At 59.6% G+C, this 112,908-nt stretch carries 105 protein-coding genes, 2 tRNA genes and 1 pseudogene (2 of these 108 only partly in view); 83 read left to right on the forward strand and 25 right to left on the reverse strand.

What is annotated here, in order from left to right:
• Nucleotides 1-198 carry the 3' portion of a bile acid:sodium symporter gene (locus OJHNALOF_RS14245; RefSeq protein WP_255459203.1) on the forward strand. The gene continues 711 nt to the left of window position 1, outside the view, so 198 of the gene's 909 nt are visible here — the last part of the coding sequence; its start codon lies beyond the left edge, outside the window; the stop codon is at nt 196-198.
• Here OJHNALOF_RS14245 and OJHNALOF_RS14250 read toward each other — a convergent pair.
• Nucleotides 195-1,526 (reverse strand): cell wall metabolism sensor histidine kinase WalK, encoded by a 1,332-nt coding sequence (locus OJHNALOF_RS14250; RefSeq protein ID WP_094199048.1) that lies wholly within the window; start codon nt 1,524-1,526, stop codon nt 195-197. The genes OJHNALOF_RS14245 and OJHNALOF_RS14250 overlap by 4 nt on opposite strands.
• The gene (locus OJHNALOF_RS14255) at nt 1,507-2,241 is read right to left on the reverse strand and encodes a response regulator transcription factor (RefSeq protein WP_240919735.1); all 735 of its coding nucleotides are present in this window, start codon (nt 2,239-2,241) and stop codon (nt 1,507-1,509) included. The genes OJHNALOF_RS14250 and OJHNALOF_RS14255 overlap by 20 nt, the downstream gene beginning before the upstream one ends.
• A gap of 86 nt (nt 2,242-2,327) precedes the next feature.
• Between OJHNALOF_RS14255 and OJHNALOF_RS14260 the strand changes: the two genes are divergently transcribed.
• The gene (locus OJHNALOF_RS14260; protein ID WP_165662431.1) at nt 2,328-2,708 is read left to right on the forward strand and encodes a heme-binding protein; all 381 of its coding nucleotides are present in this window, start codon (nt 2,328-2,330) and stop codon (nt 2,706-2,708) included.
• A 105-nt stretch (nt 2,709-2,813) separates the two neighbouring features.
• Here the strand turns inward: OJHNALOF_RS14260 and OJHNALOF_RS14265 are convergent, their stop codons facing one another.
• Nucleotides 2,814-5,825, reverse strand: coding sequence for a bifunctional diguanylate cyclase/phosphodiesterase (locus tag OJHNALOF_RS14265; RefSeq protein ID WP_240919736.1), 3,012 nt, complete (start codon nt 5,823-5,825; stop codon nt 2,814-2,816).
• A gap of 97 nt (nt 5,826-5,922) precedes the next feature.
• Between OJHNALOF_RS14265 and OJHNALOF_RS14270 the strand changes: the two genes are divergently transcribed.
• Together OJHNALOF_RS14270 and OJHNALOF_RS14275 are read left to right on the forward strand one after the other, a co-directional pair.
• Complete coding sequence (locus tag OJHNALOF_RS14270) at nt 5,923-6,336, forward strand: YeeE/YedE family protein (protein WP_165662432.1); 414 nt, start codon at nt 5,923-5,925, stop codon at nt 6,334-6,336.
• A gap of 2 nt (nt 6,337-6,338) precedes the next feature.
• Nucleotides 6,339-6,755 (forward strand): annotated as a pseudogene (locus OJHNALOF_RS14275) (DUF6691 family protein).
• A 337-nt stretch (nt 6,756-7,092) separates the two neighbouring features.
• Here OJHNALOF_RS14275 and bcp read toward each other — a convergent pair.
• The gene (gene bcp, locus OJHNALOF_RS14280) at nt 7,093-7,560 is read right to left on the reverse strand and encodes a thioredoxin-dependent thiol peroxidase (protein ID WP_094199052.1); all 468 of its coding nucleotides are present in this window, start codon (nt 7,558-7,560) and stop codon (nt 7,093-7,095) included.
• The gene (locus OJHNALOF_RS14285; RefSeq protein WP_094199053.1) at nt 7,557-8,105 is read right to left on the reverse strand and encodes a glycine cleavage system protein R; all 549 of its coding nucleotides are present in this window, start codon (nt 8,103-8,105) and stop codon (nt 7,557-7,559) included. The genes bcp and OJHNALOF_RS14285 overlap by 4 nt, the downstream gene beginning before the upstream one ends.
• Before the next feature lie 132 nt (nt 8,106-8,237).
• Between OJHNALOF_RS14285 and dapA the strand changes: the two genes are divergently transcribed.
• The 3 genes from dapA (at nt 8,238) to OJHNALOF_RS14300 (ending at nt 12,522) form a co-directional block, all read left to right on the forward strand.
• The gene (gene dapA, locus OJHNALOF_RS14290) at nt 8,238-9,131 is read left to right on the forward strand and encodes a 4-hydroxy-tetrahydrodipicolinate synthase (RefSeq protein ID WP_165662433.1); all 894 of its coding nucleotides are present in this window, start codon (nt 8,238-8,240) and stop codon (nt 9,129-9,131) included.
• The gene (gene bamC, locus OJHNALOF_RS14295; RefSeq protein WP_370462330.1) at nt 9,128-10,114 is read left to right on the forward strand and encodes an outer membrane protein assembly factor BamC; all 987 of its coding nucleotides are present in this window, start codon (nt 9,128-9,130) and stop codon (nt 10,112-10,114) included. The genes dapA and bamC overlap by 4 nt, the downstream gene beginning before the upstream one ends.
• A gap of 65 nt (nt 10,115-10,179) precedes the next feature.
• Complete coding sequence (locus OJHNALOF_RS14300; RefSeq protein ID WP_165662434.1) at nt 10,180-12,522, forward strand: DNA polymerase II; 2,343 nt, start codon at nt 10,180-10,182, stop codon at nt 12,520-12,522.
• A gap of 89 nt (nt 12,523-12,611) precedes the next feature.
• Here OJHNALOF_RS14300 and OJHNALOF_RS14305 read toward each other — a convergent pair whose 3' ends face one another.
• Genes OJHNALOF_RS14305 through OJHNALOF_RS14320 form a run of 4 tightly spaced genes read right to left on the reverse strand, consistent with a single transcriptional unit; the run spans nt 12,612 to nt 15,002 of the window.
• Nucleotides 12,612-12,836 carry a hypothetical protein gene (locus OJHNALOF_RS14305; RefSeq protein WP_165662435.1) on the reverse strand — a complete coding sequence of 75 codons (225 nt, stop codon included), beginning with the start codon at nt 12,834-12,836 and terminating at the stop codon, nt 12,612-12,614.
• 10 nt (nt 12,837-12,846) lie between these two features.
• Entirely contained in the window at nt 12,847-13,506 is a 660-nt protein-coding gene (locus OJHNALOF_RS14310) for a M15 family metallopeptidase (RefSeq protein ID WP_165662436.1), read from the reverse strand.
• Nucleotides 13,503-14,636 (reverse strand): succinyl-diaminopimelate desuccinylase, encoded by a 1,134-nt coding sequence (dapE, locus tag OJHNALOF_RS14315; RefSeq protein ID WP_094199058.1) that lies wholly within the window; start codon nt 14,634-14,636, stop codon nt 13,503-13,505. Before dapE ends, OJHNALOF_RS14310 begins: the two co-directional genes overlap by 4 nt.
• A 15-nt stretch (nt 14,637-14,651) precedes the next feature.
• The gene (locus tag OJHNALOF_RS14320; protein ID WP_165662437.1) at nt 14,652-15,002 is read right to left on the reverse strand and encodes an ArsC family reductase; all 351 of its coding nucleotides are present in this window, start codon (nt 15,000-15,002) and stop codon (nt 14,652-14,654) included.
• A gap of 225 nt (nt 15,003-15,227) precedes the next feature.
• Here OJHNALOF_RS14320 and OJHNALOF_RS14325 point away from each other — a divergent pair, with 225 nt between their 5' ends.
• The 18 genes from OJHNALOF_RS14325 to OJHNALOF_RS14410 all read left to right on the forward strand — a co-directional run bounded on the left by OJHNALOF_RS14325 (nt 15,228) and on the right by OJHNALOF_RS14410 (nt 36,052).
• Nucleotides 15,228-16,310 (forward strand): GGDEF domain-containing protein, encoded by a 1,083-nt coding sequence (locus OJHNALOF_RS14325; protein WP_165662438.1) that lies wholly within the window; start codon nt 15,228-15,230, stop codon nt 16,308-16,310.
• Nucleotides 16,311-16,430: 120 nt separating this feature from the next.
• Nucleotides 16,431-18,128, forward strand: a complete 1,698-nt coding sequence (locus OJHNALOF_RS14330; protein WP_094199061.1) for an NAD-dependent malic enzyme — start codon at nt 16,431-16,433, stop codon at nt 18,126-18,128.
• A gap of 214 nt (nt 18,129-18,342) precedes the next feature.
• Entirely contained in the window at nt 18,343-19,953 is a 1,611-nt protein-coding gene (locus OJHNALOF_RS14335) for an ABC transporter substrate-binding protein (RefSeq protein ID WP_165662601.1), read from the forward strand.
• A 95-nt stretch (nt 19,954-20,048) separates the two neighbouring features.
• The gene (gene oppB, locus OJHNALOF_RS14340; RefSeq protein WP_165662439.1) at nt 20,049-20,969 is read left to right on the forward strand and encodes an oligopeptide ABC transporter permease OppB; all 921 of its coding nucleotides are present in this window, start codon (nt 20,049-20,051) and stop codon (nt 20,967-20,969) included.
• Nucleotides 20,970-20,976: 7 nt separating this feature from the next.
• Nucleotides 20,977-21,885, forward strand: a complete 909-nt coding sequence (gene oppC, locus OJHNALOF_RS14345; protein WP_165662440.1) for an oligopeptide ABC transporter permease OppC — start codon at nt 20,977-20,979, stop codon at nt 21,883-21,885.
• An 11-nt stretch (nt 21,886-21,896) separates the two neighbouring features.
• The gene (locus tag OJHNALOF_RS14350; RefSeq protein WP_165662441.1) at nt 21,897-22,862 is read left to right on the forward strand and encodes an oligopeptide/dipeptide ABC transporter ATP-binding protein; all 966 of its coding nucleotides are present in this window, start codon (nt 21,897-21,899) and stop codon (nt 22,860-22,862) included.
• On the forward strand, nt 22,855-23,835 hold the full coding sequence (oppF, locus tag OJHNALOF_RS14355) for a murein tripeptide/oligopeptide ABC transporter ATP binding protein OppF (protein ID WP_165662442.1): 981 nt from the start codon (nt 22,855-22,857) through the stop codon (nt 23,833-23,835). Before OJHNALOF_RS14350 ends, oppF begins: the two co-directional genes overlap by 8 nt.
• Nucleotides 23,836-24,055: 220 nt before the next feature.
• Nucleotides 24,056-25,366 (forward strand): trigger factor, encoded by a 1,311-nt coding sequence (gene tig, locus OJHNALOF_RS14360; RefSeq protein ID WP_094199066.1) that lies wholly within the window; start codon nt 24,056-24,058, stop codon nt 25,364-25,366.
• An 88-nt stretch (nt 25,367-25,454) separates the two neighbouring features.
• On the forward strand, nt 25,455-26,078 hold the full coding sequence (gene clpP / locus OJHNALOF_RS14365; RefSeq protein ID WP_094199067.1) for an ATP-dependent Clp endopeptidase proteolytic subunit ClpP: 624 nt from the start codon (nt 25,455-25,457) through the stop codon (nt 26,076-26,078).
• Nucleotides 26,079-26,160: 82 nt separating this feature from the next.
• A complete protein-coding gene (gene clpX, locus OJHNALOF_RS14370; protein ID WP_165662443.1) occupies nt 26,161-27,441 on the forward strand; it encodes an ATP-dependent protease ATP-binding subunit ClpX in 1,281 nt (426 codons plus the stop codon).
• Nucleotides 27,442-27,579: 138 nt separating this feature from the next.
• Nucleotides 27,580-29,931 (forward strand): endopeptidase La, encoded by a 2,352-nt coding sequence (gene lon, locus OJHNALOF_RS14375; protein ID WP_094199069.1) that lies wholly within the window; start codon nt 27,580-27,582, stop codon nt 29,929-29,931.
• 175 nt (nt 29,932-30,106) lie between these two features.
• A complete protein-coding gene (locus OJHNALOF_RS14380) occupies nt 30,107-30,397 on the forward strand; it encodes an HU family DNA-binding protein (protein ID WP_165662602.1) in 291 nt (96 codons plus the stop codon).
• A gap of 118 nt (nt 30,398-30,515) precedes the next feature.
• On the forward strand, nt 30,516-32,414 hold the full coding sequence (locus tag OJHNALOF_RS14385; protein WP_165662444.1) for a SurA N-terminal domain-containing protein: 1,899 nt from the start codon (nt 30,516-30,518) through the stop codon (nt 32,412-32,414).
• Nucleotides 32,415-32,658: 244 nt separating this feature from the next.
• Nucleotides 32,659-33,300 carry a UvrY/SirA/GacA family response regulator transcription factor gene (gene uvrY / locus OJHNALOF_RS14390; protein WP_094199071.1) on the forward strand — a complete coding sequence of 214 codons (642 nt, stop codon included), beginning with the start codon at nt 32,659-32,661 and terminating at the stop codon, nt 33,298-33,300.
• Between the two features lie 20 nt (nt 33,301-33,320).
• Nucleotides 33,321-35,150, forward strand: coding sequence for an excinuclease ABC subunit UvrC (gene uvrC, locus OJHNALOF_RS14395; RefSeq protein WP_165662445.1), 1,830 nt, complete (start codon nt 33,321-33,323; stop codon nt 35,148-35,150).
• Nucleotides 35,151-35,198: 48 nt separating this feature from the next.
• A complete protein-coding gene (gene pgsA, locus OJHNALOF_RS14400) occupies nt 35,199-35,753 on the forward strand; it encodes a CDP-diacylglycerol--glycerol-3-phosphate 3-phosphatidyltransferase (protein ID WP_094199073.1) in 555 nt (184 codons plus the stop codon).
• A 116-nt stretch (nt 35,754-35,869) separates the two neighbouring features.
• A tRNA-Cys gene (locus OJHNALOF_RS14405) sits at nt 35,870-35,943 on the forward strand.
• A 22-nt stretch (nt 35,944-35,965) separates the two neighbouring features.
• A tRNA-Leu gene (locus OJHNALOF_RS14410) sits at nt 35,966-36,052 on the forward strand.
• A 639-nt stretch (nt 36,053-36,691) separates the two neighbouring features.
• Here OJHNALOF_RS14410 and OJHNALOF_RS14415 read toward each other — a convergent pair.
• Together OJHNALOF_RS14415 and OJHNALOF_RS14420 are read right to left on the reverse strand one after the other, a co-directional pair.
• Nucleotides 36,692-37,219, reverse strand: coding sequence for a DNA methyltransferase (locus tag OJHNALOF_RS14415; RefSeq protein ID WP_094199074.1), 528 nt, complete (start codon nt 37,217-37,219; stop codon nt 36,692-36,694).
• Nucleotides 37,220-37,379: 160 nt separating this feature from the next.
• Nucleotides 37,380-37,964, reverse strand: coding sequence for a hypothetical protein (locus tag OJHNALOF_RS14420; protein ID WP_094199075.1), 585 nt, complete (start codon nt 37,962-37,964; stop codon nt 37,380-37,382).
• Between the two features lie 225 nt (nt 37,965-38,189).
• Between OJHNALOF_RS14420 and OJHNALOF_RS14425 the strand changes: the two genes are divergently transcribed.
• Complete coding sequence (locus OJHNALOF_RS14425; RefSeq protein ID WP_094199076.1) at nt 38,190-38,840, forward strand: murein L,D-transpeptidase family protein; 651 nt, start codon at nt 38,190-38,192, stop codon at nt 38,838-38,840.
• Between the two features lie 18 nt (nt 38,841-38,858).
• Here the strand turns inward: OJHNALOF_RS14425 and OJHNALOF_RS14430 are convergent, their stop codons facing one another.
• Complete coding sequence (locus tag OJHNALOF_RS14430; RefSeq protein WP_240919738.1) at nt 38,859-40,559, reverse strand: sigma-54-dependent Fis family transcriptional regulator; 1,701 nt, start codon at nt 40,557-40,559, stop codon at nt 38,859-38,861.
• A gap of 215 nt (nt 40,560-40,774) precedes the next feature.
• Here OJHNALOF_RS14430 and OJHNALOF_RS14435 point away from each other — a divergent pair, with 215 nt between their 5' ends.
• The 3 genes from OJHNALOF_RS14435 to OJHNALOF_RS14445 all read left to right on the forward strand — a co-directional run bounded on the left by OJHNALOF_RS14435 (nt 40,775) and on the right by OJHNALOF_RS14445 (nt 43,945).
• Nucleotides 40,775-42,292, forward strand: coding sequence for an aldehyde dehydrogenase family protein (locus tag OJHNALOF_RS14435; protein WP_094199077.1), 1,518 nt, complete (start codon nt 40,775-40,777; stop codon nt 42,290-42,292).
• 81 nt (nt 42,293-42,373) lie between these two features.
• Nucleotides 42,374-43,525: an L-threonine dehydrogenase gene (gene yiaY, locus OJHNALOF_RS14440; protein WP_165662446.1), complete on the forward strand. Its 1,152-nt coding sequence runs from the start codon at nt 42,374-42,376 to the stop codon at nt 43,523-43,525.
• Nucleotides 43,526-43,657: 132 nt separating this feature from the next.
• A complete protein-coding gene (locus tag OJHNALOF_RS14445) occupies nt 43,658-43,945 on the forward strand; it encodes an encapsulin-associated ferritin-like protein (RefSeq protein ID WP_094199079.1) in 288 nt (95 codons plus the stop codon).
• Nucleotides 43,946-43,955: 10 nt separating this feature from the next.
• Here OJHNALOF_RS14445 and OJHNALOF_RS14450 read toward each other — a convergent pair whose 3' ends face one another.
• Nucleotides 43,956-45,716 carry a GGDEF domain-containing protein gene (locus tag OJHNALOF_RS14450; RefSeq protein WP_165662447.1) on the reverse strand — a complete coding sequence of 587 codons (1,761 nt, stop codon included), beginning with the start codon at nt 45,714-45,716 and terminating at the stop codon, nt 43,956-43,958.
• 102 nt (nt 45,717-45,818) lie between these two features.
• Nucleotides 45,819-46,676 carry a hypothetical protein gene (locus tag OJHNALOF_RS14455; protein WP_165662448.1) on the reverse strand — a complete coding sequence of 286 codons (858 nt, stop codon included), beginning with the start codon at nt 46,674-46,676 and terminating at the stop codon, nt 45,819-45,821.
• A 259-nt stretch (nt 46,677-46,935) separates the two neighbouring features.
• On the opposite strand from OJHNALOF_RS14455, the gene rarD reads away from it, so the two are divergent.
• Nucleotides 46,936-47,868 (forward strand): EamA family transporter RarD, encoded by a 933-nt coding sequence (gene rarD, locus OJHNALOF_RS14460; RefSeq protein WP_094199082.1) that lies wholly within the window; start codon nt 46,936-46,938, stop codon nt 47,866-47,868.
• 21 nt (nt 47,869-47,889) lie between these two features.
• On the opposite strand, the gene OJHNALOF_RS14465 is transcribed toward rarD, so the two are convergent.
• On the reverse strand, nt 47,890-48,774 hold the full coding sequence (locus OJHNALOF_RS14465) for a DMT family transporter (protein ID WP_165662449.1): 885 nt from the start codon (nt 48,772-48,774) through the stop codon (nt 47,890-47,892).
• A gap of 107 nt (nt 48,775-48,881) precedes the next feature.
• On the opposite strand from OJHNALOF_RS14465, the gene OJHNALOF_RS14470 reads away from it, so the two are divergent.
• The gene (locus OJHNALOF_RS14470; RefSeq protein ID WP_165662450.1) at nt 48,882-49,493 is read left to right on the forward strand and encodes a LysE family translocator; all 612 of its coding nucleotides are present in this window, start codon (nt 48,882-48,884) and stop codon (nt 49,491-49,493) included.
• 64 nt (nt 49,494-49,557) lie between these two features.
• Here OJHNALOF_RS14470 and OJHNALOF_RS14475 read toward each other — a convergent pair whose 3' ends face one another.
• Both OJHNALOF_RS14475 and OJHNALOF_RS14480 read right to left on the reverse strand, forming a co-directional pair.
• Nucleotides 49,558-50,943: an L-cystine transporter gene (locus OJHNALOF_RS14475; RefSeq protein ID WP_165662451.1), complete on the reverse strand. Its 1,386-nt coding sequence runs from the start codon at nt 50,941-50,943 to the stop codon at nt 49,558-49,560.
• A gap of 172 nt (nt 50,944-51,115) precedes the next feature.
• A complete protein-coding gene (locus tag OJHNALOF_RS14480) occupies nt 51,116-52,372 on the reverse strand; it encodes a lytic murein transglycosylase (protein ID WP_094199086.1) in 1,257 nt (418 codons plus the stop codon).
• A gap of 228 nt (nt 52,373-52,600) precedes the next feature.
• On the opposite strand from OJHNALOF_RS14480, the gene OJHNALOF_RS14485 reads away from it, so the two are divergent.
• The 6 genes from OJHNALOF_RS14485 to OJHNALOF_RS14510 all read left to right on the forward strand — a co-directional run bounded on the left by OJHNALOF_RS14485 (nt 52,601) and on the right by OJHNALOF_RS14510 (nt 58,920).
• Complete coding sequence (locus OJHNALOF_RS14485) at nt 52,601-53,071, forward strand: GNAT family N-acetyltransferase (RefSeq protein ID WP_094199087.1); 471 nt, start codon at nt 52,601-52,603, stop codon at nt 53,069-53,071.
• A 97-nt stretch (nt 53,072-53,168) separates the two neighbouring features.
• Nucleotides 53,169-54,032 (forward strand): formyltetrahydrofolate deformylase, encoded by an 864-nt coding sequence (gene purU, locus OJHNALOF_RS14490; protein ID WP_094199088.1) that lies wholly within the window; start codon nt 53,169-53,171, stop codon nt 54,030-54,032.
• Between the two features lie 38 nt (nt 54,033-54,070).
• Entirely contained in the window at nt 54,071-56,017 is a 1,947-nt protein-coding gene (locus tag OJHNALOF_RS14495; protein ID WP_165662452.1) for a bifunctional UDP-sugar hydrolase/5'-nucleotidase, read from the forward strand.
• Nucleotides 56,018-56,292: 275 nt separating this feature from the next.
• Nucleotides 56,293-57,378, forward strand: coding sequence for an amidohydrolase family protein (locus tag OJHNALOF_RS14500; protein ID WP_165662453.1), 1,086 nt, complete (start codon nt 56,293-56,295; stop codon nt 57,376-57,378).
• A 15-nt stretch (nt 57,379-57,393) separates the two neighbouring features.
• A complete protein-coding gene (locus tag OJHNALOF_RS14505; RefSeq protein ID WP_165662454.1) occupies nt 57,394-57,750 on the forward strand; it encodes a Rieske (2Fe-2S) protein in 357 nt (118 codons plus the stop codon).
• 90 nt (nt 57,751-57,840) lie between these two features.
• Entirely contained in the window at nt 57,841-58,920 is a 1,080-nt protein-coding gene (locus OJHNALOF_RS14510) for a hybrid-cluster NAD(P)-dependent oxidoreductase (protein ID WP_165662455.1), read from the forward strand.
• Between the two features lie 73 nt (nt 58,921-58,993).
• On the opposite strand, the gene OJHNALOF_RS14515 is transcribed toward OJHNALOF_RS14510, so the two are convergent.
• Nucleotides 58,994-59,923 carry a LysR family transcriptional regulator gene (locus OJHNALOF_RS14515; protein WP_165662456.1) on the reverse strand — a complete coding sequence of 310 codons (930 nt, stop codon included), beginning with the start codon at nt 59,921-59,923 and terminating at the stop codon, nt 58,994-58,996.
• Nucleotides 59,924-60,148: 225 nt separating this feature from the next.
• Here OJHNALOF_RS14515 and OJHNALOF_RS14520 point away from each other — a divergent pair, with 225 nt between their 5' ends.
• Complete coding sequence (locus OJHNALOF_RS14520) at nt 60,149-61,768, forward strand: BCCT family transporter (protein ID WP_370462331.1); 1,620 nt, start codon at nt 60,149-60,151, stop codon at nt 61,766-61,768.
• A 100-nt stretch (nt 61,769-61,868) separates the two neighbouring features.
• Here the strand turns inward: OJHNALOF_RS14520 and mntR are convergent, their stop codons facing one another.
• The 5 genes from mntR to OJHNALOF_RS14545 form a co-directional block, all read right to left on the reverse strand.
• On the reverse strand, nt 61,869-62,306 hold the full coding sequence (mntR, locus tag OJHNALOF_RS14525) for a manganese-binding transcriptional regulator MntR (protein WP_165662457.1): 438 nt from the start codon (nt 62,304-62,306) through the stop codon (nt 61,869-61,871).
• Nucleotides 62,303-63,145, reverse strand: coding sequence for a metal ABC transporter permease (locus OJHNALOF_RS14530; RefSeq protein WP_165662458.1), 843 nt, complete (start codon nt 63,143-63,145; stop codon nt 62,303-62,305). Before OJHNALOF_RS14530 ends, mntR begins: the two co-directional genes overlap by 4 nt.
• Nucleotides 63,142-63,993 (reverse strand): metal ABC transporter permease, encoded by an 852-nt coding sequence (locus OJHNALOF_RS14535; protein WP_165662459.1) that lies wholly within the window; start codon nt 63,991-63,993, stop codon nt 63,142-63,144. The genes OJHNALOF_RS14530 and OJHNALOF_RS14535 overlap by 4 nt, the downstream gene beginning before the upstream one ends.
• Nucleotides 63,987-64,811: a metal ABC transporter ATP-binding protein gene (locus tag OJHNALOF_RS14540; protein ID WP_165662460.1), complete on the reverse strand. Its 825-nt coding sequence runs from the start codon at nt 64,809-64,811 to the stop codon at nt 63,987-63,989. The genes OJHNALOF_RS14535 and OJHNALOF_RS14540 overlap by 7 nt, the downstream gene beginning before the upstream one ends.
• 80 nt (nt 64,812-64,891) lie before the next feature.
• Nucleotides 64,892-65,836, reverse strand: coding sequence for a metal ABC transporter substrate-binding protein (locus tag OJHNALOF_RS14545; protein ID WP_165662461.1), 945 nt, complete (start codon nt 65,834-65,836; stop codon nt 64,892-64,894).
• A gap of 362 nt (nt 65,837-66,198) precedes the next feature.
• Here OJHNALOF_RS14545 and OJHNALOF_RS14550 point away from each other — a divergent pair, with 362 nt between their 5' ends.
• From OJHNALOF_RS14550 to OJHNALOF_RS14630, 17 genes are all read left to right on the forward strand, one after another.
• On the forward strand, nt 66,199-67,365 hold the full coding sequence (locus OJHNALOF_RS14550) for a TauD/TfdA family dioxygenase (protein WP_165662462.1): 1,167 nt from the start codon (nt 66,199-66,201) through the stop codon (nt 67,363-67,365).
• Nucleotides 67,366-67,685: 320 nt separating this feature from the next.
• Nucleotides 67,686-67,847, forward strand: a complete 162-nt coding sequence (locus tag OJHNALOF_RS14555; protein ID WP_094200511.1) for a DUF2256 domain-containing protein — start codon at nt 67,686-67,688, stop codon at nt 67,845-67,847.
• Nucleotides 67,848-67,983: 136 nt separating this feature from the next.
• Nucleotides 67,984-68,514 carry a hypothetical protein gene (locus tag OJHNALOF_RS14560; RefSeq protein ID WP_094199090.1) on the forward strand — a complete coding sequence of 177 codons (531 nt, stop codon included), beginning with the start codon at nt 67,984-67,986 and terminating at the stop codon, nt 68,512-68,514.
• Nucleotides 68,511-70,415, forward strand: a complete 1,905-nt coding sequence (locus OJHNALOF_RS14565; protein ID WP_370462332.1) for a putative bifunctional diguanylate cyclase/phosphodiesterase — start codon at nt 68,511-68,513, stop codon at nt 70,413-70,415. The genes OJHNALOF_RS14560 and OJHNALOF_RS14565 overlap by 4 nt, the downstream gene beginning before the upstream one ends.
• Nucleotides 70,416-70,660: 245 nt before the next feature.
• Nucleotides 70,661-71,533: a methylisocitrate lyase gene (gene prpB / locus OJHNALOF_RS14570; protein ID WP_094199091.1), complete on the forward strand. Its 873-nt coding sequence runs from the start codon at nt 70,661-70,663 to the stop codon at nt 71,531-71,533.
• On the forward strand, nt 71,530-72,642 hold the full coding sequence (gene prpC, locus OJHNALOF_RS14575; protein WP_165662463.1) for a 2-methylcitrate synthase: 1,113 nt from the start codon (nt 71,530-71,532) through the stop codon (nt 72,640-72,642). The genes prpB and prpC overlap by 4 nt, the downstream gene beginning before the upstream one ends.
• Nucleotides 72,643-72,695: 53 nt before the next feature.
• Entirely contained in the window at nt 72,696-74,147 is a 1,452-nt protein-coding gene (locus tag OJHNALOF_RS14580) for a bifunctional 2-methylcitrate dehydratase/aconitate hydratase (RefSeq protein WP_165662464.1), read from the forward strand.
• 238 nt (nt 74,148-74,385) lie between these two features.
• Nucleotides 74,386-75,741, forward strand: a complete 1,356-nt coding sequence (locus OJHNALOF_RS14585) for a cytosine permease (RefSeq protein ID WP_094199094.1) — start codon at nt 74,386-74,388, stop codon at nt 75,739-75,741.
• 295 nt (nt 75,742-76,036) lie between these two features.
• Entirely contained in the window at nt 76,037-76,903 is an 867-nt protein-coding gene (locus tag OJHNALOF_RS14590; protein ID WP_165662465.1) for an urease accessory protein UreD, read from the forward strand.
• A gap of 23 nt (nt 76,904-76,926) precedes the next feature.
• Entirely contained in the window at nt 76,927-77,229 is a 303-nt protein-coding gene (locus OJHNALOF_RS14595) for an urease subunit gamma (RefSeq protein ID WP_094199096.1), read from the forward strand.
• Between the two features lie 9 nt (nt 77,230-77,238).
• Nucleotides 77,239-77,556: an urease subunit beta gene (locus tag OJHNALOF_RS14600; RefSeq protein WP_094199097.1), complete on the forward strand. Its 318-nt coding sequence runs from the start codon at nt 77,239-77,241 to the stop codon at nt 77,554-77,556.
• Nucleotides 77,556-79,262: an urease subunit alpha gene (ureC, locus tag OJHNALOF_RS14605; protein WP_165662466.1), complete on the forward strand. Its 1,707-nt coding sequence runs from the start codon at nt 77,556-77,558 to the stop codon at nt 79,260-79,262. Before OJHNALOF_RS14600 ends, ureC begins: the two co-directional genes overlap by 1 nt.
• Nucleotides 79,263-79,275: 13 nt before the next feature.
• Nucleotides 79,276-79,725 (forward strand): urease accessory protein UreE, encoded by a 450-nt coding sequence (gene ureE / locus OJHNALOF_RS14610; protein ID WP_094199099.1) that lies wholly within the window; start codon nt 79,276-79,278, stop codon nt 79,723-79,725.
• Nucleotides 79,715-80,377 (forward strand): urease accessory protein UreF, encoded by a 663-nt coding sequence (locus tag OJHNALOF_RS14615; protein WP_094199100.1) that lies wholly within the window; start codon nt 79,715-79,717, stop codon nt 80,375-80,377. The genes ureE and OJHNALOF_RS14615 overlap by 11 nt, the downstream gene beginning before the upstream one ends.
• A 4-nt stretch (nt 80,378-80,381) precedes the next feature.
• On the forward strand, nt 80,382-81,029 hold the full coding sequence (ureG, locus tag OJHNALOF_RS14620) for an urease accessory protein UreG (RefSeq protein WP_094199101.1): 648 nt from the start codon (nt 80,382-80,384) through the stop codon (nt 81,027-81,029).
• Nucleotides 81,026-81,574 (forward strand): HupE/UreJ family protein, encoded by a 549-nt coding sequence (locus tag OJHNALOF_RS14625; protein WP_165662467.1) that lies wholly within the window; start codon nt 81,026-81,028, stop codon nt 81,572-81,574. Before ureG ends, OJHNALOF_RS14625 begins: the two co-directional genes overlap by 4 nt.
• Before the next feature lie 178 nt (nt 81,575-81,752).
• Nucleotides 81,753-83,045 (forward strand): NCS2 family permease, encoded by a 1,293-nt coding sequence (locus tag OJHNALOF_RS14630; RefSeq protein ID WP_165662468.1) that lies wholly within the window; start codon nt 81,753-81,755, stop codon nt 83,043-83,045.
• Nucleotides 83,046-83,133: 88 nt separating this feature from the next.
• On the opposite strand, the gene asnS is transcribed toward OJHNALOF_RS14630, so the two are convergent.
• Complete coding sequence (gene asnS, locus OJHNALOF_RS14635) at nt 83,134-84,534, reverse strand: asparagine--tRNA ligase (protein ID WP_165662469.1); 1,401 nt, start codon at nt 84,532-84,534, stop codon at nt 83,134-83,136.
• A gap of 115 nt (nt 84,535-84,649) precedes the next feature.
• On the opposite strand from asnS, the gene OJHNALOF_RS14640 reads away from it, so the two are divergent.
• From OJHNALOF_RS14640 to maiA, 18 genes are all read left to right on the forward strand, one after another.
• A complete protein-coding gene (locus OJHNALOF_RS14640; protein WP_094199105.1) occupies nt 84,650-84,994 on the forward strand; it encodes a hypothetical protein in 345 nt (114 codons plus the stop codon).
• 6 nt (nt 84,995-85,000) lie between these two features.
• Nucleotides 85,001-86,374 (forward strand): L,D-transpeptidase family protein, encoded by a 1,374-nt coding sequence (locus OJHNALOF_RS14645; protein ID WP_240919739.1) that lies wholly within the window; start codon nt 85,001-85,003, stop codon nt 86,372-86,374.
• Nucleotides 86,375-86,459: 85 nt separating this feature from the next.
• Entirely contained in the window at nt 86,460-86,642 is a 183-nt protein-coding gene (locus OJHNALOF_RS14650) for a Flp family type IVb pilin (protein ID WP_206063718.1), read from the forward strand.
• Between the two features lie 378 nt (nt 86,643-87,020).
• Nucleotides 87,021-87,218, forward strand: coding sequence for a pilus assembly protein (locus tag OJHNALOF_RS14655; RefSeq protein ID WP_094199108.1), 198 nt, complete (start codon nt 87,021-87,023; stop codon nt 87,216-87,218).
• Nucleotides 87,219-87,275: 57 nt separating this feature from the next.
• Nucleotides 87,276-87,794, forward strand: a complete 519-nt coding sequence (locus OJHNALOF_RS14660; protein WP_165662470.1) for a prepilin peptidase — start codon at nt 87,276-87,278, stop codon at nt 87,792-87,794.
• Between the two features lie 54 nt (nt 87,795-87,848).
• Nucleotides 87,849-89,084: an AAA family ATPase gene (locus tag OJHNALOF_RS14665; RefSeq protein WP_165662471.1), complete on the forward strand. Its 1,236-nt coding sequence runs from the start codon at nt 87,849-87,851 to the stop codon at nt 89,082-89,084.
• Nucleotides 89,085-89,129: 45 nt separating this feature from the next.
• Nucleotides 89,130-89,924 carry a Flp pilus assembly protein CpaB gene (cpaB, locus tag OJHNALOF_RS14670; protein ID WP_094199111.1) on the forward strand — a complete coding sequence of 265 codons (795 nt, stop codon included), beginning with the start codon at nt 89,130-89,132 and terminating at the stop codon, nt 89,922-89,924.
• A 44-nt stretch (nt 89,925-89,968) separates the two neighbouring features.
• Nucleotides 89,969-91,378 (forward strand): type II and III secretion system protein family protein, encoded by a 1,410-nt coding sequence (locus tag OJHNALOF_RS14675; RefSeq protein ID WP_094199112.1) that lies wholly within the window; start codon nt 89,969-89,971, stop codon nt 91,376-91,378.
• Between the two features lie 31 nt (nt 91,379-91,409).
• Nucleotides 91,410-91,679, forward strand: coding sequence for an addiction module component (locus OJHNALOF_RS14680; protein WP_094199113.1), 270 nt, complete (start codon nt 91,410-91,412; stop codon nt 91,677-91,679).
• A 10-nt stretch (nt 91,680-91,689) separates the two neighbouring features.
• Nucleotides 91,690-93,012, forward strand: coding sequence for a TadE/TadG family type IV pilus assembly protein (locus tag OJHNALOF_RS14685; protein ID WP_165662472.1), 1,323 nt, complete (start codon nt 91,690-91,692; stop codon nt 93,010-93,012).
• Nucleotides 93,009-93,485 (forward strand): TadE/TadG family type IV pilus assembly protein, encoded by a 477-nt coding sequence (locus OJHNALOF_RS14690; RefSeq protein ID WP_240919740.1) that lies wholly within the window; start codon nt 93,009-93,011, stop codon nt 93,483-93,485. The genes OJHNALOF_RS14685 and OJHNALOF_RS14690 overlap by 4 nt, the downstream gene beginning before the upstream one ends.
• Nucleotides 93,482-94,009: a TadE/TadG family type IV pilus assembly protein gene (locus tag OJHNALOF_RS14695; protein WP_094199116.1), complete on the forward strand. Its 528-nt coding sequence runs from the start codon at nt 93,482-93,484 to the stop codon at nt 94,007-94,009. Before OJHNALOF_RS14690 ends, OJHNALOF_RS14695 begins: the two co-directional genes overlap by 4 nt.
• A complete protein-coding gene (locus tag OJHNALOF_RS14700) occupies nt 94,006-95,214 on the forward strand; it encodes a cellulose synthase operon protein YhjQ/BcsQ (RefSeq protein ID WP_094199117.1) in 1,209 nt (402 codons plus the stop codon). The genes OJHNALOF_RS14695 and OJHNALOF_RS14700 overlap by 4 nt, the downstream gene beginning before the upstream one ends.
• 20 nt (nt 95,215-95,234) lie before the next feature.
• Nucleotides 95,235-96,542, forward strand: coding sequence for a CpaF family protein (locus OJHNALOF_RS14705; RefSeq protein WP_094199118.1), 1,308 nt, complete (start codon nt 95,235-95,237; stop codon nt 96,540-96,542).
• Between the two features lie 12 nt (nt 96,543-96,554).
• On the forward strand, nt 96,555-97,523 hold the full coding sequence (locus OJHNALOF_RS14710; protein ID WP_094199119.1) for a type II secretion system F family protein: 969 nt from the start codon (nt 96,555-96,557) through the stop codon (nt 97,521-97,523).
• A 2-nt stretch (nt 97,524-97,525) separates the two neighbouring features.
• On the forward strand, nt 97,526-98,470 hold the full coding sequence (locus OJHNALOF_RS14715; RefSeq protein ID WP_094199120.1) for a type II secretion system F family protein: 945 nt from the start codon (nt 97,526-97,528) through the stop codon (nt 98,468-98,470).
• 117 nt (nt 98,471-98,587) lie between these two features.
• On the forward strand, nt 98,588-99,535 hold the full coding sequence (locus tag OJHNALOF_RS14720; protein WP_165662473.1) for a lipopolysaccharide assembly protein LapB: 948 nt from the start codon (nt 98,588-98,590) through the stop codon (nt 99,533-99,535).
• Between the two features lie 7 nt (nt 99,536-99,542).
• Entirely contained in the window at nt 99,543-100,184 is a 642-nt protein-coding gene (gene maiA, locus OJHNALOF_RS14725) for a maleylacetoacetate isomerase (RefSeq protein WP_165662474.1), read from the forward strand.
• Nucleotides 100,185-100,292: 108 nt separating this feature from the next.
• On the opposite strand, the gene bioA is transcribed toward maiA, so the two are convergent.
• Nucleotides 100,293-101,561, reverse strand: coding sequence for an adenosylmethionine--8-amino-7-oxononanoate transaminase (bioA, locus tag OJHNALOF_RS14730; protein WP_165662475.1), 1,269 nt, complete (start codon nt 101,559-101,561; stop codon nt 100,293-100,295).
• A gap of 110 nt (nt 101,562-101,671) precedes the next feature.
• On the opposite strand from bioA, the gene bioB reads away from it, so the two are divergent.
• The 10 genes from bioB to csy1 all read left to right on the forward strand — a co-directional run.
• A complete protein-coding gene (gene bioB / locus OJHNALOF_RS14735) occupies nt 101,672-102,703 on the forward strand; it encodes a biotin synthase BioB (protein WP_094199124.1) in 1,032 nt (343 codons plus the stop codon).
• Between the two features lie 119 nt (nt 102,704-102,822).
• Nucleotides 102,823-103,959: an 8-amino-7-oxononanoate synthase gene (gene bioF / locus OJHNALOF_RS14740; protein WP_165662476.1), complete on the forward strand. Its 1,137-nt coding sequence runs from the start codon at nt 102,823-102,825 to the stop codon at nt 103,957-103,959.
• 86 nt (nt 103,960-104,045) lie between these two features.
• Nucleotides 104,046-104,801 carry a malonyl-ACP O-methyltransferase BioC gene (gene bioC / locus OJHNALOF_RS14745; protein ID WP_165662477.1) on the forward strand — a complete coding sequence of 252 codons (756 nt, stop codon included), beginning with the start codon at nt 104,046-104,048 and terminating at the stop codon, nt 104,799-104,801.
• Nucleotides 104,794-105,477 (forward strand): dethiobiotin synthase, encoded by a 684-nt coding sequence (gene bioD / locus OJHNALOF_RS14750; protein ID WP_165662478.1) that lies wholly within the window; start codon nt 104,794-104,796, stop codon nt 105,475-105,477. Before bioC ends, bioD begins: the two co-directional genes overlap by 8 nt.
• A gap of 73 nt (nt 105,478-105,550) precedes the next feature.
• Nucleotides 105,551-106,426: a protease HtpX gene (gene htpX, locus OJHNALOF_RS14755; protein WP_094199128.1), complete on the forward strand. Its 876-nt coding sequence runs from the start codon at nt 105,551-105,553 to the stop codon at nt 106,424-106,426.
• Nucleotides 106,427-106,577: 151 nt separating this feature from the next.
• On the forward strand, nt 106,578-106,739 hold the full coding sequence (locus OJHNALOF_RS14760; protein WP_165662479.1) for a hypothetical protein: 162 nt from the start codon (nt 106,578-106,580) through the stop codon (nt 106,737-106,739).
• A 38-nt stretch (nt 106,740-106,777) separates the two neighbouring features.
• A complete protein-coding gene (locus OJHNALOF_RS14765) occupies nt 106,778-106,981 on the forward strand; it encodes a helix-turn-helix transcriptional regulator (protein ID WP_255459192.1) in 204 nt (67 codons plus the stop codon).
• A 135-nt stretch (nt 106,982-107,116) separates the two neighbouring features.
• Complete coding sequence (gene cas1f / locus OJHNALOF_RS14770; protein ID WP_165662480.1) at nt 107,117-108,094, forward strand: type I-F CRISPR-associated endonuclease Cas1f; 978 nt, start codon at nt 107,117-107,119, stop codon at nt 108,092-108,094.
• Nucleotides 108,091-111,393 carry a type I-F CRISPR-associated helicase Cas3f gene (gene cas3f / locus OJHNALOF_RS14775; protein ID WP_165662481.1) on the forward strand — a complete coding sequence of 1,101 codons (3,303 nt, stop codon included), beginning with the start codon at nt 108,091-108,093 and terminating at the stop codon, nt 111,391-111,393. Before cas1f ends, cas3f begins: the two co-directional genes overlap by 4 nt.
• A 455-nt stretch (nt 111,394-111,848) precedes the next feature.
• A protein-coding gene (gene csy1 / locus OJHNALOF_RS14780) for a type I-F CRISPR-associated protein Csy1 (protein ID WP_165662482.1) crosses the window boundary here: on the forward strand, nt 111,849-112,908 show its 5' portion. Its footprint extends 230 nt past the window's final position; only the first 1,060 of its 1,290 coding nucleotides appear in the window; the start codon lies at nt 111,849-111,851; the stop codon falls past the right edge of the window.

Raw genomic sequence — 112,908 nt, forward strand, 5'->3', positions numbered from 1 at the left:
GCACGGCTGGCGCTGCTGTTTACCGCCGCCCAGAAAACCACGCCGGTGGCGGTCAGCGTGCTGGTGGCCATGAGTGCCGCACAGGGCCTGGCGGTAGTGGCCTGCCTGGTGTTTCACTTTCTGCACATGTTGGCCGACGCCCTGCTGGCGTCGCGCATTGCGGCACGCACGGCGGCCATGGTTCGCGCCGAGGCTTAATGTTCGGCGCTGAAGGTACAGTAAAACCGGGTCGCCTCCCGACCCGATGTCACTTCAACGGGCGCCTGGTGACCGTCAAGAATGGCCTTGACCAGGGCCAGCCCCAGGCCATGGCCCGGGCTGTGGCGGCTGCGATCGGCCCGGTACAGCCGTTCAAAAATATGGGGCAGATCGGCCTCGCTGATGCCCATGCCAGTGTCTTCCACGATCACTTCGATGGCGCTGCCCTGGCGCCGGGCCAGCAGTTTGACCTCACCTCCCGCCGGCGTGTACTTGATGGCGTTGTCGAGCAGGTTGGCAAAGGCCTGGCTCAGGGCCTGGGGATCACCGTGGATCACCAGCTCCGGTGCCAGCTCGGTGGTCAGGGTGATCTCCTTGTCTTCGGCGGCGAGTTCGTACAGCTCGGCCACTTCTTCCAGCAGCCGGCTCAGGTCGCAGGGCTCGAGCCGGGCCGGATCCAGCCCCTGCTCGGCAGCGGTGATCGCCAGCAGGTAACCGAGCTGGGCCTCCATGCGCTGGTTTTCTTCGGCGCAGTCGAGCAGGCTGTCGTACCAGTGTTGCGGCGCCTTGCTGGCCAGCGCCTGCTCCAGGCTCAGGCGCTGACGGGTAAGGGGGGTGCGCAGATCGTGTGCGGCACTGTCCAGGGCGTGGCGCAGCCCGCTGACCAGGCGGTGGATTCGGGCCATCTGCTGGTTGAACAGCAGGATCAGCTGGCCGAGTTCGGTGTGTGTTGAGGCGGTTTGTGGCACCGGGCGGTCGAGGCCGTCCCGTTGCAGGCTGCCGATGCGGTGAATCAGGGCGCGAATGGGACGCAGGGTGCGTCGGGTGAGCCAGGCAACCAGCCCCAGGCTGATCAGCAGCATGGGCAGCAGCAGTTGCAGCATGGTCTGACGGTAGCGAGCCAGATCCTGCTGCCGAGGCTGGGCCGACAGCGCCACCTGCAGCCGGTAACCGTCAAGCTGGCGGCCCTGGTGCCAGCTGCCGTCGGCGAGTTGGCCGTCGACCTCGGCCGGCAGGGCGGGGCCGGCGCTGAACAGCAATTGTTGCGCTCGATCGCTGAAGCGCACCCGGTAGTGGCTCAGCAGCAAAAACTCCCGATCCCGCTCCAGCACGTGCAGCAGCTTGTCGGGGCCGGCGTCGGAGCTTACCCGCTGGTAGTTGTCGAGCAGGGTGGTCACCAGCTGGCGATCCTTGTCGAGCAGGCGTTTACCCAGCAGGTGATCGCCGGCCAGCAGCAGGCCGCCGGTCACCAGGGTCATCAGCACCAGGTACCAGAGGGTGAGGGTCAAGCCGGTGGTAAAGCGGGGATTAATCGGCGCGCAGGACATAGCCAATGCCTCTCAGGGTATGCAGCAGTTTTTGGGTCTGGCCCTTGTCGATTTTATTGCGCAGCCGGCATACCAGCACGTCCACCACGTTGGTCTGGGGATCAAAGCGATAATCCCAGACCCGCTCGAGAATCTGGGTGCGGGACACCACCCGGCCCTGGTGACGCAGCAGCAGCTCCAGCAGCACCAGCTCCCGGGGTTGCAGTGCCAGCCGCTGGTCGCCGCGCCAGGCCAGCTTGCGCGCTGGATCCAGACGCATATCCGCCAGTCGCAGCAGGTCCAGGGCCGGTGTCGGCTGGCACCGGCGCAGCAGCACTTCAATGCGTGCCAGCAGCTCGCTGAAGGCAAAGGGCTTGGTCAGGTAGTCGTCGCCGCCGAGGCGCAGTCCCTGCACCCGGTCGTCCACCGAACGGCGTGCGCTCAGCAGCAAAATAGGGAAGTCGGCCCCCTGGCCTCGCCATTCCTGCACCAGCTCAAGGCCATCCTGGCCTGGCAGCATGATATCGACAATGGCAAGGGCGGGAGCCTGTTCCAGGGCCTGCCAGGCGGCTTCTTCGGCCCGGCTGCAGTGCTGCACCCGGTAGCCCTGCTCGGTGAGGCCGCGGGTAAGAAAGGCGGCAATTTTGGCGTCATCTTCAACCAGCAACAGCTCCATGGCCTGGGTCTCCGTGGTGTGTATCGCGGTTATTGTACCGCCATCGGGCGAAGCGGCCATGAACCTTTCCATTCTGTAATGCAGCGGCAAGGTGAGGGCAAGGCAGGTTGGTTAAAGTCATCGGGACATCAACAAGGAGATGTATCATGAAAAAAGTTCTCGCCGTATTGGCCCTGGCCAGCCTGGGTGTTCAGGCCCAGACCATTGCTACCCCGGTACTGACCACCGATACCGCTCTCAAACTGGTGAGTGAAGGTATCGGCCAGTGTGCCAAAGACGGCTATAACGTCACCGTGGCCGTGGTGGATCGCAGCGGTGCCCTCAAGGCGCTGGCACGCAATGAAAACGCCGGCCCGCACACCCTGGAAAGCGCTCGTAAAAAGGCCTTTACCTCGGCCTCCATGGGGGTGGTCACCGCTGATCTGGCCAACAACATCGCCGACAAGCCGGCCCTGTTCGGGCTGCGGGAAATGCACCCCGACATGCTGATCCTGGGCGGCGGCCTGCCGATCCGAATCAATGATTAGTTGGTGGGTGGCATCGGCATCGGCGGCGCCCCGGGCGGCCACCTGGATCAGGCCTGTGCCGATGCCGCCCTCAAGGCGGTGCTTAAGTGAAGTCGGCAGGGCGACCTATGCCTGACCGCTCAGCCAATTCATCAGGACGTCTTCCGGCATGGGACGGGCGCGTAAAAAACCCTGATAGGCGGGGCAACCCAGCAGCCTGAGCTGGCTGCGTTGGGGCTCGGTCTCCACCCCTTCCGCCACCACCGCGAGTTGCAGCTGGCGTGCCAGCTGCAAAATGCAGGCGATAATGGCCCTGTCCCTGGGATGGGTGTCGATATGGCGAATAAAGGCGCGATCCAGCTTGAGCTCGTCTACCGGCAGTTCCCTCAGGTAGGCAAAGGAAGAATAACCGGTGCCGAAGTCGTCAATGGACAGCAGGCAGCCCAGCTCCTTGAGCCGGGCCATGCGCTGGCGGCTTTCGTCCAGGTTTTCCAGAATGACCCCTTCGGTCACTTCCAGGATCAGACGGTGACGGCAGCCGGGAAAACGTTGCAGCAGGGTTTCCATGCGGCTGACAAAGTCCGGGCTGTGAAAGTGGCGGGCACTGATATTGACCGACAGTCGTACCGGGCCGCTGTTGTGCTCGCGCCAGTGCTGCAGCCGCGCACAGGCCCGCTGCAGCACCCAGTCACCGATCTCGCAGATCAGCGAGGTTTCTTCGGCCACCGGAATAAAGAGTCCGGGCGGTATCGGGGCCTGCCCCGGTGGCTGCCAGCGCAGCAGGGCTTCCGCCCCCAGCACCCTGTCCTGCTCAAGGCTGAGCTGGGGCTGAAAGTGCAGTTCCAGCTCTTCATTTCTCAGCGCCTGCTGCAGGGCGTTGGACAGCTGCAGCCGTTCCTGAATTTCTTCGGCCATCTCCCGGTTGAAAAACACATGGCTGCCGGGGGCGATGCGCTTGGCCATATGGCTGGCGGTGTCGGCCTGACGCAGATATTCCTCATGGCCGGCATCGCTGAGCGGGAACAGGCTGATGCCGGCGCTGGCGCTGACGTGCAGGCGCAGGCCACTGATTTCAAAGGGCAGCGCAAAGAGTTCCCGCAGCCCCTTGGCAATCTGTTCGGCACGGGTCTTGGCGGTGGTGTAACCGTGGCCCAGGTTGGGGCACAGCAGCACGAATTCGTCGCTGGCAATGCGTGCCAGGCTGACCCCGTCCAGGCCTACACAAAAGCGGGTCAGCCGCTCGGCCACCTGCACCAGCAGTGCGTCGCCCACCGCATAACCGAGGGAGTTGTTGATGTTTTTGAAGTCGTCGAGATCCAGCAGCAACAGGGCTCCACGGCTGGCATCCTGGCCGGCCAGGGTCACGATATCGCGAATGTGCTCCACCATGAAGCGACGATTGTGCAGGCCGGTCAGTTCGTCGCCATACGCCATTTTTTCAATGCGGTGCCGGTTGGCCTGCTGCTCGGAAATGTCTTCGACATGATAGACGTAGTGGGTAATGCCCAGTCCGTCACGAATTTTGCTGACCCGTACATTGACCGGCAGGGGCTGGCCGTCGGTACGCAGCAGTTGCTGTTCGCCCTGCCACCAGCCGGTACGCTCCAGGGCCTGTATGATGTTGTCCACTTCATAGACGCCGGGCATGTCGGCCCGCAAGGCCAGCAGTGACATGTCGGTCAGCTCGGCGGTGGTCAGGCCGCACAGGCGGGCAAAGGCCTGGTTGGCCTGCTGAATGCGCATCTGGCTGTCCGCAATAAAAATCCCTTCCCGGGCTTCAAAGGCGGTGGCAGTAACCATCAGCCCTTCCTGCATGCGACGCTGACGCAGTTCGGCGCCGACCCTGGGCTCCAGCCCTTGCAGCAGGGCCTGCAGTGATGCCGGTTGCGTCAGTGGCCGGTCAAACAACAGCGCCAGGGTGCCGAGGGGACTGCCGTCTTCATGGCGCAGCGCCAGGCCGGCATAGCCCTGAATGTGGGCTTCGGTTAGCCGCTTGTCATCGGGAAACTGGGTCGCCACATCGGTGGTAAACAGGCGTACCGGCTCGCCGGTTTCCAGGGTCATGGCGCAGGGCGTGTGGGCCAGGTGATAGCTGAAGGGCGGACACAACTGCCCCTGACGGCTGCAGGCCAGCACGCGAATCGTGTCTGCCTGGCGGGGCTTGAGGCCGACCAGGGCGGTGTGGGCCCCGGTCAGCCCGACCAGTTGCAGCATCAACTGGTTAAAAAAGTCCTGGCCGGTGTGGCGGCACAGCAGTGGCGTCAGCCGGGTCATGAGCTCGCCGTCGGGAACGGGCCCCGCGGGCAGGGTGGCGGTCAGCTCCGGGGCCCTGGCGAGGTGGGTGGCCAGGGCCGCTACAAACTGCATGTCGCTGGCGCTCATGGCCGGGTGGGGACGGGCATATTCCAGGCTGAGCAGGCCGGCGGGGCCAGGCGCAAAGGGCAGGGGCACGTCGAGCCGATGGTGAATGCCGTCGGCGCTCAGGTAGTCAAAGGCCGCAAGCAGGGGCTGGCCGGCACAGTGACTATAGCTGAGACCACCCCGTTGATGCAGGGTGCGCAGGTAGCGCCGGTCGGCCCGCACCGGACGCAGGGCAAACGGCAACCCCTGGCTGTAGATCGGACGCAGCAGTTCGTCTGCCTCGTAATGGCGCCAGATAATGATACGATCCGGCCGCAACCGGCTGAACAACAGATCGGCCAGCTCCGCCAGCCGGGCGTCCCGCTCTGTGCCCAGGGCGCGGTGCAATCGCCATTCCAGCAGGCCCAGCTCGTCCAGGTGTTCGTTCTGGGAGACATCGGCGCTCAGCAGCCAGTTGTCGTGTTCAACCGGGGCCAGATGACACTGCCAGCGGCGGCCATTCACCGTCAGCCCCAGTTGCGTGGCCTGCCTGGCATGGCAGGCCTGCTCCAGCCGTTGCCGATCGTGTTCATTCAGTCGTTCCAGCAGGGACTGCCCTGCATTTGGCATCGTCAGGCCGGCGGGCAGGGCGGTCAACGGGTAAAGATGGAACTGGGGATCCAGCCTGAAAAAGCACAGGGTGTGCTGGGCCTGGGGCAACGCAGGCAACGACATGATGATGACATCCTTGTTCTTGTTATGGCCATGGCGCGTCATGATGACGGGGGCTGGTTTCATTGTAAACCAGGTGGCCGCCACTCATTTAATTTAGTTGTTTCTAAATTAGATTTATCTTTTAATGATGGCCGAGGTGTTGTCACACAGGAGACCGAGAATGAGTGCCATTGAATATGGAAGCGCCCTGGGAGGGGGTATCTTGATTGGCCTCGCCGCCTTGCTGTTGCTGCTGGTCGGTGGGCATGTCGCCGGCATTAGCGGCATCGTGACGGGCCTGGGGGGCGCCTCCGATAAAGGCTGGCGCCTGGCCTTTGTGACGGGGTTGATCACGGTGCCGCTGGCGGCCTTTGGTTTCAACCTGGCCGAGGCGGCACCGCTGCAGCATTATTTCCCCTGGCGGCTGGCCCTGGCCGGTCTGCTGGTGGGGCTGGGAGCCCGGTTGGGCAATGGCTGCACCAGCGGCCATGGCATTTGTGGCCTGGGCCGGCGGTCACCCCGCTCGGTGGTGGCGACTCTGGTGTTTATGGCGGCGGGCATGGCAACCGTGGCCCTGAGTGGACCGGGAGGCTGATCATGCTGATATTCATCGCCTTGTTGTCCGGCGCCCTGTTCGGACTCGGGTTACTGCTGTCGGGCATGATGAACCCGGAAAAAATACTGGGTTTTCTTGACCTGTTCGGGCAGTGGGATCCCACCCTGGCGCTGGTCATGGCCGGGGCCCTGGGCGTGTTTGCCCCCGGTTATTGGTGGTTTCGCCGGCAAGGTCGAGGACACTGCGTGCTGGGCGACTCGCTGCCCGAGGTGCCGGCCGCCCGTTTTGATCGCAAATTGTAGTTCGGTGCCCTGCTGTTTGGCATTGGCTGGGGACTGGCGGGCATCTGCCCCGGGCCGGCCCTGGGACTGCTGGCCAGTCTGCAATGGCAGGCCGGCCTGTTTGTGGCCGCCATGATCGCCGGCTTCTGGCTGGTGGGGCGGCTGCAAAAAAACTGAAGCCAGTCCCCATCGTTTGTAGCACCGTATTCTCTCGTCGGCCAAAGCGTACTGCTTCGCCGGCACGCCGTGAATACTTCCCTGTAGGCCCCACTGCGCCATCCATGGCGCAGTGGGCGCGGAGAACCAGACACCCTTTGCCCTCCTGGATTTCACTCTGAGTTGCCTGTCGGCATCCAATAGCCAACGTCGAAGCTTCACGAAGCAGCAGTGGGGATTGCCGGAGCTGACCGTCACATGCCATGGATGGCATGTGACGAGCGTTACAGGGAGGTACTTGAAGCGTGTCGGCGGAGCGCAACCGCGCTGTTGCTTCGCATTGCGCTCTCTTCCTGTTTTACTGCTGTTTCAGATAATCCAGCACCACCTCGTGGTGATCCTTGGTCTTGAACTTGTTGAATACCTTGGTGACGATGCCGTTTTCGTCCACCAGAAAGCTGATACGGTGAATGCCGTCGTATTCCTTGCCCATAAACTTCTTCGGGCCCCATACGCCAAAGGCGTCGGCCACGGCGTGATCTTCATCGGACAACAGGGTGAAGTTAAGTCCATCCTTTTCTTCAAATTTTTTCAGCCGCGCCACCGGATCGGGGCTGATGCCCAGCACCACCACCCCCAGTGCTTCAAGTTCGGCACGGCTGTCACGCAGGCCGCAGGCCTGTACCTTGCAGCCGGGAGTCATGGCCTTGGGATAGAAATACACCAGCACCTTTTTACCGCCGAAATCGCTCAGGCTCACGTCCTGGCCGTTCTGATCACAAAGGGTAAAGGCCGGGGCCTGGCTGCCTTCCTGCAGATAGCTCATTTGTTGTTTCCTGTGGTTGGTTTGCGTTTGAGACGAAAACTGTGGTGTTCGCAGTCCAGCTCTTCACACAGCCGGGCAAACACGGCCTGTGCCTCGTCATCGGTGAGGGCTTCCGGCAGGTTAAGCTGAAAATGGGCCTGGAACTTGCCGCAGTGCTCACCGGTGAGGGTCTGGTTCTGCATGGCCTGAATGTCCCAGCCGGCATCGCTGAAAAACTGGGTGCAGCGATTAACGATACCTGGCCTGTCGGTCAGCACGATGTCGGCGTCGGCGTTCAGCACATAGCTGGGTTGAGTGAACACCTGCGTGCGTTTCATCATGGTGATCAGTTGCTGGCTCTGGCCAAACAGTGGCAGGGTGGTTTCCAGTCGGGTGATCTGGTTCCAGCTGCCCGACAGCAGCAGAATAAAGGTGAACTCGTTGCCGAAGATGCCCAGCCGGCTGTCGACGATATTGCAGCCGCAATCGGAAACATGGCGGGCCACTTCGTTTACGATGCCGGCTCTGTTTTCGCCTATGGCGGTCACCACGAGATGATGGGTCATCGGCCGTCCGAATAAAGCTGTGGAAGGGAGCGTCATGGTAGCATAAAAGCCGCTTGGCTCCAGTGCCTCTCTTGTATTCCGGTTAACCGGCCACTACCATAGCGCTTCTTTCCCAGATAACGGAGCCGGCCCATGTTCAGTGGCAGCATAGTGGCGCTCATTACTCCCATGACCCCGTCGGGTGAAGTGGACTTTGTCAGCCTGCGCCGGCTGGTGGATTACCACATGGCGGCGGGCACCCATGCCATCGCCCCCATGGGCACCACCGGCGAGTCACCGACTTTGAGCACCGCCGAGCATCTGGATGTGGTGCGCGCCGTGGTGGAGCAGGCCGATGGCCGCCTTCCGGTGATCGGCGGCTGCGGCTCCAACAATACCCGTCAGGCCATTCGCCTGAGCCGTGCCATGGAAGACATGGGTGTGGCGGCCGGCCTGTCGGTCACCCCCTATTACAACCGGCCGTCTCAGGCCGCCCTGCTGGCCCACTACACCGCCATTACCGAAGCCAGCGGCCTGCCGCAAATCCTGTATAACGTGCCCGGACGCACCGGTTGTGACCTGTTGCCGGACACCGTTGGCCGACTGGCGGAACTTGCCGGAGTGATCGGTATCAAAGAAGCCAGCGGGCGTCTCGAACGAGTCAGTCAGCTGCGCGCCTGCTGCGGTGCTGACTTTCTGCTGTTCGGCGGCGACGACGAGCTGGCGCTGGATGTGATGCGGCTGGGCGGGCAGGGGGTGATTTCGGTCACCGCCAACGTCGCTGCCGCCGAGATGAGCGCCTTGATGAACGCAGCCCTGGCGGGCGACTGGGAGCAGGCCGAGGCGATTAACCGGCTGCTGCTGCCGCTGCATCGCGGGCTGTTTTGTGATACCAATCCTGTACCGGTGAAATGGGCCTGCGCCGAGCGCGGCCTGATTGACTCAGCGGTACCGCGTTTGCCCTTGATCCCCCTGAACCATTCGGGGCAGGAACGAGTAAGGGGCGCGTTGACAGAAGCCAACTTGAGGGCATGGATCCAAGCGTGAAAGCAACAACAATGATGACAGGCCTGCTGGCCGTGAGTGTACTGGCCGGCTGCAGTAACCCGGAAACCCGCAGCCAGGCAAACCGGGGATTTGACTATGAAACCGAATCGCTGCGCACCGCGCCGCTGCTGATCCCCGAGGGGCTGGAAGCACCGCGTTTCAACACCGAATACGTGATCCCCATCGATGCGGTGCGCGGCGCCGTCGGCAAGGCACTCGACGTTCGTCCGCCCACTCAGGTGCTGCCGCTGGTGCGGGGCACCGAAGCCATGGATGAAGGCACCGGCCTGTGGTTTTACCAGCAGCGGCTGGATCAGCCCCTGGAGCGTGAGCTGACCCAGGCCCTGAGCGCCTTTTTTGAGCAGAGCGACGCCGAGCACAACACCGTCGCCGGCGGCTTTGAAAGCGACGGCGAGGCCATCGGTGCGCCCAAGCAACAGTTTCGCTGGCAGCTGACCCCGGATCCGGTGCGCCGGGCCGTAGGCATACAGGTGCAGGCCACCGAGGGGGCCGACCGCCTGGCCCAGGATCGGCTGCGGGCCGAGGCCTCCATGCTCAACGCCTTTTCACTGTCCTACCAGCAGGCGCTGAGCCGTCAGCAGGAACTGCTGGATCAGGGCCCGATTGCCCTGCGGCTGGACAGCGAACAGGCCCGGCTGTTGGCCGAACAGGGCTATGACCGCACCTGGAAGCGGCTGATCACCCTGCTGCCGAAGCTGGGCTTTGACATCAGCAATCGCCAGCAGGCGCTGGGTTATGTGGACGTGGAGTTTGACGGCCTGAGCAAGGGCGACTGGCGCGATCTCAAGCTGCCGGCGCTGAGCATTCCCGAGCAGGAATACCGCATTCAGCTGGGAGATCAGGGTGAACTTACCAGCCTCACCCTGAGCGACAAGAACCGCGAGCCGGTGTCGGCCGAGGTGCTGAGTGAGCTGGCCAACACCCTTGGCCCGGCCTTTGAGCGCAGCGATCTGGTGCGCTGAGTGTTATGTAGGCCCGGCTGAAGCCGGGCCTACACGTTCTCAATCCTGAATCCCCATTCCCTGCAATGACCTCCATTCAGCCGGGCTTTGTGCTGACCCGCCACAGCCGGGATCGCCACGGCCACATCGACATTCACTACTGGTTGTGCACGCCCCGAGGGCCGGTGCGGCTGACCGTGCGTGGCGAGCGCGCCCTGTTGATGGTGCCGGTGGCCGATAGGACACGGGTGGAGAGGGTGCTGGCGGGGCTGGCGTGTGACTGGACCGAGCCCGGCCTGCACAGCTTTGCCCACCAGCCCCTGGCGGTGCTCTATTTCGCCACCATGGCGGAACAGCTGCAGGCGCTGCAGCGCCTGCAGGCCGAGGGCGTGGAAGTGCTGGAGCACGACTTTCGGCCCCACGAGCGTTATCTCATCAGCCGCTTTATTCGCGGCAGCGTCGAATTTATCGGCATGGCGCGACCCCAGGCCGGCTTCATGCAGGTGGACGATGCCCGGCTGCGCCGCGGCCAGTGGCAGCCGCAGTTTCGTGTGCTGTCGCTGGACATTGAATGCTCGGGCCAGGGGGAGCTGTATTCCATCGGCCTGTTTGGTTCGAAGCTCGCCCGTGTGATCATGATAGGGTCGCCCGAACCCGCCACCACCGACATACGCTGGGTGAAGGATGAGCCGGCGCTGCTGCACGCCCTTGAAGACGAGCTGGCGCGCTATGATCCCGACATTTTGATCGGCTGGAATCTGGTGGCCTTTGATTTGCGGCTGATCCTGAAGCGGGCGGCGCTGCACGGCATCAGGTTGCGGCTGGGCCGGGGCGGCGAGGGGGCCTTTTTGCGTGAACGGGCTCACACCGAGCAGGTGTTTGTGACCCTGCCGGGCAGAGTGGCCATCGACGGCATCGATGCCCTCAAGACCGCCTGCTACCAGTTCGACAGTTTCAGCCTGGAGTCGGTGGCTCAGGCCTTGCTGGGGCGGGGCAAACAGACGGAAGACGTGGCCAACCGGCTGGCCACCATCATGCGTGACTTTCGCCACAACAAGCCGAAGCTGGCCGCCTACAACCTGGAAGACTGCCGGCTGGTGTGGGACATTTTCGCCCACACTCAAGTGCTCGACTTTCTGCGCCTGCGCAGCCAGCTTACCGGGCTGGAGCTGGATCGCATCGGTGGCTCGGTGGCGGCCTTTGTGCAGGTGTATCTGCCGCACCTGCACCGGGCGGGTTTTGCCGCTCCCAACCTGCCTCCCGGCGGGGGGCTGGCCAGTCCTGGCGGCTATGTGATGAACTCCCGGCCGGGGCTCTACCGCCACGTGCTGGTGCTGGACTTCAAGAGCCTGTATCCGTCGATTATTCGTACTTTTCGCATCGATCCCCTGGGGCTGGTGCTCGGGCTGAAGGAAGACGATGCCATTCCCGGCTTTCGGGGCGCGCGTTTCTCCCGTACCCATCACTTTCTGCCCGATATCATTGCCGGACTCTGGCGCGAGCGGGATCAGGCCAAGCGGGAGCAGGACGAACCGCGCTCCCAGGCCATCAAGATCCTGATGAACTCCTTTTACGGCGTGCTCGGCTCCGGCGGCTGCCGCTTTTACGACACGCGGCTGGCGTCTTCCATTACCCTGCGCGGTCACGACATCATGCAACAAAGCGCCCGGCGCATTGAAGCCGAAGGCCACGAGGTGATTTACGGCGACACCGACTCGGTGTTCGTGCTGCTGAACGGCGAGCACGACGAGGCCTCGGGCAGCCGGGAAGGGCAGCGGCTGGCGGCCTTGATCAACGATCACTGGCGTGAGCATTTACAGGCCGAGCTGGCGTTGGAGAGCTTTCTTGAGCTGCAATTTGAGAGCTATTTTGCCCGTTTTCTGATGCCCACCATACGCGGCCGGGAAGAGGGCTCCAAAAAGCGCTATGCCGGGCTGAAGCTGCAACAGGGGGAGGCACAGTTGGTGTTCAAGGGGCTGGAAACCGTGCGCTCCGACTGGACACCCCTGGCGCGGGCCTTTCAGACCGAGCTGTACCGGCTGGTGTTTGATGATAAAGACCCGAGTGACTTTGTGCTGACCACCCTGGCACAAACCCTTGGTGGCGAGCGGGACGCGGAGCTGGTGTACCGCAAGCGGCTGCGCCGGCCCCTGGCCCAGTATGTGAAATCCCAGCCGCCCCAGGTGCGGGCGGCGCGACTGGCGGACGAGCACAACGCCCGCCTGGGTCGGCCGCTGCGTTACCAGCGTCGGGGCGTCATTGACTATGTGATCACGGTAAACGGGCCGGAGCCGGTGGAATACCGCCAGTCGGCCATGGATTATCAGCATTACGTAGACAAGCAGCTCAGGCCGGTGGCGGATGCCATTCTGCCCTTTGTGGGGCTGTCCTTTGAGGGGATCACCAGCCAGCAACTGGGATTGTTTTAAAGAGGAATGGAAGTGGCGGCGCCGGTTGTCACTCCCGCGAAGGCGGGAGCCCAGCGCACACGCATTTCACTTGGCGGACATGACGATGCCTAGCGCCGATGTGTGTCGTCGGATTTAGTGTCGTCCTTGTCTTCGGGCTTGTATTGGCCCGGGGGCACGCCCCAGTCGTCCTTGCCGTCATCCCAGCGACGCAGCTTCATCTTGTCGCGATTTTTCTGCACGTTCTTTTCTATGTGCTTGGTATCCTTGAGGGCGCTGACGAACAGGCCAACCAGAAACAGCAGGGGCAGGGCAATCCAGAGCCAGGCGCTCATGGTGTTTTCCTCATCGGTGAATATAGCGGGCGAAAATGTCGTCCATCATGTTAAGGATATGCGTTTTTCCGGCCACCGGCCGGGCGGCGATGGCGTCGGCCACCAGGGCCGGGGTCAGTTGTCGTTCGCATTCCTGAGAGAGTGGCCGGTAGCTCAGGTGCCAGGGCTCGGCCCCCACACCGGCGGCCACCGCATAGGGCAGGTAAAAGCCAAAACGCTCCATGTTGGCCGCCAGCCATTGGCTTAACGGGTAAAAATACCCGCCCTGCTCATATTCCCAGGGCTCAAGCTGCAGCTTGCCACCGGTGGGCAAAAGCCTGGGATCATAGATATCGAGATCCGTGCCCCAGTGGTGACGGCTGGTGCCGGGCAGGGCACTCCAGCGCAAAATGGCGTGAATGCGTTCGGGTTCGCTCAGGGCGAGCGCATCCAGCGGCTGGCTGTGGGCATCCAGCAACGGCCGGCTGCCCTCGAACTTGCCGTTCCAGATCGCCAACTGGCGATCAAAGCCACGAAAGCTGGACGCCGGCGTAAGCCGGAAGCCGGCACCGGCGGCGGCGGCCTGCAGGGCCACGAAAGCGTCTCTGGCCTGGGCCTGCAACCGGTGACCCGGCTCGGCCAGCGGCGTCAGATGACTTTCATTCAGGCCCAGCAGGCAGTCGGCTCTCATGCCAGCAGTCGCTCCAGAATGCCTTCGTACATGTCGGTGAGCTGCTCCAGATCGGCCATTTTCACGCATTCGTTCAGCTTGTGAATGGTGGCATTGACCGGACCCAGCTCAATCACCTGGGCGCCGGTCTGGGCGATAAAGCGGCCATCGGAGGTACCGCCGGTGGTCAGCAACGCCGGCTCCTGATGGCGTACCGCCTGCACCGCACCCACGGTGGCGGTGAGCAGATCGCCGGTGTCGGTGAGGAAGGGCTTGCCGTTCAGCAGCCAGTCGATGTGGTAGTCCAGACCGTGGGCGTCGAGAATGCTGTGCACGCGGGCCTTGATCTTGTCCTCGTCGAGCTCGGTGCTGAAGCGGAAGTTGAACTGCACCTTCATTTCGCCCGGAATCACGTTGGAAGCGCCGGTGCCGGCGTGAATGTTGGCAATCTGAAAGCTGGTGGGCGGAAAATAATCGTTGCCCTTGTCCCACTCGATGGCGGCCAGCTCGGCCAGGGCCGGAGACGCCTTGTGCACCGGGTTGTCGGCCAGGTGCGGATAAGCCACATGGCCCTGCACGCCCTTGACGGTGAGATCGCCGGTGAGGGAGCCGCGACGGCCGTTCTTGACCACGTCGCCCACCTCGTGGGTGGAGGAGGGTTCGCCCACCAGGCACCAGGTGATCTTTTCGTTACGGGCTTCCAGGGTGTCCACCACGCGGGTGGTGCCGTTGATGAAAGGGCCTTCCTCGTCGCTGGTGATCAGAAAGGCGATGGAGCCCTTGTGATCGGGAAAGCGGGCCACGAAGCGCTCGGTGGCCACCACCATGGCGGCGAGCGAACCTTTCATGTCGGCGGCGCCGCGACCGTGCAGATAGCCTTCAATTTCGGTGGCTTCAAAGGGCGGCGTGTGCCACTGATCCAGCGGGCCGGGGGGCACCACATCGGTGTGGCCGGCAAAGCAGAACAGCGGGCCCTCGGTGCCGCGGCGGGCCCAGAGATTGGTGGTGTCTTCAAACACCATGGTTTCCAGATTGAAACCCAGTGCGGCCAGCCGCTCCCCCATCAGCTCCTGGCAGCCTTCGTCTTCGGGAGTGACCGAGGGGCGGTTAATCAGTTCACGGGTGAGCGCCAGCACGGCAGAGTCAGTCATGTGTTTCCTTAACATTTATTGATTGAACAGGCGGGCATAGTGCTCCGGCTTGAAGCCCAGATGCAGTTCGCCGTCGAGGTCCAGCAACGGCCGCTTGATCATGGCCGGGTGGGCCTGCAGCAGGGCGGCGGCGCTCTCCGGCCCCAGGGCGGCCTTGTCGGCATCACTGAGGGCGCGGTAGGTGGTGCCCCGCTTGTTGAGCAGCTGTTCCCAGCCCAGCTGCTCCAGCCAGTGGGCCAGTTGCTCGGGGTCGAGGCCGTCGGCGCGGTGATCCACAAAGCGGTAGTCAACGCCCGCCTGCTCCAGCCACTTGCGGGCCTTTTTGATGGTGTCGCAGTTTTTGATGCCGTAAAGGGTAACGGTCATTGTGCAGCTCGTTAAAGAGGGTGGCCGGAATTTTGTCATTTAACCTTCGGGGCTGCAACCGGCCGTGCCGGCGGGGTAAAATAGGCTGGCGCATTAGGGCGGCTTTGGGTAGTGTTAGCCCTTTGAATTCCCGTCGTGGCCGCATTTGGCGCTGTTTTAAGCAGCCCACCTTCAGGCGGCCTTTTATCTGGTTGGCCCTCAACGAAAGAGAAAAAGGGGAAAGGCTTGGAACTCAAGGAATACTGGAGCGATAGCTATCACTCCAGCGATTTTAAATTGACCCGCATCGGCCTGGTGGCCATTCGTTTTCGCTGGCTGGTGGCCTTGCTGATCATCGGCATTGCCGGCTGGATTGCCGTGGACTGGTGGGTGCTGGACCCGGCCCATTTCAAGCTTATCTGGAAAATGCGCCTGATCACCGGCGCCATGCTCACCCCGCTGTTGCCCCTCAGTTACCTGTGCAAGCTCAACCGGCGCTGGATGATAGCCTCCCTGTATTTTCTGATCGGGGTATTGCTTACCTTTAACCTGGTGGGGTTGTGGAGCTTTCGCGACGGCACGCCCATTCCCATCGGCTATATCGCCTTTCCCTATTTTCTGCTGGCGTTGCTGAGCGTGTTGCCGCTGCCGGTAAAATCCGGGCTTCGCGTGGCCGTGGTGATCACCCTGTGTGTGCTGGGTACCGACTACTGGCTGAATCCCGATGGCCTGCACGGCGGCGCCTTGCTGGACCGACTGTGGCTGCTTATCTGTTTTTCCCTGGCCATGCTCTGGGTTCAGGCCGGGCAGTTGCGCATGCTGCTGGATCTGTACCGGGAGTCTACCCGGGATCCGCTTACCCGGCTGATGAACCGCCGCTTGTTTATGCGTCAGCTTGAGCTGCAGCGCAGCGAAGGCGGCCAACGGCCCTTTACCCTGATCCTGTTCGATCTGGACAGGTTCAAGCGCATCAATGACGAGCACGGCCACCTGATGGGGGACGAGGTATTGGTGCGGGTGGCCAATACCCTGGGCGATATTTTCGGCCCTGACGCCATCGTGGCCCGCTACGGCGGAGAGGAATTCATCGTGTTGCTGCCCGCAACCTCCCTGGAGCAGGGCCTGCGCCAGGCCGAGACCCTGCGCCTGGCGGTGGAATCCCAGCCGGTGGAAAACCCGCTAGGGGAAGGCGAAATCACCGTGACCCTGAGCGCCGGTGTGGTGGAAGGGAGTCATGACAGTGACCTGCACAGCCTGCTCAACCAGGCCGATGAGGCGCTGTATGACGCCAAGCGCAATGGCCGCAACTGCGTCCAGGCGGCGGCCTGAGCAATAAGCCGCCGCGACGGTGGTTTGTGACCGGGGCTTGGCTTATACTGCTCGCCAAGCCCCCGAATACCAACTTCACATCATGACTTTCCTGCGGAAAAATAACTAAGCGAGATGTCTATGCCCCAAGACCATCAGGACAAACGTGCCCTATACATTCCCTATGCCGGCCCCGCGCTGCTTGAAACGCCCTTGCTGAACAAGGGCAGCGCGTTTAACAAGGAAGAACGGCTTGCATTTAACCTGGACGGTCTACTGCCCCACAACATTGAAACCATTGAAGAGCAGGTCGAGCGGGCCTACAAGCAGTACTGCGGGTTTCAGAACAATCTCGACAAGCATATCTACCTGCGCAACATTCAGGACACCAACGAAACCCTGTTCTACCGCCTGGTGGAAGATCACCTCACCGAGATGATGCCCATCATCTACACGCCCACCGTGGGCCAGGCCTGTGAGGAGTTCTCCAACATCTACCGCCGCGCCCGGGGCCTGTTTATCTCTTATGCCGATAAAGACCATATCGACGATATTCTGCAAAACGCCACCAAGCGTAACGTCAAGGTGATCGTGGTCACCGACGGCGAGCGTATTCTGGGTCTGGGTGACCAGGGTATCGGCGGCATGGGCATTCCCATCGGCAAGTTGTCGCTGTATGTGGCCTGTGGCGGCATCTCTCCGGCCTATACCCTGCCGGTGGTGCTGGATCCGGGCACCAACAACCCGCAGTTGCTGAAGGATCCCATGTACATGGGATGGCGCAACCCGCGGGTCACCGGCGAGGAATACGAAGAGTTCGTGGACGCCTTTATTCAGGCGGTGAAGCGCCGCTGGCCCAATGTGCTGCTGCAGTTTGAAGACTTTGCCCAGAAGAACGCCATGCCGGTGCTGAACCGCTACAAGGACGAACTGTGCTGCTTCAACGATGACATTCAAGGCACCGCCGCCGTTACCCTGGGTTCGCTGATCGCCGCTTGTCAGGCCAGCGGCAGCAAGCTGTCCGAGAAAAAGGTGGCCTTCCTCGGTGCCGGCTCTGCCGGCTGCGGCATTGCCGAGCAAATCGTGGCGCAGATGAAGGCCGAAGGCCTAAGCGACGCCAAGGCTCGGGAGCGGGTATTCATGGTGGACCGCTTTGGCCTGCTCACCGACAACATGCCCAATCTGGTGGACTTTCAGCGCCCCCTGGCCCAGTCCCTGGAAAACCTGCAGGACTGGGACGTGGCCGGTGACAACATCTCTCTGCTGGAGGTGATGCAAAACGCCAAGCCCGACATTCTGATCGGCGTGTCCGGCCAGCCGGGTCTGTTCACCAAGGAGGTGATCCAGACCATGCACGCCCACTGCGAGCGGCCCATCGTGTTCCCGTTGTCCAACCCCACTTCCCGGGTGGAAGCCACGCCGGAAGACATCATCAACTGGACCGACGGCAAGGCGCTGGTCGCTACCGGCAGTCCCTTTGCGCCGGTGGAGTACAAGGGCACCCTGTATGAAATTGCCCAGTGCAACAACTCCTACATCTTCCCCGGCATCGGCCTGGGTGTGCTGGCCTGTGGCGCCAAGCGCGTCACCGACGCCATGCTGATGGCATCCAGCCGCGCCCTGGCGGCCTGTTCTCCGCTGGCCAAGGATGGGGAAGGGGCGCTGTTGCCGCCGCTGTCTGAAATTCAGCAAGTCAGCCGTCATATCGCCAAAATGGTGGCCAAGACCGCTCAGCTGCAGGGCCAGGCGCTGCAGACCTCGGATGCGGTGCTGGACAAGGCCATTGATGACAACTACTGGACACCGGAATACCGCAAGTATCGTCGCGTGTCATTCTGAGCACCGGTAACGGTTTCCAAAGGCATGCTTCGGCATGCCTTTTTTTGTTTGGTTTGCTATCCCTTGGGCGCGAGGTGAATGCCACGTTTTCTCTCTATACTGGGGATTAGCCCGGTAATCTAAATCAACCGACTGTTTTCGTTTGGAATTTTTCCATGGCACCACCGGCCTGGTGAGTGCCGCCGGGCGCCGCCAGGTGTTCAAGGAGGAATGCATGACCATTATTCACCCCCTGCTCGTGTTGTTGCTGGCTGCCCTGTGCGGGCCTGCCCATGCCGCCGACGTGCCCGTCGGGGTGACCCTGGCCGACACCCAGCGGCTGGTGCGGGGCAACGGCACCGAGCCGGCGTCCCTGGACCCGCACAAGGTGGAAGGGGTGCCCGAAGGCAATGTGCTGCGGGATCTGTTTGAAGGCCTGGTGAACTCGGGCCCTCAGGGTGACGTGGTGCCGGGGGTGGCCGAGCGCTGGGAAACCAAAGACAACCTGGTGTATGTGTTTCATCTGCGCAAGGATGCCAGGTGGTCCAATGGCGATTTGGTCACCGCCGCCGACTTTGTGTACGCCTTTCGGCGGGCGGTGGATCCCGCCACCGCCTCGCCCTATTCCTGGTATCTGGAAAAGGCCACCATTCAACAGGCCACCGAGGTGGTCAACGGCCGGCTGCCGCCCGAGGAGCTGGGCATCAAGGCGCTCAACGATCACACCCTGGAAATCACCCTGGCCAGTCCGGTGCCCTATTTTGTGTCCATGCTGTCGCTGGCGCCCACCTACCCGGTGCACAGGGGCACGCTGGAGCAACACGGCGACACCTGGACCCGGGTTGGGAATATGGTTTCCAACGGCGCCTACCGGCTGAGCAACTGGGTGGTCAACGAACGCATTGAGCTAAAGCGCAATCCCCATTACTGGAACGACGAGCATACGGTGCTGGATGAGGTCGCCTACCTGCCCATAGCGTCACAAAATGCCGAAATGAACCGGTTTTTGTCCGGCGAGCTGGACATGACCTACGACATTCCCCTGGAGCATTTCAAGCGGCTGCGGCAGGAGCGCCCGGACGCCATTCGCGTGGGCGGTTATGTGGGCACCTATTACTATATTTTCAACACGAGAAAGCCGCCCTTTAATGATGCCCGCATACGCAAGGCCCTGTCCTATGCCATCGACCGTGACATTATTGCCGGCAAGGTGATGGGACAGGGTGAACTTCCGGCCTATACCCTGGCACCCAGGGTGGTGGATGGTTTTACCCCGCCGGCCCTGGACTGGGCCGGCTGGAGCCAGGCGGAGCGGAATGAACGGGCCCGGGCGCTGATCGAGCAGGCCGGTTATGGCAGGGGCAACCCCCTGCGTTTTGAGCTGCTGTACAACACCAGTGAAAACCACCGCAAGGTGGCCGTGGCCATTGCGTCCATGTGGAAGAAACACCTGGGGGTGGAAGTGGAGCTGGTCAATCAGGAATGGAAAACCTACCTCGACACCAAGACGCAAGGAAACTTCGATGTGGCCCGGGCCGGCTGGATTGCCGACTATAACGAGGCCTCCAGCATGCTGGATCTGATGCAGAGCAGTCATGGCAACAACGACGGCAAATACAGCAATCCCGGCTTTGACCGGCTCATGGCCCGGTCACGGCTGGCCACCGACGTACAGGCCCGCAATGACCTCTATGCCCGGGCCGAGGAAATGCTGGCGGTGGACATGCCTCTTGCGCCCATCTACCAGTACGTCAAGGCGCGGCTGGTGCAGCCCCGGGTGGGCGGTTACCCCAATAACCCCCTCGACAATATCTATAGCAAGGACATGTACATCAAGGCCGAATAGGGCCCGTTTGAGCGGGGGCTGGCCTGCCGGTAAATACGTCCGGCTGAAATCGGGCCCTAAGGGGATAGCAAGTCATCGGCAGACATAGGGGCGCCATGTTTACATTCATAATCAAAAGACTACTGGAAGCCATTCCCACCCTGCTGGTGCTGATCACCCTGTCGTTTTTCATGATGCGCTTTGCCCCCGGCAATCCCTTCAGCACCGAGCGCGCACTGCCTCCCGAGATCATGGCCAACATCGAGGCCAAATACGGCTTTGACAAGCCGGTGCTGGAGCAGTATTTCACCTACCTCGGCAACCTGGCCCGAGGGGATCTCGGCCCCTCGTTCAAGTACCGGGATTTCACCGTGAACGAGCTGGTGGCCCAGGCGCTGCCGGTGTCGGCCCGCATCGGCCTGTTTGCCTTTACCGGGGCCGTGCTGCTGGGCGTGGCTGCGGGCATGGTGGCGGCGCTAAAACAAAACAGCCTGATGGACCATATGGTGATGTCCGGCGCCATGCTGGGGGTGGTTATCCCGTCCTTTGTACTGGCGCCGTTGCTGATCCTGGTGTTCGCCATCTGGCTGCAATGGTTGCCCGCCGGGGGCTGGCAGGACGGGGGTTGGCAATATCTGTTGCTACCGGTCACCGCCATGATGATGCACTACATCGCCACCATTGCCCGCATCATGCGCGGCGCCATGATCGAAGTGCTGAATGCCCCCTTTATTCGCACCGCCAGGGCCAAGGGTCTGCCCATGGCGCGTATTGTGTTGCGCCATGCCCTGCGTCCGGCGCTGCTGCCGGTGGTGTCTTACCTGGGACCGGCCTTTGTGGGCATCATTACCGGCTCCGTGGTCATCGAGACCATCTTTGGCCTGCCTGGCATCGGCCAGTTGTTCGTCAACGGGGCGCTGAACCGTGACTACTCCATGGTGCTGGGGCTCACCATACTGGTGGGTGCGCTCACCATTACCTTTAATGCGGTGGTCGACATTCTCTATGCCCTGATCGATCCCAAAATCCGTTATTGAGGCGCGCATGATGACAACCCGGGACAAGACCGCGGCGGTGGCCCAGTTTGCCGGCGAACTGGAAGTGCAGGGCCGCTCGCTATGGGGCGACGCCCGGCGGCGTTTCTTTCGCAACCGGGCGGCCCTGGCCAGCATGCTGATCCTGCTGCTGATGGCCCTGCTGGTGCTGGTGGGGCCGGCGCTGTCGCGCTACAGCCTGGACGAGCCCGACTGGGGCGCCATGATGGCGGCGCCGGCGCTGGCCGGCGGCCATTATTTCGGTACCGACTCCCTGGGCCGGGATCTGTTTGTGCGCACCCTGATCGGCGGGCGTATGTCGCTGATGGTGGGGTTGCTCGGCGCCCTGGTGGCGGTGGTGATCGGCACCCTGTACGGCGCCATCGCCGGCTTTATGGGTGGACGCACCGACAGGGTGATGATGCGTATACTGGAAATCCTCTATGCCTTTCCCTTCATGTTTTTCGTGATCCTGCTGGTGACCTTCTTTGGTCGCAATATCGGCCTGATTTTCTTTGCCATCGGCGCGGTGAGCTGGCTCGACATGGCGCGCATCGTGCGCGGTCAGACCCTGAGCCTGAAGGGCAGAGAGTTTATCGAGGCGGCCGAGGTGTGCGGCGTCAGCCGGCTGCGCATTATCACTCGCCATATCGTGCCCAATGTGCTCGGCATTGTGGTGGTGTATGCCACCCTGCTGGTGCCGGGCATGATTTTGTTTGAGTCTTTTCTCAGCTTTCTCGGCCTGGGGGTACAGGAGCCCATGACCAGCTGGGGGGCGCTGCTGGACGAGGGGGCCAAATCGATGGAAGTGGCCCCCTGGCAGCTGTTGTTTCCCGCCGGCTTTATGGTGGTGGCCCTGTTTTGTTTCAACTTTCTCGGGGACGGCCTGCGGGACGCCCTGGATCCGCGGGACCGCTGATGGAAACGAACATGGCGTTGTTAAAGGTCGATGGCCTCAGGGTGGCGTTCACCACTCATGAAGGACAAGTGGTGGCGGTCGACGAGCTGAGCTTTACCCTTAACGCCGGCGAGACCCTGGGGCTGGTGGGCGAGTCGGGCTCGGGCAAGAGCCAGACGGCCTTTGCCATCATGGGCCTGCTGGCCAAAAATGGCCGCGCCACGGGCAGCCTGCGCTACCGGGGCAGGGAGCTGCTGGGCCTGCCGGAGCGAAAGCTCAATCGCATTCGTGCCCAAGAGGTCGCCATGATTTTTCAGGATCCCATGACCTCCCTCAACCCTTATATGAAAGTGGGCGAGCAGCTGACGGAGGTACTGGCGCTGCACAAGGGCATGGGTCGCCAGGATGCCGTGAATGAGTCGGTGCGCATGCTTGAAGCGGTACAAATTCCCGAGGCGCGGGATCGCATGAATCGCTACCCCCACGAATTCTCCGGCGGCATGCGCCAGCGGGTGATGATCGCCATGGCGCTGCTGTGTCGGCCCAGCCTGCTGATTGCCGACGAGCCCACCACCGCCCTGGACGTGACCGTGCAGGCCCAGATCATGAGCCTGCTCAACGAGCTGAAAACCGAGTTCGGCACCGCCATCATGCTGATCACCCACGATCTGGGGGTGGTGGCCGGCAGTTGTGATCGAGTGCTGGTGATGTATGCCGGCCGCACCATGGAAACCGCTCCAGTGCGCAGCCTCTTTTACCATCCTGCCCATCCTTATACTCAGGGGTTGTTGCGGGCGGTTCCCCGGCTCGACACCGATGCCGGAAAGCTGGTCACCATTGCCGGTGATCCGCCCAGCCTGCTGCACCGACCGACGGGCTGCCCCTTTCAGCAGCGCTGCCCCCATGTGTTTGCGCGTTGCCGGGAGCAGGTGCCGCCGCTAAGGGACGTGGGCATGGGCCGGCGCAGCGCCTGCTTTCTGGATATTTCCCATGACTGAGCCGTGGCTGTGCGTCGACGACCTGCGAGTGCACTTTTCCGTGCGCCCCAGGCACGCCTGGCCCTGGCAGCCGGCAGCTGTATTGAGGGCGGTGGACGGGGTCAGCTTCACCCTGGCGCCGGGGGAAACCTTAGGGATAGTGGGGGAGTCGGGCTGCGGCAAGTCCACCCTGGCCCGGGCGATTATCGGCCTGGTGCCCGCCACCGCTGGCAGCGTGGCCTGGCGGGGCAGGGCGCTTGGCGGGCTGGCGGCCAGAGAGTGGCGCGCGCTGCGCCGGGACGTGCAGATGATTTTTCAGGATCCGCTGGCCTCGCTCAATCCACGCATGACGGTGGGTGACATTATCGCCGAACCCCTCGTTACCTTTGAACCGCATCAGGGCAGGGTCGAAGTGCGCCAGCGGGTAGCAGCCATGATGGAGCGGGTGGGCTTGTTGCCCAGCCTGGTCAACCGCTACCCCCACGAGTTTTCCGGGGGCCAGTGCCAGCGCATTGGCATTGCCCGGGCGCTGATTTTAAAGCCAAAGCTGATTATTTGTGACGAGCCGGTGTCGGCGCTGGATGTGTCGGTGCAGGCCCAGGTGATCAACCTGCTGAAAGACTTGCAGCGGGAAATGGGCCTGGCGCTAATCTTTATTGCCCACGATCTGTCGGTGGTACGCCATATCTCGAACCGAGTGCTGGTGATGTATCTGGGCCATGGGGTGGAGCTGGCCGACAAGCATGCCCTCTACCACCACCCGAAACACCCTTACACGCAAGCCTTGCTCAGTGCCGTGCCCATTCCCGACCCGGACGCGGAGCGGGGCAAACGCGTGCAACTGCTCGAGGGTGAGCCGCCGTCTCCCCTGAGCCCGTCCTCGGGGTGCGTGTTTCGCACCCGCTGCCCGCTGGCCGATCAGGGATGCGCGCGGGCCATGCCCGAGATGGAAGGCCCGGTTGCTCACCAAGTGGCCTGTTTCAAGGTGGAATAAGGCCACAATTTGCCGGTTAGCCTTGAAAACCGGCATTTTAGCCCCATATCCTGCCCGTCGGTACGCCATCGTCCCTCGACGCTTGGAAAGCGCGCCGTTATAATGCCGCGTCTGTATTTTAGCGAAGACATCGTCTTCACCAGGATTCAAGGAGCAGCCCGGGCTGTTTCAAACATCACAGGGTCAGCACCGCCGTGCTGAAGAAAATTGAGGTAAAAGAATGCAAGTTTCTGTAGAGACGACCCAGGGCCTGGAGCGCCGCCTGACCATCACTGTTCCCGCCGAGCAGGTTACCGGTGAAGTGAACAGCCGCCTGCGTCAGCTGGCCAAAACCCGCCGTATCGACGGCTTTCGTCCTGGCAAGGCCCCGCTGACCGTTATCAAGAAAATGTTCGGTGCGTCCGTCGAAGCCGACGTGGCCGGCGAGCTGATGCAGCGCAACTTTTTTGAAGCCGTGATGAGCGAAAAGCTCAACCCGGCCGGCATGCCCGCCATGGAGCCGACCCCCATCAAGGCCGGCGAAGACTTTACCTTTACCGCCACCTTTGAAGTGTATCCGGAAGTGGAAGTGAAAGGTCTGGACGCGGTCTCCGTTGAAAAGCCGCAGGCCGAAGTCACCGACGCCGATCTGGACAACATGATCGACACCCTGCGCAAGCAGCATGCCGACTGGACTGAAGCCGACCGCGCCGCCGAAGACGGCGACCGGGTGACCATGAACTTCGTGGGCTCCGTAGACGGCGAAGAGTTCGAAGGCGGCAAGGCCGAAGACTTCGTGCTGGTACTGGGCTCCGGCCGCATGATTCCGGGCTTTGAAGACGGCCTGCTGGGCAAGAAGGCCGGTGACGAGTTCACCATCGAAGTGACCTTCCCCGAGGAATACCACGCCGAAAACCTGAAGGGCAAGCCCGCCAGCTTCGCCATCACCCTGACCAAGGTGGAAGCCCAGCAGCTGCCCGAGCTGACCGAAGAGTTCGTCAAGCGCTTCGGCATCGCCGATGGCACCGTAGACGGCCTGAAGGCCGAGGTGCGCAAGAACATGGAACGCGAGCTGGCCCAGGCCCTGAAAGCTTCCGTGAAGGAGCAGGTGATCGACGGTCTGCTGGAGCAGAACGAAATCGACGTACCCCAGTCCCTGATCGACGGCGAAGTGGACACCCTGCGCAAGCAGGCGCTGCAGCGCTTTGGCGGTATGGACGCCAAAAACGCCCCGCAACTGCCGGCCGAGCTGTTCAAGGATCAGGCCGAGCGTCGTGTACGCGTGGGCCTGCTGCTGGGTGAGCTGATCAAGACCAACGAAATCAAGGCCGACGACGCCAAGGTTCAGGAAATCATCGCTTCCATGGCTTCCGCCTACGAAGATCCGACCGAAGTGGTAGCCTACTACAACGACAACCCTCAGCTGCTGGAAAACGTGCGCAGCCTGGCCGTTGAAGATCAGGCCGTTGAGTTCGTGCTGTCTCAGGCCAAGGTGACCGACAAGCAGGTTTCTTTTGACGACGTGATGAACAAGCCGGGCGTTGGCGCTTAAGATCATTTGACTTAAGCATCAAGCTCTTGCGTATAATGGCCCCAGTGTATGTGCACTCGGGCCATTTTGTTTTAGGGACAAGAATCTTATGTCAGACAACCAGAATCCGATGATGGACGGACCCCTGGCCGCCCTGATCCCCATGGTGGTGGAGCAGACGGCCAAGGGCGAGCGTTCCTACGATATCTACTCGCGCCTGCTGAAGGAGCGGGTGATCTTCCTCACCGGCCAGGTTGAAGACCACATGGCCAACCTGATCTGCGCCCAGTTGCTGTTCCTGGAGTCGGAGAACCCGGAAAAGGACATTTACCTCTATATCAACTCGCCGGGCGGCTCGGTGACCGCGGGTATGTCCATCTATGACACCATGCAGTTCATCAAGCCGGACGTCAGTACGGTGTGCATGGGTCAGGCCTGCTCCATGGGTGCCTTCCTGCTCGCCGGCGGTGCGCCGGGCAAGCGTTTTGCCCTGCCCAACAGCCGGGTGATGATTCACCAGCCTCTGGGCGGCTTTCAGGGGCAGGCGTCGGACATTCAGATCCACGCCAAGGAAATTCTCTATATCAAGGAAAAGCTCAACCGCCTGCTGGCCGAGCACACCGGCCAGGATCTGGCGGTGGTCGAGCGCGATACCGACCGCGACAACTTCATGTCGGCGGTTCAGGCCAAAGAATACGGCCTGGTTGACGAGGTGCTTCTCAAGCGCGACTGAGCAAAGCGGGGCGGGGTGCTGTACACTGTGCAGTAGAGCCGACAGGGCTGAGCCCCGCGCTGTATCCACAAGAGGTGACTGAATGACAGACAAACGCAAGGGCGAAGGGGATGGCGGCAAACTGCTGTACTGTTCCTTTTGCGGTAAGAGCCAACACGAAGTACGCAAGCTGATCGCCGGCCCTTCCGTCTACATTTGTGACGAATGTGTTGAACTGTGCGAAGACATTATTCGTGAAGAGATCAAGGATATTTCGCCCAAGCGTGACGGCGACGCCCTGCCCACGCCCCACGAGATCCGTGCCCATCTGGATGATTATGTCATCGGTCAGGACCACGCCAAAAAGGTATTGGCGGTGGCGGTTTACAACCACTACAAGCGACTGCGCAATGCCGGCTCCACCGACGGGGTAGAACTGGGCAAGTCCAACATTCTGCTGATCGGCCCCACCGGCTCGGGTAAAACCCTGCTGGCCGAGACCCTGGCCAGGCTGCTGGATGTGCCCTTTACCATGGCGGACGCCACTACCCTGACCGAGGCCGGTTATGTGGGTGAAGACGTCGAAAACATCATTCAGAAGCTGCTGCAGAAGTGTGATTACGACGTGGAAAAGGCCCAGCGCGGCATTGTCTATATCGACGAAATCGACAAGATTTCCCGCAAGTCCGATAACCCCTCCATTACCCGGGACGTGTCGGGCGAGGGTGTGCAGCAGGCGCTGCTCAAGCTGATTGAAGGCACGGTGGCCTCGGTGCCGCCTCAAGGGGGCCGCAAGCATCCCCAGCAGGAGTTTCTGCAGGTAGACACTTCCAAGATCCTGTTTATCTGTGGTGGTGCCTTTGCCGGCCTCGACAAGGTGATTGAACAGCGCATGGACCACGGCACCGGCATCGGCTTTGGCGCCGAGGTCAAGGCCAAGGATCAGAAGGCTTCCCTGAGTGACATCTTCACTCGCGTGGAGCCGGAAGATCTGGTCAAGTACGGCCTTATCCCCGAGTTCATCGGTCGTCTGCCGGTGGTGGCAACCCTGACCGAGCTCGACGAAGACGCCTTGGTGCAGATTCTGTCCGAGCCCAAGAACGCCCTCACCAAGCAGTATGGTGCCCTGTTCGCGCTGGAAGACGTTGAGCTGGAGTTCCGTGACGACGCCCTGCGCTCCATCGCCCGCAAGGCCATGGAACGCAAGACCGGTGCCCGGGGCCTGCGCTCCATTGTGGAAGCCGTGCTGCTCAACACCATGTATGATCTGCCGTCCATGGACGACGTGTCCAAGGTGGTGATCGACGAAACCGTGATCAAGGGTGAATCCGACCCCATTCTCATTTATGAGAAGGGCGAGGCTCAGGCCGCTTCCGGCGACTGACCGCGGCTTTTTTGAGCTGATATAAGGGGCTTTATGCCCCTTTTTTCGTTTTTGCCGCCGTAGCGATTGAATCTTGCGATCCCGCCCCCATATACTCCCCCAAGCGCTTATAAATTGCATTCAAGCCGAGAGGACATTATGACCCTAGAGCGTTCCGAACGCATCGAAACTCCCGTCCTGCCTCTCCGTGACGTGGTGGTTTACCCCCATATGGTGATCCCGTTGTTCGTGGGCCGGGAAAAATCCATTCGCTGCCTGGAAGCGGCCATGGAGCAGGACAAGAAGGTACTGCTGATAGCTCAGAAAGATGCGTCCACCGACGATCCCGGTGTGGATGATGTCTACCAGGTCGGCACCGTGGCCAATGTGTTGCAGATGCTCAAACTGCCCGACGGCACTGTCAAGGTACTGGTGGAAGGCGCCCAGCGCGCCCGTCTGGAACAGCTGCGCGAAGAGGACGGCTACTTCGTGGCCGAGGCCCAGTACCTGGCCACTCAGGCCCTGGACGAGCGTGAGCAGGAAGTGCTGGTGCGCTCTGCCATTACCCAGTTTGAAGGCTACATCAAGCTCAACAAGAAGATTCCGCCCGAGGTGCTGACCTCGCTCACCGCCATTGAAGACGCCGCCCGCCTGGCCGACACCATGGCCGCCCACATGCCGTTGAAGCTGGAAGACAAGCAGAAGGTGCTGGAGATCGCCGACGTGGGCGAACGCCTCGAGTACCTGATGGCGATGATGGAAGCGGAAATGGATCTGCTGCAGGTGGAGCGCCGCATTCGCGCCCGGGTCAAGAAGCAGATGGAAAAGAGCCAGCGCGAGTACTATCTGAATGAGCAGATGAAGGCCATTCAGAAGGAACTTGGCGAGCTGGACGACGTGCCCGACGAATTCGAGGCGCTGCAACAGAAAATCGACGACGCCGGCATGACCGACGAAGCTAAGCAAAAGGCCGAGGCGGAGCTGGCCAAGCTCAAGATGATGTCGCCCATGTCGGCGGAGGCCACCGTGGTACGTGGCTACATCGACTGGATGGTGTCGGTGCCCTGGAAGAAAAAGTCCAAGGTGAAAAAAGACCTGGCCAAGGCCGAAGAAGTGCTCGACGCCGATCACTACGGCCTGGAAAAGGTCAAGGAACGCATTATCGAGTACCTGGCGGTGCAGAGCCGTACCAGCAAGCTCAAGGGCCCGATTTTGTGCCTGGTGGGACCGCCCGGCGTGGGCAAGACCTCCCTGGGTCAGTCCGTGGCCAAGGCCACCGGCCGCAAGTATGTGCGTATGGCCCTGGGTGGCGTGCGCGATGAAGCCGAAATTCGGGGTCATCGCCGCACTTATATCGGCTCCATGCCCGGCAAGCTGATCCAGAAAATGGCCAAGGTAGGGGTGCGCAACCCGCTGTTCCTGCTGGATGAAATCGACAAGATGTCGTCCGACATGCGCGGCGATCCGGCCTCGGCGCTGCTTGAGGTACTGGATCCGGAGCAGAACCACAGCTTTAACGATCACTACCTGGAAGTGGATTACGATCTGTCCGACGTTATGTTTGTGGCCACCTCCAACTCCATGCACATTCCCGGCCCGCTCCTGGACCGCATGGAAGTAATTCGGCTGTCGGGTTACACCGAAGATGAAAAGCTTAACATTGCCCGTCGCCACCTGCTGGCCAAACAGATCAGCCGTAATGGCCTGAAGGAAAGCGAAGTGGTGGTGGAAGACTCCGCCATTATCGGCATTATTCGCTACTACACCCGGGAAGCCGGGGTGCGCAGCCTGGAGCGGGAAATTTCCAAGCTGTGCCGTAAGGCGGTGAAGGAAATTTTGCTCAACAAGGACATCAAGCAGGTCGTTATCAATGGTGACAACCTGAAGAAGTATCTGGGCGTGGCCCGCTTTGACTACGGCAAGGCGGAAGAGAGCAACCAGATTGGTCAGGTGACCGGCCTGGCCTGGACCGAAGTGGGCGGCGATCTGCTGACCATTGAAGTGGCCAACGTACCGGGCAAGGGCAAGCTCAGCTATACCGGCTCTCTGGGCGACGTAATGCAGGAGTCCATTCAGGCGGCGATGACGGTGGTACGCTCCCGTGCCGAGAAATGGCGCATCAATGCCGACTTCTACGAAAAACGTGACATTCACGTGCACGTGCCCGAAGGCGCCACCCCCAAGGATGGTCCCAGCGCCGGTATCGCCATGTGTACCGCCCTGGTGTCCAGCCTGACCGGCAACCCGGTGCGGGCCGATGTGGCCATGACCGGCGAGATCACCCTGCGCGGCGAAGTGCTGCCCATTGGCGGCCTCAAGGAAAAACTGCTGGCGGCTCACCGGGGTGGCATCAAGCGGGTGGTGATTCCGGCGGAGAACGAGCGCGATCTGGAGGAAATTCCGGAAAACGTCAAGGGCGACCTGGAAATTCACCCGGTGCGCTGGGTAGACGATGTGCTGGAGCTGGCGCTGGAACAACCGCCGGAAGGCTTTGCGGTGGCGTCGGCCTGAGCTTTTTGACGACAGGCCGCGGTTTGAGGCTTGTCAGCGGCCAAGACTCGCAGTAGCCTTGGATTGCTTTGTGGCCGCCCTCAACACGGAACGATGCCAGCCCGCCGATGATGGGTTGTGCGCCGAGGGCGTCAATAACAACGATCAGGGTTGTGTCATCCGACCAACACCAAAAATGACAAGGGGAATGACAGTGAATAAATCTCAACTGATTGACAGAATCGCCGATGGCGCCGACATCACCAAGGCATCTGCCGGCCGCGCGCTGGACGCCTTCGTGGAAGCGGTGACCGAGACCCTGAAAGACGGTGACTCTGTCTCTCTGGTCGGCTTTGGCACCTTTGAAGTGCGTGAGCGTGCCGCCCGTACCGGCCGTAACCCGCAAACCGGCGCTGCCATTGAAATCGCCGCCGCCAAAACCCCGGCATTCAAGGCCGGCAAGGCACTGAAAGACGCCGTTAACTGAACACAGTGCGCCGGTTCCTGAAGAGCCGACGGGTCTGAATCCGAAAGGCGCATCCGGTGGTGCGCTTTTTTTCTTTCGGAAATGGCGGCGGTGCCGTCCACGGGAGCAACAACAACTTATGTTTTTCGACAAATTGAGAGAGGGTGCCCAGGGTACCACCTCCAAGATCATTCTGGGGGCCATCATACTGTCCTTCGCCCTGGCCGGGGTGGGCAGCTATGTGACGCGTCCGGTGCAGGAAGCGGCCGCCGTGGTCAACGGTGATGAAATTCCTGCCCAGACCCTGGAAAACGCCTACCGCAACGAACGGGCCCGTCTGGAAAGCCAGCTGGGTGAACAGCTCAGCCAGCTGCTGGCCGATCCTGCCTATGTGGAGCAGCTGCGCCGCTCGGTGCTGGAGCAGCTGGTGGAACAGCGACTGATCGATCAGAAAATTGCCGAGCTGGGCCTGCGCGCCAGCGATAAGCAGGTGCGCAACGCCATTCGTGCCCTGCCGGAGTTTCAGGTGGACGGCAAGTTTGACAACGACCGTTACCTGCAACTGCTGAGCCGCAACAACCTGAGCCCGGAGCAACTGCGTGACAGCATTCGCCAGGATCTGAACCGCCAGATGCTGCTGAATGCCGTGGTGGGCTCCTCGTTTTCCCTGGAAAGCGAGGCCGGCCTGCTGGATCGGCTGAGCCGTCAGCAGCGCAGTGCCGAGCTGGTGCGCCTGCCGTTGGCACAGTTTGAAGCCAACGCCGAGATCAGCGATGAAGACGCCGAGGCCTGGTATCAGGCGCACCCCGAGCAGTTTCAGCGCCCCGAGCAGGTGAAGCTTAACTATGTATTGCTGGATGCCGGCAATGTGTCTGCCGGTGATATCGACGAGCAGGCCATTGAAGACTATTACCGTGCCAACCAGGCTAGTTACTCCCGTCCCGAACAGCGCCGGGTGGCCCATATCATGGTGGCCAAGGATGATGACGCCGAGCAGAAGATTACCGCCCTTGCCGAACGCCTGGCCGCCGGTGAGGACTTTGCCGAACTGGCCCGTACCGAGTCGGAAGACGTGTTCTCCGGCGAAAACGGTGGCGAGCTGGAGTGGATGGAAGCCGGCACCCTGGATCCCGCCTTTGACGAAGCCGCCTTTGCCCTGAGCGACGAAGGCGAAGTGTCTGCTGTGGTGGAAAGCGACTTTGGCCTGCACCTGATCAAGCTGCTGGAAGTTCGACCGGCGCAAACCCGCCCGCTGGAAGACGTGCGTGACGCCATTGCCGAGCGCCTGGCCGCCGAGCAGGCCAGCGACGATTTCTATAATCGTGAGCAGCGGCTGGCGGAGCTGGCCTTTGAGTTTCCGGACTCCCTCGACATGGTCGCTCAGGAGCTGGGGCTGGAAGTGCGCTCTACCGACTTTATCTCTGCCGCCGCGGCCCCCGCCGAGCTGCAGGATCCGCGTGTGCTCACCGAGGCATTCTCAAGCCGCCTGCGGGAGCAGGGCATGAACTCGGATTTGATTGAGCTCGACGACAACACCGCCCTGGTGCTGCGGGTGCTGGATTATCAGCCCGCCGCCGTGCGTGACTTCGACGAGGTCAAAGATCAGGCTCGCGCCCTGGCGCTGAAAGACAAGGCCGCCGAACTGGCCGCCGAGGCCGCCGAGGCGCTGCAACAGCGCTGGGCCGAGGGTGACATCGACACCTGGCTGGACGAGCAGGGGCTGGAGCGGACCGAACTGGCCGCTCTGACCCGGGAAAGCCCCCAGCCGCCAGCCCTGCTGAACGCCCTGTTCGCCATGCCGGCACCGGAGAAGGCGCCTTCGCTGACCAGTCTGACCCTGGCCGACGGCGATCAGGCGGTGCTGCGCCTGACCGAGGTGGTGACCCCCGAGCAGCCTTCCGAGCAACTGGCACAAATTCGTCAGGGCCAGGGCCGGGTACAGGGACAGCGGGATTACCAGAGCCTGATCAGCGCCCTGCGGGCCGCTGCCGACATTGAATATCGTCAGCTGCCGAGCGAAGACGACGGCGTGTTCTGAACCTTGGTGGCAGAATCAACCATGACAACGGGCGCTTCGGCGCCCGTTTTTTTGGCCTGTTGTATCGATTCCGTTCTGCTTTGCCTTGCGCTTTGCCTGCACCGAGTTGCCAAGCCGCGTTGGATTTGATACTAAGGTATGTTCGCGCGGGCGGGGCAAGGTTGCCGGCCCGCGTTTTTCCATATGATGCGAAGCGTGGGTAATTGATATATGCTAAGCAGGCCACAGCAGTCGGAGAACAACTTTGATAAACGTATTCCTGGTTGATGACCATGAGTTAGTGCGCACAGGGATCCGACGCATACTGGAAGATATTAAGGGAATGAAAGTGACGGGCGAGGCCAAGAGCGGTGAGGAAGCCGTGCAATGGTGTCGTGAACATCATCCAGATGTCATTCTGATGGACATGAACATGCCCGGCATTGGTGGACTGGAAGCCACCCGCAAAATTTTGCGTTTCAATCCCGACGTCAAGATCATCGTACTGACGGTGCATACCGAAAATCCCTTTCCTACCAAGGTGATGCAGGCGGGAGCGTCCGGCTACCTGACCAAGGGCGCCGGGCCGGAGGAAATGATCAACGCCATTCGCCTGGTGCACAGCGGTCAGCGTTACCTGTCGCCGGAAATTGCCCAGCGCATGGCCCTGAGCCAGTTTTCCAACGAGGAAAACCCGTTCAAGGAGTTGTCTGAGCGCGAACTGCAGATCATGCTGATGATCACGCGGGGGCAGCGGGTAACCGACATTTCCGAGCAGCTTAACCTGAGTCCGAAAACCGTGAACAGCTACCGCTACCGCCTGTTCAGTAAACTGAACATTAACGGTGATGTAGAGCTGACGCACCTGGCCATTCGCTACGGCATGCTCGACGCGGAAAAGATCTGAGCCAGGGCTCAGGTAGTGCTATGAGTCAGCCGTTTGATGCCAGGGCCTTTCTCAAGGTCGTGACCGAGCAACCCGGCGTCTACATGATGTATGACGCCGGGGGCGAGGTAATCTATGTGGGCAAGGCCAAAAACCTCAGGAAACGGCTTTCCTCCTATTTTCGCGCCAGCGTCAGTGGCGAGAAGACCCGAGCCCTGGTGCGCCAGATTGCCGATGTGCAGGTGACGGTGACCCACACCGAAACCGAAGCGTTGATCCTGGAGCACAACCTGATCAAGCAGCACCTGCCCAAATACAACGTGCTGCTGCGGGACGACAAGTCCTATCCCTATATTCTGATCTCCGATCACACTCATCCACGCATCAACATTCACCGTGGCGCCCGCAAGAAACGGGGTGAGTATTTCGGCCCATACCCCAACGGCAATTCGGTGCGTGAAAGCCTGCATCTGATGCAGAAGCTGTTTCCGGTGCGTCAGTGCGAAGACAGTGTCTATGCCAATCGCAGCCGCCCCTGCCTGCTGTATCAGCTCAAGCGCTGTGCCGGCCCCTGCGTAAAGGGGCTGATCAGTGACAAAGAATATGCTCATCAGGTGCAACTGGCCCGGTTGTTTCTCCAAGGCAAGAACCAGCAGGTGTTGACCGATCTGGCCGACAGCATGGAGCTGGCCAGCCGCGAGCTGCGCTTTGAAGATGCGGCGCGCTTTCGTGATCAGCTGCAGGCTCTGCGCCGAGTCCAGGAGCAACAGTTTGTCAGCGGCAATGTGCTCGACAACCTCGACGTGATTGGCCTGGCCGCCGAGCGCAGCCAGGCCTGTGTGCAGGTGCTGTTTATTCGCCAGGGCAAGGTGCTGGGCGGGCGCAGCTATTTTCCGCGCATGGCCCCCGACACCGATTCGGAAGAGATCCTGCAAAGCTTTGTGCTGCAGTTTTACCTCTCCGGCATCAATGGCCGGGAAGCCCCCGCCGAGGTGCTGCTGGATCGCTCCCTGGCCGATGAGGAGCCGATCAGCGAGACCCTGAGCCAGCACTATGGCCGCCGAGTGCGGCTGCGCAGCGCCGTGCGCGGTGAGCGGGCCCGTTTTGTCAAGCTGGCCCGTACCAATGCGGAAACCGCCCTGGCCAGCCGGTTGGCCCACCGCAGCACCCAGCGGCAACGACTGGCTCAGTTGCAGGAAGTGCTGGGGCTGGCCGACATCGCGCGCATGGAGTGCTTTGATATCTCCCACACCATGGGCGAGAAAACCGTGGCGTCGTGCGTGGTGTTTGATCAGGATGGCCCGCGCAAGAGCGATTATCGCCGGTTCAATATCAGTGGCATCACTCCAGGGGATGACTACGCCGCTATGGAGCAGGCCCTGACCCGACGCTTTGATGGCGCCGATCCCGATACCCTGCCAGATGTGTTGTTTATCGACGGCGGCCTGGGCCAGCTCAGCAAGGCCGAGGCGGTGGTGGGGCTGGCGCTGGCCGACAGCCCGAAACAGCCGCTGCTGGTGGGGGTGGCCAAGGGCGTGACCCGCAAGCCCGGGCTGGAAACGCTGATCATGGGCACCAGCCACGAAGAGCGGCATTTGCCTGCCGATTTGCCGGCACTGCACCTGATCCAGCATATTCGCGACGAATCGCACCGTTTTGCCATTACCGGCCATCGGGCCCAGCGAGGCAAGGCACGCACCACCAGCAGCCTGGAGTCCATTCCCGGTGTCGGTGCCAAGCGCCGGCAGGCGTTGCTGAAATACCTGGGTGGCTTGCAGGAAGTAAAGCGCGCCAGCGTGGATGAGCTGGTCAAGGTACCCGGTATCAGCCGCGCGCTGGCAGAAAAGATTCACGATGCGTTGCATCACTGAGTGTCATCATGCACCATGTAACGGCATAGTCCCATGGTTTAAACAACAATGATAAATGTCCCCAACTCCCTGACGTTTTTTCGCATTCTGCTGATCCCCGTTTTCGTGGTGCTCTTTTACCTGCCGTTTCACTGGGCCTATTTCTGGGCCGCGGCGATATTTACCCTGGCCGCGGCCACCGACTGGCTGGACGGCTTTCTCGCCCGCCAGCTGAAGCAGGGCACGCCCTTCGGCGCCTTTCTCGACCCGGTGGCCGACAAGGTGATGGTGGCCACCGCCCTGGTGCTGATTGTGGAAGACTACAGCAGCCCGCTGGTGACCATTCCTGCCATGTTCATGATCGGCCGGGAAATTGTCATCTCGGCCCTGCGGGAGTGGATGGCCGAGCTGGGCCAGCGTTCCCGGGTGGCGGTAAGCTGGATTGGTAAATGGAAAACCACCATTCAGATGCTGGCGCTGATCGGCCTTATCTGGCAGCAAAGCATTTACATGATCTGGGCCAGCTATGTGCTGCTCTATGCGGCCGCCGGCCTGACCCTGTTCTCTGCCTACGACTACCTGCGCGCCGCCTGGGGTGACCTGACCGGCGACAACAAGGCGTAAGCCGGCAAAACAGGGCGTTATAGAATAAAAAATGGGCGAACGGCGCCAATTTACCAGAATACGGTTGACTGAGCGGCCGGGCCCATTAAAATGCAGCCCATATCAACGACTTCTTTGGCGCGTTAGCAAAGTGGTTATGCAGCGGATTGCAAATCCGTTTAGTCCGGTTCGATTCCGGAACGCGCCTCCATATTCCTCTCGAATACGTCTACGCCCGGATGGTGAAATCGGTAGACACAAGGGATTTAAAATCCCTCGCTCGCAAGGGCGTGCGGGTTCAAGTCCCGCTCCGGGCACCATGTAAATCAAGCAGTTAGCAAACTCTTCGCAGTATCCCACCTCGGTTTTCGATCTTCCCCAGTACATTATTCTCTATCTGTGTTCAGCCATTGGCGCCAGAACCCCATGACTAGCCTTTGCGCATTATAGTCTGCCCGCTCGTCCCCCTTACTTGGCTCACATTCGAGGAGAAATGCAGATTAACCTACCTTGTGAACCGAAAATAAGTCAGCCTCAGGTCTTCCTAAAGAAAATTCGGCCATGAGTACGCGGACTCATGGCGTTTAAACGCATTCGCCATCGCCCTGACGGAATCAGGCCCAGGGGAAAAATAAAGTGTTATTCACACTCAGCAGGTTGCAATCGGCTGAGTCTGAGGCTTTGCATTCGATCTGCAGCCCGGACACCAGGATTGCACTATGGTACTGCCGTCTTCCATGGTTCTCATGCCAAAGGATTCGTAAGCATAAAACACATGCTTTCCTTCACTATTGGAGCACTGCGGGCAGCTTTTAAGTCTACCGGACGAATGGTTATGGATGATGATGGACTCACTAAGCGAACGTTGACGGCTCTCACAAGTACCTGGCATGTTCATGCTCCAAGCTGGTTGAGGCAAGAGCTTATCATTGAATATTAATTAAATAAGTTATGTGCGATCAATCACATATCAAGTGACTAAGACCCTTGTCTATACCGAAGCGGTTGCCTTTGTCCCAGATAAACCAGGCATATTCACAGCTATCCGAGTTGCCACCTACAAATCTTGGTCTGGGAATAATAATGGGCGATTTATCAGGAAAACCTACTTTTTTCCAGAATGGCACTCTTCGTTTGCTACCCAGAAAGTTGACCCGTTGCAGATAGGCCATGGTGCCATCAGCGCTTAGCTCGGAAAGCGATTTTTCAATAAAAGCTTCGGTCAATGAGAAGGGCGGATTGGTGATGATGATATCCATTTTTCGGGTAAAGGTGGTTTGCAGGTAATCACGGCCCATCGCTATTTCCGCCCAGTGTTTTTGTGGTGCGGGCAGCCGAATATGATCCCAGATGGCATCGGTACCCCGGCATGGTTCAAGGAAATGATCCGTTTCCCTCATCTGCAGGCGGGAGATCAGGGCGGCTACAACTGTGTGAGGGGTTGGGTAAGACTCTCGTGGCACGACTTGGCCGTTGGTACTGCTCATGGCGTTCTCCTGTTTGGCGAAGGATCCTAAAACAGGATGTGCCCCGCGGCAAACGGCGCTATCGGTCAATTTTGATCAGACTGTTGACGGAAGCAGTCGTGCAAATCAAAGAAAAGCCCCGCTCAACAGCACGGGGCACAAGAAATGGTTTTATGAACTGTCAGCTGCTGATGCGGGCGATGGAGCGGTGCATGGCGCTGTTGTCATCGTCCCGGGCGATACAGTCGTCCATCTGTTTGAACAGTCGCTCCAGGCGCTGATAAAGCTGGCGGGTTTCCTGGCCCGAGGGGGGCAGGGGAGAGTAGTCATGGCCATTCAGCCCGAGCGGATCCCGGCGTGCCGACTCAATGCGGCGAAAGCCATAGGTGGTGCCTTTCACCATGCCCATCAGGGTCAGTTCAAAGCGAATGCTGTCCTGCACCGGCAACAGGCCATAAAGTCGCGGCCGGTGCTCCACCATGCCTTCCACGTTCAGCATGTCACTGCCGGAATAGTGGATCACCGGGTTGCTCAGCTCCCGCGGCACCAGCAACTGCTCGGCGCAGCGGCCGGCGGCTTCTTCATTATAGGGGCGGGAAGAGTAAAAACTCAGGCTGGCCAGTTTGGGGGGCTGTTCTCGGGTGACGGCCACGCCCGGAGTGCTGTCGTCCACCTTTAAGCCATTGCCATTACCCAGGTTCAGTGCGGTCATTTCGGCACACCCGGCAAGCAGCAACAGGGGCCACCAGCGTAGAAAAGAGATCATCCTTAACCTCCGTGTTGTCGAGGGCCGGCTCAGGCCTCCCCCTTTGTTACCACCCTTAAAGTGTGGCCTTGAGTGGGCCAATAAACAAATGGCGGCGTATAATTTGGTTACAAGCCCATGGACATCGGGCTATCATTCCGACAGGACGTCAGCACGAGTTTATTATTTTTTATGCGCAGTTTAACCGGATTTATCGCTCCAGCCCTGGTTTTGGGTACTTTGCTTATGTCAGGCCCCGCTTTTTCCTATGCTCACGGCAGCATCGACAACGTACTCTCCGCCTATGGCGAGCTGGCAGAAATACGTATGCGGCCCCACTTTATGCGGGCCGAGGTCAGCTATCCGCCCAAAGACATCGTGTTGCTGGCCACCAAGGAGGAAAAGGCCCTGGAGCTGTGGGCCCGCAACGACAGCGGCGACTTTCGCTTTATTCGCCATTACCCGGTGCGCAAGGCCAGCGGTGGCCCGGGCCCCAAGCTGAGGGAAGGCGACAAGCAGGTGCCCGAGGGTATCTACCGCATTACTCACCTCAACCCGGACAGCCGCTTTCATCTGTCGATGCGGCTCAATTACCCCAATTCCTACGATCTGATGCGCGCGGCCAAGGAAGGGCGCTCCGATCCGGGCAGCGATATCTACATTCACGGCAAGGCCGAATCGGCGGGGTGTCTGGCCATTGGCGACATCGCCATTGAAGAGCTGTTTGTGCTGGTCAACCGCATTGGCGTCGACAACACCTCGGTGATCATCGCGCCGCACGATCCGCGCCGAGTGCCCCTCGACGGTTTTGCCGCCAACCTGCCGCGCTGGGCGGTGGAGCTCTACGCCGATATCTCCCGGGAGTTTGCCAAATACCCTCGCAACGAAGAGATCTGAGCCCGGCCGGCTTAAGGGTTAACCGCCCTTAAGCCGGGCATACAGGGTGGTGCGGCTGATGCCCAGTCGCCGCGCCGCCTCGCTTACGTTGCCGTTGCAATCGTCCAGCACCTTTCTTATCTGCCGCTCGGTGGCGGATTTCAGATCCTGCACCGCCTCCTGGGTGCGAGCCGGTGTCGGCAGTTCGGGCAAATGCCCGGCTTCAATCACGCCTCCGTCGGCGAGAATGCCGGCCACCTCCAGCACCTGCCTGAGCTGGCGAATGTTGCCTGGCCAGGAGCTGGCATGCAGGGTGTCCATCAAACCGGCGGCCAGCCGGCAGTGCTCGCCGTGCAATTCCAGCAGCAATCTTTCCACCAGTGTTTCAAACGCTGAGCGTGCATAGTCGCGCAGGGGCGGCAGGGTCAATTTGTAGCCGTTCAGGCGAAAATACAGATCTTCCCGAAATCGGCCATCCCGCACCATGGCCTCCAGGTCTTTGTGGCTGGCGGCCACCACGCAGAAGTCCACCGGCTCGGGCTCATGGCAGCCCAGGGGCACTACCGCCTTTTCCTGCAGCACTCGAAGCAGCCGGGTCTGGGCCGCCAGCGGTAGCTCGCCGATTTCATCCAGAAACAAAATGCCCTGATGGGCGGCCCGAATATAACCGGTGCGTCCGGCCTTGTGGCTGCCGGTAAAGGCGCCGGGCGCGTGGCCGAACAGCTCGGCCTCAACCAGCTCGGTGGGCAGGGCGCCGCAGTTCACCGCCACCAGTGGCCCCTGGGCGCGCCGGCTTTGCTTGTGCAGGCGGCGAACGGTGTGATCCTTGCCGGTGCCGGTTTCACCCTGCAGCAGCAGGGGCACGCCGTGGTTGAGCAGCTTGAGGCCGGCGGCTTCGGTGGCGTTTTCTGCCACCGGGCGAGAGCGTGCCGGGGCCGGCCGACGGCTCAGCAGCGCCATGCCGTCACCCCAAGGGGTGAGCTCGCCCTGACGCAGCCGGGCCAACAGGGCGGCGGGGTCCAGTTTTGGCAGCCACTGCCGGGCCCGACGGTTGGCGCCCAACAGCTGACCGTCTTCACGCAGGGCGATCAACGCCGACCAGGGTTGTTGCAGGCCGGCGGCGTCGCTGGCCAGGCTGAGCAGCCAGCAGGCATCCTGCTGTTCGCTGACCAGGGCGTTTTCCATGGACAGGGACATCAGCCGGGCGGTGAGCAGCATATCGGCGCTGTGTTCGCCGGCCTCGCTGGAGATGTTAATCACGCCCAGCAGTTCACCGGTGGGGGATAACACCGGGCTGGCGCTGCAGCTGATGGCAGCGTTGGCGTGCATATAGTGTTGTTCACCCAGCACGGAAATTTCCTGTTGCTCCAGCAGGGCGGTGCCAATGGCGTTGGTGCCCATGGTCTGTTCATGCCAGCTGGCGCCGGTGGCCAGGGCCAGGCGACGGGCTCGATCACCAAAGTGGTTGTCGCCGGTGCTCAACAAAATGGTGCCGTCGGCATCGGCAAACAGCAGCCGGCAGGGGCGACCCTGTTGCCACTGTTCAAACAGCGGCATGGCCCGTTGCAGCAGGGTTAACAGGTGGCGATGGCGCTGCTGGCGCCGGCGCAGCTCGGCCGGGCTCAGGCAGCAGGGATCGGCCTGGTGGCCGCGCTGCAGGCCAAAGGTTTGACTGCGTTGCCAGGAGCGAAGCAGCCGCTCGCCGGGCTGCGGGGTTGAGGCAGGATAGGTCATGGTCATTCTCTTCGCCTGTGCGGAATCTGAACACTTGTACTGAACACCCGTACACTCTCGCTACGGCCCGCCGGGCCAGCCAGCGGGCAACACTGCCCCAGTGTAGCCCGCAATACCCCGGTACATAAGGCTTGTAACAGGTTTTGTTGTGTAAATGTAAAACTGGCCCCGCCCTTGCACTGTTTGACAGGTCACTGAACACACAGAGCAAGGAGAGCAAGATGATTTATCAGCAACCCGGTCAGCCCGGTGCCGTTGTCAGCTTCAAGGCACAATATCAGAACTACATTGGCGGTGAGTGGATCGCTCCGGTCGGCGGTCGTTATATAGAGAATACCTCGCCGGTGAATGGCGCGGTGTTTTGTGAAGTGCCCCGCTCCGACGCCGCCGATGTGGATCTGGCGGTGCAGGCCGCGACCCGGGCCTTTGCCACCTGGGGCAGCACCTCGGTGACCGAGCGCGCCAACCTGATGCTGCGCATCGCCGATCGCATTGAGCAAAATAAAGAGATGCTGGCGGTGGCGGAAACCTGGGATAACGGCAAGGCCGTGCGTGAAACCCTGGCCGCCGACATTCCCCTGGTGGTGGATCATTTCCGTTACTTTGCCGGCGCCATTCGCGCCCAGGAAGGCAGCGCCGCCGAGCTGGACTGCAGCACCGCCGTGTACCACTTCCGGGAGCCAGTGGGCGTGGTGGGGCAGATCATTCCCTGGAACTTTCCACTGCTGATGGCCGCCTGGAAGGTGGCACCGGTACTGGCTTCTGGCTGCTGCACCGTGCTCAAGCCCGCCGAGCAGACCCCGGCTTCCATTCTGGTGCTGATGGAGCTGATTGGCGATCTGCTGCCCCCCGGGGTGATCAATGTGGTCAACGGCCTGGGTCCGGAAGCGGGTGAAGCCATTCTGCGCCACCCCGGCATCGCCAAGCTGGCCTTTACCGGCTCCACCCCGGTGGGGCAGCACGTGCTCAAGGCCGCCGCCGATCGCCTGATCCCGTCCACCGTGGAGCTGGGCGGCAAGTCACCCAATATCTTCTTTGAAGACGTGCTGCGCTTTGAGCCCGAGTTTGTGGACAAGTGCATTGAAGGCATGCTGCTTACCTTCTTCAACCAGGGTGAGGTGTGCACCTGTCCGTCCCGGGCGCTGGTGCAGGAAAGCATTTATGACGACTTTATGGCCCGGGTGCTGGCGCGGGGCCGGGAGATCAAGCAGGGCAACCCCCTCGACACCGACACCCAGGTGGGGGCGCAGGCGTCACGGGAGCAGTTCGACAAAATTCTCGGTTACATGGAAATTGGCCGTGCCGAAGGCGCGCAAATGCTGCTGGGTGGCCAGGCCAACTCCATCAGCGGGCTGGAAAACGGTTTTTACATTCAGCCCACCATTTTCCAGGGCCGCAACAACATGCGGGTATTCCAGGAGGAGATCTTCGGCCCGGCGGTGGGGGTAACCACCTTTAAGGATGAAGCCGAGGCCCTGGCCATTGCCAACGACACCGAATTCGGCCTGGGCGCCGGGGTCTGGACCCGGGATGTGAATCGTGCCTACCGCATGGCCCGAGGCATTCAGGCCGGCCGGGTGTGGATGAACTGCTACCACGCCTATCCCGCCCATGCCGCCTTTGGAGGCTACAAGAAGTCGGGCATCGGCCGGGAAACCCACAAGATGATGCTGGATCACTATCAGCTCACCAAGTGCATGCTGGTCAGCTACAGCAGCAATCCCCTCGGCTTTTTCTGATGCACGGCGACGCCGCAAGGGCGGCGTCCCTTATCGATAAACAACAAAAACGGGGCCTCGGCCCCAATAAAGGAGAGCAGCATGAGTACAGCAACTTTTTTTATGCCGTCGGTCAACCTGATCGGCGACGGTGCCCTGGAGCAGGCGGTGGAGCAGGTAAGCGGGTACGGCTTTCGTCATGCGCTGATCGTGACCGACAAGCCCCTGGTGGAGCTGGGATACGCCGGCCAGCTGCAACAGGCGCTGGCGAAGAAGGACATTCAGGCCAGCGTGTTTGACGGCGTGCAGGCCAACCCCACCACCGGCAATGTGGAAGCAGGCCTGGCATTGCTTGAGCAGAAACAATGTGATTTCGTTATTTCCCTCGGTGGCGGCTCGCCCCACGACTGCGCCAAGGCCATTGCCCTGGTGGCCAGCAACGGCGGCGACATTCGTGACTTTGAGGGGGTCGACCAGTCCGCCAAACCCCAGCTGCCCCTGGTGGCCATCAACACCACCGCCGGCACCGCCTCCGAGATCACCCGTTTCTGCATCATTACCGACGAAAAAACCCATATCAAAATGGCCATCGTCGACAAGCATGTCACGCCCATGCTATCGGTCAACGATCCCTTCTTGATGAAAAACATGCCGGCCTCGCTGACCGCCGCCACTGGCATGGATGCGCTCACCCATGCGGTGGAAGCCTATGTGTCTACCGCCGCCAACCCCATTACCGACGCCTGCGCCCTTCAGGCCATCACCCTGATAAGCCGCAACCTGGCCAATGCCGTGGCCAACGGCGCCGACATGGCCGCCCGCAACAACATGGCCTACGCCCAGCTGCTGGCGGGCATGGCCTTTAACAATGCGTCGCTCGGCTATGTGCACGCCATGGCCCACCAGCTGGGCGGGTTCTACGATCTGCCCCATGGGGTGTGCAACGCCGTGCTGCTGCCCCATGTGCAGCGTTTTAACAGCCGAGTGGCGGCGGTCCGTCTTGCCGAGGTGGCCGAGGCCCTGGGCGAGCAGGTGCAGGAGCTCGGCCCGGCGCAGGGCGCCGAGCGGTGCATTGCCGCCATTGAGCGGCTGGCACGGCAGGTGGGCATTCCCGCCGGCCTGAACGAGCTGGGGGTAAAGCAGGATGACTTCGCCGAGCTGGCCGGTAATGCCATGAAGGACGCCTGTGGCCTGACCAACCCGGTGCAGCCCAGCCATGATGAGGTGGTGGGCATATTCAAGGCCGCCTTCTGAGTGCCTCGAGTTGGCGACGCGCCCCGTGCTTACGGGGCGTTTTTGTGTCAGGAGGCGTGCGCGGGTTTGCAAAGCGGACGGGCTTGGCCAGACTGAATATCAGTGCGCTTTGGTCAACACAAGGAGCCCATTATGGCGAACGAAGGCTATCACGAGCCCATTGATGAACTCAGTGACGACACTCGGGACATGCACAGGGCCATTACCTCGCTGATGGAGGAGCTGGAAGCGGTAGACTGGTATAACCAGCGGGTGGATGCCTGCAAGGATCCCGAGCTCAAGGCCATTCTGGCCCACAACCGGGACGAGGAAAAAGAGCATGCCGCCATGGTGCTGGAGTGGATTCGCCGTCGGGATCCCACCTTTGACAAGGAGCTGAAAGACTACCTGTTTAGCAGCGGCGACATCTGCGATCACTGATGCCGGCCGGCTAGGACGCGATTGGCCGCTGGGGGGCCCGCTCCGGGCTGAAGCAGCAACAGCTTTGTGCATGGCACTTGGCTGCGTGCTTGGCGGCACTGGCCAGCAGGGCCACGTCACCGTGGGAATGGCAGCGGGCCGGATCCGGGTGCACCACGCCGATGGCAATGCCCAGCAAGGGATAACGTTGTGTGTCGCCGTTGCGCCCGGGGGCTACCATGCCCCGGCGCAGCCGGTCTTCGGCATGATAAAAGTTGGGTATTTCCCGATCGAAGCGGGCAATGAGCTGATCGCACAGATGGCGCCAGTCGCAGCCGGCATCAAACACCGCCACAAAGTCATCTCCGCCCACATGGCCCAGAAACTGGCCGGCCCCGCCGATGGTTTCCCGCAACAGCCGGGCCACCCACTGGATCACCTTGTCTCCCTGGGCGTAACCGTAAACGTCGTTATAGGGCTTGAAGTGGTTGAGATCGAAGTAGGCCACGTAAAAGTCCTGTTGCTGCTGCAATGCCTCGTCTATTTCCCGGTAGATGGGCACATTGCCCGGCAACTGGGTCAGGGGGTTGGCATAGCGGGCCAGCAGCAGCTGTTGCTCGGTAATGGTACGCAACAAATCGCGTACCGAGCCCAGACCGTGATAATGGCCGTTGTGGGTAATGATGAAGTGCTGGCGGCCGCTCATGCTGTCGTCGTCGGTAATCAGCTGGCTGGCGCGATCCAGCGGCGTTTGTCGATCCACGATCAGCGGTTGCATGTCCATGGCGCGGGTCAGCGGTTTGTTGGCGTAAAGGGCTCGGCCAAAGGGAGTGGAAAACAGCTCCATCACCCGGGAGCGGTGCAGCATGCCCACCGGCACCCCCTGGGCCAGCACCGGAATGGAGTGCAGCCGACTGTCGGCCCGCAGCCGGTCAAACACCTTGGCCAGGGAGTCGTTCACGTCCATGGCCTGTCCCTGCCGGGCCAGGGTGGCCACGGTGTCGCGCTGCAGCGCCGGTACACCCATGGGGCGGCCGCAAGCGGTGGGAGCCCGGGTCAGCGGCATCGGTTGTGGCCGCCCGAGCCAGTAGCCCTGGCAATAGCGAATACCCATGGCGTGCAGTTGCTCAAGTTCGGCGCGGGTCTCGATGCCCTCGGCGATCACGCGGGAGCCCAGCCGGCGCGCCAGATCGGCAATGCTCTGTACAAAGGCCTGGCGTACCGTGTCCTGATCGATGTGATGAATGAAATGACGGTCTATTTTGACGAAATCCGGCTCGATCTCCGACCACAGCTTCAGGCCTGAGTAGCCGGCGCCCAGATCATCGATGGCGATGCGAAAGCCCAGCTGGCGGTAGCGATTCAGCGCTTCTTTCAGGCCGGCGGTGTCCTGCACCAGATCCTGCTCCGACAGCTCAATCACTATCTGCTCGGGGGCCAGTCCCAGCTCCTGAACCAGGCGGCGGGTGCAGCCCTTGGGGTGGCGCTTATCGAGCAGCACGCTGGGATTGACGTTGACGAAAATGCAGCCGTCCATGCCGAGTTCATGATAGCGACGCAGGGCCGCCTGACGGCAGGCCAGATCCAGCTCCGACAGCATACCCAGCCGGCGAGCCTCGCCAAACAGCGCCGAGGGAAACTCCAGCGGATGGCCGGCGGGCCCGCGGATCAGCGCCTCGTGCCCCAGGATCTGGCCGGCCTGAATATCCACAATGGGCTGAAACTGCGGGTTCAGCCGGTCCTGGTCGATCAGGGCGGGCAGGGCGTCGTCGTTGCTGGGAAAAGGTATCATTCGGAGCTCAGTGTCGATTTCAAATGACACATACTCTATGGCGGCAGCATGACCCAAATATGACAGCGCCCTTGATACATACCGTAGTGGCCCTGTGCCGCGTCAGTTGCCCTCGAGCAAGGACGTCAGTGGCTGCCGGCTACGGAACAGCTGGGGGGCCAGTCCTTCCCGGGACACATACACATGGCCGTCGGCACCCAGGGCAATCGCCTCGAACTGGCCGGTCTCACTCAGCCGGTAACCGCGGCCGGCGTGCTCTACCACCTGGTTGTTGCGCACCGGGTAATGCCACACAAAGGCCCGGCGGTCGAACAGGTTGCGGCTGTAGCCCACCAGCAGCAGGGTCTGGCTGGCGGCGTCGAAGTCGGCACCGGTGACCAGCATGTGCGGATTGAACCGTTGCCATTCCGTCAGTGGCGACGGGACGGCATTCGGTCGCAACCGGTACAGGCTGCTTTGCTGATCCAGCCAGCGCTTGGTAAACAGCCACAGCTCGCCGTTTACCCAGGCCAGGGCTTCGGCGTCAAAGTTGTGCTGATGACGGGGAGGCTGAAAGTTGCGCTGTTCCCGGTAGCTGACCGGCAGCACCTCGGGCGGGGTCACGCCGTCATCCACCAAGCGCAGGGAGAAGATGCGCAGATCCCGTCGCCGGCCACCGTTGTTGCCGGTGTCGGCCAGGTAGAGGATGTTGCCGTGGCGGGCAATGTCTTCCCAGTCCCGGTTGGGGGCGGGCACCGGCAGGCGGCGCACCAGCCCGCCGCGCTGGTTGAGCACAAACAGTTCGGCGGCCTTGCCGCTGTCGTTATGGCTGACAAAGCCGCCGGGCCAGGCGACCAGCCCGGAGCTTTCCGATAGCGCGGCAGGAAAACTGCCCACGGGATCCAGCGCCAGGCGCGGGCTGCCGGCGCCGGCACAGGCGGTGAGCAATAACAGCATCAGGGCACTCGCGGTGCGCAACATAAGGGTATCTCCAGAGCAACGGGGTGGGCAGCTTATACCGGCCGCAGGGACAACAGCAGGGTCAAGCGCGTTATCGGCCAGGGCCTGCCGGTGATGATGTGTTGGTAAACCCGGTGTTAATCAATATGACACGCTGTTAGCGTTATTATAAGCCAGCAAAATGGCTGCTTTTAATTTTCAAATCAGCTCAATATTTCATCTTAAAACTGTTAAGCTGCGCGCAAATTATTGACCAGACTTTCAAAAAGGAGCAAGGCGAGTGGCCAGAGGGGTTGCGTTATCGGTGTTTTCGTCGGTGTTGTTTGCGTTGTTGTATTATTATGCCAGCCTGATGACGCCGATGAACGGCGAAGTGGTGTTTGGCTGGCGGATGCTGCTGACCATGCCCTGTCTTGGCCTGTTTCTGCTCTACAGCGGCGACTGGCGGCTGGTGACCTTCCTGTTTGCGCAACTGAAAACCCGCCCCGTGCTCTGGCTGGGCCTGCCGCTGTCGTCCGCCCTGGTGGCGGTGCAACTGTGGATCTTCATGTGGGCTCCCATCAACGGCCGGGGCCTGGCGGTCTCTCTCGGTTACTTCATGATGCCCCTGGTGCTGGTACTGGTGGGTCGCTTTCTCTATCAGGAACGTCCCACTCGGTTGCAATGGCTGGCGGTGGCCTGCGCCGTGCTGGGCGTGGCCAACGAACTGTGGCATGCCGGCGGCGTTTCCTGGGAGACCCTGGTGGTGGCCCTGGGGTATCCGCTCTATTTCGTGTGGCGGCGCTGGCTCGGTAATGACACGCTGGGCGGGCTGTGGTGCGACATGCTGCTGATGCTGCCGGTGGCGGCCTGGTTTGTATGCGCCACCGGAGCGCCGCTGGCGGTGTTTGGCGAGCGGCCGCTGCTGTACCTGCTGGTGCTGGGGCTGGGCATGATCAGCGCCCTGGCCCTGGCCTGCTACATTCTGGCCAGCCGGCGGCTGCCATTCAGCCTGTTTGGCCTGCTGGGTTATGTGGAGCCGGTGCTGCTGGTGGTGGTGTCGCTGGCGCTGGGCGAAACCATTTCCGGTGAGGAATGGCCCACTTATATCGCCATCTGGACGGCGGTGGCCCTGCTGGTGCTGGAAGGCGTGCGCAAAATGCTGGCGTTCCGCCGCTATCCGTTTCGCCAGGGCGCCAGCCACCAGGCTCCGGCGCAGACCACCAGATCCTAGCTTTTCAGCCCGGCGGCGGCCTCAGGCCCACATGACGCAAATGGCCGCCAGCACGATCAGCACCAGGCCGCCGTGATCCCGGCGGCCCAGGCGTTCCCGAAAGTACCAGGCCGAAATCATCAGGGTAAACAGCACCTCCACTTGCCCCAGGGTCTTGACCAGGGCCACGGTTTCCAGGCTCATGGCGGTGAACCAGCCGATGGAGCCCAGGCAGCTGGTGAGGCTGACCAGGGCGGTCAGCCCGGGCCGGCGCCACAATGAGGCCAGTGCCGGCGGGTTGCGCAGCCCCAGCCATACCAGCAGTAGCAGGGTCTGCAGGCCAATCACCAGCAGCAGTACCCAGGCCGCGCCAAAGGGAAAGGGCATGGCCAGCGTCAGGCTGGCTTCCCGCACCCACAGCGAGGTGAGGGCAAAGGCCAGGCCGCTGCCCAGTCCGGTAAACAGGGTACTGACCGGCACGCCGGCCCCTGCCGCCCGCCGCAGTCCGCTCAGCAGCCACACGGCAATCGCGCCCAGCAGTACTCCCAGCCAGCCCAGGGGCGTGAGCGGGGCGCTGAAAAAGAACACTCCCAGGGCCGCCGCCAGCACCGCCTCGCTTTTGGCCAGGCCCACCCCCACGGCGTAGTTGCGCAACTGAAACAGCCGCACCATGAGAGCCGTGGCCAGGATCTGGCTTACCGCCGCCGCCACTATCAGCACCGCGAAATAACCGCCAAAGGCGGGCACGGGCTGGTGGGGCTGCCACCGGTACAGCAACCACAGATACAGTGCCGCCAGCGGCCACGCCAGCACAAAACGCGCCAGGGTCACGGCGGCGGCGCCGGCATCCTGACTCAGCCGTTTCTGAAAGGCGTTGCGCCAGGCCTGCATAAAGGCGGCGAACAGGGTAAAGGGAATCCACAGCATGGCAAGTCCTTGTGCAGGGCAAAAATCGCCACTCATGTTAACAGAGACGCTGACGGCGGCGCGGCATTTTGTTACAACTGCATCATTCTTCTGCAAGAGTATTCGTCATGACCCTGGACACCTGGTTGATTTACCTGGCAGCCTGCATCGGGCTGTCCCTTACCCCCGGCCCTAACAGCCTGCTGGCGCTGACCCACGGTGCCCTTTACGGCCCGGGCCGCACCCTGGCTACCATTGCCGGCGGCGCCCTGGGCTTTATTGGCGTGGTGGGGGTGTCGATGTTCGGCATTGCCTCGCTGCTGACCCTGGCATCCGAGTTGCTGCTGGTGATGAAAATTGTCGGTGGCCTCTACCTGGTGTGGCTGGGCATACAGGTATGGCGGTCGCCGACCCCGGGCGGGGGCGTGGGGGCCATCAGCGGCCGGGCCAGCCCCTGGGTTATGGCCCGGCAGGGGCTGCTGTCGGCCTTTGCCAATCCCAAGGCGATGTTGTTTTTTGCCGCCTTTCTGCCCCAGTTTATCGATCCCGCTGCCAGCCTGTGGGGCCAGTTTGTGGTGATGGCGGTGACCTTTGCGCTGGTGGAATGCCTGACCGAGTGCCTGATTGCCGGTTTTGCCGGCCGGGTGTCGGGCTGGCTGACCCGATGTGGGCGAGGCTTTAACCGTACCTGTGGCGGCCTGTTTATGCTGATTGGTGGCTGGCTGCCTTTGAGTCGTTGAGCTACGGGCAGTAAAGTAAAAAAGCGCCCGCGGGCGCTTTTTTTTTTATGGATGGCGGCCTGGCTCAGGCCACGGCCGGACGCTGGCCGGCGTCGTTATCGGCGGCAAACACCGCTTCGTCGGTCTGCCCCAGCAGCTTGCTGCTGATGGTGCCGGCGGTCATGGCACCGTTCACGTTCAGTGCGGTGCGGGCCATGTCGATCAGCGGTTCAATGGAAATCAGCAGGGCCGCCAGTGCCACCGGCATGCCCATGATCGGCAGCACGATCAGCGCGGCAAAGGTGGCGCCGCCGCCCACGCCGGCCACGCCGAAGGACGCCAGGGTGATCACACCCACCAGGGTGGCCAGCCACAGCGGGTCCAGCACGTCGATGCCCATGGTGGGGGCGATCATCACCGCCAGCATGGCCGGGTAAATGCCGGCGCAGCCGTTCTGACCAATGGTGGCGCCAAAGGAGGCGGAAAAGTTGGCAATGCTCTCGGGCACACCCAGCTTTTGGGTTTGCGCCTGCACGTTGAGCGGAATGGTGGCGGCGCTGGAGCGGCTGGTAAAGGCAAAGGCCAGCACCGGCCATACCTTGGTGAAAAAGCGTTTGGCGTTCACGCCCACTAGGCCGAGCAGCAGGCCGTGCACCACAAACATAATGGCAATGGCCAGGTAGGAGGCGACCAGGAAGCCGGCCAGGCTGAGCACGTCCTGCAGGTTGGAGCCGGCGATGACCTTGGTCATCAGTGCCATCACGCCGTAGGGGGTGAGCTTCATCACCAGCCGCACCAGGCGCATGATCAGTGCCTGCAGGGCTTCAATGCCGCCCACCACGCGCTGGCCCAGCTCCGGCTCGTCCTTCAGCAGGGTCAGTACCGCCAGCCCCAGGAACACCGCGAACACCACCACACCGATGATGGAGGTGGGGCTGGCGCCGGTCATGTCGGCAAAGGGATTACGCGGAATAAAGGACACCAGCAGCTGCGGCATGGACAGGTTGGCCACGCTGGCCACCGTGGCTTCCAGCTGCTCGGCCCGGGCCAGCTCACGGGCGCCCTGTACCAGATCGGCGGCACTGAGGCCGAACGAGTAAGTGACGAACACGCCCACCAGCGCCGAAATGGCGGTGGTGAACAACAGTATGCCCAGGGTCAGCACGCTGATCTTGCCGAGGGACGTGGCGTTATGCAGTCGCGATACGGCACCGAGAATGGACACAAGCACCAGGGGGATCACTATCATCTGCAGCAGGCGCACATAGCCGCCGCCTACCACGTTGACCCACTCCAGGGTGCGTTGAATGGTATCGGCGTCATACAGCACCTGCATGGCAAAGCCGGCACCCACGCCAAACACCAGGCCGGTCAGTACGCGGCGAGATAAAGACTGCCCGCGGCCGGACAGCTTGCCCAGCACCAGCATCAGCAGCACAAAGATTGCCAGATTGATCAGCACAATCAGCATGTTTACTCCGTGTTCAGAAAATAATAAGGAAACGGGCGATGCTAGCAGCATCATCGCCCGGGCGTTACATCGTTTGGTTATGGCTTATGAATAATAACCGGAAAACAAGGGTTCGGCGGAATTATTGACCGGTTGTAAAGCAGGCTGTGGCGTAAGATCCTGCTAACCGGTGTTATCGCAACCGTTCCAGCAGGCTGGCACTGGCGTAGCCGTCGGCCACCAGGCCTTGTTCCTGCTGCCAGGCGCGAATGGCGGTCATGGTGTTGGGCCCAATCACGCCGTCCGCGCCCTGAGTGTCAAAGCCCTGCCGCGTGAGTAGCTGTTGCAGCTCCCGTTTCTCGGTGCGGCTGAGGGCCCGCTCGTGGCGCGGCCAGGACTGACTGAAATCACTGCCACCGGCGATTTTATCGGCAAGATGTCCTACCCCCATGGCATAGGCGGTGGCATTGTTGTAGCGCTTGATGACATAAAAGTTGTTGAACACCGCAAAGGCCGGCCCCTGGGCCCCCGCCGGTACCAGAATGGCGGCGTCCCCCGCCTCGGGCAGGGGCTGGCCGTTGGCCTGGGTGACCCCCAGCCGGCGCCATTCCGCCACCGGCCGGCGATGTTTCTGATCCGCCTGGGCATAGTCAAAGCCCTGGGGCAGGCGCACTTCCACGCCCCAGGGGGCGTCCTGCTGCCAGCCAAAGCGGGACAGGTAATAGGCGCTGGAAGCCAGGGCGTCGGTCGGATCTTCGCCCCAGATGTCCCGCTTGCCGTCACCGTTGAAGTCCTGTGCATACTCCAGGTAGCTGGTGGGCATGAACTGGGTGTGGCCCATGGCGCCGGCCCAGGAGCCACGCATGCCGGCCACGCTTATGTCCCCGGACTGCAAAATGCGCAGGGCGGCGAGCAGCTGGTTCTCGGCAAACTGACGCCGGCGCCCCTCAAAGGCCAGGGTGGCCAGACCCTCAATGGTGGAAGTGTTGCCCCGGTAGCTGCCGTAGTTGGTTTCCATGCCCCAGATCGCCAGCAGCACGTTGGCGTCCACACCGTAACGCTGTTCAATACGGTCGAGCACCGGGCCCAGTTCACGCAGCCGGGCCTGGCCGGTGCTGATGCGGGTGGAAGACACGGCGCTGTCCAGATAGTCCCACAGCTGGCGGGTGAATTCGGCCTGGCCACCGTCGAGTTTAATTACCTGGTGATTCAGGTCGATATCCTTAAAGGCGGCGTCAAACACCGCGGGTTGGATGCCCTCGGCCAGGGCGCGCCGGCGAAAGTCGTTACGCCAGGCGGCAAAATCCTGGCTGGCGGCGGCCTGCTGTGCGGCTTGCGGTGCGCCGATAGTGCCGGCCCGGGGCGGTGCCGGCGCGGTATCGGCCTGACTGGCGCAGCCCGCCAGCAGCAGGCCGGCCATCAGGGGTGAAAATATGCGTGCTCTTGTCATGACTACGTCCCTTTTTAATGATGGGCGTCAGCTTATCTGATTGTCACGTAAAGAAAAGGGGCGGGCGGGAAGGAAAATGACGCAAGTCCGTGCCGGCGCACGGATTGCGACTGTGGCCTTTGTTATGATGCCGCTCCACAAGCCGGTGCCGGAATGGACAAGCTCCGGGCGAAACGCAAGAATGAACACAGGGACGCTGTCGCGAATACAGTAATTTCCGGAGTGACCATGTACCTGAGCAGAGACTTTCAGGAAACCGACTACAGCAGTCTTGAACTTATCTATCACGATGCGGTGATGGGCCAGGGCCGTCGTGGCTACAGTGACGAGCAGGTGCAGGTATGGGCGGCCTTTCCCTATCTGTACAAGGACGACTTCGGTCGTCTGGTGCGCAGTGGCTATACCCGGGTCATGACGCTGCACCACATTCCGGTGGCCTTTGCCACCCTCAACCCCGATCACTACCTGGCACTGGTGTATGTGCTGGCCGAGCATTCCGGGCGCGGCCTGGCGGGCCGCTTGTGTGATGAAATGGAGCAGGAAGCCCAGCGCCGGGGCGTTGGCTGCCTGACCACGGACGCCAGCGTGTTGTCCCGGCCGTTGTTTGAGCAAAAGGGGTTTCGGCTGGTGTCCCGGCAGGAGGTGCACCGTGCCGGCCAGACCTTTGTGCGCTTTATCATGGAAAAAACCCTGGACTGAGCACCCTGCCGGCGCTGGCACTGGCGACCGGTTTGCCGCAAAATAGCCCCGCCGTTTTGTGCCGAGCAACAGACCAACCGGGAGATCATCCGTAGCCATGCCAAAAGACACCTATTACCTGACCGCTCACTGCCCGGGCAGCCTGGGCACGGTGGACGTGGTGACCCGCTATCTGCACGAGCAGGGGTGCTACGTGGTGGAAATGCAGACCTTTGACGATGTGCTGAGCGAACACTTTTTTATTCGTGCCGAATTTCGTCCGCCCGCCGAGCAGCCCTTTGATGAAGCCGCCTTTCGCACCGGCTTTGCGCCCCGGGCCGCCGGGTTCGCCATGGAATGGCGGCTGGCCGCCAGCCACGACAGACCCAATGTGGTGATCATGGTGTCCCGGCTCGATCATTGCCTGAACGATCTGCTTTACCGCTACCGCACCGGCCAGCTTCCCATTGAGATACCGGCCATTATCTCCAACCACCCGGATCTGCAACGGCTGGCCGACTGGCATCACATTCCCTATTATCACCTGCCGGTGAGCGACGACAACCGCGCCGAACAGGAAGCCGAGGTCATGGGCATTCTCAATGAGTGCGAGGCCGATCTGGTGGTGCTGGCCCGCTACATGCAAGTGCTGAGCCCCGAGCTGTGCGCCCGCCTGAAGGGGCGTGCCATTAATATTCATCACTCGCTGCTGCCCGGGTTTCGGGGCGACAACCCTTATCACCAGGCCTACCACAAGGGGGTCAAGCTGGTAGGGGCCACGGCCCATTATATCAACAACGATCTGGATGAAGGCCCCATCATCACCCAGGGGGTGGAGGTGGTGGATCACAGCCACTATCCCGAGCAGCTCATCGCCAAGGGCAAGGACATTGAATGCATGACCCTGGCCCGGGCGGTGCAATATCACATTGAACACAGGGTGTTTCTGCACAACGACAAGACGGTGGTCTTTGCCAGTTGAGCGCGCTTTTTTCTTTACGCAATGGAGTCTGTTTCAGCATGAAAAAATTCCTGGTGGCCCCGGTACTGGCGGCAATACTGACCGGCTGCGCCGGCGGTCAGCCCGAGGCACCCTTTACCCTGACCCTGGCCCACGTCAACGACACCCATTCCCATTTCGATGCCAGTGACGCCCGCCTGAGCCTGGATGGAGAAGCCGTTTACACGCGGCTGGGGGGCCATCCCCGGTTGCTGACCCAGCTTAACGCCTGGCGCAATCAGGCCGAACAGGCGGATCAGCCGCTGCTGTTTTTGCACGGCGGTGATGCCTGGCAGGGCAGTGGGTATTTTCGTCTGAATCAGGGTGCCATGAACGCCGACATTCTCACCCGCATGCGGCTCGACGCCATGGTGCTGGGCAACCACGAGTTTGATCTCGATACGCCATCGCTGGCCGACTTTATTGCCGGTGCCGGTTTTCCGCTGCTGGCCGCCAACCTGGACGCCAGCCGGGATCCCGCCCTGAAAGACGCCGCCAATCTTCACCCCTATGTGCTGTATGCCTTTGACGGCAACGACAAGGAGCGGCTAGAGAGCATGGAAGACGCCGGCCGGGACCCGGTGGTGGCGGTGATCGGCCTGGTGCCGGAAAACATGCCCGAGCTGGCCGCCGGCACCGGCGAGGTACGTTTTCAGCAGGAGGTGGCAAGCGCCCAGCGCACCGTTGATCTGCTACGCGAGCAGGGCGTACGCCACATCGTGGCGCTTACCCATCTGGGCCTGGAGCGGGATCAGCGCCTGGCCCGGGAGGTTAATGGCATTGACGTGATCGTGGGCGGTCATTCCCACAGCCTGTTGGGAGACTTCTCTGAGCTCGGACTGGGCCAGAATCCGGCCTATGCCCAACTGTTCACCAACCCTAACGGCCTGGCGAAAACCTGTGTGGTGCAGGCGGGCCAGCACGCCCAGGCCCTGGGCCGGGTCAGCGTGACCTTTACTCGGGACGGCCGGGTCAGCCGCTGTGAGGGCGGCAACACCCTGCTGAGCGACGGTGAGTTCTACAGCGACGTGCGTCGTACCGATGCCAGCCGGTTGAGCCCGGCGCAACAGCAACGGCTGGCCGAAGTGGTGGCGGCCAGCCCCCGTATCGCCGTGGTGGAAGAAGACGCCGAGCTGCGCCGTCATATCGACGACACCTACAAGCCGGCACTGACCGCCGCCTATGGCGCGGTGATTGGCCATGTGCCCGTGACCCTGGAGCACCGTCGCCTGCCCGGCAGGGATGGCAGCCAGTCCGACGTCGCGCCCCTGGTGGCTGCCAGCCAGTTGCACTGGGTTAACCGCCCCGAGGTGCAGGCCATTACCGGCCGCCGGGCCGAGGTGGCCCTGCTGAACGCCGGCGCCGTGCGCACCGGCCTGGAGCCGGGTGAGCTCAAGGAAGGCCAGGTGAGCCTGGACCTGTTGCCCTTTGGCAATCCGCTCAGCCTGGTGTCCCTTACCGGGCGCCAGCTGGCCGGCCTGTTGCTGGAAACCATCAATGCCTCCTTGCCTGACGGCGCCCATGCCGGTCGTTTCCCTTACGTGGCCGGACTGCGTTATGAGTTTGACGAAACCCGAAAGGGCGCGGGCTTTCTGAGCCGCATCGAAGTGCAGCAGAATGGCCGCTGGGTGAGGGTGCAGCCCAATGCCAGCTATCAGGTGGTGATGAACGCCTACAGCGCTTCCGGCAACGACGGCTGGAACACCCTGTTGCAGGCTCAACAGGTGCTCACCGACAGGCTGGATCTGGCCTGGGTCAACGGCCGCCTCACCGCCTTTCCGGTGGCGCGCCTAAGCCGTGGTAGCAACGGTGCCATCGAGACTCACTACATCAACCAGCCCCTCGACTGCGGGGCCGCCGGTGTGCGCTGCAACACCGATGCCCAGGCCTTTATCGACTATGTGCGCGAACAGCGTCCCCTGCTGCGCCCCCTGGCCGACAGCGGCGTCAGCCTGAAACGGCTGTAAGCCGAGCCTTGCGGTGCTCCTCGAGTGAGGGGAGCACCGCCTTTATTTCTTCCCCTTTCGGTCCGTGCGGGCCCGACATTCCCACTTCCTTCCTCATTTCCAGGCGTGCTTACGGAACGGTGTGCCCTGTTGCTCGCCACCGGCGACGTTTGTCATAAACAGGTTTAATCTTTTTTGTGGATTATATAGATGTAAATAATTCGTTTTTTTTATGAAACTCGTCTGGCTACTATCTCAATCGGAAGCACACAACCATGCCATCAAGGAGAGATAGAATGATTGTCGATGTCGATTGCCATAACTACTGGAGCAGTGCCGAGGTGTTGCTGCCTTACCTGGATCCCTTCTTCAAGGATTATTTCGTGCGCGGTGAGCAGCCCGGTCCCAAGGGGGCGTTTCCTCATGGTCACCGGCCCTGGCTGCATCCGGAAGGGTTCAAGCGGGCGGATATCAACCCCCAGTGTGAGGAAGACAACTACCGCATTATGAAGGCCAAGCACCTGGATCATTATCAGATTGATTATGCCATCCTGACCGGTGACGAAGCCGTGGAGGCTTCAACCCTGGCCAACCCCTATTACGCTGCCGCCCTGGTGCGGGCCTACAACGACTACCAGGTAGAGGAATGGCTGCCCCGCGACGAGCGCTTTGCCGGCTCCATCGTGATTGCGCCTCAGGATCCTCAGTTGGCGGCCCAGGAAATCCGCCGGTTGGGTCACCACCCGCGCATGGTGCAGGTGCTGGCCTCGCACGGCGCAACCCGGCCTTACGGCGATCCTTTCTACCATCCCATTTATGAGGCTTGTGCCGAGGTCGGCCTGCCGTTTGCCGTGCACCTGGGTGGACAAGGCGGGATTAATTCAAACCCCATCGGGGCGGGCCCGACCACCTTCTTCTGGGAAACCCATGCCATTTTGCCCCAAAGTGCCATGACCCATGTGGCCAGCATGATCGCCCAGGGCGTCTTTGAGAAATGGCCGAGCCTTTACTTTGTGGTTATTGAGTGCGGCGTGGCCTGGGTGCCCAGCGTACTGTGGCGACTGGATGCCAACTACAAGGCCCTGCGCAAGGAAACTCCCTGGCTCAAGCGCCTGCCCAGTGAATATTTCAAGGATCACATTCGTTTCACCACCCAGCCGCTGGAGCGCCCGGACAACCTGCAGCACCTGTGGGCGGTGCTGGAAGCCATGGATGGCAAAAATACCCTGATGTTCGCCTCCGACTACCCGCATTGGGATTACGACGACCTGAACAGCCTGCATATTCCCCCCGAATGGCGGGCCAACATCATGGGTGGCAATGCCATGCAGGTATACCAGCGTCTGCAGGCGCTGGAAGCGCAGAAAAAAACCGTTGCATAAGCAGGGAGGCTTATCATGAGCAAGAAAAAATATACCGTTTGCAAGGTCGATGAGGTTCGGCCCGGACAGCAGAAAATTGTACAGCTGGATAAATTCAGCGTCGGTGTCTTCAACATCGGGGGGGAATATCATGCGCTGCTGAATGTGTGTCCCCATCGTGGGGCGGCCCTGTGCGAGGGGCCGGTGTGTGGTACCACCCAACCCACGGATCAGCGCGAGTTTATCTATTGCCAGGAAAACGCCCTGGTGCGCTGCGCCTGGCACGGCTGGGAGTTCGATATCAAGTCCGGCGAGTTTCTGGTGGATCCCAGCATCAAGGCCAAGACCTTCCCGGTCAGCGTCGAGGCGGACGAAGTGTTCGTTCACATCTAGTTCCCGGTCCGGAACGAGGAAATCCGGTGGTAATGGTTCCACCGGATTGTTGCCATATTGCGTGCCACTCAGCCCGAACAAGGGGGACTCATGAATATGCCGGTGCTGTCGGTGCAGGAAAGGAGCCTGCGCTGGAAGGTGGGTCAGAAAACGGCCCGCTGCCTGAGGGTCATTCAGGAAACCAGTGATGTGAAAACCTTCTGGTTTGCCCTGGAAAACCACGAAGAACTGGACTTCAAGCCTGGCCAGTTTCTGACTTTTACCTTTCTTATCGATGACCGGGAGGCGGTGCGCTGTTACTCCTTGTCATCGTCACCCACGCAGTCTCGCCAGTTTGCCATCACGGTCAAACGGGTACCCGGTGGCCAGGTATCGAACTGGCTGCACGATCATCTGAATGTCGGGGATGAAACCCGGATCATGGCCCCGGCCGGTCATTTCAACTGTCTGGATATTGTTGCCGATCGCTATCTGCTGTTGTCCGGTGGCAGTGGCATTACGCCGAGTATGTCCATGGTTCGCTGGATGCGTGATACCGGCCGGCTTGGTGACGTTCACTTCATGCACAGTGCCCGTTCGCCCGGCGATATCATCTTTCATCAGGAGCTGCTGCGGATCGACAGCCAGTGGCCGCGATTTCGGCTATCGCTGCTGTGCGAGGAGAAAACCGGCGAACAGGGCTGGGCCGGCTATCGAGGGCGGCTGAATGCCGACCTGCTGGCGCTGCTCTGCCCCGACTTTCGGCAAAGAAAGATCCTTTGCTGTGGCCCGGCTCCCTACATGAAGGCGGTGCGGGACATGCTGGCTGCGCTGTCGTTTCCGATGGCGCAGTATGCGGAAGAATCCTTTGGCGCACCCGGGGCGCCGGCCGCCGCGGCTGAGTCGTCGATGCTGGCCGGCACCGCCCTGACCCACAGGGTGCATTTTTCCCGGTCGGGCCGAGAAGGGCAGGGGAGTGCTACGGATACCCTGCTCGATACCGCCCTCGCCAATGGCGTCTGGATCCCTTCTGCCTGCCGCACCGGTATCTGTGGCAGCTGCAAGGTACGCAAGCTCGGCGGCACCGTGACCATGGACGGGGCCCTGGCATTGAGTGATGCCGAACGTGCCGATGATTTTATTTTGCCCTGCTGTGCCTATCTCCAGGATGATGTCACGCTGGAGGCTTAGCCCGCCACCGCGTTTGGCTGCCGGCCTCGTCGCGTTGGGCGGCAGGGTCTGGTGCCGGGGTGAGGCGAGTGCCTCACCCGCCTTCTTGCTCGCAATGGGGGAGCAGCAGGGGCCTGTCCTGGGTCTCGTCCAGGCTGGAGCTGATCATCTCTTCATGGCTGGGGGCGAAGGCGCGCAAGCTGTCGATGGCCGCGTCGTAGATTTCGTTCTTGTCGGTATCCTTGCGGTAGACGGCATAGACCGGCTGCAGGATTTCGGGAGCCCCTGTTACCCGGTGAAACTGGCCGTCGCTGACCAGCTTCTTGGCGCGCCAGGCCGGCAGGTAAATGGAGCCTCCCTTGTGGTTCAGGTAGTCAATGGCCATGGTGCCCAGGCCCATGGTGATGCGACGGGCTTTCAATTCGGGAACCGCACGGGCATGGGCGTCACGAAAGCCAAGACACCAGTCGATATAGACATATTTTTCCTTGTCCAGGCTGTCCATGTCGGCCGGCTCGGTGGAGATCAGCACGAACACATCGTCAAACAACCTGGTGATCTCGATGTCCAGCAGGATCCTAGGTTGGTACATGACGGCGATATCCAGCATTTTATTGACCACCTGCTCCATCATGGAAATGGAATAGTCGGTTTCAATATGCAGGGCAAGGCGGGGGTAGCGATCGCACATCCACAGGATCCAGCGGTTGACGAACTTTTCCCAGATGCTGAACTGGGTACCCACCCGCAGCACACCGTCATAGCCCCTTGGCAACGACAGCTCTTGCCGGGCCTGGCTCCAGACTTCGCAGATCTGCAGGGCGTAATGCCTGAATTTGACGCCGGAGCTGGTCAGCTCTGCGCCGAAACGGCCTCGGGTAAACAGGGTCACGCCCAGGGTTTCTTCGAGCCCCCTGATGCGGGTGCTGACCGCCGACTGGGTAATGGACAGGTTCTCGGCGGTACGATTGAAGTTCTGACTGTTGGCGACATCGAGAAAGGTATTGAGCTGGGCCAGGTTCATGTGAATTCCTTTTACTGATAACTGGACGGGATCGCCGTTATTATCAATAGAAAAAAATATTTATATCAATAGAAATAAAACATTATTTTTGATGGCTATGGCCATGTATTTTGTTAAATGGTCACTATTTGCCCGTAAAACCAAATGGGAGGAATGAACAAGCCAAAAACCAATAAAACCAAACAACTATTGTGGAGCAATAGTCACCTCAACAAGGAGTGAACAGTGTCAAAGTTTAAAATAAGCGAACGAGGCGTGCTGTTTGGGTTGAACCCCACCATGGGCATAGTATCGATGATGACCATACTGGGCTTCGTCGGCTATTCCATCCTGTTGCCCGCCCAGGCCAAGGCCCTGTTTGGCGGCATAAAAGGCTGGATAGAGTCCAGCCTCGGCTGGTATTACATTCTGCTGCTGTCGGCCATTGTATTTTTTGTTATCTATCTTCTGTGTTCGCGCTGGGGAAATGTACGGCTTGGCAAGGACGACAGCCGCCCCGAGTTCAGTAATTTCACCTGGTTTTCCATGCTGTTCGGCTGCGGTACCGGTATCGGCCTGTTGTTCTTTGGCGTGGCCGAGCCCATCTGGCATTATCAGGGCAATCCCTTCGTGTCGGAAGCACACCAGGCGGCGGTCGCCGCCGGGGCAGCCAGCACCGAAGCCGTGGATGCCGCCAGGGTATCGCTGCGGCTGACCCTGTTTCATTGGGGGCTGCATGGCTGGGCCGTCTACGCAGTGATAGGCCTGGCGCTGGCCTATTTCTCGTTTCGTAAAAACCTGCCCCTGACCATTCGCTCCGCCCTGTATCCGATTTTTGGGGAGCGAATCTACGGCCCTATCGGCCATGTGGCGGATATTATGGCGGTATTCGGCACCATTTTCGGCCTGTCCACGACGCTTGGCATGGGTGCGTCGCAAATCAATACCGGCCTGGAGGTGTTGTTTGGGATGGAAAAAAGCACCGGCAATCAGATCCTGATCATCCTGCTGGTGTCCGCCATGGCCACCATCTCGGCGGTAACCGGACTGGCCCGGGGCGTAAAAATACTGAGCCTGTTGAACTCCTGGCTCTGTATCGGCATTCTCGGGTTTATCCTGCTGATGGGGCCGACCGTCTATATTCTCGGCTCCTTTATCACCGGTGTCGGCGACTACCTTCAGCAGGTCATTCCGCTGGGAATGTGGAACGGCTCCACCGAGGCACAGCGCAGCTGGCAGGGAGGCTGGACCATCTTCTACTGGGGATGGTGGATAGCCTGGGGACCTTTCGTTGGCATGTTTATCGCGCGTATTTCGCGAGGCAGGACCATTCGGGAATATCTGCTGGGCGTATTGATCGTGCCCACCCTGGTGACCTTTGTGTTTCTGTCGGTACTGGGCGCGGCCGGGCTCTACTATGAAATCTTTACCGACGCCAGCATGATTAGCATGGTCAATGCCGATTTCGCCAAGGCGTTCTTTGACCTGCTGAGCATGATGTCGGATTCGGGTCTGCTCTCGGCCATGATCCTGGTAACCGTGGTGGTGCTGATGGTGTTTTTTGTCACTTCGTCCGACTCTGGCACCCTGGTGATCTGCACGCTGCTGTCCTTTGGTAACGAGGATCCCCCCAAGCGGCAGCGTATTTTCTGGGGCATGACCATTGGCGCCGTGGCCGGTGCCCTGTTGTTCACCGGAGGAACCGTCGCCCTCAAGGCCGTTCAGGCCGCGTCCATTGTGGCCGCCTTGCCTTTTTCCTTCATTCTGATGGCACTGTGCTGGGGCTTGCTGCAGTCGCTGCGGCGGGAGCCGGCCACTCCCGCCGTGGCGCTGGCCGTGGGGGAGTCCAGAAGCGAGCCCGGCTAGCCTAACCGCAAGCCTTGCGCAAAAAAAAAAGCATGCCAGCCGAGTGCAGGCATGCTTTTTTCAGGTTTGGCGCCGTCACCGAGTCTGGCAAGCCCAAGGGTCACTCCTGGCAATGACGTCTGAACGCCGCCAGCGTCTCCTCGCTGACGTGGTGCTCCATGCCTTCGGCATCATGTTCGGCCGCTTGGCGGCTCACACCGAGCGTCAGCAGAAAGTGCAAAATAATCTCATGGCGTGCCTTGCACTTGCGGGCCAGCCATTGTCCTTTCGCGGTCAGCAAGACGGCGCCATAGGGCGGGCGCTCAATATAGCCCTCGTCCCGCAGGCGAAGCAAAATTTTGCTGGAGGTGGCGTGTGAAACACCAAAGCGGGCGGCAATGTCGACCAGCCGGGCGTGGCCGGTGGCGTCAATCAGATCGGCAATCAGCTCGACGTAATCTTCGGTGGTTTCCGCCTGGCGGGCCTCGCGTACCCGGTTGAACCAGCTGGCCTGCACCTGCGGTTCAACCAGCATCGGCCTGGCATCTTTGTGGTTCATGGCGCACTCCGTGGTGAACGTTGCCGTATCAGCGTGAAGAGCAAGGCCATGATGAACACCATGGCCTGGATCACCACAATCAGCGGGGCGGTGGCGGCGTCGATATGAAAGCTGATCAGGGTGCCCAGGAAGCAGGTCAACAGGGAAACCGACACCGCAATGACCACCATGGTGGTAAAGCGCCGGCTCACCAGCAAGGCAATGGCGCCGGGGGCAATCAGCATGGCCACCACCAGTATGATGCCGGCGACTTTCAGGGCCGCGACGATCACCAGTGACAGCACCAGCAGAAAACCATTATGCAGCAGCCCGACCGGCAGGCCGATGGCCCGGGCGTGGGCCGGATCAAAAAAGTACACTATCAGCGCTCTGCCCTTCAGTACCAACAGCAGCAAGGCCAGGCCGGCGATCAGGGCGGTTTCGGTAATGTCTGCCCAGCTTGCGCCCAGCATGTTGCCAAACAGGACGTGCAGCAGGTGAATATTCGACTCTACCCTGGTCAGCATCACCAGGCCCAGGGCAAACATGCCCGAAAACACAATGCCCATCACGGCGTCTTCCCTGACCCGGCTGTGTGTTTTGAGATAGCCGGTGGCCAGGGAGCAGCCCAGGCCGGCGACGATCGCGCCCACGACCAGGGGAATGCCCGCCATGTAAGCCAGGATGAGGCCGGGCAGTACCGCATGAGAGACGGCATCTCCCATCAGCGACCAGCCTTTCAGGATGAGAAAGCAGGATAAAATGGCGCAGACGGTACCGACCAGGCTGGCGATAAGCAGCGCCCGTAACATGAATTCATAACCCAGGGGCTCGACAAGCAAGGTGTTTATGGCGCTCATTGGGCAGCTCCGGCGGGACGGCGGCGGACGGACAGGACGCCGTGTTTGGGGGCAAACACGAACGCCAGCAGAAAGAGCAGGGTTTGCAAGGTGACGATAATGCCTCCGGTGGCGCCATCCATAAAATAGCTGGCGTAGGCCCCCGCCGCGCTGGTCAGGCCTCCGAGCAGGACGGCGATCAGCAGCAGGCGGTGAAATTGATCGGTCAGCAGGTAAGCCGTTGCCCCCGGCGTGACCACCATGGCGATCACCAGGCAGGCGCCGACGGTTTGCAGGGCTGCGACCGCAGAGGCGCTGAGCAGGGTGAAAAACAGGATTTTCAATCCCGTGACCGACAGCCCCGTGGCGGCGGCGTGGAGCTCATCAAAGAAGACCATCATCAGATCTTTCCACTTGAGCAGCAGAACGCCCAGGCTGACCAGGGAGATGGTGACGACCTGGGTAATGTCCTCGTCGCTGATGGCCAGTACGTTGCCCAGAATGATGGACTGAACATTCACCGCCATGGGGTTGAGCGAGACGATCAGCAGGCCCAGGGCAAAGAAGGCGGTGAAGACCAGGCCGATCACGGTGTCTTCGCGCAATTTGGTGTTCTGCCGGACCAGCGCCATGCTGCCGGCGGCCATCAGCCCCGCCATAAAGGCGCCGGCCGAGTAGGGCAGGGCAAACAGATGGGCGAGGGCGACGCCGGGTACCACGGAGTGAGCCAGGGCATCTCCCATCAGTGACCAGCCTTTCAGCACCAGGTAGGCCGAGAGAAAGGCGCAACTGCCACCCACCAGGGCGCTGACCCAGATGGCGCGGTACATATATTCATAGGCCAGCGGCTCCAGCAGTAACGTCAGCATAATGGTTCCCTCAAGGGCACTTCACGGGAGAAATCCTCGGACGGGGCCGGCAGTGCTCCGCCGAGCGGCAGGGGCAGCAGTGTGTCGCCAAAGGTGCGATTGAGGTTGTTTCGAGTAAAGGTGGTTGCCGTTGGTCCTTGCGCCACCACGGTCCGGTTGAGAAGCAGCACCTGATCGCAGAAGTCCGGAATGCGGCCGAGGTGATGGGTCGAGATCAGGATCAGCCGGCCTTGTTCGCGCAGGGACTGCAGCAGCGCCATCATGGCGGTTTCGGTGGTTGCATCCACGCCGGTAAAGGGTTCATCAAGCAGGATCAGCTGTCCTCCTTGCGCCAGGGCACGGGCCAGAAACACGCGTTTCTTCTGGCCGCCGCTGAGCTCTCCTATCTGGCGCTTGCGCAAGGTCAGCATGCCGACCCGCTCCAGTGCCTCCGCTACGGTGTGCCGATCGGCCTGTGCGGGCCGGCGCAACATGCCCATGTGCCCATAACGGCCCATCATGACGACGTCTTCCACCAGCACCGGAAAGTGCCAGTCAACCTCCTCGCTTTGCGGCACATAACATACCAGTCCCTGTTTCAGGGCTCGGGCCACGGGCAGCCCGTCGAGCCGAATGGTGCCTGAGCGTGGCCTGACGAAGCCCATCAGGGATTTGAACAGGGTGGACTTGCCGGAGCCGTTGACCCCCACCAGGGCGCAGATGCTGCCCCGGTTCAAGTCGAAACCGACCCCGTGCAGTGCCTGATGGCCATTGGCGTAGGTGACCGCCAGCTCCCTGACATGCACCAGGGGGGGCCTGACTGCGGTGTGGTGTTCCATTTGACCTTATCCTCCAACTCCGTTTGGCAATGATGTTCGGCAAGGTTGCATGGCCGCGACGAACGGCAGGCATGGCCTTGTCACTGGGCCTTAAATCCGTTGACTATGGTCTGGGTGGTTAGCCGCAGCAGCTCATAATAACTGGGCACAGGACCACGGGGTCCGCTGAGGGAGTCCACATAGAGAACGCCGCCATAGCTGGCCCCGGCCTCTTTGGCCACCTGCCGGGCAGGGCGATCGGAGACGGTGCTTTCGCTGAACACCACCGGAATGCGGTTGGCCCGTACCGTATCAATGACCTTGCGCACCTGTTGGGGGGTACCTTGCTGATCGGCGTTGATTGGCCAGAGATAGACTTCCCGCAGGCCCAGGTCCTGGGCCAGGTAGCTGAAAGCCCCCTCGCTGGTGACCAGCCAGCGCCGGGACCGGGGAATAGATGTCAGTTGTTGCCTGAGGGTATCGCCCAGCCTGCGGATTCGGGCGGCGTAGTCGGCGGCGTTTTGATGGTAGGTGTCGGCATTGGCGGGATCGGAACGGATCAGGGCATCACGAATGTTTTCTATATAAATCTGTGCATTGGCCGTCGACATCCAGGCATGGGGATTGGGCTTGCCATTATAGGGACCCTCATAGATGGACAGGGGAGAGACCCCGTTGGTGATCACGGCGCTGGGGACGTCCTTCACGTTCTGAAGAAAGCGCTCGAACCAGCGCTCAAGGTTCATGCCGTTCCACAGAATAAGGTTGGCCGACTGGGCCTTGACGATATCCTGAGGCGTTGGCTGGTAATCGTGAATTTCGGCGCCGGGCTTGGTGATGGACTCGACAATGGCCGCGTCCCCGGCAACATTGGCGGCCATGTCCGCGATAACGGTAAAGGTGGTGATAACCCGTAGTTTGTCCATCTTGTCAGCGCTGGCGGCCTGCCCCTGGCCCGACAGGCTCAGCATCAGTATCAGCCCGAGCACCGGTAAATATAGGGCACGGCAGAATGCGGCCGTGTTGTTGAATCCAGTGGAAACCATTATTTCCTCCCTGTGGAATGTTGTGTCCGGCTCAAAACGTAGCCACGGCTACATTCCAAGGGTAAGGCCATTATTTAAATCACAAAAGCGGATAATATGGATTCATATAAATCAAAAATCAGATTGAATGTTCGGTGGCAAGGGCGAGGGCGGAAGGGGTTATGAATTAATTAATTCGATTGATATAACCGAAATTAGTCGCTTTTTATGTTTGAACGACGTCGCTATTATTTTTTTGCGCATGAAATACTCGGTAGGCGGCGAAGTGCCTGCTCCTGTCCGACCACGGAGTATGTCAACGCGCACACAAGCGGCGCAGGCCGAATAAGGACAATAATTATCAGCTATCAGAGGGCTAAGCCATGGAATCATCGGTTATCAAGCTGGAACTCACCCCGGATTCGAATGCCATCAGCATTGCGGATTTTTATCAGGACAAGCGGGCGCTGCGTGTTACCTGGTCGGACGGTCGCCGGGCCCAGTATCACTACCTCTGGCTGCGGGATAATTGCCAAAGCGCGTTCCACCCCATAACCCAGGAGCGTAACTTCGATATGCTGAGCGTCAGTGATGATATTCACCCGCTGGAGGTCCGCTGTGATGAGCAGGGTATCGTCATTCGGTGGTCCGAGGGGGAGCTGGTCAGCCGTTATTCCCTTGACTGGTTACGGCGCCATGCCTATTCACCCGACTTCCTCAAAAACCAGGGGGGCGATGTGTGCAGCTGGGATTGCAGCTATGCTGGTGGCATTCAGCGCGGTGAGTACTCGGCAGTTATCGAAGATGATTCAGCGCTGTGTGAGTGGATGCAGCAACTTTCGCGTTACGGACTGGCGCTGGTGAGCGACATGCCCTCGACCCCTGAAGCCGTGGTTGAAGTGGCCGAGCGTATTGGTTATCTGCGTCGCACCAATTTTGGCCTGACCTTTGATGTAAGATCCGTGCCCAAGCCCATTAATCAGGCCTACACTGCCGAGGCCTTGCCGCTGCACACCGATCTCCCCAACCATGAAACGCCGCCGGGCTATCAGTTTCTCCACTGCCTAAACAATGAAAGCGAGGGGGGGGCCTCCACCTTTGTCGATGCCTTTCGTGTGATCGAGGATATACGTGAAAATGCCCCCGATTACTTTGAGCTGCTGGCTCGCCAGCCCATTCCCTTTCGATACCATGACGAGGAATACGAAATTTGCGAGCACAGAACCGTCATTAACCTCAATCACCTCAATGAAGTCACCGAGATAAAATACAACGCCCACCTGGCCGATATCTTCGATTTGCCGGAAGAGATCATGGATCAGTACTACCTGGCATATCGTTACCTGATGACCAGGTTGCGCGATCCTCGTTACATGATTCGGCTGAAGTTGAATGGGGGGGATATGGTGGTGTTCGATAACCGCAGGGTGCTGCACGGTCGGGATCAGTTCGATCCCAGCACCGGTCTGCGGCACCTGCGAGGTTGCTATGTTGACCGGACCGAGTTCAAGAGCCGGCTGCGAGTGCTTGAACGCCGGCAGTGTGAATAATCGAGTACCTTTTCATTTCGTTTGCTGATGCCCGGTCCTGAGCGCCCACTCCCTAATGTGCGGCGGGCTGTTTGACCGGGCATTTCCGCCATGGCTTCATTCTATTTATCTTGCCCACGCGCGGTGGCACCTGTTTAAATTTCGGGCTCCATTGTCTGTCCTGCGGTTGGCGTTCTGCCGAAACCGTGTCAATAGTGTATGTATTGTCTATCGAGTACCTCAAACGTAACAACACTTAACGGTCAGGCCATGGCATGCAATGCGATCGGGCTGACTCGTTTTTGTGTGCACTGAGGCACGACGTCGGGCGGGGCACCACCATGAAAAAGTCACGACTGCCGCATAAAATTTGTGTGGTGTGCGGTCGCCCGTTCGGCTGGCGAAAAAAATGGGCACGGGAATGGAATAACGTTAAATATTGTTCGCGGCGCTGTCGTTCTCACAGAAGGGGCCCTGCTGCGTCTGAAGTTGACGCCAAATAAAGCAAATGGGTCAGGATAACGTCGGTTTGCCTCGACGCCGTAAGTGGACTGGTTTACCCTTTCGTCCCCGATTTCATGCTCGAAACGCAGAAGCAGCTATACTCTTTTGGGTCTGTGACTGCCAGAGGGAACTAAGATGCGTGTAACAACTCGTTTTGCCAACGCCTGTTTCGCCATACTGTCGGCCCTGCTTATGCTGTTGCCGGCATTGCCGGTCAAGGCCGCCGACCCGCTGCCACCACCGGATGGCCGGGTGGTGCTGACGGTAACCGGCAACCTGGCGCACACCAACGATGCCGGTCAGGCCCGGCTTGACATGGACTTGCTGGCCAGCCTTCCCCAGCATGAATTCTCCACCCTGACCCCCTGGACAGACGGCAAACACGAATTTCGTGGCGTGCTGCTCAATGAGCTGCTGCAGCGGCTTGGTGCCGATGGCAAACGGGTTCGGCTGGTGGCACTGAACGACTATCATCACGATATTGACATGGCGCTGGTGCGCAATACCCCCTTTCTGCTGGCTACCCACCTGGACGGTAAACGCATGAAGGTGCGAGACAAGGGACCGCTGTGGCTGATGCTGCCGCTGTCCGAATCCAAGGAATATGATACCAAGCGCTATCACGAGATGCTGGTATGGCAACTGAAAAGCCTGGATATTCAGTGACCTTCAAATCGGTCAAAATGGTGGTGCTGACGGCCGCGGCCCTGCTGTTCGGCCTCAGCTCGCTATATAGTTATAACCGGGATCTGGACGTGGTGCGCTATGTATCGGCCACCATCAAAACCGTGGGCTGGGCCACGTCCGAACTGGAATCCGAAGTACTGAAATTTGATCACGCCTTGACCGCCCTGCTGGCGGGCACGCGGAATGAAGAGCACGTGCAGTTGCGCTTTGAACTGTTGTGGAGCCGCATAGATGTCCTGCTCAAGGGGGTGGAGAACCGGCCGGTGCGTGAACAGTCCGGGGTTACCCCTATGCTGCATGATCTGCTCGCCCAGATGGAGCGCTGGGAAGACAGGGTTTACGAGCTGGACGTGGACAACCCGGCGGGAACACTGGCGTTGCAGCAGGAGCTGGTACCCTACCGGGAGCGGGTGCGTGAAATCAACGTGGACAGCTTTTCCGGCTCTCAGGTATGGCAGCAACTCGATATCATCGGGGACGTACGCCAGCGCTCCACCCTTTATCTGGCCGGTCTGCTGCTCAGCGGCGGCCTGATGCTGTGGTTGTTGATGCGGGAAAACCGGCGCAATCGTTACCTGGCCTTTCATGACATGCTCACTGGCCTGCCAAACCGCATGCACTTTTACCAGCTGATGACCCAGGCCCTGAACCGGGTGGAACGTCAGCAACGCAAGCTGGCAGTGCACATGGTGGATCTCAACGAGTTCAAGGCCATCAACGACAGCCTCGGTCATGATGTGGGCGACCGCGTGCTCAAGGTGGTGTCATCGCGGCTGCGCCTCGCCCTGGCAGGCAAGGGCAAGGTGGCGCGCCTGGGCGGTGATGAGTTTGTGGTGATTCAGCCCTACGATGAAACCGCCCAGGCCGAGCAGCTGGTCACCTACTTGTTAACCGAACTGGCAGGGGACATACGGCTGCCCGACGGTTGCCTGTCTCCCAAGGCGAGTATCGGCACCAGCCTGTTTCCGGAGCACGGCACCACCATGGTTGAGTTGCTCAGTCATGCCGATACCGCCATGTATTACGCCAAGCACAATCCCAAGCTGTCGAGCCAGATCTTTGAGCCCGGTATGGATGAACGCCGCTTGCGCAGCCAGAAGCTGGCAGTGGCCCTGCAGCTGGCCATTGAGAACGACGAACTCAATCTGGTGTATCAGCCTATTTTTCATCTGAAAAGCGGTGCCATTGAGTCTCTTGAAGCCCTGTTGCGTTGGCATTCCATCGAACATGGCCACATCAGCCCCCTTGAAGTGATCGCGGTGGCCGAGCACCACGGGCTGGCCCATCAGCTTAACCAGTGGGTGCTGTTTACCGCCTGCCGCCAGCTGCGCCAGTGGCAGCGGCTGGGTTATGACTGGCTCAAGGTCAACGTGAACATCAGCCCCAATATCTTTATGAGCGGTGAGCTTGGCAGCACGGTGGAAGCCGCGCTGTTGCGCACCGGTTTGTCGGCCTCGTCGTTGGTGCTGGAGATCACCGAAGACACCAGCCTGTGGGATACCGCCAGCTCAACCGACAACCTGTGCAAGCTGCGGGATCTCGGGGTGGAAATCGCCCTGGACGACTTTGGCACCGGCTATTCCTCGTTCAGTCACCTGCGCCAGTTGCCGGTTAATAAGCTCAAAATCGACAAGTCCTTTGTTTCCGATCTGACTACGGATCCTCGTGCCGGCGACCTGGTGTCTACCATCGTCCGTCTGGCCGACAGCCTGGACATGTCCGTAACCGCCGAAGGCATCGAGCTGCAGGAGCAGCGGGATAGGCTGCAGCAGTTGGGTTGCCAGCTGGGTCAGGGGTATCTGCTGGCTCGGCCCATGGCTGCGGATCAGGTGCCCGACTGGCTGGTGCAGGATCAACAACGCTATACCCCCGCCGGCTGAATCCTGCATTAAGTCGTCCTCGTCCCTGATGCGGGGATGCGTCAGCCCTTGGGCCTGGTGTACTCAAGGGCTGCCCAGCCGCCACAGCCTCCCATTTTTGCTTGCTCCGTGGTCACCCTTGTCGCTTTAATTTGTCTATAGATCAAGCATTTCTGTTCAAAAAGCCTGCTATTGTTGGATAGGGCCACGGGTTCGACAATCCGTGTACCTATGCTCCTGTTTCCTGGCTTTGCGGAGGAACTGTCATGAGACCAAATCTGTTTGATGCCATCGCCGCCGGCGGCCCGCTGGCGCTGGTGGGTGCGGTGAATGCCTACAGCGCCATGCAGGCGGAGCAGGTTGGCCACAGGGCCTTGTATCTGTCCGGAGCCGGGGTGGCCAATGCGTCCTTTGGTTTGCCGGATCTGGGCATCACCACCCTCAACGATGTGCTCGAAGACGCTCGCCGCATTACCGCCGTCAGCCGGCTGCCGCTGTTGGTGGATGTCGACACCGGCTTTGGCGGCGCCTTTGGCATTGCCCGCACCGTGAAGGAAATGGAGCGGGCCGGGGTGGCGGCCATTCACATTGAAGATCAGGTGGTGCAAAAGCGCTGTGGCCACAGGCCCAACAAGGCCATTGTTTCCCAAGAGGAAATGGTGGACCGCATACGCGCTGCGGTCGATGCCCGCGGTGACCCCCGTTTTGCCATCATGGCCCGCACCGACGCCCTGGCGGTAGAAGGCATGAGCAGCGCCATTGAACGAGCCCAGGCCTGCGTTGAAGCGGGGGCCGACATGATTTTTCCGGAAGCCATGGAAACCCTGGCCCAGTACCGTGCCTTTTGTGAGGCGGTGGGAGTGCCCGTGCTTGCCAATATCACCGAATTTGGCAAGACGCCACTGTTTAGCCAGGCCGAGCTGGCCGGCGCCGGTGTGGCCATGGTGCTCTATCCGCTGTCGGCGTTTCGTGCCATGAGCCGGGCGGCAGAAAGCGTGTATCGCCATATTCTTGCCGACGGCCACCAGCGCAACCTCATTCATACCATGCAGACCCGTGAACAGCTGTACCAGACCCTGGGTTACCACCATTACGAGCAAACACTCGATTCCCTGTTCAGCAAAGGAGAAGACGCATGAGCAACGCCGAAGGATTGCGCGGCCAGACCGCCGGCCAGACCGCCCTGTGCACCGTGGGCAAAACCGGCTCCGGCCTGACCTACCGGGGCTATGACATAGAAGATCTCGCGGCCCATGCCGAGTTCGAAGAGGTGGCCTTTCTGCTGCTCAAAGGGTATTTGCCCAACCGGGGCGAGCTCGGCGCCTTCAAGGCCCGGTTGCGTGCCAATCGAGGCTTGCCGGCGGCACTGCGCATCGTGCTTGAGCAGATTCCGGCCTCGGCCCACCCCATGGACGTGCTGCGCACCGGCTGCTCCATGCTGGGCAACCTGGAAACCGAGCACAGGTTCAGTGAGCAGCAGGACGCCGCCGAGCGGCTGCTGGCGCTGCTGCCGTCCATGATCTGTTACTGGTATCGCTATGCCCACGACGGCGAGCGCATCGACACCGCCCTGGACGACGACAGCCTGGGCGGCCATTTTCTGCACATGCTGCGGGGCAGCGTGCCGCCGGCGCTCGACGTCAAGGTGATGCACTGTTCGCTGGTGCTCTATGCCGAGCACGAGTTCAATGCATCCACCTTTTCCGCCCGGGTCTGCGCCTCGACCCTGACCGATCTGCATTCGGCGGTGACCGCCGCCATCGGCACCCTGCGCGGTCCCCTGCATGGCGGCGCCAACGAGGCGGCCATGGCGATGATGGAGCAGTGGAGCAGCCCCGACGAGGCGGAAGCGGCCCTGCTCGACATGCTGGCCCGCAAGGAAAAGGTGATGGGCTTTGGCCACGCCGTCTACACCACCAAGGATCCCCGCAACGCCATTATCAAGCCCTGGGCCAAACAACTGGGCGAGGCGGTCGGCGACCGGGTGCTGTATCCGGTGTCGGAACGGGTGGAGGAGGTGATGTGGCGGGAGAAAAAGCTGTTTGCCAACGCCGACTTTTACCATGCCAGCGCCTACCACTTTATGGGTATTCCCACCAAGCTGTTCACGCCCATCTTTGTGCTGAGCCGGGTTACCGGCTGGACCGCCCATATCATGGAGCAGCGGGCTCATAATCGAATTATTCGCCCCAATGCCGACTATGTGGGCCCGCCCCATCAGGACTGGCTGCCGATAGACAAACGCTAACCCGTTCAGGGGATGGGAAACGCTCTATCCCCTTTTTAGCAAGGAGCCGAATCATGAGCAGCAATGTGGATATCAACCGGCGGCCCGCACCCGATGGGCTGCTGGTGCAGATTGCCGATTACGTGGCCGGTACCGACGCCGGCAGCCCAGAGGCACGGCGCACCGCCCGCCACTGCCTGATGGACACCCTGGGGTGCGGGTTGCAGGCGCTGCGCTTTCCCGAGTGCACCAAGCACCTGGGTCCTGTGGTGCCGGGCACCACTGTGCGCCATGGTGCCCGGGTGCCCGGCACCTCCCATGAACTGGATCCGGTCACCGCCGCCTTCAACATTGGCTGCATCATTCGCTGGCTTGATTTTAACGACACCTGGCTGGCCGCCGAATGGGGTCATCCGTCCGACAACCTGGGGGCGATTCTCGCCACCGCCGATTACCTCAGCCGAGTGGCGGTGGCCGAGGGGCGGGCGCCGCTCACCATGGCCGACGTGCTCACCGCCATGATCAAGGCCCACGAAATCCAGGGTGTGCTGGCGCTGAATAACAGTTTTAACCGAGTAGGGCTGGATCACGTGCTGCTGGTGCGGGTGGCGTCCACCGCCGTGGTGACCAAGATGCTGGGGGGAAACCGTGCGCAGATAGTAGACGCCCTGTCTCAGGCCTGGGCCGATGGTGGCGCCCTGCGCACCTACCGTCATGCCCCCAATGCCGGCTCGCGCAAGTCCTGGGCCGCCGGCGACGCTGCCGCCCGGGCGGTGCGACTGGCCATGATCACCCTGAAAGGGGAGATGGGGCTGCCGTCGGTGCTGAGTGCGCCCCAGTGGGGCTTTCAGGACGTGCTGTTTGAGGGCAGGCCGATTACCCTGAGCCAGCCGCTTGGCAGCTATGTGATGGAAAACGTGCTGTTCAAGCTGAGCTACCCCGCCGAGTTTCATGCCCAGACCGCGGTGGAATGCGCGGTGCAACTGCATGCGCAGGTTGCGGGTCGGCTCGATGACATCGCTCGCATCGAGCTCACCACCCATGAATCGGCCATTCGCATCATCTCCAAAACCGGGCCACTGGCCAACCCGGCCGATCGGGATCACTGCCTGCAATATATGGTGGCGGTGCCGCTGCTGTACGGCACCCTGACCGCCGAACATTACGAAGACGCCTTTCACCAGGGCGATGCCCGCATCGACGCCCTGCGCAACGCTATGCAGGTGGTGGAAGACCCGCGCTACAGCGCCGACTACCTGGAGGCGGACAAGCGCTCCATTGCCAATGCCATACAAGTGTTCTTCACCGACGGCAGCCACACCGAGCGCGTGGAAGTGGAGTACCCCATTGGCCACCGGCGCCGGCGCCACGATGGCATTCCGGTGCTGGAGCGCAAGTTTCTGCAAAGCCTGCTGACCCGATTTCCCCAGGGACAAAGCCGGCGCATTGTTGAACTGTGCCAGGATCAGAGCTGCCTTGAGGCCACGGCGGTGAACGACTTTATGGAACTCTTGATCATCAACTGACTGCAGCGGTCGCTTCAGGTCATGCCAAAGCCGGCCGTCGGGCCGGCTTTTTGGTGGGTAATGGAAGGTTTGAGCTGAATAAAGTGTGACAAGTGTCACGTTAGTCTTCGTGTCCACAAAATTTATATGCATTGTTAACGATCAATCTGTTAATTTGTTCTCATTGATTCGGTTAAATCATTTACATTTCATCGGGTCGTGCAACAACCTTTATGAAGCAGTTAACAGGGAGAGGCCAATGGCTGTACACGAAATGAACAACCCCGAGTTGATGCCGTCCACCGATAAGGACAGAGACATCAACATCTGGGACTTCACCATGCTCTGGGCGGGCATGACCATCAATATGGGCGCCTTTACCATGGGTGCCCAGCTTTATCCGGGACTATCGCCCTGGACCATTATCGGTGCCATTCTGGCGGCCTACGCCATTGTCACCAGCATTCTGATCCTGGCCGGTGATATCGGCATTCGTTATGGCATTCCATTTACCGTCTACATTCGTGGTTGCTTTGGTTACAAGGGTGCCAAGATTCCGGCCGCCTTTCGCGCCATTCCGGCCTGTTTCTGGTTTGGTTTTCAGACCTGGGTGGCGGCGGTGGCCATCGGCAAGGTGCTGGAGATGTGGATCGGTTACAGCAACACCACCATCCTTATTTTGATCTTTGGGGTGCTGCAGGTGGTGAACGCCATTTATGGCATGAAGGCCATGGCCAAGTTCGACTGGGTGGCCATTCCGGCCCTGACCATTCTGATTGGCCTGGTGACCTTCTGGCTGCTGGAAACCAACAATGCCAGCATTGGCGATGTGCTGGCCGCGCCCTCCCTGGACAACGGCTCCTTCGTGTTTGCGGTCATGGCCATTGCCGGTATCTGGATCACCATGGGCCTGAACAGCCCGGACCTGACCCGCAAACTGGAGCGCTCCCGGGATCACAGCAGCAAAAACTTCTTTGTGCGTAACCGCAAGCCCTTTATCGCCCAGCTGGGCGGCCTGATCGTGATTGGCTCCGGCATTCTGATGGTGGGCATGATAGGTGGCATTCTCACCGGAACATGGGACCCGATTGAAATTGTACTGAATTCCATGAGTTCACCCATCGTGCTGATCCTGAGCATGCTGACCATCGCCTTTGCCCAGTGGTCCACCAATACCGTGGCCAACCTGATGCCGTCGGCGCTGATCCTGATGAATGTGTTCCCGCGCCTTAGCTTTGCCCAAGGGGTGTCCATCTCCGGTGTGATTGGTCTGCTGATGATGCCCTGGCTGTTCGCTGACAACCTGCTGTGGTTCAGCGTGGTCACCTCCGGCCTGCTGGGTCCGGTGGCGGGCATCATGCTGGCCGACTTTTATCTGCTGCGCCGTGGCCGCATTCGCGTGGAAGACTTCTATGACCCCAAAGGGCCCTTTGTCTACCAGAACAACTACAACTTGCGGGCCTTTCTGGTATACGGCGTGTCCTTCCTGTGCAGCCTGATCTTTATGGACATGGCCTTCTTTGTGGGCTTGGTGATCAGCGTGGCAGGTTACACCCTGCTGATGAAACCCATCGCCAAACCGGCCGAGCTGCCCGAGGCCGCCGTCGAATCCTGATAATTTCATGTTGTTAATCGTGTGCTTTTGGCCCCGCTTGCGGGGCCTTTTTTTATGGGTGCGGGGCAACCGGGGAGGCGTGGTGGCCCGCTATGGTCGCCGCCAGGGCTGCACCACTTTGAGGCGGCCCTCCGTGCAGCCTGCTCCGTTGTGGTGATTAAGATTCAATAGAAACCAAATGGTGCCGAATGAAAAACCGGCAGCTTTAATGTAAGTGTCTGTTTGTAAAGTTCTTATAAAAAATGGCCCGCTTTGTGCTTTAACTCATTTCATCAATACGCCGTGAAATCATTCTATGCACCAGTGTCATGCACCATCGCCATCACACCCTACCGGTTACGGTCCCGCCCGTAGTTGGCCGGCGCAGCTCGACCTGCAGCTGGTGGCCGGCCACTCACGCACTCAGCTCAAAAACATGGTCTTTAGTGGCCCCCTTCGAATTCAGCGGCCCTTTTATCCTGAAGGGCAGACCTGCCACCTGTATTTGCTGCACCCGCCAGGCGGCCTGGTGTCGGGCGATTGCCTGAACATCGACATCGAGGCCGGGCCGGGCAGCCGAAGCCTGCTGACCACCCCGTCGGCGGGCATGGTATACCGTCGGGACAGCGCCGGAGTGGGCCAGGGACAGCGGGTGCGGGTGCGGCTGGAAGAGGACGCCGAGCTGGAGTGGTTGCCCCAGGAAACCATCGTCTTTCGGGGCGCCAACGCCGGGCTCGATCTGCATATTGAGCTGGGCGAAGGCGCCCGCTTTATTGGCTGGGAGCTGGTGTGCCTGGGCCGGCCCGCCGGCGAGCAGTGGTTTGATGCCGGCAGCCTGACCCAGCGGCTGCAGCTGTGGCGCAGCGGTCGGCTGCTGTTTAACGAACGGCTGCAGCTCGAGGCGGGAGATCAGGTGCACCAAGGCCGGGCGGGGCTGCACGGCGGTTGCGTATTCGGCACCCTGCTGGCGGCGGGCTCGGGGCTGAATGACGATGTGATTGCCGTGCTGCGAGCATCGTTGCCGCCCGGTTTCAGCGTGACCGAACGCCTGGGAGTGCTGCTGGTGCGTTACCTCGGTCACGACATGATCGCCTGCCGGGACGGCATGTGGCGGGCCTGGGAGCGGCTGCGTCCGGCGGTGCTGGCCCGTGAGGCCTGTTTTCCCCGTATCTGGTTTACCTGAATTCAGTCACAGGAGTATTCACCATGGAGCTCAGCCCAAGAGAGAAAGACAAACTGCTGCTGTTTACCGCCGCACTGCTGGCCGAGCGCCGGCTGGCCCGGGGACTGCGGCTGAACTACCCGGAAACCGTGGCCTATTTGTCGGCGGCGGTGATGGAAGGTGCTCGCGATGGCCGTACCGTGGCCTCGTTGATGGGCGAGGGCCGCACCTGGCTGAGCCGGGCGCAGGTGATGGACGGTGTGCCCGAGCTGGTGCGCGAGGTGCAGGTGGAGGCCACCTTTCCCGATGGCACCAAGCTGGTGACCCTGCATGATCCCATTCAGTAAGGAGGCACCATGATACCGGGAGAACTGCAACTGGCCGCCGGCGACATTGAATTGAACGCCGGCCGGGAGCGCCGCGAGATCACCGTGGCCAATGCCGGCGACCGGCCCATTCAGGTGGGCTCGCATTATCATTTTGCCGAGGCCAACCCGGCGCTGGAATTTGAGCGTGAGCGGACCCTGGGCTTTCGCCTCGACATCGCCGCCGGCACCGCGGTGCGCTTTGAGCCGGGCCAGCTGCGCACCGTGACCCTGGTGGCCATGGGCGGCCGGCGACGAGTATACGGATTTCGCGCTGCGGTGATGGGGCCGCTTGAAGGAGAGCAATAATGAGCAGGATCAGCCGCGAGGCCTATGCCGACATGTTTGGCCCCACCACCGGTGATCGGGTACGGCTTGCCGATACCGAGTTATGGATTGAGGTGGAACGCGACTTCACCCTGTATGGGGAAGAGGTCAAATTCGGTGGCGGCAAGGTTATTCGAGATGGTATGGGCCAGAGCCAGGCCGGGCGTGCCGACAGTGTGGACACCGTGATCACCAATGCCCTGATTGTGGATCACTGGGGCATCGTCAAGGCCGACGTGGCGTTGAAGGACGGTCGCATTCATGCTATCGGCAAGGCCGGCAATCCGGACATTCAGGACAACGTGACCATCAATGTGGGGCCGGGCACCGAGGTGATTGCCGGTGAGGGCCATATTCTTACCGCCGGCGGTGTGGACTCCCATATTCACTATATCTGTCCTCAGCAGGTGGACGAGGCCCTTTGCTCGGGGGTAACCACCATGATAGGCGGCGGCACCGGGCCGGCCACCGGCTCCAAGGCCACCACCTGTACCCCGGGAGAGTGGCACATAGCCCGCATGCTGCAGGCCACCGACGGCCTGCCCATGAACTTCGGTTTTCTCGGCAAGGGCAATGCCAGCCAACCCGAGGCCCTGCGTGAGCAGCTGGAGGCGGGAGCCATGGGGCTGAAACTGCATGAGGACTGGGGCAGTACCCCGGCGGCCATCGACTGCTGTTTGTCGGTGGCGGAAGAATACGATGTGCAGATAGCCATTCATACCGACACCCTTAACGAGTCGGGCTTTGTCGAAGACACCCTGGGGGCCTTCAAGGGGCGAACCATTCATACCTACCATACCGAGGGTGCCGGTGGTGGTCATGCCCCCGATATTCTTACCGCCTGCAGCCTGCCCAATGTGTTGCCGTCGTCCACCAATCCGACCCGGCCCTATACCATCAATACCGTGGACGAGCACCTTGATATGCTGATGGTGTGCCACCACCTGGATCCGGCCATTCCCGAAGACGTGGCCTTTGCCGACTCGCGCATTCGCAAGGAAACCATCGCCGCCGAAGATATTTTGCAGGATCTCGGGGTTATCTCGATGATTTCATCCGACAGCCAGGCCATGGGCCGGGTGGGCGAGGTGATCTGCCGCACCTGGCAGACCGCTCACAAAATGAAGGTGCAACGGGGCCCGCTACTCGAGGATGAGCGGCACGGCGCCGACAACTACCGGGTGAAACGTTATATCGCCAAGTACACCATCAACCCGGCCATCGCCCATGGAGTCAGCCATGAGGTGGGCTCGGTGGAAGCGGGCAAGCTGGCGGATCTGGTGCTGTGGAACCCGGCGTTTTTTGGCATCAAGCCTAGCTTAATCATCAAGGGAGGCAGCATTGCCTGGGCGCCCATGGGCGATGTGAACGGCTCCATTCCCACCCCTCAGCCGGTGCACTACCGGCCGATGTTCGGTGCCCAGGGGGCGGCGGCCGCCGCCAGCAGCCTGACCTTTGTCAGCCAGGCGGCGTTGTCTCGGGAGCTGCCCGGCAAACTGGGCCTGAAGCGCCGGCTGGTGGCCTGCGAGCATACTCGTAATATCACCAAGGCCAGCATGATCCACAACAGTGCTACGCCACGGCTGGAGGTGGATGCCCAGACCTATGAGGTGGTGTGCGACGGAGAGTTGCTCAGGTGTGAGCCCGCTACCGTGCTGCCTCTGGCCCAGCTCTATTCCCTGTTTTGAAGAAGGATGAAGCATGCTGAACATGATCCTGAACGAGGGGCCGAGTCCTCGGCCCGCCGACGATACCCTGACCCTGCCCTTTGAGCTGCGCCAGAAGGGACGGCTGCGCGCCGTCAGCGACGGTGGTGTTGAGCTGGGCCTGTTTCTGGAGCGAGGCCGCGTGTTGCTTGCCGGTGACAAACTGGTGAGCGAATGCGGCCGGGTGGTTGAGGTGCGCGCCGGTGCGGAGCCGGTGATCACCGCCCATGCCGCCGACTGGCCCAGCTTTGCCCGGGCCTGTTATCACCTAGGCAATCGCCATGTGACCCTGGAGATTGGCGAGCGCTGGCTGCGCTTTGCGCCGGATCATGTGCTGGAGCACCTGGCCGAACACCTGGGGTTGTGTCTGGAGCGAGAGCAGGCGCCCTTTAATCCTGAGTCCGGCGCTTATCACGGTTTGGGCGGCCACCACCATGACCACTGACGGTGAGTTGCTGGGGCTGTTGCACCTGGCCAGCCCTTCGCTGCCCATTGGTGGTTTCGCCTGGTCCGCCGGTCTGGAGTCGGCCATTGAGCTTGGCTGGGTAAACGACGAAGACGGGCTCAAGGCCTGGCTAGCGGCCACCCTGCAAGGCTTGGCCCACCTCGATTTGCCGGTGCTGCTGCGCCTGCATGACGCCTTGGAAAGCGGGCAGGGCGAGGCGCTGGAGTACTGGAATGACTTTATTCGCGCCAGCCGGGAGACCCGGGAGCTGCTGTTTGAAGACGAGCAGCAGGCCCTGGCCCTGGTGCGGTTGCTAAAGGGGCAGGGGGTGAATGTGGCCGGCCTGCCCGAGCCGCCGGCGCTGATGTGCGCCTGGGCCGTGGCGGCCCGGGCATGGGGCCTGAGCGCCCATTCCGCCGCCCTTGGCTTTGCCTGGAGTTGGCTGGAAAACCAGCTGGCGGTGGCCGCCAAGACCCTGCCACTGGGGCAGACCGCGGTACAGCGGTTACTGCTGGCGCTGAAACCGGCGCTAAGTGAGACCCTGGCCTTGGCCGCCACCCTGGATGATGACCGGCTTGGCCTGGGCCTGCCCGGTCAGGTGCAGGCCAGTGCCCTGCATGAAACCCAATATTCCCGATTATTCCGGAGCTGAAAAGATGACAACACAATGTTTGCGAGTTGGTGTGGGGGGGCCGGTGGGCTCGGGCAAGACGGCGCTGCTGCGCCAGTTGTGCGCGTCCCTGCGGGCGCATTACAACCTGGCGGTGGTGACCAACGATATTTACACCAAGGAGGACGCCGAATTCCTGCTGCGCCATCAGGCGCTGGAAGAAGACCGCATTCTTGGCGTGGAAACCGGCGGCTGCCCGCACACCGCCATTCGTGAAGACGCCTCCATGAACCTGGCGGCCATCGATACCCTGCAACAGCGCCATGCCGGCCTGGAGCTGGTACTGGTCGAGAGCGGTGGTGATAACCTTTCCGCCACCTTCAGCCCGGAGTTGTCGGATCTGACCCTCTATGTGATCGACGTGTGCGCCGGCGACAAGATTCCCCGCAAGGGGGGGCCCGGCATCACCAAGTCGGATCTGCTGATCATCAACAAGACCGATCTGGCACCCATGGTCAACGCCTCGCTGGAGGTGATGGACAGGGATGCCAAACGCATGCGGGGCGAGCGTCCCTTTGTGTTTACCAACCTGATGCGCGGCGATGGCCTGCTCGAGATTATTCGTTTTATCGAAAAGGAAGGCATGCTGCGATCGCTGCCCGACGATTTTGCCCTTCACGGAGAAACCCCATGAAAAACGCCCTGATCATACTGGCCGCCCTGGCCCCCGTTACCGCCTTTGCCCACCCTGGCCACGAGAGCTCGGGGTTCGCTGCCGGTTTCTTTCACCCCTGGCTTGGCTGGGATCATTTACTGGCCATGGTGGCGGTGGGCATGCTGGCGATGGCCGGCAAGCGTGCACTGGCCTGGCGTTTGCCGCTGGCTTTTGTGGCGGCCATGGTCGCCGGCGCCGGCCTGGGAGCGGCCGGCATCGGCCTGCCCGGGGTTGAGCCCATGATCCTGGCATCCCTGGTGGTGCTGGGGGCGGGTCTGGCCCTGCGTGTGCCGTTGCGGTCGCTGGCCCCTGTTATTTGTGCCCTGTTTGGACTGTTCCACGGCAATGCCCATGGCCTGGAAGCACCGGTTGAAGGCGCGGTGGTAACCTTTATGGCCGGCTTCGTGCTGGCCACGGTCATGCTGCACGGTTGCGGCATGCTGGTGGCCCGCCACCTGCACGAAGCCGGACTGCGAGTGTTTGGCCTGGCCGTGGCCGGTGCCGGTTTACTGGCTGCGATCTGACGTGTTCCTCCCCCTTGACTGAGGGGGAGGGATCAAAACCCCCGCGCATTAACCGAAAACGGAAATGCGCCCGTCCGCATGCTGCCTTCCTGGTCAGCCCTGCCGTGACCACGTTGCCAAAAGTTCCGATTGAGCCGATAATTTCGGTTTACACCATCATTTCAGAGTTACTCCCCCCATGCTTGAACAATATTTTCGGCTCAAAGAGCTCAATACCAATGTCCGCCAGGAAGTGGTGGCGGGCATCACCACTTTCCTTACCATGGCCTACATCATTTTCGTGAATCCGGCGATTCTGTCGGAAGCGGGCATGGATTACGGTGCCGTGTTTGTGGCCACCTGCCTGGCGGCGGCGGTGGGCTGTTTTATCATGGGGCTGGCCGCCAACTACCCCATTGCCCTGGCGCCGGGCATGGGCCTGAACGCCTTTTTCACCTATACGGTGGTGCTGACCGAGGGGTACAGCTGGCAAAGCGCCCTGGGAGCCGTGTTTTTCTCCGGCTGCCTGTTTGTGCTGCTGAGTCTGTTCAAGGTGCGGGAGTGGATCATCAATGCCATTCCCCAGCCGCTCAAGCTCGGCATTGCCGCCGGCATCGGCCTGTTCCTGGCATTGGTGGGGCTGAAAAGTGCGGGCATTATTGTAGACAACCCGGCCACCCTGGTGGGGCTGGGTGACATTACCGGCCTGCAGGCGGGACTGGCGGTGCTGGGCTTTTTTCTGATCATCGGCATGGCGGCCCGGGGCATGCGCGGCGCCGTGATGATCGGCATTCTGGTGATCACCGGCTTGGGGTTGGCCTTTGGTGACATTGAATACAAGGGCATCGTATCGGCGCCGCCTTCCATCATGCCCACCTTTATGCAGCTGGACATTGCCGGCGCCTTTAACGTAGGTATGTTGTCGGTGATCTTCGCCTTTTTGTTTGTGGACTTGTTTGATACCTCCGGCACCCTGATTGCCGTGGCCCAGCGCGCCAAGCTGCTGGATGAACAGGGTCGCCTGCCGCGCCTGAGCCGCGCCCTGTTGGCCGACAGTACGGCCTCCATTGCCGGCTCGGTACTGGGTACGTCGACCACCACTTCCTACGTGGAAAGCACTGCGGGTGTGGCCGTGGGTGGCCGCAGCGGCCTCACCGCCGTGGTGACCGGCCTGCTGTTTATTGCCGCCATTCTGTTCTCGCCACTGGCGGGTATGGTACCGGCCTATGCCACCGCCGGCGCCCTGGTCTATGTGGCTGTGCTGATGCTGGCCCAGTTGGCCCACCTGCACTGGGACGACCTGACCGAAGCCGTGCCCGCCGTGGTGGTGCTGGTGATGATGCCCTTTACCTTCTCCATTGCCCACGGCATTGCCTTTGGCTTTATCAGCTTTGTCGGGGTTAAAGTGCTGTCTGGCCGGGCCGGTGAAGTAAGCCCCGTGGTCTGGGCCCTGGCGGCGCTGTTTGCGCTCAAATTCGCCTTTGGCGTGTGAGCGCGCGGTGCGGCATTGACGTCAGTCGCCATTAAATACAAAAAAGCCCCGAAAACGGGGCTTTTTGGCGTTTATTCGTAGTGAATAATCAGAAGTCGGCGTTGCGCGGGGTGCGCGGGAAGGGAATCACGTCCCGAACGTTGCCCATGCCGGTGACGTAGGCCACCAGGCGCTCAAAGCCCAGACCAAAGCCGGCGTGAGGAACGGTGCCGTAGCGGCGCAGATCCCGGTACCAGCCGTAGTCTTCCTTGTTCAGGCCCATTTCTTCCAGACGGGCGTCGAGCACTTCCAGCACTTCTTCCCGCTGGGATCCGCCGATGATCTCACCAATGCCGGGGGCCAGTACATCCATGGCCGCGACGGTTTTGCCATCGGGGTTCAGCTTCATGTAGAAGGCCTTGATGTCCTTCGGGTAGTTTTTCACCACCACCGGCGCCTTGAAGTGCTCTTCGGCCAGGTAGCGTTCGTGCTCGGACGACAGATCCACACCCCATTCCACCGGGAACTCGAACGTTCTGCCGGACTGCTTCAGGATCTCTACCGCGTCGGTGTAGTCCACCTGGGCGAAGTCTTTTTCCACAAAGTTTTGCAGACGGGTGATGGCGTCTTTGTCGACCCGTTGGGCAAAGAAGGCCATGTCGTCCATGCGCTCTTCCAGCACCGCCTTGAACACATATTTCAGCATGTCTTCGGCGAGACGGGCGGCGTCGTCCAGATCGGCAAAGGCCAGCTCCGGCTCCACCATCCAGAACTCGGCCAGGTGGCGGCTGGTGTTGGAGTTTTCGGCCCGGAAGGTGGGGCCAAAGGTGTAGATTTTGCTCAGGGCACAGGCGTAAGTTTCGCCGTTAAGCTGCCCGGACACGGTCAGGAATGCTTCCTTGCCAAAGAAGTCTTCGCCAAAATCGATGTCGCCCTTGTCGGTGCGCGGCAGGTTCTGCAGATCCAGGGTGGAAACCCGGAACATTTCACCGGCGCCTTCGCAGTCGGAGGCGGTGACGATGGGAGTGGCCACCCACATGTAGCCGTTCTCATGGAAGAATCGATGCAGCGCCTGAGACAGGCAGTTGCGAACCCGGGCCACGGCGCCAATCAGGTTGGTGCGCGGGCGCAGGTGGGCGTATTCGCGCAGATACTCGATGGAGTGGCGCTTGGCGGCCATGGGGTAGGTGTCGGGATCGTCCACCCAACCCACCACCTTTACCTCGGTGGCCTGCAGTTCAAAGTCCTGGCCCTGGCCCTGAGACTCGGTCACGGTACCGGTGACTTCCACCGAGCAGCCGGTGGTCAGGCGCACCACTTCAGACTGATAATTCGCCACGTTATTGGGCACCACGGCCTGCACCGGATTGAAGCAGCTACCATCGTGAATGGCCAAAAACGAAATTCCCGCCTTGGAGTCACGGCGAGTGCGAATCCACCCCTTAACGGTAAGGGGGGTGCCAACGGCATATTTGCCTGCCAGCACATCAGTTACGGATGCGTGGGTCATGTAAATCGCTCTCCAGCTTTGAACTAAACCGGCCCTTGGCCGATACACTATATATAAGGGAGCTAATGTTACTCGTGTGGTGTCAGGACTCAAGCAAAAGATGGGGGGAAAAGCCATGGCCAAACACCCCAAAGACTGGTTAGGAGGCCTGCTGGCGGCGTTGACCGCCGGTGGCTGGACCTTCTATTTCCTGTTGTTGATCCTGTTTCACTACGGCCGGCCCGAGCAGCATTTCGGCTATCTGCGTTACCTGGAAATTGAAGTGCGAACCGTCTGGCTGACCCTGCCCACCCTGTGGTTTCACCTCGGTATCTGGGGGGCGCTGGGGCTGGCTCTGACCACTTTTACCCTGGTGCACCTGAAAGGACGGCGTCACAGCCAGTATCTCAAGGTTTATCTGCTGATGCTGGTGGTGGCCGCGGCGCTGACCCTGCTGTTGTTTTACCTCTATCCTACCTAGACTGAAATGTTGACCATGGTGAATGGTTCGACCCAGGGAGGGAGTGTTATGGCAAGGATATTGCCCAGATTGATGTTGAGCACGACGTTATGGTTCGCGCTGTTGCTGAGTGGTCCGGTGTCGGCCGGGTTGCTGTGGCACAGTAATCAGCAATTGAATGAGGCAGGGCGGCATTTGTATCGGCTGTTATTGCCCGAAAAGAATACCCTGATCGGTATGAGCGTACCAGAGCGAGACCAGTGGCTGACGCAGGAGTGGCTCGGGGTGCTGAAGGCGCGGGAACATTTTGCTCAATACTCCCTTCCGCAGCACTGGCGCAGTGAGGGTTTTAAGCTGGCTCGTGAACAAGGCAACTTAGCGGTATATATGGAAAGTCAGGCGCCTGACTACAATGGTTATCGCGAACTCCACCGACATTATGAACGCCTGGCACGAAAGCAGAATTACACAGTGTTACCTGCGGGGCCGAATGTACGGCCGGGTGAGCGGGACGGGGTCATACCTGCTTTGCGCCGAAGGTTGGCGGAACTGGGCCGGCAAGTGCCGGCGCCGGTCAGCCGGGCCGATGTGCTGGATCCACCGTTAAGTGAAACTCTTTCCGCCCTGCAGCGGGCGGGAGGCCTTGAGGTGACAGGCGGGCTCAACGAGGATATCCGCGCCCTGTTGAATCGTTCACCTGCCGCGCTCAGGGCCGAGATTAAGACCAACCTGCGTCGCTGGCTGCACTTGCCGCCGGCCACGACCGATTATGTACTGATCAATATTCCTTCTTACCGTCTGACCTTGGTGCGGGCGGGTCAACCCAGGCTGTCCATGAAGGTGATCGTAGGCCGGCCCGACTGGCCCACTCCCGAACTGGCCACCCATATCGATGCGCTCAAGGTCAATCCGGACTGGACTCCCACCGACAATATATTGCGGGAAGATTTGCTACCGGCCCAGCGTAAGGACGGTGGTTACCTTGACCGCAACGGTTTCCGCGTCTGGTTGCCAGATCGTAGTGAGCCGGTGCCGCCCTCCAGCATCGACTGGCAAAACCCACCTTCCGGTTTGCGTCTGGTACAGCAACCGGGACCGACTAATGCCCTCGGGCAACTCAAGTTTGAAATGCGTAACCGCCACAGCGTGTATTTGCATGACACCCCCGACAAATCCCTGTTTGGGCGGGACCGGCGGGCGTTAAGCCACGGCTGCGTACGCCTGGCCGAGCCCGCCGCCCTGGCACAAGGTTTGGGCTGGCAAATGCCCGAACACGAACGCACCCAGCTGTTACCACCGGCTGAGCGGCTGCCGGTATATATGGTGTATTTTACCGCCTGGAGCGAGGGTGGCAGCCTGGTGTTTGCGGGGGATATTTATGGAAAGAACGAACACATATAAGACTGAGCGGCCTTTGACGGGCCTATACTTGCATTGTTGACAGCACCATATTTAAAACCTGATTGCTTACATGGAGGTAGACATCATGTTTAATCAATTAAAGCGTCTTTGGCATGACGAATCAGGCCTGACCACGGTGGAGTATGCGGTGGCCGGCGCCCTGCTGGCTACCGGCGTGGCGGCCGCCTTTGTTGCGCTGGGTGGTGCGGTGGAAGCCCGGACCAACACTATGTGTGCCGAGGTCAAGAACGACGGCAGCAGTTGCTAACGCTGCATTTACCTGGCAATGACCTGCCCGCTCGCCACCGGCGAAGCGGGCATTTTTTTCCTGCCACCGGGCAGCAGAGCCCGGAACAACCGAAAAAAGCGAACCAAAGGGGTCCGGTTCAGGGCAGATTGTTCGGAAACTTTCACGTGAACTACCCCTTGGTATTAGCTATAAATAATAACAAGCGACATGCTTAAGGACCGGAAAATGCCGGGACATATAATCGAACAGCAAGGAGGCCGCGCGACTATATGAATAACACAGGCACAGGCGGTGCCGAAGCTAAATGATAAATAATTAAAAGCTGTAAATGTTAACCAGGAAGGTTTTCTGTGATACAGGGAACTGAAAACACAAACAAGGAAAGAGGGTTTTCTTATGTTTATTGCAAAAGAACTGCTGCGTCTGGTGAATGATGAAGATGGTCTGACCATGGTGGAATACGCGGTTGCCGGTGCGTTAATTGCTGCGGGTGCAGCCACTGCATTCACTAACCTTGGTGAGGCGGTTGAAGAAGAAATCAACGGCCTCTGTACCACTATAGGTGCGGCGAGTGGTGGTAGCTGCACCAGCTAATGATACGCTTTATTTCAAGGGTGGGCCTTGCCCACCCTCTTACCTTATGGTGATGCTATGGAACAGCTACCATTGCTGGCTTTATTGGTTTGTGCCGCCTGGATGGATCTCAGAACGCATAAAATCCCCAATTTTATTACCCTTCCATTTATTCCGCTGGGTATCCTTTTTCATACCATATTTGGCGAAGGGGCCATATATTCCCTGTCCGGGCTGGCGTTTTCATTTTTACTGTTGTTCCCGTTTTTTATACTGAGAGTCTTCGCCGGTGGTGATGTCAAACTGGGTATGGCCATTGCTACCTTTACCGGCTGGCAGCTATTCATTGAGTCCCTGCTTTATGGCCTGATGATTGGCCTGCCTCTAGTGTTAATACTGGCCTGGCGTAGAGTCGGTTGGCAAGGATTTAAAACCAGTTTCAGTCGCTATATGTTGATCTTCGGCACCCGTCGTTACATGACCCCGGCAGAAAACGAGATGGCCGGATTAAAGGTGCCCTATGGTCCGGCGCTTGCCCTGGGGGCGGCCCTGGCGGTGATGCTGAACAAATACCAGATATTTACCTTGGTATCCTAGCTATCAGCTGATCAAAGTAAAACTTACAGCTTAAAAAAGAAGGAGGTAACAAGGATGTACCTGCCTAAACCCAAAAAACTGGCCGAAACCGGCCTGACAAAGGAACTGTTGTTCCGATTGATACTGCGCCATTTGCAGGAGGAGGCCTCGCTGTCGCTGCCGGCTCTGGTCGATCGCCTGTGCCTGCGGGGCAGCATCGTCGAGCCCCTGCTGCAGGAGCTGAAAACCCTACAACTGGTGGAGGTGCGCACCTCCGGCCGTATGGATGAGGCTATTCGTTTTGCCCTGACCCAAAAAGGCCAGTATGAGGCTCAGGTGCTGAACGAACGTGACGGCTACATAGGTCCAGCCCCTATTCCACTGGTGGACTACAATCGTTTGGTTCAGGCTCAGTCGCTGGGCGAGCATAGCATACGCCGGGAGCAGCTGGAGTTGGCCCTGGCCGATATGGTCATCAGCCCGGAGTTGGTCAATGTTTTGGGACCGGCACTTAACTCACGTCGACCTCTGCTTATTTACGGTCATGCCGGCACCGGTAAAAGTTTTTTATGTCACCGCTTTAACAAGGTTTTTGATGAGCATATTTATGTGCCTCATGCCATCGCGGTGCAGAATACCATCATTCCGTTGTTCGACCCTATTTATCACTGGCGGGTGGTAGGTAATGATGACGACCTTGATGCCCGCTATATTCCCTGCCATCGCCCACTCGTGATGGTGGGGGGCGAGCTCAAGCTAGATATGCTGGAAGTGCATTTCGACAGGCAGTCCCGTCAATACAGTGCGCCACTGCAAATGAAGGCCAATAACGGTGTCCTCCTTATCGATGACCTGGGGCGCCAGGGCTTTTCTGCCGATGAGTTGTTTAACCGTTGGATTGTGCCGATGGAGGAAAGGCGGGACTTTCTGTCTTTGCCTAATGGTCTTCATTTTGACATTCCCTTTGAACAGATACTGGTGTTTTCCACCAATCTGGATCCGGAAAGTATTGCCGATGAAGCCTTTCTGCGCCGCTTGGGGTACAAGCTGCAGTTGCAGGCCATGCCGGAAGAACTTTACCGAAAAGTCTGGCACATGAACCTGGAAAAATATCAGCTTTCTGCTACCGAAGCATTATTCCGCTTTATGGTGGACAAACTGCACAAAGGCAGTAACAAACCAATGATTGCCTGTTATCCGAGGGACATTCTGGGGATTGCTCGGGACATTATGCACTTTAACGGTCAGGCCGATGAACTACTGACCGAGGATATTTTAACCAAGGCCTGGCATATGTATTGTGTGCACTGACTATACTTCCAGCGCGGATTCATTCAGCTAACCAAGGATTCGGTTATGAAAACACGTACTCTGCTATTGTTTGTTCTGTCCGTTGGCTTTGGGGTGGCGGCGGCCATCATGGCCAACAATTGGCTCAATCAGCAAAGCCGGGCGGCGCAGGCCAGGGCCGAAGGTGACACTACTCAGGTGGTTGTGGCGGCGGTAGACCTGGTGCCCGGTGCTCCCATTGAGCCCATTCATGTACAACTCAAAGACATCGACAGCCGTCTGGTTCCGCCTGGTGCGCTCACCAACCTGGAAGAAGTTAAAAACATGGTGGCCAAGAACAATCTCTACCGGGGCGATGTGCTGCGCCGGGAGCGGTTGGCGCCGGTGGGTGAGGGCAGCACCCTTTCCGTGTTGCTTGAGCCCGGTATGAGGGCGGTCACCGTGCGGGTGAACGATGTTATCGGCGTAGCCGGTTTCCTGCTGCCCGGCAACCGGGTCGATATTCTGTTTACCGAAGGCAGCATGACCCGTACCGTGTTGAAAAACCTCAAAGTGCTGGCGGTAGATCAGACCCAGCATACCGATGAAAATCGCCCCAAACTGGTTCGCGCCGTCACCCTTGAAGTTGATCCCGAGCAGGCCGAACGACTGGTAAACGCCAGTTCCAATGGGCGAATTCAGCTGGCCCTGCGCAACCCCAATGATGCACAGGATCTGCAACTCGATACCGTGGCTGCCGTGGCCAGTGAACCACAGTCCGTGTCCGGGTCCGAACCGGCTCCCAGAGTGATACGGCCCCGTTCATCCACTGTTGATCTTATAAAAGGCACCAGCCAGCAGCAGGTGCCGGTAAAAAGCTGACCATTAAACATATATTCTGACTTTTAGTGCACATGGAGGTGGCCATGAGAGCCTTTTTGGGAAGCGTATTAGGGTTAACACTGCTGGTGGCTACCGGCCCGGTAATGGCCGGTGGCAGCATGAACGAGGCGGGTAACGAAATGCAGTTGCCCATTCATAAATCCCGCTCACTTATGCTCGACCGGCCCGCCAGCCGGGTGTCGGTGGGCAACCCGGCCATTGCCGATGTGTTGGTGCTGCAGGACAGGGAGCTTTACCTGGTGGGCAAGTCGCTCGGCCACACCAACCTGATGGTGTGGGACATGAACGACAACCTGATGCAGGTATACGACATTGAAGTAAGCCACGATCTGCAGGGGCTGAAAGAGCGCCTGTACCGTTTTCTGCCCAACGAGCCCATTCAGGTGCACACCTCCCAGGGGCAGTTGGTGGTCAGCGGTGAGGTGTCCAACCTCGACCGGCTCAACGCCGCCTACGAGCTGACCCGGGGCTATGTGGTGGCTGCCGAGGGAGGCGTGGCCCGCTCCGAGGTGATGAACATGATGAGCGTGGGCGGTGGCCAGCAGGTGATGCTGGAAGTCACCGTGGCCGAGGTGGCCCGGGATACCTCCCGCAGTTGGGAATCGGCTTTTGAATTGTTGGAAAGCTCCGGTAACTGGGGCTTCTCGCTGTTGCGCGACAGCGTTGCTGATCTGGCCAGCTTTGGCACTAACACCGCCATCGGCAGTTTCTCCAGTGCCGATACCGTGTTTAATGTGGCGCTGGATCTGGCCAAGACTCGGGGTCTGGCCCGGGTGCTGGCCGAACCGCGCATTACCGCTATCAGTGGTCAGTCGGCCGAGTTTCTCTCCGGTGGTGAATACCCTGTGCCGGTGCCCACCGAAGACGGGGTGGCCGTGGAGTTCAAGGAGTTTGGGGTGGGACTCAAGTTCACGCCGGTGGTGCTGGGTAGCGGCAAGATTAATCTTAACCTGAACGTGAGTGTAAGCGAGCCGGTGGTGGCCAATTCCGCCAACGTACCGCTGTTTGGGGATATCACCGCCCTCAGCAAGCGCAGTGCCGGCACTACCGTTGAACTGGGGGATGGTCAGACCATCAGTATCGCCGGCCTGCTCAGTGAAAATAACCGGGAGCAGGTCAGTCAAATGCCTTTTGTGGGGGATATTCCGGTGCTGGGCAACCTCTTTACCAGCCGCAGCTTTGCCAAGGGGGAGTCCGAGCTGGTGATCATGGTCACCCCCCGCCTGGTGCGCCCCTTCAACAAAGAGCAGGTGACCCTGCCTACCGACGGGTTTATTGAGCCCAACGATCTCGAATTTTACCTGCTGGGTCGCATGTCGCACCGTTCCCGGGTAAATGACGGGGCTCCGACCACGGAGCAAACCGGCAATACCGGTGTTAACCCTGCCATGGGCGAGGGTGGCATGGAGCAGACCTATGGCCAGTCGCTGTAAAACCACGAGCAGAGGAACAAGGAGAACCACCATGAAACAGTTATTGCTTACCCTGCTGGCCGCCGGGGTGCTTACAGGCTGTGCCAGTGAACGTCACTACGGGTTTGATATGGGCCAGGATATTAAGGAGCTCGATACCCTTCAGGTGCTGGATCCCGGCGCCGCTGCCCGTAACGACGGCAAATTGACCGCCCTTGCTCTAAATGGAGAGTATGGCGTGTCGTTGCATGATCAATATGTGAAAGGCGCCGAGGCCCCGGCCGAAGGCAAAACCCAGGTAACCCTGAACTTTGGTGATTAAGGAGTCATCCATGAAAGCGCTGCCGACTCACAGAAAACAGAAAGGCGCCGTACTGGTTCTGGTGACGGTGGCGCTGTTCGTATTGCTCGGCTTTACCGCCCTGGCTCTGGATGGGGGCTATTTATTACTTAATAAAACCCGGGTGCAGGATGCGGTGGACTCGGCCGCATTAAGTGGTGCCAAGACCTTGTCTAAAACGGCTGCCAATGGCAACACCCATGATGATGCTCGAGCAGCGGTCTATAACACATTGCAAACCATTTTTAATGGCGACGGTTTTAACCAGGTTGATATCGATACCAACAATATTGCTGCGGTCACGACCATCGAGTTCTCTCATAAAGCAGTGCCCTTTGTTGTCACTAATGACAGTGTCGCCAGGTATATTCGCGTCCGGCTCAACACGGTTCCGGTTGAGCAGTTTTTATCGCAACTAATGGTTGATAATTGGCGAGTGGCATCTGCCGCCGTGGCAGGCCCTGAACAAGGTGGAAATTCTGTAGAACAACAGGTGATTCCACTGCTGCTTTGCTCCAAGGATACGTCGGATGACCATCACGGTTTTACCCCATCCGATGATCTGACCCGTGGTGATGTGATTGTTGTGAAAACCAACCACCATAAGAAGGCGCCGGTCGGACCGGGTAATTTTCTTGCCCTGTCTTTGGATCGCGATGGTGACGGTAGTCCGGATACTGGCGCCAATGACTTTGCCATGGCACTGTCCGGCGATCTCAATGTTAATTCTGTCATTGAGGCTGGAGATGTGCTGACAACAGAGCCAGGCAACATGGTTGGCAAGACCAGTGAGGGCTTGAATACCCGTTTTGGAAAAGACAAGCATGGTAATGATGTATCGGGGCCTTCTGCGGATCCAGGAGAGTCAGAAACCGGGGCTTATTATTCTGACTGCGCCATTCCTGATTTTTCCGACCCGGTAACATTTAGTGATCTGGACTTTGGTGGTGATGTGGCTAACGGAGGAAACCTGGTTCTTCAGCAAGGGTCGGACAAATGGAGTGGGTTGCAGAGCTTTCCCGATTATTACAACGGTATTCACTCGAAAGCACCATCAACTACCCATTGTATTGACGAGCGGAGAATCGTGAAACTGCCGGTAGCAAACTGTGATGGGAATAGTACCGGAAGAAGCAATATTTCAGTGATGGATACCGTATGTATGTTCCTTAATCAGGAAGTGACAGGGCAAGGCAATAACCAATATATCGTGGCCGAAATGCTGGAAAGCTGCGACCTGGGTGGCGGCAGCGGTGGCAGCAATACGTCCGAAAGGCTGGTGCTCTACAAGGATTCAGCCAGTGGAGACTCATGATGAACAAACTACAACTGAACAAAAGTCAGAGTGGGCTGGCGGCCGTTGAGGCCACGCTGGTATTGCCTTTATTGTTATTGCTGATGCTGGCCATTGGCGAATTCGGGCGACTGCTTTATCAATACAATACCTTGACCAGGGCTGTTCGGGCAGGGGCACAAATTGAGGTGGATGCCAATAATATTTTTGATTCCTCGGCCAAAGCCAGCAGGGAGCAACGTATAACCAACCTGATTCTTTATGGAAATGTGACAGGAGGGAGTAACACCCTGCTGCCGGGCATGACGTCCGATGATATTGACTTCAACTATATACAGAGCCCGGCAGGCAGTGGAGACTGGTATTACCAGGTTGATGTCAGCTATAACTGGCAACCCATGTTTGGTGCCAGCCTTGACACCTTTTTTGGCGATGTACTTTCCCTTTCCTTTCCTTTGAGCAGCAGTATAACCGTCAGGGAGCTGAGCCAATGAAAACAAGGTTGCAACATTATTCAGACGGCTTCCGGCAACAAGGTACAACCACGGTCGAATTTGCCATTGTTGGTAGCCTGATATTTCTGGTGTTATTCGCCGTGCTGGAAGTTGGGCGGCTGATGTACACCTGGAACCTTCTTAATGAAGCCTCACGCAGGGCGGCCAGGCTGGCAACGGTGTGCAGAGTCCAGGAAGTGCAGAATAACACCGTGGCTAGTGCGGTGGCCAATCAGCTTGGTGGCGCCTTGCCGGGATTTACGGCCGGTAACCTTGTGTTCACCTACATGGACAGAGACGGTGTGGTGTTGGCCGACCCGGCAGGGGCGGATGCCGATAAAACAACGGGCGGATTTATACGAGCAAGCATTGCCAACTATCGTTACGAGATGGTGTTGCCCCTGAACGTGGATTTGTCCCGGTTTGCACCGGATTTCAGCTCGGTGCTGAGAGCTGAAAGCCTGGGTATAACACCGGATGGTAATGCAATTTGTGATGCAACCGGGGGAGTGAGTTTGTTATGACAGACGCCAAAATAGTGGAGCTGGAACGAGAGGGCATGCAGACATTGCCGGCACTTTCCTGCCCGTTGCAGATGAACGTAATGGATCCGGACGAGCGGTTGTGGCCCTTACTCAAGGTAAAACTGCACAACAGCAGCCAGTTGCAGCTTAAAAAAATGAACGAGCAGGACTTTCTGCCCAAGGGGGAGCGCCAGGTACTGCTGTTGGTGGATCATCCCGTACTGGCGCCGGTTTACGATGAGCTGGAGCGCAAGGCCGGTGAAAGTCGCAGCCTTATTTTTATGGGTGATCCGGCCAACACCGCCTTGGTGCGCCGGGCCATGCGCATGGGCGCCGCCGACTTTTTGCCGCAGGAAAGCGATCCCATTGAGCTGTGGTCGGCCCTAGTGCGTATTTCCGCGAAGGTGTCCGCCAGCATCAGCCTGGCGCCGGTTACCGTGGTGGTAAACGGCAAGGGTGGCTCAGGCGCCAGCTTTGTATGCGCCAACCTGGGCCATGCCTTGCAGACCGAAGAGGAAAAAGTACTGCTGCTCGACGCCAGTCGCCATTACGGCTCCCTGGCCGACTACCTCAACATTCGCGAAAAACAGGGCGGTTTGAATGAGGCCTTGCAGCGGGCCGGTGAAATGGATGCCATGGCGCTGGCGGGCATGGTCAGCAAGGCCCGGGTGGGCATGGACGTCATGCCCGCCTCGGTGTTGCCACTGCATGATGAAAATATCGTTAGCGCCCGTCAGTGCGCGCAATTGTTACATCTTGCGCGGGGACAATATCAGCGGATGGTGGTTGATATGTCACGCGGGCCCGAGGCCTGGAACCTGCCGCTGTTGGAAAGCGCCGAGCAGGTGGTGGTGGTCATGCAGCAAAGCCTGAGCGCCCTGCGCGAAACTATTTTCTTACTGCGGCAACTGCGCCATGAGCTGGGTATTGGCAAGGATCGCATTCTGCTGCTGGTGAATCGCTACGACAAGAAAAAGGATGTGTCGTTGCAGGAAATAGAAAAGGCGACCGAAATTAAGCGCATCGCCACTCTGGTGAATGATTTCACCATGGCAGAAACCTGCACCGACCTTGGACGGCTGGTCGCAGAGGAAAAACGCAATCACAAGCTGGTAGATGGCTTTAATCACCTATCCAATGCGCTACAACCCGGAGCTGAGCAAAGCGACAAGCCGGGCTTGCTTAAACGACTGTTCGGTAACTAATCGAACAAAGGGGGTCACGGATGAACCTTGAAGACTATATCCTCAGCCAGGAAGAAGAAGGACACAAACAGCGTTTGCACGGCAAGCTGATGGACATGCTTGATTTACCCATGCTGCAAACCATTTCCAGGGAGCAAGCGGCGGAGCAGATTGAGCGATTGTGCCATCAGCTAATGCAGGACTCGCCGGTGCCGCTTTCGATGAACTCGCGCCAGAAAGTTGTGAGCCAAATTCTCGACGAGGTACTGGGGCTGGGCCCTTTGGAGCCGCTACTGGCCGATGTCGGCATTGCCGATATTATGGTAAATGGGGCCAAAAGCATTTACGTGGAGCGCCAGGGACGCATTGAACGGGTGCCGCTGACCTTTCGGAACGACGAACACCTGATGGGAGTGATTGAACGTATTGTGTCCGGTGTGGGCCGGCGTATCGACGAGCTCTCGCCCATGGTTGACGCCCGGCTTAAAGACGGCTCCCGGGTCAACGCCATCATTCCACCGCTGGCGCTGAACGGACCCACCTTGTCCATTCGTCGCTTTACCGTGGAAAAACTGGCCATTGATACCCTGATTGACTTTGGCACCATTACCCCGGCCATTGCCCAGGTGATGGAGGCAGTGGTCAAGGGCAAGCTTAATATACTGATCTCTGGGGGGACCGGCACCGGTAAGACCACCTTTCTTAATATTCTGTCGAGTTTTATTCCCTCCAATCAGCGGATTATCACGGTGGAAGACTCGGCAGAGCTGCAGTTGCAGCAGCCACATGTGGTGCAACTGGAAAGTCGGCCCGCCAACATTGAGGGACGGGGAGAAATCAACCTGCGCGAACTGGTGAAAAACACCTTGCGCATGCGGCCAGATCGGATTGTGGTGGGGGAGGTGCGTGGCGCCGAGGCGTTTGACATGCTTACCGCCATGAATACCGGCCACGAAGGCTCGTTGACCACAGTGCATGCCAATACCCCCCGCGATGCCCTGAGCCGCCTTGAAAATATGGTATCGATGACCGGCTTCGACATGCCGGTGAAAAACATTCGTACCCAGGTGGCCTCGGCACTGGATCTGATTATTCAGCTTGAGCGTCAGGAAGACGGCAAGCGACGCATGATCAGTATGCAGGAGGTGCACGGCATGGAAGGGGAAACCATCACCATGTCGGAAATCTTCACCTTTGAACGTACCGGTATCGATGCCGAGGGTAATGTGCAGGGACGTCACAAGGCGACCGGGGTGATGCCCAACTTTTACGATCGGTTGGCTCGCCGGGGCATGGTGCTGCCGCGCAGCTTGTTTGGCGATGATGACTTGCACAAGGGTATTTTTTGACGGGAGGCGCTTATGAATACGCTGATTTTTCTGGCGCTGGTGGCGCTGGCCGTGGTGTGCCTGAGTATGGCGCTGTTTGTGCCGATCAGCCAGCCCCGGCTTAAATACTCCACCATGCTCAAACGCCGGGTTCAGGCACTGGCGGATGAAAACCGCGAGCAGGCCCAGGCATCCATTTTTCGTACCAAAAAGCTGGATTCCTTGTCACCGGCCATGCGCCGTATAGAAACTCTGCCGGTGATGGAACGGGTGGCATTTTCCCTGGAGCTGGCTGGCTCCAGACTTTATGCCTACCAGTTGGTGTTGATGGTGGGCGTGATTACCCTGGTGCTGGTGGCAGGCTGCTGGCTGTGGTTGCACAATATCTGGCTGAGCCTCATTCTGCTGGCAGTACCTTCATTCATTGCCTGGTTCAAGCTAAAGCGTAACTACCTGAACCGGCTGGCGTTGTACGAGCAGCAAATGCCGGAAGCGCTCGACATCATGAAACGGGGGTTGCAGGCGGGCTATTCCTTTGCCGATACCATCAAGCTGATCAGTGAGCAGATGCCCAATCCCATTGGTCGCGAATTTGCCCTGGTATTTGCCGATATCAACTATCGCAAGGACGTACGCAAGGCCATGACCGGCCTGCTGGAGCGAGTGCCGAGCATCTCCAATATGGCGTTGACCAGCGCCGTGCAGGTGCAGCGGGAAACCGGCGGTAACCTGGTGGAAAACATCGACAAGCTGGCGAAGATCATCCGTGATCGCTTCAAGTTCAATCGTCAGCTGCGCACGCTGTCGGCGGAAGGACGCATGTCGGGCTGGGTATTGGTACTAACACCTTTTGTGCTGTTTGGGGTGATGTCCATTACCACGCCTAGTTACGCTCATGAATTGGTTACTACTCCTGAAGGCCATAAGTTGCTGTTGGCTGGGGCCGTTGCCATGATGCTGGGTACCTGGTGGATTAGCAAAATCATCAAGATAGAGGTGTGAATATGGACACGCTCAATCAAATGCTGGGCCAGGTACTGGCCGATCCGCAAATGCGCCAGTGGGTGTTGATTGGTGTGGTGGGCCTGAGTGCCATCACATTGTTCTGGGGAGTTACCCTGGTAGCCAGTGGGGTTACCAGCCCCTACCGTCGCCAGCTGAAGGAAATACAGCGGGAAACGGGCGAAGACGAGCAATCGCTGGAGCAACGGCTGGTGCTTGCCAAAAAACACGGTAGTGGGTTTAACGGCCATCGTATTCGTACCTTGCTGGTGCACGCTGGCTTCCAGAAAGGCTCGGCCTACAGCGTGTTTACCGGTATCCGCGTGATGCTGGTGGTGGTATCGCTGTTGCTGGTCTTTGTGGCGCTTAACCTGCTGACCCAGAGGTCGCTGAATGTGATCCTGATGCTGCTGATAGGGGTGGGTTATGTGGCTTACATTCTGCCGGTGTTTGTGCTGGAGCGGCTGGCCAACAAGCGCATGACCCGCATGAAACTGGGCATGCCCGATGCGCTGGACTTGCTGGTAGTATGTACCGAGGCAGGACTTGGCTTTAAAGCGGCATTACAGCGGGTGGCCCAAGAAGTGAGCATGAGTCACGAGGAACTGGCCGAAGAGCTTAACCTGATATCCGCCAAGCTCAGGGCCGGGTTCAGTATGCAGCAGGCCTTTGACGAGTTTATTTTGCGTACTGGGTTGGAAGACTTTCGCAGTTTGAATGTGGCCATTAACCAGTGCATTCAGCTGGGTACCAGCATCGCCGAGACCCTGCGGGTGTATGCCGATGAGTACCGTATCAAACGCAAGCAGGAGGCGGAAGAAATGGCGGCCAAGGTGGGTACCAAGATGATTTTTCCGCTGGTGTTGTGCATATGGCCGTCATTTTTTATCGTGGCCATTGGTCCGGCGCTTATCAAGGTGTTCCGCGTATTCGGTAATAATATGTGATACCGCGCCCTCACTAAAGGAAGAAGCGGGGGTTAACACTGGCCCGAATGAAACACACCGGCTAGCATAAGAAAAACAACAAAACTTTGGCCATGGGACCGGCTTGAGGATAACAACATGAAACATACTGCACTGGCGCTGGTAATTATTCTGCTGTCCGGCTGCTCTGCCATGTCGGACTCTGACGGTAACGGTTTGCCCGCCATCAAAACACCGGGGGCAGGGGCTATTAAACCGACTAACGGCAAGGAAGCTCGTATGCTGATTGCCCAGTCTCAAACGTCGGGTGATCTGGACGCCATGATCTATGCCTACATTCAGGCGCTGGCGTTTAATGAGTTCGACAAGGTTGACCTCTATATCAACATTGCCCGCCTTGAACACCAACGTAACAATAATGCCCGGGCAGAGCTGGCTTATCGCAACGCCCTTCGCGAGGATGCGAAACGCCTTGATGCCAAGGAAGGGTTGGCTTTACTGCTGATCGACATGAAGCGTCATCGGGAGGCTGAAACCCTGTTGCTGGAAGTGGTCAAGGCCGACCAGGCTCGGCTGGGGCAAGCTTCTACCGATGTCGATGAATGTGTCACCAATGCCGAGTCGCCCTGGCGCAGCTATAACGGCCTGGGACTGCTGGCCGATATACTTGAGCAGGGGCAGCAGGCCCGCAAACATTACCGCTGTGCCCTGCAAATTCAGCCTGGAATGGCCATGCTGCACACCAACCTGGGTTTTTCCCATTACCTGAATAGCGATTACCCTCAGGCGGAGCAGGCCTATACCCGAGCGGTAAATCAGGAGCCGGAGTATGAGCGAGCCTGGAGCAACCTGGGCCTGCTCTATTACCGATGGGGGCGACAGTCTGAGGCGCTGATGGCCTTGCGCAAAATCATGTCCCAGGCCGAAGCGCTTAACGATCTGGGCTATATCGCCATGATGGAAGGTGAATACGATATTGCCTCCAGCCTGTTTCAGCGTGCCATTGACGCCTCGCCTCGTTATTATCCCAAGGCGGTAGATAACCTGAGCCAGGCGAAATCCATGCAGGCAGTCAGCAAACGTTAGGATAGACATGCAGCTATACAGTTTTTACAACAGCTCCACCTCTTACCGGGTGCGTATCGCCCTGGCGCTGAAGGGCCTGAGCGTGGATTACCAGGGAGTGAACCTGAGGGCAGGAGAGCAGCGGCAGAATGACTACCGGGCCCTTAACCCGGCCGCCGGCGTTCCGTTGCTGGTGGATGACGAGGGCAATGGCCTGGGCCAGTCCCTGGCCATTATCGACTATCTGGAGGCCTTGCACCCCGAGCCGCCGTTACTGCCCGCCGAGCCGCTGCTGCGGGCTCGTGCACTGGAGTTGGCCAACCTGATTGCCTGCGACATTCACCCGGTCAATAACTTGCGGGTGCGTAACTATCTGGCCAACGAGTTGAGCTTGAGTGAGGACCAGCAGGAGCGCTGGTACCGGCACTGGATCGCCGAGGGCCTGGCGGCCGCCGAAGCATTGCTGGTGCGCCACGGCTTTGGCGATTATTGTTTTGGCGATGCGCCCACGGTGGCGGATTGTTGCCTGGTGCCTCAGGTGGCCAATGGTATTCGCATGAACTGCGATTTGACGCCCTATTCAAGGGTGATGGCGGTGTATCAGCACTGCCAGCTGCAGCCCGCCTTTCAGCAGGCGGCACCTGACCAGCAGCCGGATTTTGCCTCCTAGGCCCGGTCGTTGCTTCTTCGGCCTCGGCGCCCATCAGAACGTATATTCAAGGCCACAAAAAGGGGGCGTCATGTAAATACAATGACGCCCCCCCCTTTTTACTTTTACTTACGCCGCTTCGCACACCGTCAGCATGGCCGCAGTGAGTTGGCTGAGCTCCTCAGGCGCCATGACATAGGGCGGCATGATGTAAAACAGTTTGCCAAAGGGGCGAATCCACACGCCCAGCTCCACCAGCCGCTTTTGCACTTCGGCCACGTTCAACGGTTCATGCAATTCAATTACGCCAATGCTGCCCAGTACCCGCACATCGGCCACCGAATCTAGCCTCAGCGCCGGGGCCAGTTCTCGTCGCATTTGTGCTTCCAGGGCGGCAATACGCTGCTGCCAGGGAGAGTCCAGCAACAGCTTGAGGCTGGCCAGCGCCACGGCACAGGCCAGCGGGTTGGCCATAAAGGTGGGGCCGTGCATCAGCACGCCGGCGGGGCCGTTGCAGATGGTCTCGGCCACGGCCTGAGTGGTAATGGTGGCGGCCATGGTCATGTAACCGCCGGTGAGTGCCTTGCCGATGCAGATGATGTCCGGCGAAATGCCGGCCCAGTCGCAGGCGAACAGCTTGCCGGTGCGGCCAAAGCCGGTGGCGATTTCGTCGGCGATCAGCAGCACGTCATAGCGGTTGCACAGCTCGCGAGCACCCTTCAGGTAGTCCGGGTGGTAAAAACGCATGCCACCGGCCCCCTGAACCACCGGCTCCAGGATCAGCGCCGCCAGTTCGTGATGGTGCTGTTCAAACATGCTTTCCAGCGCCTGTAAGTCGCTTGAGTCAAACTCGCTGTCAAAACGGCTTTGCGGCGTGGGCACGAAAATGTGTTCGGGCAGAAAGCCCTTGTACAGGCTGTGCATGCCACCGTTGGGGTCACACACGCTCATGGCGCCAAAGGTGTCGCCATGGTAGCCCCGACTGAGTGAGGCGAAGCGGGTTTTTGGCGTGCCCCGGCCGTGCCAGTACTGAATCGCCATTTTCAGCGCCACTTCCACCGATACCGAGCCCGAGTCGGCCAGAAAGAAGCGATCCAGGCCGGTGGGCAGCACCCCGGCCAGGGCCTTGCACAATTCAATGGCCGGATCATGGGTCAGGCCGCCAAACATCACATGAGACATTTTGCCTAGTTGGGCGGTGGCGGCGGTGTTCAGCTCGGGCACGTTGTAGCCGTGCAGACAGGCCCACCAGGACGACATGCCGTCCACCAGCCGGCGACCGTCCTTCAGCTGCAGATGCACGCCGCTGGCACTTTCCACTTCATAGCAGGGCAGGGGACGCGTCAGGGAGGTGTAGGGATGCCACAGATGGTGCAGGTCAAAGTCTTGATTGGTCATAAAGTGGTCAAATGTAAACTGCGATATGGGTTTGTGATTGACAGGCTAACACCGGCCCTTACACTAGCCAAGCGAAACACTTTTATAAACACCAAGCAAAAGGCCTCAGCATGAGCCGTACACTCTGGACCCGCGAGCAAGTACTCGAACTGTTTGACCGCCCCTTTTTCGACCTGCTGTTTGAAGCACAGCAGGTGCACAGGGCCAACTTCGATCCCAACGAAGTGCAGGTAAGCACCCTGCTTTCCATCAAGACCGGCGCCTGCCCGGAAGACTGCAAATACTGCCCACAGAGCGCCCGTTACAACACCGGCCTGGAAACCGAGCGACTGATGGAAATGGAAAAGGTGCTGGAGCGGGCCCGTGAGGCCAAGGTAAACGGCTCCAGCCGCTTCTGCATGGGCGCGGCCTGGCGCAACCCCAAAGAGCGCGACATGCCCTACCTGGTGAAAATGGTGCAGGAAGTGAAGGCCATGGGGCTGGAAACCTGCATGACGCTGGGCATGCTGAACGCCGATCAGGCCGGCCGGCTGGCCGACGCCGGGCTCGATTATTACAACCACAACCTCGATACCAGCCCCGAGTTCTACGGCGACATCATTACCACCCGCACCTACGCCGACCGGCTGAACACCCTGGAGAACGTGCGCGAAGCGGGCATGAAGGTGTGCTCCGGCGGCATTGTGGGCCTGGGTGAAAGTCCGGAAGACCGCGCCGGCTTGCTGCTGGCCCTGGCCAACCTGCCCCGCCAGCCCGAAAGCGTTCCCATCAACATGCTGGTCAAGGTCAAGGGAACGCCCCTGGAAAACCAGGAAGATCTCGACGACTTCGACTTTATTCGTACCATTGCCGTGGCCCGCATTCTGATGCCCCAGAGCCATGTGCGACTCTCAGCCGGCCGGGAAAAGATGAACGATCAAATGCAGGCCCTGTGTTTTATGGCCGGCGCCAACTCCATCTTTTACGGCTGCAAGCTGCTCACGACCCCCAACCCCGATGAAAACAGCGACATGCAGTTGTTCAAGCGGCTGGGCATTCGTCCCAGCGGCGTTAGCCAAAAGCCCGACGAAATGGCGGAAATCGAGCTGCACGAGCAAATTGCCGAGCAAAATGCGCCCAAGCCACTGTATTACGAAGCGTAAAACCCAGCGGCAAGCTGTCAGCCAGACTGAGTAGGTTGTGAATGAGCGTAGCGAATTCCAGCCTACCCGATACGGATTGCTGACAGCTTACGGCTTATCGCTTACAGCTGAGATTTTCAATGCCTTTTAATTTGTCACTTGCCGAGCGCGAAGGCGCCGGGCTGAAACGCACCCTGCCGGTGATTGAGCGGGTGGATGGTCGCCGGCTTTACGTTGACGGTGAGCAGTACCTCAACTTTGCCGGTAATGACTACCTGGGCCTGAGCCGGGCCCCCGAGTTGCTGGCCGCCGCCGAGCAGGCGGCACGGCACTATGGCGTGGGCGCCGTGGCCTCGCCCCTGGTGGTGGGCCATCAGGCCATTCACCGGGAGCTGGAAGCCGAGCTGTGCGACTGGCTGGGGCTGGAAGCGGTGATGCTGTTCAGCTCCGGTTTCTCCGCCAATCAGGCGGTTATCAAGGCATTGCTCGGCAAGGAACACTCCCTGTGGCAGGACAGGCTTAATCACGCCTCGTTGCAGGAGGCCGGGCTGCTCAGCCCGGCGCGCATGGTGCGCTTTGGCCATAACGACATGAACGCGCTGGAAGCCAAACTCAAGCCCGCCGCGGGGCTGATTGTGTCGGAAGGGGTGTTCAGCATGGACGGCGACACCGCGCCCTGGCCCGAACTGGTACGCCTGGCCAGGGCCAGCAACAACTGGCTGATGATAGACGATGCCCACGGCTTGGGTGTGCTGGGCCGCGAGGGCAGGGGCACGCTGGATGAACAGGGCCTTGCCCCGAACAGCGTGAACATTTTTATGGGCACCTTTGGCAAGGCGCTGGGAGTCAGCGGCGCCTTTGTCGGTGGTAGCCGGGCACTGGTGGAATATCTGCACAACTTCGGCCGCAGCTACATCTACAGCACCCATTTGCCGCCGCCCCAGGCCGCCGCCGTGCTGGCCGGTGTGCACCTGGTGCGCCAGGCCGACGACAGGCGGGCACACCTGCGCGATCTGGTGGCCCGGTTTCGTGCCGGGGTGGCCGGGTTACCGCTGCAGCTGTTGCCTTCGGCCACCGCCATTCAGCCCCTGGTGGTGGGGGAAGAAACCGCCACCCTCAAGCTTGCCGATGCCCTTAAACAGCAGGGCCTGTGGATTGGGGCCATTCGTCCGCCCACCGTGCCCAAGGGGTCGGCCCGGCTACGCATTACCCTGAGTGCCGCCCACACTCGGGCAGACGTACAACGGCTGATCGATGCTCTGCACAGTGCCTTGTAGTCCCGGCTTCAGCCGGGCAAACCGGCGATGCCGTTGTCCCAATAAACCGGGGCCTGAACAACGCCGCCTATTTACCGGAGAACCCCATGCAACGGGTCGATAAACACAGAGTGGCCCGCGCCTTCAGCCGCGCGGCCACCAGCTACGACCGCCATAATGCCCTGCAGCGTCGCAGCGGTGAGGCGCTGCTGGCGCATCTGCCGGCACGGGCTCACACCGGGCTCGATCTGGGCTGTGGCAGCGGCTGGTTTGCCCCGATGCTGAAACAGCGGGCACAGCGGCTACTGGCGCTGGATCTGTCACCGGCCATGCTGCAGCAGGCCGCCACCCGGGCCGACATTATTCCCCTCTGTGCCGACATGGACGCGCCGCCCGTGGCCGAGGCCAGCCTCGATTTTATTTTCGCCAACCTGTGCATGCAGTGGAGCAACGATACCGCCGCCTGGCTCAGGGGCTGGAGCAAGCGACTCAAACCCGGCGGTGTCATGGTGTTTTCCACCCTGCTGCACGGCAGCCTTGACGAGCTGGCTCAAAGCTGGCGAACCCTGGACGATCACGCCCATATCAACCGCTTTATACCTGAGCCGGACTTGCGTGAGCTTATGGCCGCCACCGGCCGGCCATGGCGGCTGCACACCGCCACCGAACAACTGTATTACCCCGAGCTGAAAGGCCTGTTGCTGGATCTCAAGGGTATTGGCGCCAATCAGGTTAACGGCAGCCGTCGACCCGGCCTGCTGGGCAAGGCGGCCTGGCAACGGCTGAATCTCATCTATCCTAAGAACCAACAGGGCCACTGCGTGGCCACCTACCGGCTGGCATATGGAGTAATTTATGGCTAAGACCTTTTTTGTTACCGGCACCGATACTGAAGTGGGTAAAACCTTTGTCACCCGCGCGCTGATGCGCGCCGCCAAGGAAGCGGACAAGCAGGTGCTGGGTTACAAGCCGGTGGCTTCGGGCTGCGAGCTGATAGACGGCAGCCTCAAGAACGAAGACGCCCTGACCCTGCAGGCCGAGTCCAGCATCAAGTTGCCCTATGCCATGCACAACCCCTTTGCCTTTGCCCCGGCCATTGCTCCGCACATTGCCGCCGAGCAGGCGGGCGAGGTCATTGCGCTGCCCCGCATTGCCGAGGGCCTGACTCGGCTCAGGGAAACCACCGCCGACTGGATTTTTGCCGAAGGCGCCGGCGGCTGGCGGCTGCCCCTGGGCCAGGGACACTTTCTCTCCGACTGGGTCAAAAAGGAGCACCTGCCGGTGATCCTGGTGGTGGGGGCACGCCTGGGTTGCATTAACCATGCGCTGCTCAGCCTGGAAGCCATCCGTCACGACGGCCTGGTGGTGGCCGGCTGGGTACTGAATCGGGTAGATGCCCATATGAGCCACTATGAAGAAAACGCCGCTACCCTCAAGCAACTGATTTCCGCGCCCTTTTTGGGGGAAATGCCCAGGCTCACCGAAGACGAGGCCGAAACCGCCGAAGGCTTTATTGATCTGGCGCCCTTGCTTAAATAATTCATCCCGATCATCTTGAAATTCCTGTAACCGGACATATTATGTCTGGAGTTCCCTGATGTAAGGAAAGGTTATGAAACGCATACTGTTGTTTATTGCCACCAACCTGGCCGTGGTGCTGGTGCTTGGCGTGGTGCTGAACATCCTGTTTTCGGTGCTGGGCATCAACCGTAGCAGCGTGGGCGGCCTGCTGATTTTCTGTGCCGTATTTGGTTTTGGCGGCGCCACCATCTCCCTGTTTATCTCCAAGTGGATGGCCAAGCGCAGCTATGGCGTGCAGGTGATTGAACAACCCCGCAATGAGATGGAACACTGGCTGTTGACCACGGTGCAGCGCCAGGCCCAGCAGGCCGGCATTGGCATGCCGGAGGTGGGCATTTACGACTCGCCCGACATGAACGCCTTTGCCACCGGTGCCAGCCGCAACAATTCGCTGGTGGCGGTGTCTACCGGCCTGATGTACAGCATGAGCCGTGACGAGGCCGAAGCCGTACTGGCCCACGAGGTCAGCCACGTGGCCAACGGTGACATGGTCACCCTGACCCTGATTCAGGGGGTGGTAAACACCTTTGTGATGTTCTTTGCCCGCATTGTGGCCAACGTGATTAGCGGCTTTTTCAGCAACAACGAGGAAGAAGAAGGCGGCGGCATGGGCGGCATTGCCTACTTTGTGACCGTGATGGTGCTGGAGCTGCTGTTCGGCATTCTGGCCTCCATCATCGTGATGTGGTTCAGCCGCCAGCGTGAATACCGCGCCGACGAAGGCGGTGCCCGCCTGGCCGGCCGTGACAAAATGGTGGCCGCCCTCGAGCGTCTGCGCCACGGCCATGAATCCCAGTTGGAAGGCTCCCTGGCGGCCTTTGGCATCAATGGCAAGAACCACAACGAGCTGTTTATGAGCCACCCGCCCCTGGAAAAACGGATTCAGGCCCTGCGTGAGCTGCGCTGATTTATTGCAATAACCCTGTAGTTTGGTCTCTTTTTCACCCCGGCTTGCCGGGGTTTTTTTTATGGCAGTTAGCCATCATCTTTGCGAAGGCGAAGACCCAGCAGGTGCTCTGCCTTTAAAGTCTGTTATATGCTGGAAAAGGAATTCTTGTATGAGTAATAAATTGCTCAATTTTTTGCTAAAACTTAAATTTGAGCGTAAATTTGCTCAAAATCAACTTTTTCATGTATATTTTAGCGATATGTTACGTAATGGTGATGTCATGGATAAAAAAGCCCAGCTGCGCGAGAAGCGTTGCTGTATTCTCTGCTGAACAAATTATTCAGCGGTGAAATAACCGAGGGCTAGCTGTTGCGAACTCTGCGTAAAGACTTGCTGAATATGTCCCAAACCGATTACGCCAATATGGTGGGTGTAAGCCGGCGCACCCTGTCGGATATTGAGCGCAATGCCGGCAGCCCCACTCTGGCGGTGCTGAATGCGGTATTTCGGCCGCTGGGGTTAAAGGCTGGACTGGTGCCCAGAAGCCCGGCCATGATGAAAAAATACTGGTGAATAATACCGATGCCGAAAACGATACCTAGGGAAATAGATACCTCCTTTCTGACGCGATATAATTTTTATTAGTATTGGCTCTTTACTAAAAGAACAGGCAGAGTAATGAGATAATTTCTAATGAAGAGCCACGGAATGGACGATTTTTCGCCATCAGATCTGAAAACCATACTGCACTCCAAGCGCGCCAATATTTACTATCTGGAATATTGCCGGGTACTTGTGAAGGGTGGGCGGGTGGAATACGTCACCGATGAAGGACGTCGCTCTCATTACTGGAATATTCCCATTGCCAACACCACTACGGTTTTACTGGGTACAGGCACTTCCGTGACTCAGGCCGCTATGCGGGAGCTGGCCAAGGCCGGCGTGCTGGTTGGCTTTTGTGGCGGGGGCGGAACGCCTTTGTTCAGTGCCAATGAGGTGGATGTTGATGTGGTCTGGCTTTCTCCACAAAGTGAATACCGGCCCACGGAATATTTACAGAATTGGGTACGGTTCTGGTTTGACGATGAGCAACGGCTGGAAGCGGCACGCAAAATTCAGTTGGCCAGACTGAAGCAGTTGCAAAAGCATTGGCTGGATAACCGTCAGTTAAAAGAGCAGGGGTTTGATATTGCCGCTGAGCATCTGGTGCCGCTGTTGGAGCAGCATCGGCAGAATATTCAGCAGGCGGTCAATGTAACCGGTTTATTAACCGAAGAAGCGCACCTTACCAAGCATCTGTTCAAGTTGGCGGCCCGAACCGTGTCTTATGGCGATTTTGTGCGAGCCAAGCGGGGAAGTGGCACCGATCCGGCCAACCGTTTTCTGGATCATGGAAACTATCTGGCTTATGGCTTGGGAGCTACAGCTACCTGGGTGCTGGGCTTGCCTCATGGCCTGGCGGTGTTGCACGGCAAAACCCGCCGGGGAGGCCTGGTGTTTGACGCTGCCGATTTGGTAAAAGATGCATTGGTCCTGCCTCAAGCATTTCTGTCGGCGGTGAAAGGAGAAGAGGAGCAGGAATTTCGCCGGCACTGTATTGAATCACTGACCCGCGCCGAAGCCCTGGACTTTATGGTGGATACCCTCAAAGACATAGCAATGGAGCTTGGGGGAGCTGCGTCATGAATGTGCTGCTGATTTCTCGTTGTAATAAAAATGCCCTGACAGAAACCCGGCGCATTCTTGATCAGTTTGCAGAAAGAAAAGGTGACCGAGCCTGGCAAACGCCCATTACCTGGGATGGGCTGACTACCTTGCGCAAGTTATTGCGCAAAACCGCTCGTAAAAATACGGCTGTGGCCTGCCACTGGATAAGAGGTAAGGATCATAGTGAGCTGATGTGGGTCGTGGGTGACAGCAGCCGTTTTAATGCGGAGGGCACGGTGCCGACCAACACCACAGGGCGTAACATTCTGCGCCAGCAGGATGAAAACGACTGGCATACTGCGGAAGATATCAAGTTACTGGCGGCGCTTGCGGCATTGCTCCACGATGTGGGCAAGGCTTGTAAGGCGTTTCAGCTAAGGCTGCTTGGCAAAGGCCCGAAAGCTGCCAACCTTTACCGGCACGAGTGGATATCCCTGCGTTTATTTCAGGCATTTGTCGGTAAGGATGACGACGCTGGCTGGCTCTCTCGTCTGGCTGATGCAGGTAAACTTCAGCATGACTGGCTGGATAATCTGGTAAAGGACGGACTGGATAATACGGCTCCTTATCCTTTTCGCTCACTGCCACCGTTGGCTCAGGCCATAGGCTGGCTGATTATCACCCATCATCGCCTGCCATGCCGGCCCACTCTGGAAGGGCTCAGAGCACAAGAGCTGGAACTACCGCTGACAGATATAGACTCACAGTGGAATCAACGCACTGACAATTCTGACCCCAAAGAGATAGCGCCCTACTGGACCTTTGATGCGCCGCTGCCGGTGGCTACCAAGCGCTGGCGTACGCAGGCTGCAAAATATGCGCAACGTTTACAGCAGCGCCTGGAGAGAGCTCCTGATGGCTGGCTGAGCAATGCGTATGTGATGCACCTGGCCCGTTTGTCACTGATGCTTTCTGACCATCATTATTCCAGCCTGTCTGCACCCAATCTGCGCGTTAAGGGCGAAGACAACTATCCACTTTATGCCAATACCAACCGAAAAACCGGCGAGCTTTGTCAACGTCTGGACGAGCATCTGCTGGGCGTGGCCAAAGTCAGCCGCAGTGTCAGTCATCATCTGCCCACCCTGAATGAGAGCCTGCCTCGACTGGGACGTCACAGGGTGTTCCGAAAACGCAGCCAGCATGCCCGGTTTCGTTGGCAGGACCATGCTTTTGATCTGGCTGAAGGGTTAAGAGCGCGCGCTGCTCGTCAGGGCTTTTTCGGAATTAATATGGCCTCCACCGGCTGTGGAAAAACCTTGGCCAATGGTCGCATTCTTTATGCGTTGGCCAACCCTCAGCAAGGTGCACGTTTCTCGGTAACATTGGGGCTAAGAACCCTTACATTGCAAACCGGTCAGGCCTATCGTGAGCGTTTGAATCTCGGAGATGACGAGCTGGCTGTCAGGGTTGGTGGCAGTGCCAGCCGCCAGTTATATGAATTTTATGAGGCTCAGGCTGAGGCCAGTGGTTCGGCCTCGTCCCAGTCTCTGGTGCCGGAAGACAGCCATGTAGTGTTTGAAGGCAATTTTGCCGAACATCCGGTGCTTAAAACGGCCGGCCATGATGACAGGATAAAGGCCCTTATTTCGGCACCTGTGCTGGTGTGTACGGTCGACCACCTGATACCGGCAACGGAAAGCGAGCGGGGAGGCCATCAGATTGCGCCCATGTTGCGTTTGCTCAGCAGCGATCTGGTGCTGGATGAAATCGATGATTTCGATATCAACGACCTTCCGGCCCTTACACGCCTGGTTTACTGGACGGGGTTGCTTGGCAGTCGAGTGTTGTTGTCTTCGGCCACTATTCCTCCGTCTCTGGCGGAAGGACTGTTTCGCGCCTACAAGGCGGGGCGTGAGCAATTTCAGCGCAACAGGGGGGAGCCGGGCACGGCAGTTAATATCTGTTGTGCCTGGTTTGATGAGCATGACCGCCGGCATGATGACTGCCCGGATGAAGCGAGCTACGCTCGGGCACACCAGCGTTTTGTAGAAAAACGTGCTCAGAAGCTTGCCCAGGACGGCATACGTCGGAGGGCAGAGTTGTCATGCCTGTCCACATTAACCGGTCAGACTCAGCTGTTACGCCAGAGCTTTGCACATGATCTGATTCGCCAAGCCATGGCGCTGCATCAGGCTCATCATTCGGTGGATCCTCACTCACAAAAGCGGGTCAGCTTTGGTCTGGCGCGTATGGCCAACATTGAACCTATGGTGGAAGTGGCTAAAGCCATTTATGCCATGGGAACCGAAACCGGCACCCTTATTCATCTTTGTGTTTACCACTCTCAATATCCGTTACTGATTCGCTCAGCCATTGAACAGCAGCTGGATAGCGCACTGAACCGAAAAGACAGCAATGCCGTGTTTGAGCTGCCGGAAATACGCCGGCTGCTTGATGTTTATGCGCAGCAGGATCAGCTGTTTATTGTGCTCGCCAGTCCTGTAGCAGAGGTCGGCAGGGACCACGACTATGACTGGGCCATTGTTGAACCTTCCTCCATGCGCTCGCTTATTCAGCTTGCCGGCCGTGTTCGCCGGCACCGGCCAGAAGTGTATGAAGTGCCCAACATTGCGCTGTTACATACCAACCTTAGAGCGCTGGAGCACAAGGGCAAGCCCGCCTTCTGTCGGCCCGGTTTTGAAAGTGCCGACTTTCTGCTGAGCAGTCACGATTTGGAACAATTGTTGTTGCCCGAAGAGCGGGATGTGATTGATGCCAGGCCTCGAATTTTGCCCCGAAGCGAGCTGAACGCCAAAACCAGCCTGGTGGATCTGGAGCATGCCCGGCTGCAGGCTCAAATGCTGGGCGAACAAATACCACAGGTAAGTACAGGTGGTAACCGCCGCCGACGCAGGGCTGAGCCAGTGCAGCCATTGTCTGCTGCCAGTTGTTATCAGCACTCTGGTGCCATGCTGACGTCCATTCTACAGCGCCGCCAGCCGTTTCGGGAAAGTCATGCCATACAGGATGATCTGGTACTGCTGCCTGATGAAGACGGTGTAAACGTGCAACTGCACAAGGTTGAGTTCAGCCGGGAACAACGCACAGACCTATACATTCCGGTAGATCATCTTCTTCATCAGGTGCAGCTTGCATGTGCCGAAGGCGTCGTGACCTGGGGCGCAGAAGACTATCTGGTTGCACTAGAAGCGCTGGCCGAAAAAATGGAGCTGCCTCTTGATGTATGTGCAAAGCGCTTTGGCACACTCTCATTGGATCAAAAAGATAATGGCTGGGAGTTTCACCCGGCCCTTGGGTTTACCGTGCGCCGATAATCCTTAAGCTAGGTGGCCGGCATAATGCCGGCCACTTCTGCCTGCTCGGCAGCAACAATGGTAGTGCTTGGCGAGCCAAACCTACTTTTTCTCAGCTACTTATCCAGCAGCTTCCCCAATGTATCAATATTGCTGCTCGATGCAAACTAAAATTTTATTGTGAGCCAAACTTACTTGGAGTCGTTTTGTTGATCTTCGTACTCGATGGCGTTATGGTTGTTAGGAGCTGAAGGCGGGGGCAACCACCTTCAGTGGTATGACCGGCAAAATTGACAACGATCGAAAAGTCTGCGCTTGCCAGCTTTGCAAGCTAAGGAGGTATGTGCGTGATTGGTTATTTCGCCGTGATAATAGAGTTTAACCACAACTAACAAAACCAATAACTGGCAAGGTACCTGCCTGCTTGCTGATAGGTATCTTGCCATATCTATGATCAAAGCCAAAGGAAGAATGTTATGGATAGCATGCTTCACGTGGAAGAGCTGCGCCAGTTGATGCAGTCATTTATTGATGAACGACTGGCGGCCAAGCTTGAAAAGCTGGACCCTGATGACCCTAAATATCAGGATTTACAGCTTCAGTATCAGTTTGAAAATTGGGTGGAAGATGCAGCGCGTCGTGTTGGGCAACTGCAGGTTGTTTCTCACACGCTTAAAGCAATACATCCAGATGCTAAAGGCACGAGCTTGTTTGCACCACCCGAGCTCTTGGCCGCTCACCCCTGGGTTGGCAGCCATTTACTTGAAGAAAATTATGCCACCGATGTTGTTGGCAACGCGGCAGCACTGGATGTCTACAAATTCCTCAAACTTGAATATCAAGGCAAAACACTGCTGGTCAGAGCCCAGGAGCAGGATGCAGCCTTGCTGGCGGCCTTGAATGATGATGCGTTAAAGGCACAGGAGTGGCTTGATGCTTTTGCATCCATTACTGATAACAAAGGTAAAGTAAGCTCCAGTACGCGCGCCAAGCAGATTTACTGGCTTACCGGCGACGATCCCACCCAAAATGATCATTTTCACCTGTTGTCGCCACTTTATCCGTCATCATTGGTGCACAGAGTCTATCAGCATATTCAACGTGACAGGTTTAGTGAAGAGGCCAAGGCTGCCCGGCAGGCAAGGCGTGATAATAAAGCATCGGAAACAGGGTATGCCGATTATCCGAACCTGGCTGTTCAGAAACTGGGCGGTACCAAGCCTCAAAATATTTCCCAGCTTAATAGCGAGCGTGGTGGCAATAATTATCTGCTGTGCTCGCTGCCGCCGGTCTGGCGAAGTCGTGAGCAGCGCCCACCACTGAAGGCAGACTCAGTATTTCCGCGTTTTGTGCGCCAGCAGCAGTCCCGCTGGCTATTGGCCACATTGCGTGATTTTTTGCTGAGCAACCCGCCGGCCAATGTGCGGACCCGCACACGGGTAGATGCTTATATTGATGCCCTGATCGATGAAATGGTCCTGTTCAGTGCTCATTTTCAGCAACTGGAGCCGTGCTGGTCTGCCGACCCTGATTGTC

The sequence above is a fragment of the Oceanimonas sp. MB9 genome, from assembly GCF_011319775.1.
GTDB classification, from domain to species: Bacteria; Pseudomonadota; Gammaproteobacteria; order Enterobacterales; family Aeromonadaceae; genus Oceanimonas; species Oceanimonas doudoroffii.

What these genes read in the sequence shown, in the direction of transcription:
- bioA (WP_165662475.1), bottom strand. Translation starts at nt 101,561, where the DNA reads ATGACCAATCAAGACTTTGACCTGCACCATCTGTGGCATCCCTACACC.
- OJHNALOF_RS14530 (WP_165662458.1), bottom strand. Translation starts at nt 63,145, where the DNA reads ATGAGCGCCATAAACACCTTGCTTGTCGAGCCCCTGGGTTATGAATTC.
- OJHNALOF_RS14545 (WP_165662461.1), bottom strand. Translation starts at nt 65,836, where the DNA reads ATGGTTTCCACTGGATTCAACAACACGGCCGCATTCTGCCGTGCCCTA.
- OJHNALOF_RS14675 (WP_094199112.1), top strand. Translation starts at nt 89,969, where the DNA reads ATGAGAGCCTTTTTGGGAAGCGTATTAGGGTTAACACTGCTGGTGGCT.
- OJHNALOF_RS14465 (WP_165662449.1), bottom strand. Translation starts at nt 48,774, where the DNA reads ATGCTGTGGATTCCCTTTACCCTGTTCGCCGCCTTTATGCAGGCCTGG.
- OJHNALOF_RS14260 (WP_165662431.1), top strand. Translation starts at nt 2,328, where the DNA reads ATGAAAAAAGTTCTCGCCGTATTGGCCCTGGCCAGCCTGGGTGTTCAG.
- mntR (WP_165662457.1), bottom strand. Translation starts at nt 62,306, where the DNA reads ATGAACCACAAAGATGCCAGGCCGATGCTGGTTGAACCGCAGGTGCAG.
- bioF (WP_165662476.1), top strand. Translation starts at nt 102,823, where the DNA reads ATGCCTTTTAATTTGTCACTTGCCGAGCGCGAAGGCGCCGGGCTGAAA.
- OJHNALOF_RS14255 (WP_240919735.1), bottom strand. Translation starts at nt 2,241, where the DNA reads ATGGCCGCTTCGCCCGATGGCGGTACAATAACCGCGATACACACCACG.
- asnS (WP_165662469.1), bottom strand. Translation starts at nt 84,534, where the DNA reads ATGACCCACGCATCCGTAACTGATGTGCTGGCAGGCAAATATGCCGTT.
- OJHNALOF_RS14655 (WP_094199108.1), top strand. Translation starts at nt 87,021, where the DNA reads ATGTTTATTGCAAAAGAACTGCTGCGTCTGGTGAATGATGAAGATGGT.
- prpC (WP_165662463.1), top strand. Translation starts at nt 71,530, where the DNA reads ATGAGCAACGCCGAAGGATTGCGCGGCCAGACCGCCGGCCAGACCGCC.
- OJHNALOF_RS14250 (WP_094199048.1), bottom strand. Translation starts at nt 1,526, where the DNA reads ATGTCCTGCGCGCCGATTAATCCCCGCTTTACCACCGGCTTGACCCTC.
- OJHNALOF_RS14495 (WP_165662452.1), top strand. Translation starts at nt 54,071, where the DNA reads ATGAAAAAATTCCTGGTGGCCCCGGTACTGGCGGCAATACTGACCGGC.
- OJHNALOF_RS14615 (WP_094199100.1), top strand. Translation starts at nt 79,715, where the DNA reads ATGACCACTGACGGTGAGTTGCTGGGGCTGTTGCACCTGGCCAGCCCT.
- OJHNALOF_RS14265 (WP_240919736.1), bottom strand. Translation starts at nt 5,825, where the DNA reads ATGAAACCAGCCCCCGTCATCATGACGCGCCATGGCCATAACAAGAAC.
- OJHNALOF_RS14650 (WP_206063718.1), top strand. Translation starts at nt 86,460, where the DNA reads ATGTTTAATCAATTAAAGCGTCTTTGGCATGACGAATCAGGCCTGACC.
- OJHNALOF_RS14550 (WP_165662462.1), top strand. Translation starts at nt 66,199, where the DNA reads ATGGAATCATCGGTTATCAAGCTGGAACTCACCCCGGATTCGAATGCC.
- ureG (WP_094199101.1), top strand. Translation starts at nt 80,382, where the DNA reads ATGACAACACAATGTTTGCGAGTTGGTGTGGGGGGGCCGGTGGGCTCG.
- maiA (WP_165662474.1), top strand. Translation starts at nt 99,543, where the DNA reads ATGCAGCTATACAGTTTTTACAACAGCTCCACCTCTTACCGGGTGCGT.
- OJHNALOF_RS14385 (WP_165662444.1), top strand. Translation starts at nt 30,516, where the DNA reads ATGTTTTTCGACAAATTGAGAGAGGGTGCCCAGGGTACCACCTCCAAG.
- purU (WP_094199088.1), top strand. Translation starts at nt 53,169, where the DNA reads ATGCCAAAAGACACCTATTACCTGACCGCTCACTGCCCGGGCAGCCTG.
- OJHNALOF_RS14710 (WP_094199119.1), top strand. Translation starts at nt 96,555, where the DNA reads ATGAATACGCTGATTTTTCTGGCGCTGGTGGCGCTGGCCGTGGTGTGC.
- OJHNALOF_RS14435 (WP_094199077.1), top strand. Translation starts at nt 40,775, where the DNA reads ATGATTTATCAGCAACCCGGTCAGCCCGGTGCCGTTGTCAGCTTCAAG.
- OJHNALOF_RS14690 (WP_240919740.1), top strand. Translation starts at nt 93,009, where the DNA reads ATGATGAACAAACTACAACTGAACAAAAGTCAGAGTGGGCTGGCGGCC.
- cas3f (WP_165662481.1), top strand. Translation starts at nt 108,091, where the DNA reads ATGAATGTGCTGCTGATTTCTCGTTGTAATAAAAATGCCCTGACAGAA.
- OJHNALOF_RS14625 (WP_165662467.1), top strand. Translation starts at nt 81,026, where the DNA reads ATGAAAAACGCCCTGATCATACTGGCCGCCCTGGCCCCCGTTACCGCC.
- OJHNALOF_RS14595 (WP_094199096.1), top strand. Translation starts at nt 76,927, where the DNA reads ATGGAGCTCAGCCCAAGAGAGAAAGACAAACTGCTGCTGTTTACCGCC.
- OJHNALOF_RS14415 (WP_094199074.1), bottom strand. Translation starts at nt 37,219, where the DNA reads ATGAGCAGTACCAACGGCCAAGTCGTGCCACGAGAGTCTTACCCAACC.
- OJHNALOF_RS14535 (WP_165662459.1), bottom strand. Translation starts at nt 63,993, where the DNA reads ATGCTGACGTTACTGCTGGAGCCGCTGGCCTATGAATATATGTACCGC.
- OJHNALOF_RS14445 (WP_094199079.1), top strand. Translation starts at nt 43,658, where the DNA reads ATGGCGAACGAAGGCTATCACGAGCCCATTGATGAACTCAGTGACGAC.
- OJHNALOF_RS14640 (WP_094199105.1), top strand. Translation starts at nt 84,650, where the DNA reads ATGGCCAAACACCCCAAAGACTGGTTAGGAGGCCTGCTGGCGGCGTTG.
- OJHNALOF_RS14680 (WP_094199113.1), top strand. Translation starts at nt 91,410, where the DNA reads ATGAAACAGTTATTGCTTACCCTGCTGGCCGCCGGGGTGCTTACAGGC.
- OJHNALOF_RS14500 (WP_165662453.1), top strand. Translation starts at nt 56,293, where the DNA reads ATGATTGTCGATGTCGATTGCCATAACTACTGGAGCAGTGCCGAGGTG.
- OJHNALOF_RS14285 (WP_094199053.1), bottom strand. Translation starts at nt 8,105, where the DNA reads ATGACCCATCATCTCGTGGTGACCGCCATAGGCGAAAACAGAGCCGGC.
- OJHNALOF_RS14555 (WP_094200511.1), top strand. Translation starts at nt 67,686, where the DNA reads ATGAAAAAGTCACGACTGCCGCATAAAATTTGTGTGGTGTGCGGTCGC.
- prpB (WP_094199091.1), top strand. Translation starts at nt 70,661, where the DNA reads ATGAGACCAAATCTGTTTGATGCCATCGCCGCCGGCGGCCCGCTGGCG.
- OJHNALOF_RS14480 (WP_094199086.1), bottom strand. Translation starts at nt 52,372, where the DNA reads ATGACAAGAGCACGCATATTTTCACCCCTGATGGCCGGCCTGCTGCTG.
- OJHNALOF_RS14305 (WP_165662435.1), bottom strand. Translation starts at nt 12,836, where the DNA reads ATGAGCGCCTGGCTCTGGATTGCCCTGCCCCTGCTGTTTCTGGTTGGC.
- bioD (WP_165662478.1), top strand. Translation starts at nt 104,794, where the DNA reads ATGGCTAAGACCTTTTTTGTTACCGGCACCGATACTGAAGTGGGTAAA.
- OJHNALOF_RS14455 (WP_165662448.1), bottom strand. Translation starts at nt 46,676, where the DNA reads ATGTTGCGCACCGCGAGTGCCCTGATGCTGTTATTGCTCACCGCCTGT.
- tig (WP_094199066.1), top strand. Translation starts at nt 24,056, where the DNA reads ATGCAAGTTTCTGTAGAGACGACCCAGGGCCTGGAGCGCCGCCTGACC.
- OJHNALOF_RS14715 (WP_094199120.1), top strand. Translation starts at nt 97,526, where the DNA reads ATGGACACGCTCAATCAAATGCTGGGCCAGGTACTGGCCGATCCGCAA.
- OJHNALOF_RS14580 (WP_165662464.1), top strand. Translation starts at nt 72,696, where the DNA reads ATGAGCAGCAATGTGGATATCAACCGGCGGCCCGCACCCGATGGGCTG.
- uvrC (WP_165662445.1), top strand. Translation starts at nt 33,321, where the DNA reads ATGAGTCAGCCGTTTGATGCCAGGGCCTTTCTCAAGGTCGTGACCGAG.
- OJHNALOF_RS14350 (WP_165662441.1), top strand. Translation starts at nt 21,897, where the DNA reads ATGGCGTTGTTAAAGGTCGATGGCCTCAGGGTGGCGTTCACCACTCAT.
- ureE (WP_094199099.1), top strand. Translation starts at nt 79,276, where the DNA reads ATGCTGAACATGATCCTGAACGAGGGGCCGAGTCCTCGGCCCGCCGAC.
- OJHNALOF_RS14760 (WP_165662479.1), top strand. Translation starts at nt 106,578, where the DNA reads ATGAGTAATAAATTGCTCAATTTTTTGCTAAAACTTAAATTTGAGCGT.
- OJHNALOF_RS14320 (WP_165662437.1), bottom strand. Translation starts at nt 15,002, where the DNA reads ATGACCGTTACCCTTTACGGCATCAAAAACTGCGACACCATCAAAAAG.
- OJHNALOF_RS14720 (WP_165662473.1), top strand. Translation starts at nt 98,588, where the DNA reads ATGAAACATACTGCACTGGCGCTGGTAATTATTCTGCTGTCCGGCTGC.
- clpX (WP_165662443.1), top strand. Translation starts at nt 26,161, where the DNA reads ATGACAGACAAACGCAAGGGCGAAGGGGATGGCGGCAAACTGCTGTAC.
- OJHNALOF_RS14540 (WP_165662460.1), bottom strand. Translation starts at nt 64,811, where the DNA reads ATGGAACACCACACCGCAGTCAGGCCCCCCCTGGTGCATGTCAGGGAG.
- dapA (WP_165662433.1), top strand. Translation starts at nt 8,238, where the DNA reads ATGTTCAGTGGCAGCATAGTGGCGCTCATTACTCCCATGACCCCGTCG.
- lon (WP_094199069.1), top strand. Translation starts at nt 27,580, where the DNA reads ATGACCCTAGAGCGTTCCGAACGCATCGAAACTCCCGTCCTGCCTCTC.
- OJHNALOF_RS14310 (WP_165662436.1), bottom strand. Translation starts at nt 13,506, where the DNA reads ATGAGAGCCGACTGCCTGCTGGGCCTGAATGAAAGTCATCTGACGCCG.
- clpP (WP_094199067.1), top strand. Translation starts at nt 25,455, where the DNA reads ATGTCAGACAACCAGAATCCGATGATGGACGGACCCCTGGCCGCCCTG.
- yiaY (WP_165662446.1), top strand. Translation starts at nt 42,374, where the DNA reads ATGAGTACAGCAACTTTTTTTATGCCGTCGGTCAACCTGATCGGCGAC.
- bcp (WP_094199052.1), bottom strand. Translation starts at nt 7,560, where the DNA reads ATGAGCTATCTGCAGGAAGGCAGCCAGGCCCCGGCCTTTACCCTTTGT.
- oppC (WP_165662440.1), top strand. Translation starts at nt 20,977, where the DNA reads ATGATGACAACCCGGGACAAGACCGCGGCGGTGGCCCAGTTTGCCGGC.
- OJHNALOF_RS14270 (WP_165662432.1), top strand. Translation starts at nt 5,923, where the DNA reads ATGAGTGCCATTGAATATGGAAGCGCCCTGGGAGGGGGTATCTTGATT.
- OJHNALOF_RS14600 (WP_094199097.1), top strand. Translation starts at nt 77,239, where the DNA reads ATGATACCGGGAGAACTGCAACTGGCCGCCGGCGACATTGAATTGAAC.
- OJHNALOF_RS14560 (WP_094199090.1), top strand. Translation starts at nt 67,984, where the DNA reads ATGCGTGTAACAACTCGTTTTGCCAACGCCTGTTTCGCCATACTGTCG.
- OJHNALOF_RS14450 (WP_165662447.1), bottom strand. Translation starts at nt 45,716, where the DNA reads ATGATACCTTTTCCCAGCAACGACGACGCCCTGCCCGCCCTGATCGAC.
- pgsA (WP_094199073.1), top strand. Translation starts at nt 35,199, where the DNA reads ATGATAAATGTCCCCAACTCCCTGACGTTTTTTCGCATTCTGCTGATC.
- bioB (WP_094199124.1), top strand. Translation starts at nt 101,672, where the DNA reads ATGAGCCGTACACTCTGGACCCGCGAGCAAGTACTCGAACTGTTTGAC.
- OJHNALOF_RS14335 (WP_165662601.1), top strand. Translation starts at nt 18,343, where the DNA reads ATGACCATTATTCACCCCCTGCTCGTGTTGTTGCTGGCTGCCCTGTGC.
- OJHNALOF_RS14425 (WP_094199076.1), top strand. Translation starts at nt 38,190, where the DNA reads ATGTCAGGCCCCGCTTTTTCCTATGCTCACGGCAGCATCGACAACGTA.
- OJHNALOF_RS14420 (WP_094199075.1), bottom strand. Translation starts at nt 37,964, where the DNA reads ATGATCTCTTTTCTACGCTGGTGGCCCCTGTTGCTGCTTGCCGGGTGT.
- OJHNALOF_RS14485 (WP_094199087.1), top strand. Translation starts at nt 52,601, where the DNA reads ATGTACCTGAGCAGAGACTTTCAGGAAACCGACTACAGCAGTCTTGAA.
- dapE (WP_094199058.1), bottom strand. Translation starts at nt 14,636, where the DNA reads ATGACTGACTCTGCCGTGCTGGCGCTCACCCGTGAACTGATTAACCGC.
- OJHNALOF_RS14515 (WP_165662456.1), bottom strand. Translation starts at nt 59,923, where the DNA reads ATGAACCTGGCCCAGCTCAATACCTTTCTCGATGTCGCCAACAGTCAG.
- OJHNALOF_RS14505 (WP_165662454.1), top strand. Translation starts at nt 57,394, where the DNA reads ATGAGCAAGAAAAAATATACCGTTTGCAAGGTCGATGAGGTTCGGCCC.
- cpaB (WP_094199111.1), top strand. Translation starts at nt 89,130, where the DNA reads ATGAAAACACGTACTCTGCTATTGTTTGTTCTGTCCGTTGGCTTTGGG.
- OJHNALOF_RS14665 (WP_165662471.1), top strand. Translation starts at nt 87,849, where the DNA reads ATGTACCTGCCTAAACCCAAAAAACTGGCCGAAACCGGCCTGACAAAG.
- htpX (WP_094199128.1), top strand. Translation starts at nt 105,551, where the DNA reads ATGAAACGCATACTGTTGTTTATTGCCACCAACCTGGCCGTGGTGCTG.
- OJHNALOF_RS14590 (WP_165662465.1), top strand. Translation starts at nt 76,037, where the DNA reads ATGCACCAGTGTCATGCACCATCGCCATCACACCCTACCGGTTACGGT.
- OJHNALOF_RS14705 (WP_094199118.1), top strand. Translation starts at nt 95,235, where the DNA reads ATGAACCTTGAAGACTATATCCTCAGCCAGGAAGAAGAAGGACACAAA.
- OJHNALOF_RS14700 (WP_094199117.1), top strand. Translation starts at nt 94,006, where the DNA reads ATGACAGACGCCAAAATAGTGGAGCTGGAACGAGAGGGCATGCAGACA.
- OJHNALOF_RS14430 (WP_240919738.1), bottom strand. Translation starts at nt 40,559, where the DNA reads ATGACCATGACCTATCCTGCCTCAACCCCGCAGCCCGGCGAGCGGCTG.
- OJHNALOF_RS14630 (WP_165662468.1), top strand. Translation starts at nt 81,753, where the DNA reads ATGCTTGAACAATATTTTCGGCTCAAAGAGCTCAATACCAATGTCCGC.
- OJHNALOF_RS14660 (WP_165662470.1), top strand. Translation starts at nt 87,276, where the DNA reads ATGGAACAGCTACCATTGCTGGCTTTATTGGTTTGTGCCGCCTGGATG.
- oppF (WP_165662442.1), top strand. Translation starts at nt 22,855, where the DNA reads ATGACTGAGCCGTGGCTGTGCGTCGACGACCTGCGAGTGCACTTTTCC.
- ureC (WP_165662466.1), top strand. Translation starts at nt 77,556, where the DNA reads ATGAGCAGGATCAGCCGCGAGGCCTATGCCGACATGTTTGGCCCCACC.
- OJHNALOF_RS14300 (WP_165662434.1), top strand. Translation starts at nt 10,180, where the DNA reads ATGACCTCCATTCAGCCGGGCTTTGTGCTGACCCGCCACAGCCGGGAT.
- OJHNALOF_RS14510 (WP_165662455.1), top strand. Translation starts at nt 57,841, where the DNA reads ATGAATATGCCGGTGCTGTCGGTGCAGGAAAGGAGCCTGCGCTGGAAG.
- OJHNALOF_RS14330 (WP_094199061.1), top strand. Translation starts at nt 16,431, where the DNA reads ATGCCCCAAGACCATCAGGACAAACGTGCCCTATACATTCCCTATGCC.
- OJHNALOF_RS14585 (WP_094199094.1), top strand. Translation starts at nt 74,386, where the DNA reads ATGGCTGTACACGAAATGAACAACCCCGAGTTGATGCCGTCCACCGAT.
- OJHNALOF_RS14475 (WP_165662451.1), bottom strand. Translation starts at nt 50,943, where the DNA reads ATGCTGATTGTGCTGATCAATCTGGCAATCTTTGTGCTGCTGATGCTG.
- OJHNALOF_RS14695 (WP_094199116.1), top strand. Translation starts at nt 93,482, where the DNA reads ATGAAAACAAGGTTGCAACATTATTCAGACGGCTTCCGGCAACAAGGT.
- OJHNALOF_RS14645 (WP_240919739.1), top strand. Translation starts at nt 85,001, where the DNA reads ATGTTGACCATGGTGAATGGTTCGACCCAGGGAGGGAGTGTTATGGCA.
- OJHNALOF_RS14380 (WP_165662602.1), top strand. Translation starts at nt 30,107, where the DNA reads ATGACAAGGGGAATGACAGTGAATAAATCTCAACTGATTGACAGAATC.
- bioC (WP_165662477.1), top strand. Translation starts at nt 104,046, where the DNA reads ATGCAACGGGTCGATAAACACAGAGTGGCCCGCGCCTTCAGCCGCGCG.
- oppB (WP_165662439.1), top strand. Translation starts at nt 20,049, where the DNA reads ATGTTTACATTCATAATCAAAAGACTACTGGAAGCCATTCCCACCCTG.
- OJHNALOF_RS14470 (WP_165662450.1), top strand. Translation starts at nt 48,882, where the DNA reads ATGACCCTGGACACCTGGTTGATTTACCTGGCAGCCTGCATCGGGCTG.
- OJHNALOF_RS14685 (WP_165662472.1), top strand. Translation starts at nt 91,690, where the DNA reads ATGAAAGCGCTGCCGACTCACAGAAAACAGAAAGGCGCCGTACTGGTT.
- cas1f (WP_165662480.1), top strand. Translation starts at nt 107,117, where the DNA reads ATGGACGATTTTTCGCCATCAGATCTGAAAACCATACTGCACTCCAAG.